Origin of the sequence: Leisingera sp. ANG-Vp, assembly GCF_000813725.1 — a bacterium.
Classification (GTDB): Bacteria; Pseudomonadota; Alphaproteobacteria; order Rhodobacterales; family Rhodobacteraceae; genus Leisingera.
On sequence record NZ_JWLD01000016.1, the window covers coordinates 1 to 112,832 of the forward strand.

106 protein-coding genes and 5 tRNA genes (1 of these 111 running past the window's edge) are annotated in these 112,832 nt (G+C 62.9%); 65 read left to right on the forward strand and 46 right to left on the reverse strand.

Going from position 1 to position 112,832, the window contains the following annotated elements:
• Positions 1-128 precede the first annotated feature (128 nt).
• From RA20_RS06165 to RA20_RS06180, 4 genes are all read left to right on the forward strand, one after another.
• Positions 129-587, forward strand: coding sequence for a DUF2852 domain-containing protein (locus RA20_RS06165; RefSeq protein WP_039125728.1), 459 nt, complete (start codon positions 129-131; stop codon positions 585-587).
• A 78-nt stretch (positions 588-665) separates the two neighbouring features.
• Positions 666-1,097, forward strand: a complete 432-nt coding sequence (locus RA20_RS06170; RefSeq protein ID WP_039125730.1) for an RDD family protein — start codon at positions 666-668, stop codon at positions 1,095-1,097.
• Between the two features lie 255 nt (positions 1,098-1,352).
• On the forward strand, positions 1,353-2,177 hold the full coding sequence (locus tag RA20_RS06175; protein ID WP_039125732.1) for an arginyltransferase: 825 nt from the start codon (positions 1,353-1,355) through the stop codon (positions 2,175-2,177).
• On the forward strand, positions 2,177-2,560 hold the full coding sequence (locus RA20_RS06180; RefSeq protein WP_039125733.1) for a VOC family protein: 384 nt from the start codon (positions 2,177-2,179) through the stop codon (positions 2,558-2,560). The genes RA20_RS06175 and RA20_RS06180 overlap by 1 nt, the downstream gene beginning before the upstream one ends.
• A gap of 144 nt (positions 2,561-2,704) precedes the next feature.
• Here the strand turns inward: RA20_RS06180 and RA20_RS06185 are convergent, their stop codons facing one another.
• From RA20_RS06185 to RA20_RS06195, 3 genes are all read right to left on the reverse strand, one after another.
• Complete coding sequence (locus tag RA20_RS06185) at positions 2,705-5,059, reverse strand: TRAP transporter large permease (RefSeq protein ID WP_039125735.1); 2,355 nt, start codon at positions 5,057-5,059, stop codon at positions 2,705-2,707.
• Positions 5,060-5,074: 15 nt separating this feature from the next.
• Entirely contained in the window at positions 5,075-6,001 is a 927-nt protein-coding gene (locus RA20_RS06190; RefSeq protein ID WP_039125737.1) for a TRAP transporter small permease subunit, read from the reverse strand.
• 139 nt (positions 6,002-6,140) lie between these two features.
• A complete protein-coding gene (locus RA20_RS06195) occupies positions 6,141-7,223 on the reverse strand; it encodes a TRAP transporter substrate-binding protein (RefSeq protein WP_039125738.1) in 1,083 nt (360 codons plus the stop codon).
• Between the two features lie 283 nt (positions 7,224-7,506).
• Here RA20_RS06195 and RA20_RS06200 point away from each other — a divergent pair, with 283 nt between their 5' ends.
• The 3 genes from RA20_RS06200 (at position 7,507) to RA20_RS06210 (ending at position 10,669) form a co-directional block, all read left to right on the forward strand.
• Entirely contained in the window at positions 7,507-8,934 is a 1,428-nt protein-coding gene (locus RA20_RS06200) for a cache domain-containing protein (RefSeq protein WP_039125740.1), read from the forward strand.
• A gap of 51 nt (positions 8,935-8,985) precedes the next feature.
• On the forward strand, positions 8,986-9,630 hold the full coding sequence (locus RA20_RS06205) for a response regulator transcription factor (protein WP_039125933.1): 645 nt from the start codon (positions 8,986-8,988) through the stop codon (positions 9,628-9,630).
• 70 nt (positions 9,631-9,700) lie between these two features.
• Complete coding sequence (locus RA20_RS06210; protein WP_039125742.1) at positions 9,701-10,669, forward strand: LuxR C-terminal-related transcriptional regulator; 969 nt, start codon at positions 9,701-9,703, stop codon at positions 10,667-10,669.
• Positions 10,670-10,672: 3 nt separating this feature from the next.
• On the opposite strand, the gene RA20_RS06215 is transcribed toward RA20_RS06210, so the two are convergent.
• Entirely contained in the window at positions 10,673-11,818 is a 1,146-nt protein-coding gene (locus RA20_RS06215; protein ID WP_039125744.1) for a lytic murein transglycosylase, read from the reverse strand.
• A gap of 267 nt (positions 11,819-12,085) precedes the next feature.
• Here RA20_RS06215 and RA20_RS06220 point away from each other — a divergent pair, with 267 nt between their 5' ends.
• Complete coding sequence (locus RA20_RS06220) at positions 12,086-13,075, forward strand: MBL fold metallo-hydrolase (RefSeq protein WP_039125746.1); 990 nt, start codon at positions 12,086-12,088, stop codon at positions 13,073-13,075.
• A gap of 68 nt (positions 13,076-13,143) precedes the next feature.
• On the opposite strand, the gene RA20_RS06225 is transcribed toward RA20_RS06220, so the two are convergent.
• Complete coding sequence (locus RA20_RS06225; RefSeq protein WP_039125747.1) at positions 13,144-13,995, reverse strand: HalD/BesD family halogenase; 852 nt, start codon at positions 13,993-13,995, stop codon at positions 13,144-13,146.
• Between the two features lie 402 nt (positions 13,996-14,397).
• Between RA20_RS06225 and RA20_RS06230 the strand changes: the two genes are divergently transcribed.
• Together RA20_RS06230 and ilvN are read left to right on the forward strand one after the other, a co-directional pair.
• On the forward strand, positions 14,398-16,149 hold the full coding sequence (locus tag RA20_RS06230) for an acetolactate synthase 3 large subunit (protein ID WP_039125749.1): 1,752 nt from the start codon (positions 14,398-14,400) through the stop codon (positions 16,147-16,149).
• Positions 16,150-16,234: 85 nt separating this feature from the next.
• Positions 16,235-16,795 carry an acetolactate synthase small subunit gene (ilvN, locus tag RA20_RS06235; protein WP_039125751.1) on the forward strand — a complete coding sequence of 187 codons (561 nt, stop codon included), beginning with the start codon at positions 16,235-16,237 and terminating at the stop codon, positions 16,793-16,795.
• A 45-nt stretch (positions 16,796-16,840) separates the two neighbouring features.
• Here the strand turns inward: ilvN and RA20_RS06240 are convergent, their stop codons facing one another.
• A complete protein-coding gene (locus RA20_RS06240; RefSeq protein WP_241482219.1) occupies positions 16,841-17,326 on the reverse strand; it encodes a cold shock domain-containing protein in 486 nt (161 codons plus the stop codon).
• A gap of 149 nt (positions 17,327-17,475) precedes the next feature.
• Between RA20_RS06240 and RA20_RS06245 the strand changes: the two genes are divergently transcribed.
• Entirely contained in the window at positions 17,476-18,234 is a 759-nt protein-coding gene (locus RA20_RS06245; RefSeq protein WP_039125755.1) for a helix-turn-helix domain-containing protein, read from the forward strand.
• Between the two features lie 2 nt (positions 18,235-18,236).
• Here RA20_RS06245 and RA20_RS06250 read toward each other — a convergent pair whose 3' ends face one another.
• Positions 18,237-19,007, reverse strand: a complete 771-nt coding sequence (locus RA20_RS06250) for a DUF2189 domain-containing protein (protein WP_039125934.1) — start codon at positions 19,005-19,007, stop codon at positions 18,237-18,239.
• Between the two features lie 214 nt (positions 19,008-19,221).
• Positions 19,222-20,349: a peptide chain release factor 2 gene (gene prfB / locus RA20_RS06255; RefSeq protein WP_039125757.1), complete on the reverse strand. Its 1,128-nt coding sequence runs from the start codon at positions 20,347-20,349 to the stop codon at positions 19,222-19,224.
• A gap of 237 nt (positions 20,350-20,586) precedes the next feature.
• Here prfB and RA20_RS06260 point away from each other — a divergent pair, with 237 nt between their 5' ends.
• Positions 20,587-22,566, forward strand: a complete 1,980-nt coding sequence (locus RA20_RS06260; RefSeq protein ID WP_039125759.1) for a Hint domain-containing protein — start codon at positions 20,587-20,589, stop codon at positions 22,564-22,566.
• On the opposite strand, the gene RA20_RS06265 is transcribed toward RA20_RS06260, so the two are convergent.
• The 4 genes from RA20_RS06265 to RA20_RS06280 form a co-directional block, all read right to left on the reverse strand.
• Positions 22,560-25,061 carry a penicillin-binding protein 1A gene (locus RA20_RS06265; protein WP_039125761.1) on the reverse strand — a complete coding sequence of 834 codons (2,502 nt, stop codon included), beginning with the start codon at positions 25,059-25,061 and terminating at the stop codon, positions 22,560-22,562. The two genes, RA20_RS06260 and RA20_RS06265, sit on opposite strands and share 7 nt — an antisense overlap.
• A 130-nt stretch (positions 25,062-25,191) precedes the next feature.
• Positions 25,192-25,980 (reverse strand): phosphodiesterase, encoded by a 789-nt coding sequence (locus RA20_RS06270; RefSeq protein ID WP_039125762.1) that lies wholly within the window; start codon positions 25,978-25,980, stop codon positions 25,192-25,194.
• 9 nt (positions 25,981-25,989) lie between these two features.
• Positions 25,990-27,219 (reverse strand): N-acetylmuramoyl-L-alanine amidase, encoded by a 1,230-nt coding sequence (locus RA20_RS06275; protein ID WP_039125764.1) that lies wholly within the window; start codon positions 27,217-27,219, stop codon positions 25,990-25,992.
• A gap of 70 nt (positions 27,220-27,289) precedes the next feature.
• Positions 27,290-28,435, reverse strand: coding sequence for a pyridoxal phosphate-dependent aminotransferase (locus RA20_RS06280; RefSeq protein WP_039125766.1), 1,146 nt, complete (start codon positions 28,433-28,435; stop codon positions 27,290-27,292).
• Between RA20_RS06280 and RA20_RS06285 the strand changes: the two genes are divergently transcribed.
• Together RA20_RS06285 and RA20_RS06290 are read left to right on the forward strand one after the other, a co-directional pair.
• The gene (locus RA20_RS06285) at positions 28,434-29,816 is read left to right on the forward strand and encodes a M48 family metalloprotease (RefSeq protein ID WP_039125768.1); all 1,383 of its coding nucleotides are present in this window, start codon (positions 28,434-28,436) and stop codon (positions 29,814-29,816) included. The genes RA20_RS06280 and RA20_RS06285 overlap by 2 nt on opposite strands.
• A complete protein-coding gene (locus tag RA20_RS06290; RefSeq protein WP_039125769.1) occupies positions 29,813-30,577 on the forward strand; it encodes a DsbA family protein in 765 nt (254 codons plus the stop codon). Before RA20_RS06285 ends, RA20_RS06290 begins: the two co-directional genes overlap by 4 nt.
• Positions 30,578-30,667: 90 nt before the next feature.
• Here the strand turns inward: RA20_RS06290 and ispG are convergent, their stop codons facing one another.
• From ispG to hemA, 3 genes are all read right to left on the reverse strand, one after another.
• Positions 30,668-31,789, reverse strand: coding sequence for a flavodoxin-dependent (E)-4-hydroxy-3-methylbut-2-enyl-diphosphate synthase (ispG, locus tag RA20_RS06295; protein ID WP_039125771.1), 1,122 nt, complete (start codon positions 31,787-31,789; stop codon positions 30,668-30,670).
• 98 nt (positions 31,790-31,887) lie between these two features.
• Positions 31,888-33,087, reverse strand: coding sequence for a helix-turn-helix domain-containing protein (locus tag RA20_RS06300; RefSeq protein WP_039125773.1), 1,200 nt, complete (start codon positions 33,085-33,087; stop codon positions 31,888-31,890).
• Between the two features lie 130 nt (positions 33,088-33,217).
• On the reverse strand, positions 33,218-34,453 hold the full coding sequence (hemA, locus tag RA20_RS06305; protein ID WP_241482220.1) for a 5-aminolevulinate synthase: 1,236 nt from the start codon (positions 34,451-34,453) through the stop codon (positions 33,218-33,220).
• A 382-nt stretch (positions 34,454-34,835) separates the two neighbouring features.
• Here hemA and RA20_RS06310 point away from each other — a divergent pair, with 382 nt between their 5' ends.
• From RA20_RS06310 to RA20_RS06325, 4 genes are all read left to right on the forward strand, one after another.
• Positions 34,836-36,227, forward strand: a complete 1,392-nt coding sequence (locus tag RA20_RS06310; RefSeq protein ID WP_039125774.1) for a M20/M25/M40 family metallo-hydrolase — start codon at positions 34,836-34,838, stop codon at positions 36,225-36,227.
• Between the two features lie 63 nt (positions 36,228-36,290).
• Positions 36,291-37,211, forward strand: coding sequence for a hypothetical protein (locus tag RA20_RS06315; protein ID WP_039125776.1), 921 nt, complete (start codon positions 36,291-36,293; stop codon positions 37,209-37,211).
• A 399-nt stretch (positions 37,212-37,610) separates the two neighbouring features.
• Entirely contained in the window at positions 37,611-37,832 is a 222-nt protein-coding gene (locus tag RA20_RS06320; RefSeq protein WP_039125777.1) for a hypothetical protein, read from the forward strand.
• A gap of 55 nt (positions 37,833-37,887) precedes the next feature.
• Positions 37,888-38,277: a nuclear transport factor 2 family protein gene (locus RA20_RS06325; RefSeq protein WP_039125779.1), complete on the forward strand. Its 390-nt coding sequence runs from the start codon at positions 37,888-37,890 to the stop codon at positions 38,275-38,277.
• Between the two features lie 51 nt (positions 38,278-38,328).
• On the opposite strand, the gene RA20_RS06330 is transcribed toward RA20_RS06325, so the two are convergent.
• The 4 genes from RA20_RS06330 to RA20_RS06345 all read right to left on the reverse strand — a co-directional run bounded on the left by RA20_RS06330 (position 38,329) and on the right by RA20_RS06345 (position 40,062).
• Positions 38,329-38,405: transfer RNA gene (locus RA20_RS06330), tRNA-Asp, on the reverse strand.
• A gap of 67 nt (positions 38,406-38,472) precedes the next feature.
• Positions 38,473-38,549: transfer RNA gene (locus tag RA20_RS06335), tRNA-Asp, on the reverse strand.
• 82 nt (positions 38,550-38,631) lie between these two features.
• Positions 38,632-38,708 (reverse strand) — tRNA-Asp (locus RA20_RS06340).
• Positions 38,709-39,012: 304 nt separating this feature from the next.
• Positions 39,013-40,062 carry a Glu/Leu/Phe/Val family dehydrogenase gene (locus tag RA20_RS06345; protein ID WP_039125781.1) on the reverse strand — a complete coding sequence of 350 codons (1,050 nt, stop codon included), beginning with the start codon at positions 40,060-40,062 and terminating at the stop codon, positions 39,013-39,015.
• A gap of 131 nt (positions 40,063-40,193) precedes the next feature.
• Between RA20_RS06345 and RA20_RS06350 the strand changes: the two genes are divergently transcribed.
• The 3 genes from RA20_RS06350 to RA20_RS06360 all read left to right on the forward strand — a co-directional run bounded on the left by RA20_RS06350 (position 40,194) and on the right by RA20_RS06360 (position 41,411).
• Positions 40,194-40,649, forward strand: a complete 456-nt coding sequence (locus RA20_RS06350; RefSeq protein ID WP_039125783.1) for an Lrp/AsnC family transcriptional regulator — start codon at positions 40,194-40,196, stop codon at positions 40,647-40,649.
• A gap of 134 nt (positions 40,650-40,783) precedes the next feature.
• Positions 40,784-41,323 (forward strand): HU family DNA-binding protein, encoded by a 540-nt coding sequence (locus RA20_RS06355; RefSeq protein WP_082017924.1) that lies wholly within the window; start codon positions 40,784-40,786, stop codon positions 41,321-41,323.
• Positions 41,324-41,336: 13 nt separating this feature from the next.
• Positions 41,337-41,411, forward strand: a tRNA-Val gene (locus RA20_RS06360).
• A 221-nt stretch (positions 41,412-41,632) separates the two neighbouring features.
• Here the strand turns inward: RA20_RS06360 and RA20_RS06365 are convergent.
• Entirely contained in the window at positions 41,633-43,585 is a 1,953-nt protein-coding gene (locus RA20_RS06365; protein WP_039125785.1) for a hypothetical protein, read from the reverse strand.
• Between the two features lie 229 nt (positions 43,586-43,814).
• Here RA20_RS06365 and RA20_RS06370 point away from each other — a divergent pair, with 229 nt between their 5' ends.
• Both RA20_RS06370 and RA20_RS06375 read left to right on the forward strand, forming a co-directional pair.
• On the forward strand, positions 43,815-44,384 hold the full coding sequence (locus RA20_RS06370) for a histidine phosphatase family protein (RefSeq protein ID WP_039125787.1): 570 nt from the start codon (positions 43,815-43,817) through the stop codon (positions 44,382-44,384).
• A 74-nt stretch (positions 44,385-44,458) separates the two neighbouring features.
• Positions 44,459-44,534 (forward strand) — tRNA-Val (locus tag RA20_RS06375).
• Positions 44,535-44,797: 263 nt separating this feature from the next.
• Here RA20_RS06375 and lon read toward each other — a convergent pair.
• The 3 genes from lon to tgt all read right to left on the reverse strand — a co-directional run bounded on the left by lon (position 44,798) and on the right by tgt (position 49,550).
• Positions 44,798-47,209 carry an endopeptidase La gene (gene lon, locus RA20_RS06380; protein WP_039125788.1) on the reverse strand — a complete coding sequence of 804 codons (2,412 nt, stop codon included), beginning with the start codon at positions 47,207-47,209 and terminating at the stop codon, positions 44,798-44,800.
• A gap of 332 nt (positions 47,210-47,541) precedes the next feature.
• Positions 47,542-48,354, reverse strand: a complete 813-nt coding sequence (locus RA20_RS06385) for a ribonuclease E inhibitor RraB (RefSeq protein WP_039125790.1) — start codon at positions 48,352-48,354, stop codon at positions 47,542-47,544.
• Between the two features lie 65 nt (positions 48,355-48,419).
• Positions 48,420-49,550 (reverse strand): tRNA guanosine(34) transglycosylase Tgt, encoded by a 1,131-nt coding sequence (tgt, locus tag RA20_RS06390; RefSeq protein ID WP_039125937.1) that lies wholly within the window; start codon positions 49,548-49,550, stop codon positions 48,420-48,422.
• Between the two features lie 358 nt (positions 49,551-49,908).
• On the opposite strand from tgt, the gene RA20_RS06395 reads away from it, so the two are divergent.
• Both RA20_RS06395 and RA20_RS06400 read left to right on the forward strand, forming a co-directional pair.
• Positions 49,909-50,799 (forward strand): SPFH domain-containing protein, encoded by an 891-nt coding sequence (locus tag RA20_RS06395; protein WP_039125938.1) that lies wholly within the window; start codon positions 49,909-49,911, stop codon positions 50,797-50,799.
• Positions 50,799-51,077, forward strand: coding sequence for an NfeD family protein (locus tag RA20_RS06400; protein ID WP_039125792.1), 279 nt, complete (start codon positions 50,799-50,801; stop codon positions 51,075-51,077). Before RA20_RS06395 ends, RA20_RS06400 begins: the two co-directional genes overlap by 1 nt.
• Positions 51,078-51,434: 357 nt before the next feature.
• On the opposite strand, the gene RA20_RS06405 is transcribed toward RA20_RS06400, so the two are convergent.
• The gene (locus RA20_RS06405) at positions 51,435-52,187 is read right to left on the reverse strand and encodes a hypothetical protein (RefSeq protein WP_039125794.1); all 753 of its coding nucleotides are present in this window, start codon (positions 52,185-52,187) and stop codon (positions 51,435-51,437) included.
• Positions 52,188-52,426: 239 nt separating this feature from the next.
• Here RA20_RS06405 and RA20_RS06410 point away from each other — a divergent pair, with 239 nt between their 5' ends.
• From RA20_RS06410 to tpiA, 4 genes are all read left to right on the forward strand, one after another.
• Positions 52,427-52,789, forward strand: coding sequence for an SUF system Fe-S cluster assembly protein (locus RA20_RS06410; protein ID WP_039125796.1), 363 nt, complete (start codon positions 52,427-52,429; stop codon positions 52,787-52,789).
• 121 nt (positions 52,790-52,910) lie between these two features.
• Positions 52,911-54,122 (forward strand): glycerophosphodiester phosphodiesterase family protein, encoded by a 1,212-nt coding sequence (locus tag RA20_RS06415; RefSeq protein WP_052248857.1) that lies wholly within the window; start codon positions 52,911-52,913, stop codon positions 54,120-54,122.
• Between the two features lie 186 nt (positions 54,123-54,308).
• Positions 54,309-54,668 carry a HesB/IscA family protein gene (locus RA20_RS06420; protein ID WP_039125798.1) on the forward strand — a complete coding sequence of 120 codons (360 nt, stop codon included), beginning with the start codon at positions 54,309-54,311 and terminating at the stop codon, positions 54,666-54,668.
• 152 nt (positions 54,669-54,820) lie between these two features.
• Positions 54,821-55,570: a triose-phosphate isomerase gene (gene tpiA, locus RA20_RS06425; RefSeq protein ID WP_039125800.1), complete on the forward strand. Its 750-nt coding sequence runs from the start codon at positions 54,821-54,823 to the stop codon at positions 55,568-55,570.
• A 166-nt stretch (positions 55,571-55,736) separates the two neighbouring features.
• Here tpiA and RA20_RS06430 read toward each other — a convergent pair whose 3' ends face one another.
• From RA20_RS06430 to RA20_RS06450, 5 genes are all read right to left on the reverse strand, one after another.
• A complete protein-coding gene (locus RA20_RS06430) occupies positions 55,737-57,215 on the reverse strand; it encodes a TRAP transporter large permease (RefSeq protein ID WP_039125802.1) in 1,479 nt (492 codons plus the stop codon).
• Entirely contained in the window at positions 57,215-57,892 is a 678-nt protein-coding gene (locus RA20_RS06435; RefSeq protein WP_039125805.1) for a TRAP transporter small permease, read from the reverse strand. Before RA20_RS06435 ends, RA20_RS06430 begins: the two co-directional genes overlap by 1 nt.
• Before the next feature lie 104 nt (positions 57,893-57,996).
• A complete protein-coding gene (locus RA20_RS06440) occupies positions 57,997-58,998 on the reverse strand; it encodes a DctP family TRAP transporter solute-binding subunit (protein ID WP_039125806.1) in 1,002 nt (333 codons plus the stop codon).
• Positions 58,999-59,361: 363 nt separating this feature from the next.
• Positions 59,362-60,591 carry a sigma-54-dependent transcriptional regulator gene (locus tag RA20_RS06445; RefSeq protein WP_039125808.1) on the reverse strand — a complete coding sequence of 410 codons (1,230 nt, stop codon included), beginning with the start codon at positions 60,589-60,591 and terminating at the stop codon, positions 59,362-59,364.
• Positions 60,588-62,324 (reverse strand): sensor histidine kinase, encoded by a 1,737-nt coding sequence (locus tag RA20_RS06450; protein ID WP_039125810.1) that lies wholly within the window; start codon positions 62,322-62,324, stop codon positions 60,588-60,590. Before RA20_RS06450 ends, RA20_RS06445 begins: the two co-directional genes overlap by 4 nt.
• A gap of 59 nt (positions 62,325-62,383) precedes the next feature.
• Here RA20_RS06450 and RA20_RS06455 point away from each other — a divergent pair, with 59 nt between their 5' ends.
• The gene (locus RA20_RS06455; RefSeq protein ID WP_039125940.1) at positions 62,384-63,568 is read left to right on the forward strand and encodes a cytochrome P450; all 1,185 of its coding nucleotides are present in this window, start codon (positions 62,384-62,386) and stop codon (positions 63,566-63,568) included.
• Between the two features lie 170 nt (positions 63,569-63,738).
• Here RA20_RS06455 and RA20_RS06460 read toward each other — a convergent pair whose 3' ends face one another.
• Entirely contained in the window at positions 63,739-64,647 is a 909-nt protein-coding gene (locus RA20_RS06460; protein WP_052248863.1) for a LysR substrate-binding domain-containing protein, read from the reverse strand.
• 239 nt (positions 64,648-64,886) lie between these two features.
• Here RA20_RS06460 and RA20_RS25700 point away from each other — a divergent pair, with 239 nt between their 5' ends.
• Entirely contained in the window at positions 64,887-65,033 is a 147-nt protein-coding gene (locus RA20_RS25700; protein WP_193748781.1) for a hypothetical protein, read from the forward strand.
• A gap of 47 nt (positions 65,034-65,080) precedes the next feature.
• Here the strand turns inward: RA20_RS25700 and RA20_RS06465 are convergent, their stop codons facing one another.
• Complete coding sequence (locus RA20_RS06465; RefSeq protein ID WP_039125812.1) at positions 65,081-65,545, reverse strand: Lrp/AsnC family transcriptional regulator; 465 nt, start codon at positions 65,543-65,545, stop codon at positions 65,081-65,083.
• A gap of 212 nt (positions 65,546-65,757) precedes the next feature.
• Here RA20_RS06465 and cobA point away from each other — a divergent pair, with 212 nt between their 5' ends.
• From cobA to RA20_RS06500, 7 genes are all read left to right on the forward strand, one after another.
• Positions 65,758-66,513 (forward strand): uroporphyrinogen-III C-methyltransferase, encoded by a 756-nt coding sequence (gene cobA / locus RA20_RS06470; protein ID WP_039125942.1) that lies wholly within the window; start codon positions 65,758-65,760, stop codon positions 66,511-66,513.
• Positions 66,513-66,821 carry a DUF2849 domain-containing protein gene (locus tag RA20_RS06475; protein WP_039125813.1) on the forward strand — a complete coding sequence of 103 codons (309 nt, stop codon included), beginning with the start codon at positions 66,513-66,515 and terminating at the stop codon, positions 66,819-66,821. Before cobA ends, RA20_RS06475 begins: the two co-directional genes overlap by 1 nt.
• Entirely contained in the window at positions 66,814-68,478 is a 1,665-nt protein-coding gene (locus tag RA20_RS06480) for a nitrite/sulfite reductase (RefSeq protein WP_039125815.1), read from the forward strand. The genes RA20_RS06475 and RA20_RS06480 overlap by 8 nt, the downstream gene beginning before the upstream one ends.
• 4 nt (positions 68,479-68,482) lie before the next feature.
• A complete protein-coding gene (locus RA20_RS06485; RefSeq protein WP_039125817.1) occupies positions 68,483-69,244 on the forward strand; it encodes a phosphoadenylyl-sulfate reductase in 762 nt (253 codons plus the stop codon).
• Between the two features lie 5 nt (positions 69,245-69,249).
• A complete protein-coding gene (locus RA20_RS06490) occupies positions 69,250-69,651 on the forward strand; it encodes a DUF934 domain-containing protein (protein WP_039125819.1) in 402 nt (133 codons plus the stop codon).
• A gap of 146 nt (positions 69,652-69,797) precedes the next feature.
• A complete protein-coding gene (locus tag RA20_RS06495) occupies positions 69,798-70,664 on the forward strand; it encodes a ferredoxin--NADP reductase (protein WP_039125820.1) in 867 nt (288 codons plus the stop codon).
• Between the two features lie 109 nt (positions 70,665-70,773).
• Entirely contained in the window at positions 70,774-71,379 is a 606-nt protein-coding gene (locus tag RA20_RS06500; RefSeq protein WP_082017926.1) for a hypothetical protein, read from the forward strand.
• A 77-nt stretch (positions 71,380-71,456) separates the two neighbouring features.
• On the opposite strand, the gene RA20_RS24555 is transcribed toward RA20_RS06500, so the two are convergent.
• Positions 71,457-72,077, reverse strand: coding sequence for a hypothetical protein (locus RA20_RS24555; protein WP_052248858.1), 621 nt, complete (start codon positions 72,075-72,077; stop codon positions 71,457-71,459).
• A 444-nt stretch (positions 72,078-72,521) separates the two neighbouring features.
• On the opposite strand from RA20_RS24555, the gene infC reads away from it, so the two are divergent.
• Complete coding sequence (gene infC, locus RA20_RS06510; protein WP_342586146.1) at positions 72,522-72,983, forward strand: translation initiation factor IF-3; 462 nt, start codon at positions 72,522-72,524, stop codon at positions 72,981-72,983.
• Between the two features lie 135 nt (positions 72,984-73,118).
• Positions 73,119-73,757 carry a methyl-accepting chemotaxis protein gene (locus RA20_RS26305; protein ID WP_039125824.1) on the forward strand — a complete coding sequence of 213 codons (639 nt, stop codon included), beginning with the start codon at positions 73,119-73,121 and terminating at the stop codon, positions 73,755-73,757.
• Positions 73,758-73,808: 51 nt separating this feature from the next.
• On the opposite strand, the gene RA20_RS06520 is transcribed toward RA20_RS26305, so the two are convergent.
• The 9 genes from RA20_RS06520 to RA20_RS06560 form a co-directional block, all read right to left on the reverse strand.
• Positions 73,809-74,597 (reverse strand): FAD binding domain-containing protein, encoded by a 789-nt coding sequence (locus RA20_RS06520; RefSeq protein ID WP_039125826.1) that lies wholly within the window; start codon positions 74,595-74,597, stop codon positions 73,809-73,811.
• Positions 74,598-74,692: 95 nt separating this feature from the next.
• Positions 74,693-77,056, reverse strand: a complete 2,364-nt coding sequence (locus tag RA20_RS06525) for a xanthine dehydrogenase family protein molybdopterin-binding subunit (RefSeq protein WP_039125828.1) — start codon at positions 77,054-77,056, stop codon at positions 74,693-74,695.
• A 98-nt stretch (positions 77,057-77,154) separates the two neighbouring features.
• Positions 77,155-77,640, reverse strand: a complete 486-nt coding sequence (locus RA20_RS06530; RefSeq protein WP_039125830.1) for a (2Fe-2S)-binding protein — start codon at positions 77,638-77,640, stop codon at positions 77,155-77,157.
• A 175-nt stretch (positions 77,641-77,815) separates the two neighbouring features.
• Complete coding sequence (locus RA20_RS06535) at positions 77,816-78,817, reverse strand: molybdopterin-binding protein (RefSeq protein WP_039125831.1); 1,002 nt, start codon at positions 78,815-78,817, stop codon at positions 77,816-77,818.
• Complete coding sequence (locus RA20_RS06540; RefSeq protein ID WP_039125833.1) at positions 78,814-79,794, reverse strand: XdhC family protein; 981 nt, start codon at positions 79,792-79,794, stop codon at positions 78,814-78,816. Before RA20_RS06540 ends, RA20_RS06535 begins: the two co-directional genes overlap by 4 nt.
• 146 nt (positions 79,795-79,940) lie before the next feature.
• Complete coding sequence (locus RA20_RS06545) at positions 79,941-80,531, reverse strand: YeeE/YedE thiosulfate transporter family protein (protein ID WP_039125836.1); 591 nt, start codon at positions 80,529-80,531, stop codon at positions 79,941-79,943.
• A 3-nt stretch (positions 80,532-80,534) separates the two neighbouring features.
• The gene (locus tag RA20_RS06550) at positions 80,535-81,086 is read right to left on the reverse strand and encodes a YeeE/YedE thiosulfate transporter family protein (RefSeq protein WP_039125837.1); all 552 of its coding nucleotides are present in this window, start codon (positions 81,084-81,086) and stop codon (positions 80,535-80,537) included.
• A 112-nt stretch (positions 81,087-81,198) separates the two neighbouring features.
• Positions 81,199-82,449 (reverse strand): vWA domain-containing protein, encoded by a 1,251-nt coding sequence (locus RA20_RS06555; RefSeq protein WP_039125839.1) that lies wholly within the window; start codon positions 82,447-82,449, stop codon positions 81,199-81,201.
• A gap of 72 nt (positions 82,450-82,521) precedes the next feature.
• Positions 82,522-83,427 (reverse strand): AAA family ATPase, encoded by a 906-nt coding sequence (locus RA20_RS06560; protein ID WP_039125945.1) that lies wholly within the window; start codon positions 83,425-83,427, stop codon positions 82,522-82,524.
• A gap of 256 nt (positions 83,428-83,683) precedes the next feature.
• Here RA20_RS06560 and RA20_RS06565 point away from each other — a divergent pair, with 256 nt between their 5' ends.
• The 10 genes from RA20_RS06565 (at position 83,684) to RA20_RS06610 (ending at position 95,421) form a co-directional block, all read left to right on the forward strand.
• Positions 83,684-84,748, forward strand: coding sequence for a glycosyltransferase family 2 protein (locus RA20_RS06565; RefSeq protein ID WP_039125842.1), 1,065 nt, complete (start codon positions 83,684-83,686; stop codon positions 84,746-84,748).
• A 148-nt stretch (positions 84,749-84,896) separates the two neighbouring features.
• On the forward strand, positions 84,897-85,853 hold the full coding sequence (locus RA20_RS06570) for a hypothetical protein (protein WP_039125844.1): 957 nt from the start codon (positions 84,897-84,899) through the stop codon (positions 85,851-85,853).
• Between the two features lie 67 nt (positions 85,854-85,920).
• Entirely contained in the window at positions 85,921-86,964 is a 1,044-nt protein-coding gene (gene pyrC, locus RA20_RS06575) for a dihydroorotase (protein WP_039125846.1), read from the forward strand.
• 336 nt (positions 86,965-87,300) lie between these two features.
• Complete coding sequence (locus tag RA20_RS24560; protein WP_082017927.1) at positions 87,301-89,085, forward strand: calcium-binding protein; 1,785 nt, start codon at positions 87,301-87,303, stop codon at positions 89,083-89,085.
• A gap of 105 nt (positions 89,086-89,190) precedes the next feature.
• A complete protein-coding gene (locus RA20_RS06585) occupies positions 89,191-89,871 on the forward strand; it encodes an orotate phosphoribosyltransferase (protein WP_039125947.1) in 681 nt (226 codons plus the stop codon).
• A gap of 255 nt (positions 89,872-90,126) precedes the next feature.
• Positions 90,127-91,647 carry a replicative DNA helicase gene (locus RA20_RS06590; RefSeq protein ID WP_039125848.1) on the forward strand — a complete coding sequence of 507 codons (1,521 nt, stop codon included), beginning with the start codon at positions 90,127-90,129 and terminating at the stop codon, positions 91,645-91,647.
• Between the two features lie 230 nt (positions 91,648-91,877).
• Positions 91,878-92,831 (forward strand): isopenicillin N synthase family dioxygenase, encoded by a 954-nt coding sequence (locus RA20_RS06595; protein WP_039125850.1) that lies wholly within the window; start codon positions 91,878-91,880, stop codon positions 92,829-92,831.
• Between the two features lie 30 nt (positions 92,832-92,861).
• Entirely contained in the window at positions 92,862-93,899 is a 1,038-nt protein-coding gene (alr, locus tag RA20_RS06600) for an alanine racemase (protein ID WP_039125852.1), read from the forward strand.
• Positions 93,896-94,678, forward strand: coding sequence for an MlaE family ABC transporter permease (locus RA20_RS06605; RefSeq protein ID WP_039125853.1), 783 nt, complete (start codon positions 93,896-93,898; stop codon positions 94,676-94,678). The genes alr and RA20_RS06605 overlap by 4 nt, the downstream gene beginning before the upstream one ends.
• On the forward strand, positions 94,675-95,421 hold the full coding sequence (locus RA20_RS06610; protein ID WP_039125855.1) for an ABC transporter ATP-binding protein: 747 nt from the start codon (positions 94,675-94,677) through the stop codon (positions 95,419-95,421). The genes RA20_RS06605 and RA20_RS06610 overlap by 4 nt, the downstream gene beginning before the upstream one ends.
• A 7-nt stretch (positions 95,422-95,428) precedes the next feature.
• On the opposite strand, the gene RA20_RS24940 is transcribed toward RA20_RS06610, so the two are convergent.
• On the reverse strand, positions 95,429-95,875 hold the full coding sequence (locus RA20_RS24940) for a DUF5071 domain-containing protein (RefSeq protein WP_152618448.1): 447 nt from the start codon (positions 95,873-95,875) through the stop codon (positions 95,429-95,431).
• Between the two features lie 227 nt (positions 95,876-96,102).
• On the opposite strand from RA20_RS24940, the gene RA20_RS06615 reads away from it, so the two are divergent.
• Positions 96,103-96,546, forward strand: coding sequence for a paraquat-inducible protein A (locus tag RA20_RS06615; protein WP_039125857.1), 444 nt, complete (start codon positions 96,103-96,105; stop codon positions 96,544-96,546).
• 130 nt (positions 96,547-96,676) lie between these two features.
• Here RA20_RS06615 and RA20_RS06620 read toward each other — a convergent pair whose 3' ends face one another.
• On the reverse strand, positions 96,677-97,252 hold the full coding sequence (locus RA20_RS06620; RefSeq protein ID WP_039125859.1) for a hypothetical protein: 576 nt from the start codon (positions 97,250-97,252) through the stop codon (positions 96,677-96,679).
• Positions 97,253-97,568: 316 nt separating this feature from the next.
• Here RA20_RS06620 and radA point away from each other — a divergent pair, with 316 nt between their 5' ends.
• The 13 genes from radA (at position 97,569) to RA20_RS06685 (ending at position 110,119) form a co-directional block, all read left to right on the forward strand.
• Entirely contained in the window at positions 97,569-98,930 is a 1,362-nt protein-coding gene (radA, locus tag RA20_RS06625; RefSeq protein ID WP_039125948.1) for a DNA repair protein RadA, read from the forward strand.
• Between the two features lie 40 nt (positions 98,931-98,970).
• Complete coding sequence (locus RA20_RS06630) at positions 98,971-99,525, forward strand: CvpA family protein (RefSeq protein ID WP_039125862.1); 555 nt, start codon at positions 98,971-98,973, stop codon at positions 99,523-99,525.
• A gap of 387 nt (positions 99,526-99,912) precedes the next feature.
• Complete coding sequence (locus RA20_RS06635; protein ID WP_039125863.1) at positions 99,913-100,599, forward strand: Hint domain-containing protein; 687 nt, start codon at positions 99,913-99,915, stop codon at positions 100,597-100,599.
• 207 nt (positions 100,600-100,806) lie between these two features.
• Positions 100,807-101,139 (forward strand): GYD domain-containing protein, encoded by a 333-nt coding sequence (locus tag RA20_RS06640; RefSeq protein WP_039125865.1) that lies wholly within the window; start codon positions 100,807-100,809, stop codon positions 101,137-101,139.
• Between the two features lie 246 nt (positions 101,140-101,385).
• Positions 101,386-102,618 (forward strand): Hint domain-containing protein, encoded by a 1,233-nt coding sequence (locus tag RA20_RS26100; RefSeq protein WP_241482221.1) that lies wholly within the window; start codon positions 101,386-101,388, stop codon positions 102,616-102,618.
• Between the two features lie 65 nt (positions 102,619-102,683).
• Positions 102,684-103,133 carry a ribose 5-phosphate isomerase B gene (rpiB, locus tag RA20_RS06650; RefSeq protein WP_039125950.1) on the forward strand — a complete coding sequence of 150 codons (450 nt, stop codon included), beginning with the start codon at positions 102,684-102,686 and terminating at the stop codon, positions 103,131-103,133.
• Positions 103,134-103,517: 384 nt separating this feature from the next.
• On the forward strand, positions 103,518-105,038 hold the full coding sequence (purF, locus tag RA20_RS06655; RefSeq protein WP_039125867.1) for an amidophosphoribosyltransferase: 1,521 nt from the start codon (positions 103,518-103,520) through the stop codon (positions 105,036-105,038).
• 159 nt (positions 105,039-105,197) lie between these two features.
• Complete coding sequence (locus RA20_RS06660; RefSeq protein WP_039125951.1) at positions 105,198-105,740, forward strand: DUF2199 domain-containing protein; 543 nt, start codon at positions 105,198-105,200, stop codon at positions 105,738-105,740.
• 132 nt (positions 105,741-105,872) lie between these two features.
• A complete protein-coding gene (locus RA20_RS06665) occupies positions 105,873-106,145 on the forward strand; it encodes a hypothetical protein (RefSeq protein WP_039125869.1) in 273 nt (90 codons plus the stop codon).
• A gap of 130 nt (positions 106,146-106,275) precedes the next feature.
• Entirely contained in the window at positions 106,276-106,923 is a 648-nt protein-coding gene (locus RA20_RS06670; RefSeq protein ID WP_039125871.1) for an SDR family NAD(P)-dependent oxidoreductase, read from the forward strand.
• 231 nt (positions 106,924-107,154) lie between these two features.
• Positions 107,155-107,949, forward strand: coding sequence for a 5'/3'-nucleotidase SurE (gene surE, locus RA20_RS06675; RefSeq protein ID WP_039125873.1), 795 nt, complete (start codon positions 107,155-107,157; stop codon positions 107,947-107,949).
• Positions 107,950-107,957: 8 nt separating this feature from the next.
• On the forward strand, positions 107,958-108,605 hold the full coding sequence (locus RA20_RS06680; protein ID WP_039125875.1) for a protein-L-isoaspartate(D-aspartate) O-methyltransferase: 648 nt from the start codon (positions 107,958-107,960) through the stop codon (positions 108,603-108,605).
• 260 nt (positions 108,606-108,865) lie between these two features.
• Positions 108,866-110,119, forward strand: coding sequence for a peptidoglycan DD-metalloendopeptidase family protein (locus RA20_RS06685; RefSeq protein ID WP_082017929.1), 1,254 nt, complete (start codon positions 108,866-108,868; stop codon positions 110,117-110,119).
• A gap of 73 nt (positions 110,120-110,192) precedes the next feature.
• On the opposite strand, the gene RA20_RS06690 is transcribed toward RA20_RS06685, so the two are convergent.
• Both RA20_RS06690 and RA20_RS06695 read right to left on the reverse strand, forming a co-directional pair.
• The gene (locus RA20_RS06690) at positions 110,193-111,035 is read right to left on the reverse strand and encodes an ATP-binding protein (protein WP_039125876.1); all 843 of its coding nucleotides are present in this window, start codon (positions 111,033-111,035) and stop codon (positions 110,193-110,195) included.
• A gap of 245 nt (positions 111,036-111,280) precedes the next feature.
• Positions 111,281-111,928 carry a glutathione S-transferase family protein gene (locus RA20_RS06695; protein ID WP_039125878.1) on the reverse strand — a complete coding sequence of 216 codons (648 nt, stop codon included), beginning with the start codon at positions 111,926-111,928 and terminating at the stop codon, positions 111,281-111,283.
• Between the two features lie 89 nt (positions 111,929-112,017).
• On the opposite strand from RA20_RS06695, the gene RA20_RS06700 reads away from it, so the two are divergent.
• Positions 112,018-112,419, forward strand: a complete 402-nt coding sequence (locus tag RA20_RS06700) for a winged helix-turn-helix transcriptional regulator (protein ID WP_039125880.1) — start codon at positions 112,018-112,020, stop codon at positions 112,417-112,419.
• 170 nt (positions 112,420-112,589) lie between these two features.
• On the opposite strand, the gene tatC is transcribed toward RA20_RS06700, so the two are convergent.
• Positions 112,590-112,832, reverse strand: the 3' portion of a protein-coding gene (gene tatC / locus RA20_RS06705; protein ID WP_039125882.1) for a twin-arginine translocase subunit TatC. It continues 702 nt past the right edge of the window; 243 of the gene's 945 nt are visible here — the last part of the coding sequence; its start codon lies beyond the right edge, outside the window — the gene reads right to left on this strand; the stop codon is at positions 112,590-112,592.

Consider the following 112,832-nt stretch of genomic DNA (forward strand, 5'->3'; position numbering starts at 1 on the left):
ATTCAGATGGGGCACTCCAGTAAAACAATGTGAAAAAGATTTACATGGAGACTTGAAAGCACCCGGCCGGGTTCCGATATGCAATCATGTGAAAGGGATTTACATTCACCGCAACCTGGAGGACCCCGATGACGAGTTTCACCCAAACCGCCCCCCATACCCCGGTACAGGGCTGGTTTTCCCGCAGCGAAGCCTGGCTGGACAGCAAGGGCAAAGGCGCCTGGATCGCCGCAATGGTACTGGGTTTCGTGTTCTTCTGGCCGGTTGGCCTGGCCCTTCTCTTCTACATGATCTGGAGCAAACGCATGTTCAGCAAATCCTGCCGCAGCCACAAACGCAAAGCCTGGGCGCATCATGGCTTCTCGGCAATGAAACCCTCGGGCAACAGCGCCTTTGACGCCTATAAGGCCGACACCCTGCGCCGCCTCGAACAGGAACAGCACGATTTTGAGGCCTTCCTGCAGCGCCTGCGCGAAGCCAAGGACAAAGCAGAGTTCGACGAATTCATGGATGAGCGCGCCCGTGCGGCGGCCTCCGGCGAAGATCTGGAGGATGATCAGGACGGTGGCGAACCCAAGCGCCACTGACCCCTGCACCTCCGGCTGCCCCGCCCATCCGTCCGGGCGGGGCTTCCTTCCTTCCCGCTTCAGCAAAGGACCCCGTTCATGACCGCCCTGCCCGATCCTGACTACCAGGCGGAATTCTATGCCTCCGTGCCGGCCAAGCGGCTGGTGGCCTGGATTATCGACAGTGCCCTGATTTTCGGCCTGAGCGCAGCCACCGTGGTGCTGACAGCCTTTACCGGACTTCTGATTTGGCCGCTTCTGTACCTGGCGGTGGGTTTTGCCTACCGGACGGTAACGATCGCCAATGGCTCGGCCACCTGGGGCATGCGCTTTGCCGGTATCGAATTGCGCGACAGCTCCGGCCGGCGCTTCGACAGCGGTCTGGCGGCGCTGCACACCGCAGGCTACTCCCTGTCGCTGGCGCTGCCGGTCCTGCAGGTAATTTCCGTCATCCTGATGCTGACCTCCTCCCGCGGCCAGGGCCTGACCGACCATTTCCTCGGCACGGTGATGCTGAACCGGCGGACGTGACCGCAACACCTTAGTACCAGTACAGCCAGTGCGAAGCCCGGCTTGGTGGCGGGCTTCGCCAAAGATTTCGGGATCAGGCCCTATCCGGAACCGGACGGCAGCCATCGCCGCGCTGTCTGCGTCAGGCACCCCAGCAACAGCTTTCCGTTAATCCATTTCCCACAACGCTACTTGGCGCACCGCCGCCGCGGCGCTATCATCATCCGGGTAACGGCCACCCGCTTGCCTGTCCCGCGAAACTGCTGAAGAGTTCTGATGCGCCACACCCTTCCGATTGCACCGCAGTTTTATGTGACCGCGCCCCAGCCCTGCCCCTATCTGGAGGGCCGCATGGAGCGGAAACTGTTCACCGCGCTTCAGGGCGACGGGGTGGAGCAGCTGAACAACAGCCTCAGCCAGCAGGGTTTCCGGCGCTCGCAGAACGTGCTCTACCGGCCTTCCTGCTCGGAATGCTCGGCCTGCCTGTCGGCACGGATCGATGTCTCGGCCTTCAAGGCGACCAGGAGCCAGAAGCGCACCCTGAAGCGCAATGCGCATCTGGAGCGGCGTGCCACGTCGCCCTGGGCGACCGAGGACCAGTTTGCCCTGTTCCGCAGCTATCTCGACAGCCGCCACGCCGATGGCGGCATGGCCGATATGGATGTGTTCGAATATGCCGCAATGATCGAGGAGACCCCGGTGCGTAGCCGGGTGGTGGAATATGCGGCGCCGGGCTCCAGCCAGCTGACCGCAGTGTCGCTCACAGACGTGCTGGAGGACGGCCTCAGCATGGTCTATTCCTTCTACGCGCCGGATCAGCCGCAGAACTCGCTTGGCACATTCATGATCCTCGATCATATCGAAATCGCGCGCGAAGCCGGGCTGCCCTATGTCTACTTGGGCTACTGGGTCCCGGGCAGCCAGAAGATGGGCTACAAGGCCAAGTTCTCCGGCCTCGAGATCTACCACCGCAGCGAGTGGAAAAAGATGACCGACCCATCAGAGTTCGAAACCGCCAGCCACCCGCTGTCGACCGATCCGATTGCCGAACAGGTCGCCAATATCCAGCTGCCCGAACAGCCCATTCACCGCCAGCGCTGATGCAGTACCTGCATGCCGTCTCTTTGGTGGTGCCGGATTATGACGCCGCCATCGCCTTCTACTGCGGCCAGCTCGGCTGGCAGCTGGCCGAGGACATCGACCAGGGCCGCAAGCGCTGGGTGCGGATCCTGCCGCCGGGCGCAGATCAAGGCAGCCTGATCCTGGCCCGGGCCGAAGGGCCTGCGCAGCAGGCCGCCATCGGCAACCAGTTCGGCGGCCGCGTCGGGCTGTTCCTGGCCACCAATGATTTCGCCCGCGACCACGCCGCCATGCTGGCCCAGGGCGTCACCTTCGAAGAAGAGCCCCGCATTGAGCCCTATGGCACCGTCGCTGTCTGGCGCGACCCGTTCGGCAACCGCTGGGACCTGATCCAGTTCGCCTGACCCTGCCAGTCCCCGCCGCTTCTTTCTGGTCCTAAGTACCCCGGGGTGAATACGCCAAAGGCGCAGAGGGGCAGCGCCCCTCCCCCGCCAAACAGCAAAGGGGCCCGCAGGGGCCCCTTTTCCGTTTCACTTGCCTGATCCCGCTCAGTTCGGGATCAGCGCCGGCACGATGGTCACGATCGACGGGAACAGCCACAGAATGCCGATGCCCACCACCTGGATCAGCACAAACGGCACGATCCCGCGGTAGATGTGGCCCGTGGTCACCTCCTTGGGTGCCACCCCGCGCAGGTAGAACAGCGCAAACCCGAAGGGCGGCGTCAGGAACGAGGTCTGCAGGTTCACCGCCACCATGATGGTCACCCATTTCGGATCAAACGAGCCGCCATAGATCACCGGCCCGACAATCGGGATCACGATGTAGATGATCTCCAGGAAGTCCAGCACAAAGCCCAGAATGAACAGCACGATCATCACGATGATGAAAACTGTCATCTCATTGTCGAAGCTCTTCAGGAACTGCTGGATATAGTGCTCGCCGCCAAAGGAGATCACCACCAGGTTCAACAGCTGCGAGCCGATCAGGATGGTGAAGACCATCGAGGTCACCTTGGCGGTTTCCCGCACCACCGGGGTCAGCACGCCGGACTTGAACAGCACCCAGCAGCCGTACAGCAGGCCGAACAGCGCATAGAGGTAGGTGGCATAAGCTGCAAAGAAGGCAATCCAGCTTTCAACGCTCACCCCGCCCTGGTTCACACGCAGGTCGAAGTTCATGCCGATCAGGATGCACAGCATGACGGCAAAGGTGGACCAGATGATGATCCTGCCCGACTTGCCCTCATCCTGCAGCTTGCGGTAGGCCGCCAGCATGATGGCGCCGCCTGCCCCCAGCGCCGCAGCCGGCGTCGGGTTGGTGATGCCGCCCAGGATCGAGCCCAGCACCGCAACGATCAGCACCAGCGGCGGGAACACCACCCGGATCAGATCGTTCCTGGCGCAGCGCGCAGCCGCCTCGCGGCAGCCGTAAAGCGCCAGCAGCACCGGCAGCGCGATCCACAGCACCGTCGCACCGGCAGACGTGGTTGGCGCAATCGCCACCAGATCCACCAGCGCGATCAGCAGGATGCCGATGGACCCCAGGATCAGCGGCTTGGCATCGCGCGACGGCGCCACACCGCGGCCGAATGCCAGCACCAGACCCAGCAGAACCATGATCACGGAGATGCCGGTGCCAATGGGGGCTGCGGCAGCGATCTTGGCGTCGCGGGCGGCGGCGATTTCTTCCTCGCTCAGCTTCTCCGCCAGGGTCACACCGCCTGCGGCATCAATGGCTTCCTGCTCTGCCACCGCGGCGTCCCAGGCCTCCTGCCCGTGCAGGTCGATCATCGAGGCCTTGCACTCGGCGCCCACATTGGTGCGCAGAGAAGCGGTTTCACCGGCGTCCGAGAAGGCCGAGACGGTGATGTTCTGGCTGCCGATCACGTTGAAGCTCGACAGCAGCACCGCGCCGCCGATCAGCGCGGCAGGCACGCCCAGGAACCAGATCAGGCCTTCGTTGCGGGTGATCACCTCGCCGGTGCCGCCTTCGATGGTGACGGCCGGCGCCTTATGCGGGTTCAGCAGCGCATAGCCGAAGGCATAGATCGCATAAAGCAGCGCCAGCAGGATGCCCGGCAGCAGCGCCGCCTGGAACAGGGTGCCGACCGAAACCACCGCTGGCTCGCCCAGATAAGTGAGCGCGTCGGAGCAGCCTGCCTCCATCGCGCGGGTCTCCTGCGCGGTGGAATAGAGGTCGCCCGCCAGCGTGCCCAGAAGAACGATCACAATCGACGGCGGAATGATCTGGCCCAGGGTGCCCGAGGCTGCGATCACACCGGTCGCCAGTTCCGGCGAGTAGTTGTTGCGCAGCATGGTTGGCAGCGCCAGCAGGCCCATGGTCACCACGGTTGCGCCGACGATGCCGGTGGAGGCCGCCAGGAAGGCGCCCACAACCACAATCGATACCGCCAGGCCGCCCGGCAGCGGACCAAAGACGCGCGCCATGGTGGTCAAGAGGTCGTTGGCGATCTTGGAACGCTCCAGGGTGATGCCCATCAGCACGAACATCAGCACCGCCAGCAGGGTTTCAATCGACGCACCCGCCAGCACCCGCTCGTTCATCCGGTTGACGATGAAGGAGATGTTGCGGTCCAGCGCCACTTCCCAGCCCTGCGCGAACACAGGTTCTGCCAGTCTTGGCAAGTCCGGGTAGCGGAAGACCGACACCTTGTCGGGCCTGATGCCCGAATTCAGCAGGTCGCGGTAGGCCTGCGACGAGGTATCGATCGCCTGGTGGATCAGGATGCCGGCACTGTCCAGCGCCGCGATGATCCCGAAGGAGATGATCCCGGCACCGCCGATGGCAAAGGCCACCGGGAAGCCGGAAAGGATGCCCCCGAAGAGGCAGAAGAATACGATGAGCAGGCCGATCTCGACGCCATCAAGTCCAAATAGCATGTTTCCGACGTCCCTTTAGTGCGTGCCTTCGTAGGCTTCTTCACCCTCTCCAAGGCTGTCCTTGTCGAGGTATTTGTTTTCACTGCCCTGGCCTTCGACGAACTCGAGGAACGAGCGGTAGAAGAAGGCGATGGCGTGCAGGAACACGAGGCCGGCAAAGGCGACCAGCAGGATCTTGAACAGAAAGTAGGCGTTGAAGCCGTTGGGGCTGAAACCGATGGTCTCGACGTTCCAGCGCAGGGCGCGGGACTTCATCACCAGCCGGTCCAGGCTGTCCGAGGCCGAGGGCTTCGGCACGATCAGGTGCCGCCACAGGAAAAACCAGCCGTACATCCAGGTGAGCACCGCCGCGGGCATCATGAACAGCAGCGAACCGATCATGTCCACAACCTTCTTGGCGCGGAAGCTGATACCGGAATAGATCAGGTCAACGCGCACATGGCCGCCCTGCACGAAGGTGTAAGTCACACAAAGGCAGACGACCAAGGCGTTGTAAAACTTCAGTTCCTCGGCAAACCAGCTGATGTCCTGGCTGAACGGAATGCCAAAACCGAAGCTGATGTCAGGCCGGGCAAAAACGCGCTGCATGAAGACGATGATGATCTGCTGCAGAACCATCAGAAGGCCTGCCCAGGCGAAGAAACGGCCGACGGTATTGGCCACTCCCTCAAGCCCGCGCACCATGCCCCACATGAAGCCGCGGAAGTACAAGCCCACGCCGGTCAGCACCAGGAAGGTGGTGAAGACGACAAAAAAGAACTCGACCGAGCCGCCATAGTAGACAAAGCGCATGACCGAGGCCTTGTCGGACCAGTCAAGCCAGAGCTGCGGATGGGTGATGGCGTAGCCGAAATTGTAGAAGGCGCCTGCGAGGTTCTGGATCAGCCAGACAAGCCCGCCCCAGATTGCGCCAAAGAAGGTGATGCCACTCTCTTCCTGCATGTTTCCCCCGGGAAGATTGCTGCGAAGCTGCTGCGCTGGGTTTGGCACGCGGCGTCTGCCGGCCGTCCCGCGTCACTAGCAACTGCATGTGGATCCCCCGCGCCGCGGCGGAGGATCCGATGAATGCCGGTACGGCAGATTAGCCCAGGACGCGGTCGCGCTGAACGCGGTAGGCGCCTTCGGATTTGGTGATCCAGCCCGAGGAAGCTTTCATCGACGCTTCGACGCTGTTGCGGATCTTCGCGAACAGCTCGTCGCCCATGAACTCGTCCAGGGTTTCCTTGGTCGCGGAGCCGAAGGCATCCCAGACGCTGTCCGGGAATTCCAGGGTCTTCACGCCGCCGGACTGCAGACGCTGCAGCGCTGCACCGTTGTTGTTCATGAACTGCGCCAGGCTCCACTGGTGGCCGGCACCGGCTGCGGTTTCGATGATCTTCTGATGCGCCGGCGACAGGCTTTCGAAGACGTCGCGGTTGGTGGCAACCGACAGCGCCGCGCCCGGCTCGTGGAAGCCCGCGGTGTAGTAGGTCTTGGTGATTTCCTGGAAGCCGGCCTTTTCGTCCGCCCAGGGGCCGATCCATTCGGTGCCGTCAATCGCGCCGGAGGACAGAGCCTGATACACTTCGGAGCCGGGGATGTTCTGCACGGATGCGCCCAGCTTGCCCAGCGCCTTGCCGCCCAGGCCCGGCATCCGGAACTTCAGGCCGTTGAAGTCTTCGGGGCCGTTGATTTCCTTGTTGTACCAGCCGCCGGCCTGCGGGCCGGTGTTGCCGCCGATGAAGGACTTCAGGCCGAAGATCTGGCCCAGCTCGTCATGCAGCGCATGGCCTTCGCCGTGGTAATACCAGTTCACCAGTTCCTGCGGGGTCATGCCGAACGGCACGGCGGTGAAATAGGCATAGCCCGGGTGCTGGCTGACAAAGTAGTAGTCAGCGGCATGGTACATGTCGGCCTGGCCCGCGGTCACGGCGTCGAACACTTCGAATGCGCCAACCAGCTCGCCTGCAGCTTTCAGGTCGATGGTCAGGTCGCCATCGGACATGGCGGTGATGGTGTCGGCAATGAACTGTGCAGAGTCATGCACGCCTGCCAGGCCGCGGCCCCAGGTTGTGACCATGGTCAGGGTGCGTTTGCCCTGGGCATAGGCCGGTGCCGCCAGGGTGCTGGCTGCTGCTGCGGTCCCGCCCAGCGCGGAAGTTCTCAAGAAAGAACGGCGATCCATAAATTACTCCTCCCATTATAAATCGGATGCCCGGGGATTTGCCCCTCGGGCGGATCGGTTCGAGTGGGGCCAGCCTAGCGGCGATGAATTTTATGTGAATACCTACTACTGCGTAGAACGGGACGTTTTTCTCCGGTTTGCCCGCAAATGTTGCGCACATCAGGGGCGAATCGGCTAACTGCCACACCCGCCCCGCGCGCAATTCTGCCCTGCCCCGCCGATTCTTCTGGGCGGCCGCGCCATGATTCGGTACAAGAATCTGACCAATTCCGGGACACCGTGCATGCGCCTGTTTGATACTCTTCTGCGCCCCAACTATGCGCAGAAACTCTCGCTGCTGATGACACTGCCGCTGATCGTGGCGGGCACCGCGATAGCGGTGCTGGTGGGCTATCAGTCGCGCGCTCTGGCCGAGCGCGAGATTCAGGCGCTGGAACTGCAGCTGCTGGAGGCCAAGAAGGCGGAACTGCGGAACTATGTGACCCAGGCGCGCAACGGCTTTGCCCATATCTATGGCCTGGCCGCACCCGATGACGCCAAAGCCAAGGAACGGGTGACCCAGATCCTCAGTGCGATGATCTACGGCAAGGACGGGTTCTTCTTTGTCTATGACTACGACGGCACCAACCTGGTGAGCCCGCGCCAGACCGAATACATCAACCGCAACTGGGCGGGGCTGACGGACAGCGACGGGGTGCCGGTGGTGGACGAGTTCATCCGCCTCGCCCGTGACGGTGCCGGCTGGCACAGTTTCACCTGGGAAAAGCCCTCGACCGGGGAAGAGGCGCAGATGATCGCCTATGTGCTGGGGCTGCAGGACTGGCAGTGGGCGATCGGCACCGGCGTTTTCATTGACGATGTGCTGGCCACGGTGGCGGCCTCGCGCGCCGAAGTGGAGGCACGGGTGCAGCGCACCTTCTTCTACATTGGCGGCATTACCCTGGTGTCGCTGATACTGGTCTTTGCCTCCGGCATGTTCCTCAACATCCGCGAGCGGCGCTTGGCCGATGCCAAGCTCAAGGAATTGACCCAGCGGGTGTTCGACGCCCAGGAAGAAGAGCGCGGCCGGGTGGCACGCGAGCTGCACGACGGCATCAGCCAGCTGCTGGTCGGGGTACGCTATGCGCTGGACAATACACGGCGGCGGCTCACGCGCGGCGACAGCGAGGCGGCGCAGGCGCCGCTTGAGAAAGGCACCGAGAACCTGCTCACCGCCATTACCGAGGTCCGCCGCATCAGCCGCGACCTGCGCCCCGGCGTGCTGGACGACCTTGGCCTTGGCCCGGCGCTGAAGGCGCTGACCGATGATTTTGCCGCCCGCACGGGCATCGAGACGGAATTCTCGACCGTCGTCTTCCGCAACCGGCTGGACCAGGATTCCAAGATCGCGCTGTACCGGATCGCCCAGGAGGCCCTGACCAATATCGAGCGCCACGCAGAAGCGACCAAAGTCAGCATCGACCTGCGCGGCCACAAGCGCGGCGCTACCATGCGGATCACCGACAACGGCCGCGGATTGCCGCCACGGGATGCCCGCTCCGGCCCCGGAATCGGCCTCAGGAACATGCAAGAGCGGATCGAACAGCTTGACGGAGCCTTACGCATTCTGTCATCACGTGGCACCCAAAGCGGCACGGTGATCGAGGCCAGCCTGCCTCTCAGCCACCTGCTGCCGCCTGGGGAAGAGGGAACGCCGGTTCAGCTGCCATAGGGAGATGGCAGGCGGGCGGGCCCGGCAAAGGAAAGCTGCATTGGGGGAATGATGGCTGATCCGGTGAAAGTTCTGATCGTGGATGACCACCCGATGGTGGCCGAAGGCATCCAGTCGATCCTGGAAAGCTACGATGATATCGACGTGGTCGGCTCGCTGACCGATGGACAGGACGCAGTCGATCACATGGGCGCGCTGGCGCCCGATGTAGTGTTGATGGATTTGAACATGCCCAAGCTCGGCGGCCTCAGCGCCACCGAAATCATCCTCGAGCAGCACCCCGGCACCCGCATCCTGATCCTGTCGATGCATGACAGTCCCGAGTACATCTCGACCGCCCTCAGCCATGGCGCCATGGGCTATGTGCTGAAGGACGTGCCTACGGACGAGATCAAACAGGCGATCGACGCGGTGATGGAAGGCCAGACCTACCTTTGCACCGGCGCAGAAGGCTCCCTGAAGCCAAAAGGGGATGATGCCCGCGAAGCACTCACCGGCCGGGAACAGACGATCCTGCTGGAGCTGGCGCAGGGCAAGTCCAACAAGGAAGTCGCGCAAGCGCTTGATATTTCGGTCAGAACCGTCGAGACCCACCGCAAGAACATCAAACGCAAGCTGGGCATCTCTTCAACTGCCGGCCTCACCCGCTATGCGCTGGAGCATGGCGTGCTGCAGGGCACCGGCGCCGGGTTCTGATCCCGTCACCCAGAATTTCCTTTGCGGTTTGGCCTCCCTGCCCTAGCCTCCCGGGCCAAGGAGACGCGCCATGACTTTCGCCAAGCCCCCGATCCCGCCGGAAACCCAGGCCAAGTGGCAGCGGGTGGTGGATCTGGTGGCGGAGCTGACCGATGTGCCGGCCGCGCTGATCATGGCAACCGTGGACAAGGATCACCGGGTCAAGGTCTCGAACTCTGCCGAAAACAACCCCTACTACCCGGGCCGCAAGTACCATTTGAACGAAAAGCTCTATTGCTTCGGCGTCTTTGAAAACGACGGCGAGCTGGTGGTTGAGGACGCCCAGTGCGAGCCGCGCTGGCAGGACAACGAGGATATGGAGCACGCCATGTCCTTTTATATCGGCTACCCGATCAAATGGCCGGACGGCGAGGTTTACGGCACCATCTGCGTGCTCGACACCCGGCGCAACAAGCGCGCGCTGATGTTCCGCAAGGGCCTGCAGGAGTTCTGCCGGGTGGTTGAGGGCGATCTGGCGCTGCTCTTGGAAGTCGCCCAACGCAAACAGGCCCAGGCCGAGCTGCGCGAGACAGTGCGCGCCCGCGAGGACACCATCAAACGCCGCACCAAAGCGCTGGAGGATGCCAATACTGCGCTGCGCGTGCTGATCGACAATGTCGAGGCCTCGCGTCACGAGACCGAGCAGCAGATCGTGCAGCAGATCAAAGGGATGGTGCTGCCCTATATCGCCAAGCTCCGCCATCTGGACGCGGACCGGGAGCTGCAGAGCGCCTATCTGCTGATGGTCGAGGACAACCTCAAGAACATCACCTCAGCCCTGTCGTCCAAGCTGACGGAAACGCTGGAGCAGCTGACACCGGCCGAGACCGAGATCATGCAGCTGATCATGATGGGCCGCACCACCAAGGAAATCGCCGCCACTTTGGGCCGCGAGACCAGCACCATCGACTTTCACCGCAACAACATCCGCCAGAAACTGGGCCTCAGCCGCCGCGAAAACCTGCGCCAGCACCTGATTGCGCTGAGTTCAGCGGAGTAGCCGTTAGTTCAGGCTGTCAAGCAGCGCCTTGGACGGATCACCCGTTGCAGGCAGTCCGCGGCTGGACTGAAAAGCGCTGATCGCAGCGCGGCTCTTGGGTCCCAGCACCCCGTCGGCGCCGCCGGTGTCAAAGCCCCTGGCGGTCAGGCGTTTCTGCAGCAGGATGCGGTCGTCCTTGGTCAGCCCGTATTTGTCCGGCGGGAAGCTGGCACGCAGCGGTCCGCCGCCTGCGATACGGTCGGCTAGATGGCCCACCCCGATCGCGTAGGAATCCGAGTTGTTGTATCGCTTGATGGCATTGAAGTTGCCGGTGACAATGAACACCGGCCCGCCTTCCTGCGGCTGCAGGCTGCGGCCGCCGGGCGTGCCCGGCGCCCCGGCCTCACCGCCCCACTTCACGCCGCGGGTCCAGCCGTTCCGTTGCAGATAGGCGGCGGTCGAGGCCAGCGCATCCGAAGGATCCTCGGACCATATGTCACGCCGCCCGTCACCGGTGAAATCCACCGCAAAGGCCTGGTAGGAGGTTGGAATGAACTGGGTGTGCCCCATGGCCCCCGCCCAGCTGCCGGTCATCCGTGCAGGGGTGATGTCGCCGTTTTGCAGGATCCGCAGCGCCGCCAGCAGCTGCTTTTCGAAAAACGCGCCGCGCCGCCCGTCGTAGGCCAGCGTCGAGGTGGCCGAGATCACCGGCACATTGCCGCGGCGCTCGCCATAGAAACTCTCCAGCCCCCAGACCGCACAGATGATTTCAGCATCAACGCCATAGGTGCGCTCCAGCGCCCGCAGGGTTGCGCCATGCCGGGCAAAGGCGGCGCGGCCTTTGCTGAGCCGTTCGTCAGACACCGCAATCGACAGGTAATCCTCAAGTGTGCGCTTGAATTCAGTCTGGTTGCGGTCGCGCTTGACGACCCCCGGCAAATACCCCGCACCGCGGAAGGCCGCACGCAGGGTCGCCGAGGAAATGCCCTTTGCCTCAGCGCGGGTCCGGAATGCCGCCACCCATGCGTCATAGCCTGCGTTCGGTGCGGGCCGCAGGTCTGCCGGCAGACCGGGCGAGCCGGAACTGCCGCTTGCCGGCACCGTGCTGCTGCACGCCGTCAGGCCCAATGCCGCGAGGCCAAATCCAAAATGCCGCCGTGTGATGCTCATGCCGCTGCCCGTTCTGGTGAGTTCTGATTTGCCCCGGTTCTCCCGGGGTCCGTTGCAGGTCAGGCTGCCAGAAAGCGCGCCCCGCGCCAAGGCCGGGAATTCCCCCGCAGCAAGGACCCGCCACCGCGGTTTTTGCAGCCATTATGGGGAGAACCCCCATATTCCCCCCATAATCTTCCGGGGCACCCCTCAGCGCTTTCGCTGCCTAGCCTGTTTGCAGCGCTGCCCCGCAGGGTGGCCAGAACCAAAAACAGGGAGACGCGAACAATGGACGAGCAAAAGAAGAACCTGAAACCGGCCCGGCTGGACGGGCGCAAGGACGATCTGGCACCGGGCCTGTCGCGGCGCAGTTTCTTTGCAGCGGCAGGCGCTGCGGGCGTGGGCTCGGCGGCCAGCCTGCTTGGCTCCACCAGCGCCCAGGCGCAATCCACCGACTGGCTGCAGCCCGGCAACAACAACCATGTGATCGACCTGCAGAACATGTCTGCCTTTGCTGATGGCGAGGTAAAGATCGATTTCTACGGCCACTGCGCAATCAAGATCACCTCCCCCGGCGGTGCCTCAATCCTGTTCGACCCGTGGCGCGATGACCCCTCCGGCGCCTGGGGGCTGTGGTTCAAGCAGAAGTTCCCGGAAACCCTGGTCGACATCACCATGTCCACCCACACCCATTTCGACCACGACGCTATCGACCGGCCGCAATCCACCATGGTGCTGGACCGGATGGTGGGCACCTTTGAATTTGCCGACCTCAAGATCACCGGCTATGCCGACAAACACGCCTGCGTGGCCCCCGGCTGGTATCCCTGGACCGACGCGCTGGCCGAATTCGGCGTCGATGCCTGCCCGCCCAACAACCCCGGACACATGGATATGGTGACCTATGTGGTGGAAACCGGCGGCATCCGCACGCTGATCTGGGGCGACAACCGGCCGGATCCGGCGGACGGTTTCTGGGACGCCATCGGCCGCATTGATGTGCTGACCCTGCCGGTTGATGCTTCCGAGCACATCCTGTCCTATGAGCAGGCCAACGCGCTGGTTGAACGGATCAACCCGAAGGTGGTGATCCCCACTCACTACCTGTCCGAAACGACGACTTACACGCTGTCGACCCTGCAGCCTGCAGACAGCTGGGTCCAGGACCAGAAAAGCTTCAAGATGCTGGATGGCGCCTCGCTCACCCTGGCGGCGGCAGAGGTGCAGGGGATGAACAAGGAGTTTCTCTATTTCGGGCACAATGCGCTGACGGAGTAATCCTCGGCGTTGCCGCAAGCAAGTGCCCGGCAGACCGGGCGCCCTCCCCCAGGGCGCCCGGAATTCCGTCAATCCCTGAGCGCGTCCGCCCGCAACCCTTCCCGCTCGTAGTGGCGCGGCAGCACCCGGCCGTAAAGCTGCTTGGTGCGCTCGACACCGCCGCACATGCCCTCCTTTTCGACAAAGGAGAAGATGCCGACATAGCGTTTGCGCGGCCCCTCGACCGGCGCCACCCTGTGCAGTGAATAGCGGCCGCGGAAGATCTGCAGATCGCCGGGCTGCAGCACCAGCTTGCGCACCATCGGGGAATTGCCTGCCAGCACCCGCGCCACGCCATCGTAGTTTTCATCGGTGGGCGTGCGCAGCATCGGCACATATTCAAAATCCCCACCGGCCTCGCCGTTCTGAATGGCCAGCGTCACCGTGTAATTGTTGGTATCGAAATGCCAGGGGAAGCCCTGCCCCTCCTCAACCATGTTGATGATCACATCCGCCAGCGGATCGTCATAACGGAAGAACCGGTCCTCGGGCTCTCCCAAAGCGGTGCGGATAAAGGGCATGAAGCCCGCAAATTCATAAATCGAGCGCAGCGGGCTGGCGGGCCCGAAATTGTCCGCCGGGATGAAGGCGTTGGAGCGGTCATAGAACTGCCGAACCGGGTGGCTCTCGGACAAGGTGCTGTCGTCCTTGGAGAAATAGGCATTGGTCCGGCTAAAGGACTTGTGCCCTTTGTCTGCGACAGTATTCGCTTCGGCAACCAGCCTTGCCACCCCTTCCTCGTGGACAAACCCGGGCAGCACCGCGCAGCCATCCGCTTCCAGCTCCCGCTGCAAATCCGCAATGAGCCGCTCGTAAGCTCTGGAGCTGGGTCTGTCGATCGGGTAGCGGCCCAAATCCACCAGGTCAGCGAGATGCGCCATTCAATGTCCTTCCCTGCAAACTCTTTTGAGTTGAGCTTGCCTGCGGAAAACCCGCCGATCTGGCACAAACAGGACAGCCGGATGCCGGTTTTGAACGATTTCGCAACTCTGTGACCGGGCATTTTCGCGGAAATTTCGCCGCACCCCGGGATTTGAGCAAGAAAATGTCTCTGGACAGGGCTTTTTAGACACCTTTCCCTGTTGACGCCCCTGTCCAGCCCACATAATGTCCGCTGCAACGCAAAAAGGAGCCAGTGACGTGAACGCACTAGTCGTAATCGTAGGAACCAAGCGCATGGGCCGGTAACGGTAGACCATAATCGAACCCATGCGCCTCCGAATGAAAATCGGGGGCTTTTTTTATGCGAAACGGACGATGCCGCCAATTGGAGCAAAAAGCAGATGACACGTGAAATGACCGGCGCAAAGATGGTTGTCCAAGCCCTGAAGGATCAGGGTGTGGATGTAGTCTTCGGATACCCAGGCGGCGCCGTGCTGCCGATCTATGACGAGATCTTTCTGCAAAACGACATCCGCCACGTGCTGGTGCGCCACGAGCAGGGCGCGGTTCACGCCGCCGAGGGTTATGCCCGCTCCACCGGCAAGCCCGGCGTTGTGCTGGTGACCTCCGGCCCCGGTGCCACCAACGCGGTGACCGGCCTGACCGACGCGCTGCTGGACTCGATCCCGCTGGTGGTTCTGACCGGCCAGGTGCCGACTTTCATGATCGGCTCGGACGCCTTTCAGGAGGCCGACACCGTTGGCATCACCCGCCCCTGCACCAAGCACAACTGGCTGGTCAAGGATACCGACAGCCTGTCGGGCACCCTGCATGAAGCCTTCCATGTCGCCACCTCCGGCCGTCCCGGCCCGGTTCTGATCGACATCCCCAAGGACGTGCAGTTTGCCACCGGCGAGTACACCGGCCCGAAACCCGCCGCCTCGCACTACCAGCCGCAGGTCAAGGGCGACATGGAGGAGATCACCGAGCTGGTTGCCGCCATCGAGGCCGCCGAGCGCCCCGTGTTCTACACCGGCGGCGGCGTGATCAACTCCGGCAATGCCGCCAGCCAGCTGCTGCGCGAGCTGGTCGATGCCACCGGCATCCCGGTCACCTCGACCCTGATGGGCCTTGGCGCATATCCGGCCTCGGGCAAGAACTGGATCGGCATGCTGGGCATGCATGGCCTTTACGAGGCCAACCTGGCGATGCACGGCTGCGACCTGATGATCAACATCGGCGCCCGTTTTGATGACCGGATCACCGGCCGCCTGGATGCCTTCAGCCCGAATTCCAAGAAAGCGCATATCGACATCGATCCCTCCTCGATCAACAAGGTGATCCGGGTCGACATTCCAATCGTTGGCGACGTAGCCCATGTTCTGGAAGACGTGCTGAAGGTCTGGAAGGCGCGCGGCCGCAAAGTGAACCGCGAGGCGCTGGCCAAGTGGCACGCCCAGATCGACGACTGGCGCGCGGTCAACTGCCTGTCCTTCAAGAACTCGGAAAAGACCATCAAGCCGCAGTACGCGCTGCAGCGCCTGGAAGAGCTGACCAAGGGCCATGACCGCTATGTCACCACCGAGGTCGGCCAGCACCAGATGTGGGCTGCGCAATACCTGGGTTTCGAGGATCCGAACCGCTGGATGACCTCAGGCGGCCTCGGCACCATGGGCTATGGTTTCCCGGCCTCGATCGGGGTGCAGATGGCGCACCCGGATGCGCTGGTGATCAATGTGGCGGGCGAAGCCTCCTGGCTGATGAATATGCAGGAAATGGGCACAGCGGTGCAATTCCGCCTGCCGGTCAAGCAGTTCATCCTCAACAACGAGCGCCTGGGCATGGTGCGCCAGTGGCAGGAACTGCTGCACGGCGAGCGCTACAGCCACTCCTGGTCGGAAGCCCTGCCCGATTTCGTAAAGCTCGCCGAAGCTTTCGGCGCCAAGGGCATCATGGTCAGCGATCCCAAGGATCTGGACGATGCGATCATGGAGATGATCGAATACGACGGGCCGGTGATCTTCGACTGCCTGGTCGAGAAGCACGAAAACTGCTTCCCGATGATCCCGTCAGGCAAGGCGCATAATGAAATGCTGCTGGGCGAGGCCGAGACGCAAGGCGTCATCCAGGCCGGCGGCGCAGTGCTGGTGTAACGCGGCCCCGCCGCAAATTTCTTCTAAGAAATTTGCCAAGAAAATTCGAATTTTCTTGGCAGCGAGATACGAAAGAGAGGCACGAATGTCTGCCCTGCATATCAAAAAAGGCTCCACCCGCCACTCCGCCTACAACCTGCGCCCGACCTTTTCGGATGTGCAGGAGCGGCACACCATTGCGGTTCTGGTGGAAAACGAACCCGGTGTCCTAGCCCGCGTGATCGGCCTGTTCTCCGGCCGCGGCTACAACATTGAAAGCCTGACCGTGGCCGAGGTCGACCATACCGGCCACCTCAGCCGTATCACCATTGTCACAACCGGCACTCCGCAGGTGATCGAGCAGATCAAGGCGCAGCTGGGACGGATCGTATCGGTGCACGACGTTCATGACCTGACCGTCGAAGGCGACGCAGTGGAACGCGAGCTGGCGATTTTGAAAGTGGCTGGCGAAGGCGAAAAGCGGGTCGAGGCGCTGCGGCTGGCGGATATTTTCCGCGCCAATGTGGTTGACAGCACCCTGAACAGTTTTGTTTTCGAGATCACCGGCGCGCCCGACAAGATCGACGCGTTTGCCGATCTGATGCGGCCTTTGGGTTTGACCGAGATTGCCCGCACAGGCGTTGCCGCGCTGCTGCGCGGCGCCTGATCCGAATTTACACCTAAACGGCGCCGGCCATTGGGTGGCCGGCGCTCAGCGCCGCCCGGCCTGTAGCGCCGCTGCGGCGTTTCTTTTGCTTGCTTCCCGCACCGGGAATGGAATCACCGTGCCACCGCTGGCATCCTCAGAAGAGGTTCCGGCGGCACAGCCGGCCGCTGCGCTCAGCCGCCCGGCCAGATCCGGGCTGCCTTTCTCCATCAGCACCACCAGATTCTCTGCGATCCTGAAATTACCGCTCACGGTTACATCGAATTCAACCCAGTCCCCCGCATTCAGCTCCTGGAAACCGGCCTCTGCATCTTTGTTTGTGTAAAAAGCAAGGTCGCCCTGATCATCGCACCAGATAACAGCTTTGTTCAGGGTTTCATCACTCCATAAAACGACTCCAATCATACCAGTCCTCGCATTGCCGCTCTGCAATTCTGGAACAATTGATGTGACGCCAACATGACTAAATCCGTGCCGGCCTATTGCATTTTGTGTCAGTTTGACTAGCCTGCTGACGTGAAGTAGCGACAACGCTGACGCCACACGGCAGCACCCACTGAGGCGATGCTGTCAGATATTGGCACAAGCTGCTCGTATGAAACGCAAAAAAGCCGCAAATTGCCGAACGACCAGGGGCAAAGATGAACAGCCAAAGCCGCTCCCCAGCTGATTTGAGAAACATGTTTGGCGCCAACCTGCGTCAATTATCGAGGCAATACCCGTCCGTTTCGGAACTGTCCCGCCAGCTGGGGATCAACCGGACCCAATTCAACCGCTACCTCTCGGGGGAGAGCTTTCCCCGACCTGACGTCCTGGACCGCATCTGCCGGTTTTTCGAAGTCGATGCGCGTATTCTGCTGGATCCGGTGGAGAAACTGTCGAAGGCCGGCCAGGTTGTAAACGGCGCCTTTCTGGCCGATTTCCTGGGCCGCGGCGTACAGCAGCTGAGCGAGGAGTTTTTCCCGTCCGGGTTTTACCGCTTCACCCGCCGCAGTTTCATCAACGAGGAAATGTTCGTCATTGGCCTGGTCTATGTGTTCCGCGACGCAGGTGTGACTTATATCAAGGGGTTCGAGGCAAAAGAAGCAATGCGCAGCCAGGGGTTGTCGGCAACCCCCGGAGTACGGGAATTCCGCGGCTATATCAGCGGCCACGAGGATGGTGTCGCCTTTGTCATCGCCCGCCGCAAGGCGATGACCTACTCGTTCAACTACCTGGCGCGGGTGGCATCGCTGGAGAACAACTTCTGGTCCGGCTATGTGGCCCGCACCGTCCGCGAAAGCCAGACCGGCGAGCGCGTGACACGGATGGTGTATGAGCATCTGGGCCGCGACACCAAACAGGTTCTGGAGGCCGCCCGCAGCGCAGGCTTTGCCGATGAAGAGGCGCTGCTGCCCTTCCACCGGCGCCTGCTGCAGACAGATCAGCCGTTCCGCTGACGCTACTCAGCAGCAGCCAGCCGGTAAATGTGCCAGGTGGCGTGCCCCAGCAGCGGCAGCACCAGAAACAGGCCGAGGAACCAGGGCAGCAGAGCGGCAAAGGTGACCGCGGCAATGAATGCGGCCCACAGGATCATCACTGCAAAGTTCTGCTGCACGTACTGAAAACTGGTGATCATCGCGGTCACGAAATCCACCTCCCGGTCCAGCAGCAAGGGCAGCGAGATCACCGTGATCATGTATAGCAGCAGCGCAAACAGCGCTCCGACGGCGGTGCCCACCGCCAGCATGGTCAGCCCGTTGGCAGACAGGAACACTTCGGCAGAGCTCGATATGTTGGTCATCGTGGCATGGCCGAGGAACAGCGCAAAAATCATGTGGCCCAGGAAAAACCAGAACAGGAACACCACGATGATAATGGCGCAGATCGACGGCAGCTGGCGGCGGCTTTGCTGCAGCACCACGCCAAGGATCCGGCCGACGGCAATACCCCTGCCCTGTTCCAGCCGGTGCGACACTTCATAAAGCCCCACAGCCGCAAAGGGACCGATCAGAGGAAAACCAATGGCTGCCAGCACCAGCCAGTAGGTGGTGCCGGTCCGGACCGTCACCCAGGCCATTGCCCAGCCGGCCAGCACGTAGAAACCGGCGAAGAACAGCCCGTAGACCGGCTTCCTGCGGAAATCGGCCCAGCCCCGGCGCAGCGCTTCCAACAGCATCCCGGTTGAAACCGGCTGAAGCGGCGGCACTCCAAAGGGCTTTTCTGTGTTCATGTCCGTCCATCCTCCCCAGCGCAGGCTTTCGCCCATGAAAAGCAGCATCAAAAATATGCCATTTAAGCCTAACGCTATTGATGCCGTTATAAAATGCTTTGAGCATACATGTTTACCAGCGCAGCCTGCCCCCAATGGCGGCAAAGAAAAAGGGCAGCCTCACTGGCTGCCCTGTCTCTCAATCCGCCATCCCCCGCGCCCGCCGGCGCCGGGTTTATTCTTCGCCTTGCGCGTCCGCACGGCTCTTGCCGGAGACGTTCATCGCCAGGGTCGCGGCCATGAACCCGTCCAGATCGCCGTCCAGCACACCCTTGGTGTCCGAGGTCTCGTGGCTGGTGCGCAGGTCCTTCACCATCTGGTAGGGCTGCAGCACGTAGGAGCGGATCTGGTTGCCCCAGCCGGCATCGCCCTTGGCCTCGTGGGCGGCGTTGATCTCGGCGTTGCGACGGTCCAGCTCCTGCTGGTAGAGGCGCGATTTCAGCGCCTTCATGGCGATGTCGCGGTTCTGGTGCTGCGATTTCTCCGACGAGGTCACCACGATGCCGGTCGGAATGTGGGTGATCCGCACCGCCGAGTCGGTGGTGTTCACGTGCTGGCCGCCCGCGCCCGAGGAGCGGTAGGTGTCCACGCGGATGTCGGACGGGTTCACGTCGATCTCGATATTGTCGTCCACCACCGGGTAGACCCAGACCGAGCTGAAGGATGTGTGCCGCTTGGCCGCCGAGTCATAAGGCGAGATCCGCACCAGCCGGTGCACGCCGCTTTCGGACTTCAGCCAGCCATAGGCATTGTGGCCCGAGATCTTGTAGGCGGCGGATTTGATGCCTGCCTCGTCGCCTGCGCTTTCGGACTGCAGTTCGACTTTATAGCCCTTTTTCTCTGCCCAACGCACATACATGCGTGCCAGCATCGAGGCCCAGTCGCAGCTCTCGGTGCCGCCGGCGCCTGCGTTGATCTCCAGGAAGGTGTCATTGGCATCGGCTTCGCCGTCCAAGAGCGCTTCTAGCTCCTTCTCGGCCGCCTTCTCTTTCAGCGCAACCAGCGCCGCCTCGGCGTCCTTGACGACGTCTTCATCCTCTTCCATCTCGCCCAGTTCAATGAGTTCGATGTTGTCGGACAAGTCCTGCTGGATGCCTTTGTAAGTGTTGATGGAATCCACCAGCGCCTGACGCTCGCGCATCAGCTTCTGCGCCGCTTCGGGGTCATCCCACAGGTTCGGATCCTCGACCCGCGCGTTGAACTCCTCGAGACGGAATTCCGCAGTCTCCCAGTTCATCCGCTGGGCCAGCAGCTCCAGCGATTTTTCGATGTCCGACACGATGTTCTGGGTTTCCGCGCGCATGGGGTGTCCTTGCATTCTAAGCTCAGGCCTGGGTGATAAACCACCCATGCGCCGCGGGCAAGCCGCCAAGCCCCGCCCCGGCGTCCCCGGTACTGCAGAAAATCCGATTCAAATGCCAAGGACATTCCTTCCCGAGAACACTCGGCGAACACCCGGAATTAACGCGGCCTGACTATTCCTTAACTCCGGTGCGGCTGCCAGCGGGAGGCTGCCAAGGAATTTGGGGAATACGGAACGATGCCAAGCGGATATCTTGTCCAGCTCGGAGACGGCTCACTGGATCATGGCGATACGATTACCGCCACCTATTCCTCGTTCACTACCGACACCAACCTCGGCACAGGAAACTGGAGCTGGACCGGATGGCACGGCGGCAGCCCCTATACCAGCGAAGTTGAAAGCGGCGTCTACTACCTGGCCACCGATGGCAACGTCTATTTCGTGCCCGACCTGGGGGCAGTGGACACGCTCACCTCGGCCACCGCGGACAATCCCCCTGCCTACACCGCCGAAGACGGCACCATAGAGGGCACCGCAGCAGGCGAGCTGATCGACAACAGCTACACTGATAGCGACGGCGACCAGATCGACAACGGCAACGGCGGCGGCGTCTCCGGCAATCAGGACACGGTGGAGGCCGGCGCTGGCGATGATACGGTGGATGCAGGCGCAGACAACGACCTGATCCTGGGCGGCGAAGGCGCGGACAGCCTGGAAGGCGGCGCTGGCGACGACACTATCTATGGCGACAGCAGCACCGAGGCCGGGCTGACCAGCTCGCAGCAAAGCATCGATGACAGCAATGTCACTGATACCACCAGCGGCTTCACCGTCACGGCCAAGGATGTATCCGGAAACACCAGTGCCGCAAACATTGATTACTATGACAACGCCTACGGGGTCGCGGGCGCGATCTCGGATTCCGACAGCGGAGTCGACGCGCAGCTAGGCTATGACAAGGCCTCAGGCATCTCCGAGGAACTGATTGTCGACTTTGATCAGGCAACAACCAGCGCCAGCGTCTCTTTCAAGCACCTCTACACTTCTTCAAACGGTGAAGAAGGCCACTGGGAAATTTACAAAGACGGTGTTCTGGTCGCCCAAGGCGACTTTACCGAGGACGTCGCCGGCTCCGGCACCGGCACGGTAGATATCAGCGGATACGGCGAATTCGATCAGCTGGTCTTGTCTGCCAATATTCAGACCGACCTGAGCGACGGTTCCGACTACATGATCTCGGACATCACCTTCACGGTGCCGCCCGAAGATCCGGCGGCTGGCAACGACAGCATTTCCGGCGGCGACGGTGCCGATCTGATTTACGGCCAGAGCGGCGATGACACTCTGGACGGCGGCGGCGGCGCGGACACATTGGATGGGGGCGCCGGTGATGACAGCATTGTCGCCGGTGAAAGCGATTCAGCCACCGGCGGCGATGGCGACGACTATTTCACAATAGCCTCCGACAACGCCTTCATCACCGGCGACATAACAATCACAGGCGGTGATGACGGCGAAACAACAGGCGATACGCTGGACTTCAACGGCCAGCTGGATCCCGGCACACTGAACATCACCGATGACACGGGCGGCAGCAAGACCGGCACGGCCACGCTGCTGGACGGCAGCACCGTCTACTTCTCCGGCATTGAAAACATCATCTGCTTCACCGCAGGCACTCAGATCGCCACCACTGCCGGGCTGCGCGCCATCGAAACACTGCGCCCCGGCGACCTGGTGATCACCCGCGACAACGGGCTGCAGCCGGTGCGCTGGATCAGTCAGTCCACGGTCCCGGCCGAGGGCAGCCTGGCACCGGTGCGCATCCCCGCGGGCCTCTTCGGTGCCGGACGCGACCTGCTGATCTCGCCCCAGCACCGGATGCTCTATACCGGCGCAGGCGCCGCTCTCTTGTGCGGCGACAGCGAGGTGCTGGTCTCAGCCCTGCATCTGGTCAACGGCACCACAATCCGCCAGCAGCCCGGCGGCATGGTCACCTATGTGCATCTGCTGTTCGACCGGCATGAGATCATCTATGCCGAAGGCGCCCCGTCAGAGAGCTTCCATCCTGGGGTGCAAGCCGTTTCGGCCCTGGGCGCGCCGGTGCGCGAGGAATTGTTCCGGATCATGCCTGACCTGCGCTGGTGCACCGGCACCTATGGCGACACGGCGCGCCAATGCATGGCGCGCCATGAGGCGGTGTTTCTGGCTCAGTAAAGCCCGCCCGAGCTGATGGTGCCAAAGGTTGCTTTGGGCCCCAGCACTGCAGTGCCGCCGCTGGAGGTCACCACTTTGCGTCCCGATTCTTGCACCTCTTCGATCAGCGGCAGGTTCGATCCCATGGCAAAGCCGCCGTCGTAGGTCAGGCCGAAGATCGGTTCGAACCCATCGCGGAAATACTCTGCCACCACATAAGGACCGGAAGCATCATCGGGCAGCCGGGCGCCGGTGTAACGGTCGATCTTGATGAAATGGCCGCCTTCCGGCACGTCAAACGGGCCGCCGCCGAATTTCTCGGTCGCCTTGGTCATGAACTGCTGGAACACCGGCCCGCACATGGTGCCGCCATAGGCGCCCCGCCCCATCGGCCGCGGCTGGTCAAAACCCATGTAGCAGCCCGCCACGATGTTCGACGTAAAGCCCACGAACCAGACATCGCGCGAATCGTTGGTGGTACCGGTTTTACCCGCCGCCGGAACCGGCAGGTTGATGACGCTGGAAGCAGTGCCGCGGTCCACCACGCCCTTCATCATCGACGTGAGCTGATACGCGGTGATCGGGTCCATCACCTGTTCGCGGTCGGTGACAATCCGCGGCGCCTGGCCGGGGATCAGGTTCGGGTCGGCGCAGTCGACGCAATCGCGGTCGTCATGGCGGTAGATGGTGCGCCCGAACCGGTCCTGCACCCGGTCCACCAGTGTCGGCTGCACCCGCTCGCCGCCATTGGCAAACATCGCGTAGGACGCCACCATTTTGTACAGCGTGGTTTCTTCCGCCCCCAGCGAGTTGGCCAGGAAGGCGCCCATATTGTCATAAACACCAAACCGTTCCGCATAGCCTGCAACCACCGGCATGCCGACCTCCTGCGCCAGGCGGATGGTCATCAGGTTCCGGCTCATTTCGATACCGGTGCGCAAAGGTGTCGGGCCATAGAACTTGTTGGTCGAGTTCTTCGGCCGCCACAGGCCCTGGGGCGTGTTGATCTCGATCGGCGCGTCGACCACGATGGTCGCCGGGCTGTAGCCGCTGTCCAGCGCCGCCGCATAAACAAACGGCTTGAAGCTGGAGCCCGGCTGCCGCAGCGCCTGTGTCGCGCGGTTGAACACCGAATGCTGGTAGGAGAAGCCGCCCTGCATCGCCAAGACCCGGCCCGAGTTCACATCCATCGCGACAAAGCCGCCCTGCACTTCCGGCACCTGCCGCAGCGACCAGTGGCTGAATTCGCCATTCTTCTCTTCGGCCCGCACCAGCACCACGTCGCCTCGGCTGATGTTGTCCCTGAAGCTGCCCTTCATCCACTTGATGTCCGAGCGCGGCACAGTCCCGGTGCCTTCACTGCCTTCGACACCCACGGTCAGGGACTGGTCGCCAACCTCCAGCGCAACGGCCGGATACCACTTGCCGCCCAGATCGATGTCGCGCGACACCTCGGCAGCTGCCAGCGCCTCGCGCCACGTGGCTTCATCCGCCAGCTGCGCTTCCTCCAGCGCCACACCTGTGCCGCGCCAGATGCCGCGGGAGCGGTCGTACTTCTGCAAGCCGGTGCGCATCGCCAGCGCCGCCTCGGCCTGCATCTCGTGGTCAATGGTCGCGCGCACGGTAAAGCCGCCGGTAAAGAACTCGCCCTCGCCGAAGTCCTGGGTCAGCTGGCGGCGGATTTCATCCGTGAAGTAGTCCCGCGGCGGCAGCGCGGTGCGGAAACCCTCGAAGTCGCCGTTCTGCACCGAGCGCAGCGGCTGGGCCACCTCGACCTCATAGACATCATCCGAGATATACCCGTTCTCGCGCATCTCCCGCAGCACATAATTGCGGCGCGCCAGCAGGCGCTCCTTGCGGCGCACCGGGTGGTAATCCGACGGCGCCTTGGGCATCGCAGCCAGGGTTGCCGCCTCATGCGGCGCCAGCTCGCCCAGGGTCTTGTTGAAATAGGTCTGGGCAGCCGCGGTCACCCCATAGGAGTTCTGGCCCAGGAAGATCTCATTGAGATACAGCTCCAGGATCCGTTCCTTGTCGAGCGTCTCCTCCAGCCTTGTGGCGAGGATGATCTCCTTGATCTTGCGCTCGGCCCGGCGGTCGCCGGACAGAAGGAAGTTCTTCATCACCTGCTGGGTGATGGTCGAAGCGCCGCGCACGTTCTTGCCGCGCGATTGCACAGCCTCGATCGCTGCTGCGGCAATACCGCGGGCGTCATAGCCCTTGTGCAGGTAAAAGTTCTTGTCCTCAGCCGAGATAAACGCCTGTTTCACCAGATCCGGGATCTCAGCCGATGGGGTGAACAACCGGCGTTCCTTGGCGAACTCGTCAATCAGATGCCCCTCGCCCGAATAGATCCGGCTGATCGTTGGCGGCTGGTACTGCGCCAGCGATTCATGGCTCGGAAGATCGCGCCCGTAGATCCAGAACACCGCTCCCACGGTCAGCGCCACCATTGCCACCCCAAGGGTGATGGTGCTGAAGATGGAACCGAAGAAGGAGAGTATGAACCTGAGCACGGGTTTGGCCTTTCTCGCGAGGTGCCGCCTATATAGGTGCGGCGGCCCCCGGGGTCAAAACAGGAAACAGCGAATATATGCCGGGCGGGACGGGAGAATCCTAGCACATTTCCCCGCTGCTTGCCGGGTCTTACGCAGCGGGACCGCCGCGTGCATAGTCACAAAACTGGCATTGCTGCAGGGTCAGCCCGTTTCTGCCGTATTCCAGAACTGTCAGTGCAGGCGCCTCGGCGGCGGGCTGGAAGCTGTCCCAGTCCCATGCAGGCCTTGGCGGCGGTGCCTGGTACAGCACGGATTTTGCAGTGGTAAAGGGAATGCCGCGCACTGTGCCGGAGCAAGGCCGGTGCACATGGCCCGCCAGAAGATGCAGCACATTGGGATAACCCGCCAGCAGTTCCAGCAGGTCTTCACCGTTCTGCAGGTTGTCGGGGTCCAGCATCGGCAGCCCCAGCTTCATAGGCGGGTGATGCATCGCCGCAATTGCGGGCCGCCCGCCCAGAGCTTCCAGCTCCGCTTGCAGCCAGCCCATGCGATCCGGGCACAGAACCCCCGCACCCTCTCCCGGAACCAGCGTGTCCAGACAAAGCACGGCGAGATCCCCAAAGTCCGCCCGGTACTGAACAAAGCCCGCCATAGCCCCCTCCGGCAACGGCAGAACCTCACGCAAAGCGGTGCGGTCGTCATGATTTCCCGTCAGCGGCAGCACCGGCATTGGCAATTCGTTAAGAAACTCTTGCAACGCGTTGTAATTATTAACGGTTCCGGTTTCCACAAGGTCACCGGTAATCAGGCAGGCGGCAGCCTCAGCATGGTGCTCGGCGACAAAATCCACCGCGGCCTGCAGCCGCTTCCGGGGGTCATGGCCCAGCACCAGCCCCTCTGCTTCGAAATGCAGATCGGACATCCAGATCAGTTTCATAGCCGCCCCCTACTGCCGCACCAGTGCCCGGCGCGCGTCATCTTCGATACGCCAGGCAATCAGCCCGTTCAGAATCCCGCGCGCCGCCTTGGCACGCCATTCCGGGTCGACCAGATTCTCAAGATCCCGCTTGCTGGACAGAAAGCCGATCTCCACCAGAACCGAAGGGATATCCGCGGACTTCAGCACCGAGAACCCGGCAGACCTCAGCGGCCGGTTGTTGACCGGCCCGCCCTGTTTGCGCAGCCCGTCAATCAAGGCCGCCGCCAGCGCATCGGTCCGCGGCTGGGTTTCCTGCCGCGCCAGATCCAGCATCACGCCGGTCACCCGGTCATCCGCTTCGCTAAGGTCGGTGCCCGACAGCAGATCCCCGCGCAGATGCCGCTCTGCCAGCTTCTCGGAGGCGACATCCGAAGCTTCCTTGGAAAGCGTATACACGGTCGAGCCATGCGCCCGGCCCTCGGAGATCGTATCCGCGTGCAGCGAAATGAACACATCCGCCCCTGCCTGATGCGCCAGCGCAATGCGGCGCTCCAGCGAAACGAAGTAGTCGTCATCCCGGGTCATCTGCACGGTGAACTGGCCCGAGCGGATCAGCACCTCGCCCAGCTCCCTCGCAAACTGCAGCATCAGGTGTTTCTCGACCACATGGCCGCTGTGGTGGTCCCGCTCAGCACCCGGATCAATGCCGCCATGGCCCGGGTCCAGCATTACCAGCAAAGGCGCGTTCTCGTCCCGCTCCCCGCGGCCCTGCACGGCTTCCGGAGCGGGCAAGTCCCAGCGCGGATCCTTCGGAGCCCCGGCCTTGGCGGCAAATTCCTCGTCGCTGGCCGGCTCCAGCAAAACCGACAGACGGGCCGCAGCAGTCACCTGATCCACCGTCATCGCGGCCTGGGACACCTGCATCGGTGCAGTCAGTTCCAGAACCAGCCGCGACCAGCCTGGCACATAGGTGCCGAACTGCGCGGCGGAAACCTGACCGCCCTGCAACAGCGCCTCCGGCGTCAGCCCGGTCCAATCCACTTCCTGAAAGTCCAGCACCAGACGCGGCGGTCCGTCCAGGGTGAACAGCCGGAACGGCACACCTTGGCTGAGGCCAAGCGTGACTTCCGCCCCCTGCCCGGCATCAGTGACCCGGCTGGTTTCCTCGTCGATGCGGGCAAGGCCGCTGAACCCCTGAGCCCAGGCGCCCGCGGCCAGCATCCAGATCAATGCGGTAAATTTGAACAGTCTGCCCATGCCACGCCTCTTGGTCTTTTGGCGGGCAGACTATGCAATTTGCGCGGCATTGAAAATCCGCCTTCTGCGCTCAGCCGCGCTCTGCCATGAACCGCTCCAGCCGCGCCAGGCCTTCCTCGATATCGGCAGTGGAACGCGCATAGGAGAACCGCAGCGTGGTGGCGCCGCGGACGGGATCGAAGTCCAGCCCAGGGGTCACCGCGACCCCAGCCTTTTCAAGGATTTCCGCGGCAAAGCTGCGGCTGTCTGCGGTCAGGTCCGAGACATCGGCATAGACGTAAAACGCCCCGTCCGGCGGCGCGATCCTGCTGAACCCGGCTTTCGGCAGGCCATCCAGCATCAACTGGCGGTTTTTTGCGTAAACAGCCAGATTCTCCCGCAGCTCGTCCTCGCAGTCCATCGCCGCCAGCGCCGCAACCTGGCTCGCGTGCGGCGCGCAGATGAACATGTTCTGGGCGATACGCTCCACCACCCGCACGTGATCCTCCGGCACCACCATCCAGCCGACCCGCCAGCCGGTCATCGAGAAGAACTTGGAGAATGAGTTGATGACGTAGCACTCATCCGTCAGCTCCAGCGCGGTGACCGCCTTCGCCTCGTACTCCAGCCCGTGATAGATCTCGTCGGAGATAAAGCTGGCGCCCTCGCCCCGTGCCGCGTCGATCAGCGCGCCCATCGCCGCATGATCCAGCATGGTGCCGGTGGGGTTGGCAGGCGAGGCCACCATCAAACCTGCCAGGTCCTGCCCCTTCAGATCCGCCGCCACCGGCTGCAGCCGGTTTTCCGGGGCAGTCTGGATATCAACGGGCGTCAGCCCCAGCGCCTTCAGGATCTGCCGGTAAGAGGGATAGCCCGGCGCCCCGATCCCAACCCGGTCGCCGCTGTCAAACAGCGCCGTGAAGCTCAGCAGGAAGGCGCCCGAAGAACCTGGCGTCACAATTACCCGCTCCGGGTTTAGATCGACGTTGTACCATTCGCCATACATCTGCGCGATGCGCTTGCGCAGGGCGGGCAAACCCAGGGCCACCGTATACCCCAGCGCATTGCCCTCCAGCGATGACGCCAGCGCCTTCAGCGCCCCCGAAGGCGCTCCGGTCGAGGGCTGCCCTACCTCCATGTGGATGACGTGGCGTCCGGCTTCTTCGGCCTTGCGGGCAGCCTCCATCACATCCATCACAATGAAGGGATCGACCTCTGACCGGGTTGAGTTTCGCATGCTGATCTCCCATGGTGCGCGCATGAGTTTTGACCGTTTCTTCCGGCTGGCGTCAATCCCGGCTCTTTTGCTTTGCGCGCTGTTCACATTTGCGGCCGGCGCAGCGCAGTCGGCGTCGATCTCTCTGCTGCGCGATGCGGATATCGAACACGGGCTGAACAAACTGGCAGCACCTGTTCTGCGGGCCGCGGGCCTCAACGCAAACCGGGTCCGGATCCTGCTGGTGAACGATTCGTCCTTCAACGCGTTTGTTGTCGATTCCCGAACAATTTTCGTCCATTACGGGCTGATCCTGAAGGTCACCAGCCCCGAGATGCTGCAGGCGGTGATCGCCCATGAATCCGCCCATATCACCAACGGCCACCTGGCCCGGCGGATGCAAAACCTGAGGTCAGCCAACAGTGCTGCGGGACTTGGCGTGGCGCTGGCGGTGCTGGCTGCGGCGGCGGGCGGCAGCGAGGCAGCTGGCGGTATCGCCATCGGCACGCAGAACTCCGCCCTGCGCGGCTTCCTGGCCCATACCCGCGCCGAGGAAAGCTCTGCCGACCGCTCAGCCGCGGATTACCTGAACCGCGCCGGCATCAGCCCGCAAGGCCTGGTCGATCTGCACCGCGCCTTTGCCGGCCAGGAAGTGCTGAGCACATCCAGCCAGGACCCTTATTCCCGCTCCCATCCGCTCAGCCGCGACCGCATCCGCGCCGCCCAGGCCTATCTGGCAGCGCACGGCGACAGGGGGCAGCCCAACAGCGAGGCGCAATACTGGTTTGCCCGGGTGCGCGGCAAGCTCTCTGCCTTTACCCGGGCGCCGAAATGGACCCTGCGGCGGGTGCGTGAAGAACAATACAAAGATGTGCGTCTGATGCGGGAGGCCGCCGCCTACCACCGCCAGAGAAACCTGAAGAAGGCGCTGCGGGCGATGAACGGCGCACTGGCCATCCGCCCCTCCGATCCCTTTTATCACGAGATGAAGGGGCAGATCCTGATCGAGAACCGCCAGTGGAGCGCTGCCCTGGCAGCCTATGGCAAGGCGGTCAGCCTGGCCCCCCGCGATCCGCTGATCCTGACGGGCTACGGCCGGGCGCAGCTCGCTGCGGGCCAGCCAAAGGCAGCGCTCAAGACTATGGAAAAGGCCCGCGCCATCGATTTCCGCAACACGGTTCTGCTGCGCGACATGTCGCTGGCCTATGCCAAAACCGGACAGCGCGGGCTGGCCTCGCTGGTCACGGCCGAACGCTATGCCCTGCAAGGGCGTCTGAATGACGCCGGAATTCATGCCAAACGGGCCGTTGCCCTGCTGCCCGCGGGCTCTCCTGCTGCGCGCCGCGCGCAGGACGTGCTGACGGCCTATGAACAAGCTGAGAAAAGGAAAAGACGAAAATGAAGCCTTTCACCCGCGCAGCCGCTGCCGCGGCCACTGCCCTCGCGCTGCTGAGCGCTCCGGCGCAGGCCTTTGACATCAGCAGCATGACCGATGCCGAGCGCGAGGCCTTTGGCAAGGAGGTGCGCGAATACATCCTCGCCAACCCGGAGCTGATCCTGGAAGCGGTGGATCTGCTGGAACAGCGCCAGCAGCAGGCCGAGGCAGCGCGGGACGATGTGCTGGTTGCCGACAATCTGGAAGAGCTGCAGAACGACGGCTATTCCTGGGTGGGCGGCAATCCGGATGGCGACATCACCCTGGTCGAATTCATGGACTACCGCTGCGGCTATTGCCGCCGGGCCGCGCCGGAAGTGGCCAAGCTGTTGGAAAGCGACGGCAACATCCGCCTGGTGATCAAGGAATTCCCGATCCTGGGCGAGGCTTCGGTGCTGTCTTCGCGCTTTGCGGTGGCGGCCAAGCATGTTGCCGGGGACGACGCCTACAAGCAGGTGCATGACGCGCTGATCGACTTCGGGGCTGAGCCGAATGACGTCGCCCTGCGCCGTCTGGCCGATGGGCTGGGCCTGGATGCCGAAGCGATCTTTGCCAGGATGGACAGCGAAGAAGTTACTGCCGAGCTGCGCCAGACCCGGGCCCTGGCCCAGCGGATGGCAATCTCCGGCACGCCGACCTTTGTGCTGGGCAACGAGTTGCTGCGCGGCTACCTGCCCGCCGATCAGATGGAGATCATGGTTGCCGAGATCCGCGACCAGCGCAGCTGACAGGCTGGATTGAACCAGTGGAGCCGGGGCGCTGCCCCGGACCCCGGGGTATTTTAGACCAGAAAGAAGCTGCAGGGAGCTTGCGGCTCCCTACTCCGCCGCGTCCTGGGCCGCCTCGATCTGGGCGGCCTTCTTTTCCACCTCTTCGACGATGTGGTCGACCATCTGCTCGTTGGACATCTTGTGGCTGGCCTTGCCGGCCAGATAGACCATGCCGGAGCCCGCACCGCCGCCGGTGAAACCGACATCGGTCATCAGCGCCTCGCCCGGGCCGTTCACAACGCAGCCGATAATCGAGAGGCTCATCGGTGTTTTCACGTGCTCCAGACGCTTCTCCAGGGTTTCCACCGTCCTGATCACGTCAAAGCCCTGCCGCGCGCAGCTGGGGCAGGAGATGATGTTGACACCGCGGTGGCGCAGGCCGAGGGATTTGAGGATTTCAAAGCCCACCTTCACCTCTTCCACCGGGTCGGCTGAGAGGCTGACGCGCAGGGTATCGCCGATGCCCATCCACAGCAGCTGTCCCAGCCCGATCGCCGATTTGATGGTGCCGGAGACAAAGCCGCCCGCCTCGGTGATCCCCAAATGGATCGGCGCGTCAGTGGCTTCTGCCAGCTGCTGGTAGGCAGCAGCGGACATGAAGACGTCAGACGCCTTTACCGAAATCTTGAACTCGTGGAAGTCGTGGTCCTGCAGGATACGGATGTGGTCGAGGCCCGATTCCACCATCGCCTCCGGGCAGGGCTCGCCGTATTTGTCCAAGAGATGCTTTTCCAGCGAGCCTGCATTGACGCCGATGCGGATCGAGCAATTGTGGTCGCGGGCCGCCCTGATCACTTCGGCCACGCGTTTTTCATCGCCGATGTTGCCGGGGTTGATGCGCAGACAGGCCGCCCCTGCTTCAGCCGCCTCAATCCCGCGTTTGTAGTGGAAATGAATGTCGGCGACGATCGGCACCGGGCTTTCGCGCACGATCTCCTTCAGCGCTTTCGACGAGGCCTCATCCGGCACCGAGATCCGAACCAGGTCGGCCCCCGCCTCTGCCGCGGCTTGAACCTGGGCCACAGTTGCCGCCACATCGGTGGTCAGCGTATTGGTCATGGTCTGCACCGCAATCGGGGCATCGCCGCCAATGGCGACATTGCCCACATGGATCTGGCGGCTTTTGCGGCGCTCGATATGGCGCCAGGGGCGGATGTGGTTCATCGACATGAAGCGGGTGTCCCGGCTGGATCCTGTTAGCAGCTAGATACGCGCTGGCAGGCCCCGCTGCAATGGCAGCCGGCCGCTTTGCCCGGTTTCACAGGGTGTTATTCGGCAGGCTGCTGCGCCTGCAGTTCGGCCACCAGGGTCGCCAGCGCCTCGTTGCGGCCATCGGACAGATCCGCCAGTTCAAACCGGCCGGTGATCGCGTCCATCGACAGGTCGATATTCTTGGACACTTGGCCGCGCTCGCCCACCGGGCCGAAATGCTCGCCGTTCACAGCAAAGTAGATGGCACTGCTTTCGCCGGTGCGCAGCCGCGGCGCATCCTCGGTCAGCGGCACTTCGAAACGCTGGCCTGCATCCATGATGGTTTCCAGGATCACGCTGCCGTCGGCTGCGGTGACCTGCACCCAGGAGGGGCGCACCGCCACCATTTCAACGCCCGGCTTAACTTCCGCAACCACCTGCGGCACCTGCTGCAGCGCGTCTTCCTCGTACGAAAGGCTTGCGTCGGCCAGCAGAACACTTGGCAGTTCAGGCACTGCAAAATTGCCCAGCTCTGACGGATCCAAGGTGGAAATCGGCGCATCGCGCGCCACCAGCACCGGCACATCCAGCGCCTGCGGCCGGTACAGCCGATCCAGCGCCTCAGCCGCCGGATCTGCTGCGCCTTCTGCAACTTCCAGAACCGCGCTGTTCAGCGGGTCGAGATCAGCCAGAACCGCCGGGGTCTGGTCGACGGGCGCAAACTGCACCTGCTGGATTTCCTTCAGCACCGACCAGCCGCCATAACCGATACCGCCGATCAGCGCCGCCAGAACCATCAGCGAGCCGACTGCGCGCAGTTCGATCTGGCTGAGGAGACCCGCCGGCGCCGGAATAAAGGGGGTGTTGGGCGAGGCGAAGGCATCACCGCCCAGGCCCGTCGCGGCCGTTACCGGCGCGCTGCCGGGCTTGCTGCGGCTTGAGGCCTCGGCCGACATGCCATGGGCCACGGTGAACCCGCTTTCGGTGCAGAAATCCTGGAACGCCTGTTCCGGATCCATGTTCAGGTAGCGGGCGTAAGAACGCACATACCCGGCAATGAAGCCGGGTGTGTCAAAAGCGGACGGGTCCGAGTTTTCGATGGCAGCAATGTAAGAGGCCTTGATCCGCAGCTCGCGCTGAACGTCGAGCAGCGATTTGCCCATCGTCGCCCGCTCGCCGCGCATCACGTCGCCGAGCTTGAGTTCGAAATCGTCAAACCCTTTGGGTTCAACGGTTTCGCCACGCTCTTCATGCTTGCGGGTAAACCGCCCGATCATGCCTGCCGTCCCATTTTTTGCCTGCCGCAATCTGTTCAGAGTGGTGAAAGAATCACATATGCGACTCAAATCCACTCATTGATTGACAACAGCGTAACACACTCAGAGTAAATTTACACTGATCAGTATGTTACCCGGCAAGTTCGGCACGATTCAGCGCACAATGCGACCACAATGCGTCCATCGCGTGGACCAGCGCGTCGATTTCCTTGGGGCCATGCACCGGTGACGGCGTGAAACGCAGCCGCTCGGTGCCGCGCGGCACGGTCGGGAAATTGATCGGCTGCACATAGATGCCGTAGTCTTCCAGCAGGTGGTCGGACAGCACCTTGGTGTGGACCGGGTTGCCGACAATCACCGGCACAATGTGGCTGCCGTGGTCGATGATCGGCAGGCCCAGGCCCTTCAGGCGCAGCTTCAGCACCTTGGCCTGGTCCTGATGCTTGTCGCGCAGATCCTGCGCACCTTTCAGATAGGCAACCGAGGCCGCCGCCCCTGCAGCTACCGACGGTGCCAGCGAGGTGGTGAAGATGAAGCCCGGCGCATAGGAGCGGATCGCGTCGCACATCTTGGCCGAGGCCGCGATATAGCCGCCCATCACGCCATAGGCCTTGGCGAGAGTGCCGTTGATGATGTCGATGCGGTGCGCCAGACGGTCACGCTCGGTCACGCCGCCGCCGCGGGGGCCGTACATGCCGACCGCGTGCACTTCGTCGATATAGGTCAGCGCGCCGAATTCGTCCGCCAGGTCGCAAATCGCTTCGATCGGGCCGAAATCGCCGTCCATGGAGTAAACCGATTCAAAGGCAATCAGTTTGGGCGCCTTCGGATCGTCGGCTTCCAGGAGCTCGCGCAGATGCGCCACGTCATTGTGGCGGAAGATACGCTTGGCACCGCCGTTGCGGCGCACGCCTTCGATCATCGAGGCATGGTTCAGCGCGTCGGAATAGATGATCAGCCCCGGGAACAGCTTGGGCAGCGTGCTCAGCGTCGCGTCATTGGCAATATAGGCCGAGGTGAACAGCAGCGAGGCTTCCTTGCCGTGCAGGTCGGCCAGCTCAGCCTCCAGCTGCTTGTGGTAAACCGTGGTGCCCGAGATGTTGCGGGTGCCGCCCGAGCCAGCGCCGGTCGCGTCGATGGCGTCATGCATCGCATCCAGCACAACCGGGTTCTGGCCCATGCCCAGATAGTCATTGCCGCACCACACGGTGATATCCTGCTGGCTGCCGTCCGGACGGGTCCAGACCGCATGCGGGAAGTGGCCCTTCTTGCGCTCGATATCGATGAAGGTCCGGTAACGGCCTTCGTCGTGCAGGCTGGCAATCGCTGCGTCCAGTTTCGCGGTATAGTCCACCGGCATCTCCATGGCTTCAAGCGTCCCCCCAGGGCACGCGGGCTGTGTAAAGGGCACGGCCTTCTGGCGATGCGGCCACATTCACGTTCCAGAATGACTACCGCAGGCGCCCCTTTCGATCAACTGCATACGCCCCGGCAAAGGTGCGCAACATTGATGCAGGTCAAATAGAACTTAAACAATGCCCCGGCAAGAACGCCTGCGCCAAGTCAAACCCCGTTTGCGTCCTATTTGCCGCGCACTCCGGTCACAAATGCGCAAGATCGGAAACTCATGACCCCGCAAATACAAGGGACAGGCACCCCCTGCCCCTCTGGCCCCTGCTTCGGGCCGCTGCTAGGGTCCGCTTCAAATTGGCCTATGCCCGGGCCCACCCGAATTGCAGGAGAGCAAAATGGCATTGAATGATGTTCTTGACCGGATCGACGCAGAGCTGGACGCCGCAACCGAACGGCTGATGGATTTGCTGCGCATCCAGTCGATTTCCACCGACCCCGCCTTTAAGGAAGACTGCGGCAAGGCCGCCGACTGGCTGGTTGCGGACCTCAACGCCATCGGCATCAAGGCTGAGAAGCGTGAGACACCCGGCCACCCGATGGTTGTGGGCCATGTGGGCGAGGAAAACAGCGACGCGCCGCATGTACTGTTCTACGGCCATTACGACGTGCAGCCGGTCGACCCGCTGGACCTGTGGAACACGCCGCCGTTTGAGCCGCAGCTGGAAGAGACCCCGAACGGCACCGTGATCCGCGGCCGCGGATCGTCGGACGACAAGGGCCAGCTGATGACCTTTGTCGAAGCCTGCCGCGCCTGGAAAGCCGTGAACGGCTCCCTGCCCTGCCGCATCACCTTCTTCTTTGAGGGCGAAGAGGAATCGGGCTCGCCCTCGCTGATCCCCTTCATGGAGGCCAACGCTGAAGAGCTGAAAGCCGATCTCGCGCTGATTTGCGACACCTCGATGGTGTCGCGCGGGGTGCCGTCGATCTCGTCGCAGCTGCGCGGCATGCTGAAAGACGAATTCACCATCGTTGGCCCCCGCATCGACCTGCACTCCGGCCACTACGGCGGCCCGGGCCTCAACCCGCTGCGGGTGCTGTCGAAGATTGTTGACTCCTTCTACGACGACGGGACCGGCCGCGTCGCCGTCGACGGGTTTTATGACGGTGTCCACGAAGTGCCCGCCGATCAGCTGCGCCAGTGGCAGAACTGCGGTTTTGACGAAGCCGAGTACCTGAACTCGGTCGGCTACACCCAGCCGCATGGCGAAAAGGCCTATTCCACCCTGGAACAGCAATGGGCCCGCCCGACGCTGGAGGTGAACGGCCTCTGGGGCGGCTACAACGGCGCCGGCTCCAAAACCGTGATCCCCTCGGAAGCGCACTGCAAGATCACCTGCCGCCTGGTGGGCGATATGGACCCGGATGCGCTGCGGCGGAACATCCGCAAACACGTGGAAGAACGCCTGCCCGCGGATGCCAAGGTGGTCTGGAAAAACGACTCCGAAGGCTCCCGCGCCGCGGTGATGAACATCACCCGCCCCGAGTTTGAGGCCGCCCGCGGCGCCTTGTCGGATGAATGGGCGCGCGAAGCAGTTTTCTGCGGCATGGGCGGCTCGATCCCGATTGCCGGATTCTTCAAGTCGATCCTGGATATGGACGCCATGCTGATCGGCTTTGCCAATGACGACGACGCGATCCATTCACCGAATGAGAAATACGACCTGAAGAGCTTCCACAAGGGTATCCGGTCCTGGGCCCGCGTGCTGTACGCCCTGTCCCAAAAGTAACGCCATGACTGGGCGGGGCAGCCTCAGAGCCCCGCCCCCTTAGCCAGGCCAGGGAACGCAAACATGAAATTGTTCTTCAAGACGTGTACAGTGTTTGCTGCGGCCTTGACACTGCTTCTCTTTGCTCCGCCCGGTGCCGCCGGAGAGAATAGCAGCCTGCCAAATGTGCGGGCGGAAATTTTCTCGCCCGAGAGAGTGCGCACATATGGCAAGGAACAATACTCCATCGGACCGGATGGCAGTCTCCTTGGCGGATACAAAGCGTCCCGCAAACAGCCAGTCGATTATTCGGCATTGCTGAGCAACGAAACCCTGATCCGGGATTTCCTGAAATCCGTCCAGGGATGCATTGAATGCGGATCCATACCCTTTTCATGGCCGGATACTGGGCTGACTTTCCACGTCCACACGGCTGCTGAAGCAAAAACTCCCCACCTGATCTTCAAGGGCGGAGAGGAACTATACGATGTCTTCAGCGAAGCCTTGATCGATTCGACCCCTGAGAAACGGCAAGATATGGCCAACATGGTTGTCTTCGCCGGGGACGCTGAGTTCCTGGCGAGAAAGGCACAGCAAGCAGGCGCGGCGAATGCAGCAGCTTTCTTTTCGAACGGGAAGCGGGCCACGGCAAGACCCGGTTCTACCGAGGATCTGCTCGACCGGCTGTTCTCCGGAACCAATTGCACAGTTTCGCTGAAAGACCGGGCCAGCAAAGGACGGTCTTATGTTTTCACAACACTTGAGGATTTGGACGCCTGCCTTTCGAGACAGTTTCTGCTGGTAGCCGGCCTGCTTCCATTCGAAGGAGACACTCCTAGCGCGCTGAACCTCAACTTCAATTACACCAAGGCAACCCTGGCAGACGTCGCATTTCTGCGAATCCACTACTACATCAGAAAGACGCCGAGCCTCGCCCGGCTGAAACTCCAGACCGCCGCGGCAAAGATGTTTGACCTCTACGATTTTGGCAAACGGATGCACTAGTGTGCTGCGCAGCACTCCCGCCCGTCATCCGGCCTTGAAAGGCCGTCTTCCCGTTGGGCTAAGCGCCGCTTGCGCGGCGCGCGCCGTGCCTTGGGCACGGCGTCAGGCCCAAGGCTTGACGCTGCATCTTTGATGCTGCGCCAAGGCGCGGGAGCCCCCCGGTGCCTGCAAGCCTCTCAGCGACAGCAGGACTCACAAGCCCCGTTTGCACCTGCGGCCGCACGGCAGCCGGGAATTTGCGCGCAACGGCTCCGCCCGAGCGGGCGCGCCCGCGGCAAAACGCCTTATATCCGCTGATTTCACGCCGCCGCCGGCCTCCGGTTAAGACTTGGTTATCCCATCCGCCGAATACTCGCTCCTGACATTGCCGCCGCCGCGGCCCATGATTGGAGACAGTAAATGGTACAGAGCAGGTTCAAACGCCCGCCCGGATTTGAAGGCACCCAGACCGACCCCGAGGAAAGCTACCGCGCCGGCTACCAGCATGGCACACGCGTCCTGCTGCGCTACCTTGAGGCCAACCCCAAGCCGGACCTTGAACGCCTCAAGGCCTGGGTCGACGCAGACCTCACCGGCTGGCGCCACGATACAGATGCAGAGCCGGCACCCCCGGCACTCTGACAGCCCTGGTCCCTACCGGCTTGCCGCATCAGGCACTTTGCGGCAGGCTGCCGCCATGACCACAAATATTCAAACCGGCGGCCCTTTGCTGGCCGATATCCTCGCTTTGGAAACCCGGGTTTGGGAGGCGCTGGTGCAGGGCGACCCCGAGGCCGACGGGCAGATGCTGTCGGAGGACTTTCTTGGCGTCTACCCCAGCGGCTTCTCGGACAAGGCCGGTCATTGCGATCAGCTGCGCGACGGCCCGGTCATGGCAGAGTACCGCCTCAGCAACAGCCGCCTGTGCCTCATCACTGAAGGGGCCGTTCTGCTGTCGTACCATGCAGCCTACAGGCCGGCGGGCAGCGAAGACTGGAAAGCGATGCTGATTTCATCGCTCTGGGAACGTCATGCCACGGGCTGGCTCAACACCTTCAGCCAGGACACGCCGGTGAATTCCGCATAGCGGGAACCGGCCGCACAGGCTGAAAGAACTGGAATTCGGTATCAGGGAAAGTGGCGCGGTTGACGGGGCTCGAACCCGCGACCCCCGGCGTGACAGGCCGGTACTCTAACCAACTGAGCTACAACCGCGCATGGGCCTTTCGGCTATGGTCCCCATCCGGGGCGGACCCTGAAGCACCAGGGCAGTGGATGAAAGTGGCGCGGTTGACGGGGCTCGAACCCGCGACCCCCGGCGTGACAGGCCGGTACTCTAACCAACTGAGCTACAACCGCACTTTCATCTAACACCGGCCTGTTGCCAGACCATGTCCCCTCCGGGGCGGATCCTGTTTAACCTCAGGACGAGGCGCAGCAGTGGCGCGGTTGACGGGGCTCGAACCCGCGACCCCCGGCGTGACAGGCCGGTACTCTAACCAACTGAGCTACAACCGCCCGCTGCTCATCCAGCGCTGCCGCTGAATGTTGGGCTGTAATATTCTCACCCCCCGGAGCCGTCAAGCGATGTTTTGCCTTTTTCGGAACTTTCCCTGAAAAAAATTGCGCATCCCGGGTAACACGCTGGAAAATAGAAGAAATACCACTTGGGCGCAGCTTCCGGACGCGCTCGGCGCAATCCGGAAAGAAAACGCAGCCCTCCCCTGGCTGCCCGGCATGCCGGCATCTCCGGCACGGCCGGGAAAGCCCCCGGCCCGCCGGTCGGAAAGACGGAAAACAGCCCGCCGGCTGCCTGCTGCTCTTAGGCGGCGCGCTGCGCCATCTTGGCTTGCACCGCGGCCACGGCAACCGCATCCGGAGCCGCGTTCTCTGCCTTGGCCTGGTTCAGGATTGCCGCCATTGTGGCATCCAGCGCCTCCAGCTTTTCCGCAACAAACCCCTGAGGGTCCGAGATCCGCAGAATTTCCGTGGCCACATTGATGATACCGCCGCCATTGGCAACAAAATCCGGTGCGTAAAGAATACCGCGCCGGTGCAGCGCTTCGCCATCTGCAGCCGTGGCCAGCTGGTTGTTGGCACCGCCAGCAACGATATCCGCCTTCAGCTGCGGAATCGTTACCTCATTCAGGATGCCGCCAACCGCGCAGGGCGCAAACACATCGGCTTCGACCGCATAGATCTGCTCCAGAGGCACCGCCCTGGCGCCGAATTCCGCAACCGCCTTCTCCACCCGGTCCGGGTCGATGTCCGTCACCACCACCCCTGCGCCGGCCTCATGCAAAAACCGGCAGAGATGCCAGCCGACATGGCCAAGCCCTTGCACCGCCACTGTCACCCCAGCCAGCACAGAACTGCCGTGTTTATGGACGCGGGCCGTGCGGATTGCGTTGAAAATGCCGCGTGCGGTAATCGGCGAGGGGTCGCCGCTGGCAAAATCGCCATCCGCCAGCCCGGCAACGAAAGCGGTTTCCTCCGCCATAACACCCATGTCCGCAGGGCTCATCCCCATATCCTCGGCCGTGATATAGCGGCCGTCCAGCGACTGGATCGCCCGGGCAAAGGCGCGCAGCAGTTCCGGTGTCTTCTGCGTGGCGGGATCCCCGATGATCACCGCCTTGCCGCCGCCCAGCGGCAGGCCCGCTGCGGCGTTCTTGTAGGTCATGCCTTCGCTCAGCCGCTCGACATCGGTCAGCGCCTCCGCCTCGCTGGCATAGGGGCGCATCCGCAGGCCCCCGGCCGCCGGGCCCAGGTGCGTCGAATGAATTGCAATAAAGCCCAGGAGCCCGGCCGAGGCCTCCTCGACGCGATAGATCTCTTCATGGGTGCTTGATGCAACGGCTGTCACTGTCATCTGTCCGCTCCTCCTCAACTTGCTCCAATGATAAGAGTGCGCCCGCGCCGGTTTTCACCAAAAAACTTTGCCATTCAAACAGGATTTAGCGATATCCTCTACGGAACTCCGAAACCGCAGGGGAAAACTCCATGGATTCCATCGACCGCAAGATCGTGGCCGCGCTCCAGCGCAACGGCCGGCTGAAAATCTCGGAACTGTCGGAGATGGTCGGCCTGTCACCGACCCCCTGCGCGCGCCGGGTTGCCAACCTCGAGGAAAGCGGCGTCATCTGCGGCTACTCGGCCCGGGTCGACCAGGCCAAGCTGGGGCTGCCGGTCACCATCTTTGTTGCGGTTGAGCTGGACCGGCAATCCACCGAAGCGCTCAGCGCTTTTGAAAGCGCAGTGCGGCAGTTCGACCAGGTGATGGAATGCTATCTGATGACCGGCACACGGGATATCCTATTGCGGGTCGTGGCCGAGGATCTGCCGGATTTCGACCGGTTTCTGGAGGACCGGCTGATGCGGGTGCCGGGCATCCGCAACACCCGCTCGAGCTTCACGTTGCGCACGATGATCCGCCGCGACGCCCTGCCCGCCTGCTAACCGGTTCACGGAACAGGCAGAAATGTGTTAAGCTGAAACCACAGGACAAGCCTGCCCGGACGGATGCGGCTCTTGCAAGGAGCTGTCTTCCGTTTCTGCCGGAGCAGGACAATAAAGGGCAAGTGGGGCAAGACATGGCACGAGCATCAAGCAAAACCAGCACATCCGCGCGCAAAACCAGCACGCGCAAATCAACCTCCCGCAAGAGCGGAACGCTGACCGCAGCCGCTGGGAAACCCGCGGCCTCCAAGCCGCGCACAGCAAAGGCACCGCTGCCCGAGCTGCCGGAGGTCAAACCCGCCGCCAAGCCGGCTGCCGCTCCAGAACCGGTTGTTGTCGAAACTGCCACGCCGGTGGTTTCCGCTCCGGAACTTGGCAAGAAAGAGCTGGTGGAACAGGCGGTTGAACGTTCCGGCATCAAGAAACGCGATGCCAAACCGGTGGTCGAGGCGGTATTGGCACTGCTGGGCGAAGCGGTCGCGGAAGGCCGCGAGCTGAACCTCAAACCTTTCGGAAAACTGCGCATCAACCGCAGCCAGGAACGCAGCAACGGCAAGGTTTTTGTCTGCAAGCTGCGCCAGCCTGAAGCCACCGCAGAAGCCGGGAAAGAAAATGCGGGAGAAGACAAAGAATCTTCGGCGGACCCTCTTGCGGAGGCCGCAGCAGGCCGTTAAAAGCCTGCCTCACGGGTGATTAGCTCAGTGGTAGAGCGCTTCGTTCACATCGAAGATGTCAGGAGTTCAAATCTCTTATCACCCACCATCATTCAGGCTGCCCAAGATGGCATGCTGAGACGGGCGCTCCCAATTCTGGTTGAGCGCCCGTTGTTTTTTCCGGCCCGTATTGCCAGCCGCCGAAGCCAGGAACCACTCCTGCAAGGCAGGCAGAATACCCCTCCTCGGCGCGGGTGCCGCTGCGCCGCCTTTGCAGCGCAACAGCCTGTTTCATAAGCCTGACGCGGTCCGGTTTGGGCCGCCCGCCAGTCAGACCGCCGGAACCGCAGTGTCCAGATAGAATTGATAGGCCTCCGGCACATCGGCAATCGAGTCGTAAGTCGAAGTCAGCTTGCCATCCGCCCCGAATTCAATGAGCTTGACCTCCCACGGGTCGCTGCCGTCCAAGTCCACTTCGAGCTGCGCAATGCGCTCCTGGTTCTGGTAGATGCCAAGCAGCACATCGCTGTCATCCTGAATGGTCTGCCGCAGCACCAGCTCGCCTCCTTCGTAGGCAGACATGATGCTGTTCCATTCAAACTCGTCGGCCGTGTCCACTTTCTCGCTGAACGTGCGGGTGCCGTTTTCGAACTGAATGCGGGTCCAGGCCCCGTTGTCAGACTGGATAACGCGGTCTGTCAGCATGCCATATGGGCCGTAGAAGCTCTGGATTGCCTCCCAGTCCTCCACATTTTCACCGTCCGACTGGAAGGTCGCAGTGCGGAAGCCGTCCTGGAAGAATTCCGACTTGGCCGTGCCATTGTCAAAGTCGGTCTGACGTTCGGCCAGCCGGCCGTCCTGGTCAAAAAAGCTGGCAGAGCTTGTCCAGTCAGCGGCATTCTCCCGATCCTCAAGGAACGTGGCCTTGCGGGTGCCGTATTCGAAAGTTTCAGTCTTCAGGATTCCGTTGTCGAAATTGGTGACACGTTCCTCCAGGCTGCCATTAGCATCGAAGGTGGTCTCGATCGTCTCCCACTCTTCTGCGCTGGCGTTGAAGGCGTCCGATTGGAAGGTCGATTTCCGCACGCCGTCCTGAAAATCCTCCAGCTTGGTACTGCCATTATCAAACCGGGTCATGCGCAGATCCAGCTCACCTTCGGGGGTGTAGAAGGTTTCGATACTGTCCCACGCGGCCACGTTCTGCTCGTCCGTCTCATAGACCGACCTGCGGAAGCCGTCTTCGAACCTCTCCTCCTTGATGATGCCATCGTCATAAAGAGTAACACGCCCGCCCATTTGGCCATCCGGGCCAAAGAATGTCTCAATGCGCTCCCAAGCAGCGGCGTTTCCTTCGTCGAACTGGGATGTCATTGTGCGGGCGCCGCCTTCGAACCGCTCTGCTTTGATGATGCCATCATCATAAAAGGTAACCCGCTCGGCCAACCTGCCGTCCGGGCCAAAGAATGTTTCAATGCTGTCCCAGCCAGCCACGTTCCCTTCGTCGAACCGGGACGTCACTGTGCGGATGCCTCCCTCGAACTGCTCCGCTTTGATAGTGCCGTCGTCAAAATATGTGACGCGCTCGGCCACTCCGCCATCCGGATCAAAGAATGTGTCGATGCTCTCCCAAGCGGCCACATGCCCCTCGTCGAACTTGGATGTCACCGTGCGGGCGCCCGCCTCGAACTGCTCCGCTTTGATGATGCCGTCGTCATAGTGGGTGACGCGCTCGGCCAGTTCCCCATCGGAGTCATAGAAGCTTTCGATCTGCCCCCATGCCTTTGCATCGGAGTGATCCGTTTCCGTCATGGAGTGCCGGACACCCGCTTCAAAGTTCTCTGCTTTGAAAACGCCGTTGTCATACTCGGTCAAACGCTGGGCAAAGCTGCCGTTTTCATCCCAGATCCTGACGATGGAGGCCCAGGAGTGAAGCCCGAGCCCGCCGTTCGCAGGGCTTTCGTCGAACAATTGGATCGTCTCAGGCACACCGTTGTAGTAGTTGATGATCTCCCGCTGGTAATCATCATCCAGTTTTTCGGACTCCGTGATCTCCCCGTGACCATTGTATTTGACCGACAGTGTCTGAATCGGCAGGGCATCTTCCGGGTCCTCCAATTCGAACCGGATCAGGATGTCATCGCGGTACGCTTCGTGCTCGGTGTGGCCGTCATCAAAGAGGGTATAAACATCCTTGGACGTATACGTGCTGTGCGTGGCTTCCACCGTTGTGCGCTCGGCCCAGTCAAACGCATCTTCCAGATCGTACTCAGTTGTAATCGGCATAAGAAAACTTTCTTAAGTTGCAATGCAACGCGGGTAATGAAGAGTTAACATGGCAAAAATATGTCTGAACCTAAGGACTTAGCAGGCTCCTTGGCGATCCTGCAGATTTAACGGCTTGCTGATGCTCCAGCCCCGCCACGCCGTCCCGGTTCAGCAAACGTGCATTCGGGGTTCCGGTCCGGCCCGCTTGCCGCTACCAATTCCTCATCACTCAGGCAGGGGGCACCACATGCAATTTCCGAAGATCTGGCTGCTGCGCCACGGACAGACCGAATGGAACGCCGAGCGCCGCATCCAGGGGCAGCTGGAATCGCCGCTGACGCCGCTGGGGGTCGCGCATGCCCGCAAGCAGGCTGAGCTGATGCGCCCGGCGCTTGCCCTGGGCCCGTCCTGCTACGCCTCGCCGCTGGGCCGCGCCCAGCAGACCGCGGACATCGCCCTGGGCGGAGCCCCGTTTGTGACCGATGCGCGCCTGGCCGAGGCTTATGCCGGCGCTTTCCAAGGGATGACCTGGGACGATGTCGCCCAGCAGTACCCCGGGATCCACGCCGCCAACCCGCAGGCTCTGGACCTGTTCTGCGAAGCACCGGGCGGCGAAGGCTATGCCAGCTTCCACGGCCGCATTCTCGACTTCATGCTGTGCCTGCCCGGCCCGTCAGTGGTGGTGGCGCATGGGCTTTTGGGGCAAGTGATGCGCGGTATCGTCTGCGGTCTGAGCCGCAGCCAGATGGCGGAACTGCCCAATGGCCAGGGCTGCGTCTATGTGCTGGAAAACGGGACGGAAACTGTTTTGCAGTGAATGCACCCGCGGCGCAAAAAATCTGCTTTTTTCTCTTGCACCGCCCGGCGGCATTGTCTAAATCCCCGCTCATCGGGTCGTTAGCTCAGTTGGTAGAGCGCTTCGTTTACACCGAAGATGTCGGGAGTTCGAGCCTCTCACGACCCACCATCCCCCCAAGAGAAAATTCGGCCGCGGACCTTTATACGTCCGCCTGAAACTGTGCTGGATTTCGCGAATCTCAGCCGGCGGCTTGCCGCCCGGAACGCTAGGGATTCAGTCCTGAACAGCACGCTGCAGCAGCCCTCTGCAGCCAGAAGCAAATAAATACCGCTAGAACTCAAACGCCTGCCAGGAAACTCCTGGCAGGCGCCTTGTTTTCTTCCCCCGGGAAATCCGCGGGAAGGTTCTGCTTGCAACCCTGCGGATGCCGGTCAGTGGGCCGTGGCCCCTGCCCCTTTGCCGGTCTCCTTCAGCGCCGCCTTGGCGGCAGCGGCCTCTTCGGCTTCCTCGTCCCATTCGATGGGATCCGGCTGCGACACCAGCGCATGCTTCAGCACTTCCGACACGTGAGACACGGGAATAATCTCCAGCCCCTCTTTCACGTTGTCCGGAATATCCGGCAGGTCCTTTTCGTTCTCCTGCGGGATCAGCACCGTCTTGATACCGCCGCGCAGCGCCGCCAGCAGCTTTTCCTTCAACCCGCCGATGGCCAGCGCGTTGCCGCGCAGTGTGACCTCGCCGGTCATCGCAATGTCCTTGCGCACAGGAATCTGGGTCAGCACCGAGACGATGGAGGTGACCATCGCCAGGCCGGCCGACGGCCCATCCTTGGGCGTGGCGCCTTCCGGCACGTGCACGTGGATGTCCCAATTGTCGAACCGCGGCGGCTTGATGCCCAGCTTCGGCGACACCGAGCGCACATAGGAAGACGCCGCTTCAATCGACTCCTTCATCACGTCGCCCAGCTTGCCGGTGGTCTTCATCCGGCCCTTGCCCGGCAGGCGCAGCGCTTCAATCGACAGCAGCTCACCGCCCACCGAGGTATAGGCCAGCCCGGTCACCACACCAACCTGATCCTCTTTCTCGGCCAGGCCAAAGCGGAACTTCGGCACGCCCAGGAAATCGTCAAGGTTCTCCGGCGTGACGGTCACGCTGTCGGCCTCTTTCTTGACGATCTTGGTCAGCGACTTGCGCGCCACCTTGGCGATCTCGCGCTCCAGATTCCGCACGCCCGCCTCGCGGGTGTAGGTGCGGATCATCTCGGTCACCGCATCCTCAGTCAGCTCGAACTCCTTGGCCTTCAGGCCGTGGTTCTTCACCTGCTTGGAAATCAGGTGCTGCTTGGCGATCTCGCGCTTTTCATCCTCGGTGTAGCCCGAGAGCGGAATGATCTCCATCCGGTCCAGCAGCGGGCCCGGCATGTTGTAGCTGTTGGAGGTGGTCAGGAACATCACGTTCGAGAGGTCATACTCGACCTCCAGATAGTGATCCATAAAGGTGTTGTTCTGTTCCGGATCCAGCACCTCCAGCATCGCCGAGGCCGGGTCGCCGCGGAAATCCTGGCCCATCTTGTCGATTTCATCGAGCAGGATCAGCGGGTTGGTGGTCTTGGCCTTCTTCAGCGCCTGGATGATCTTGCCCGGCATCGAACCGATATAAGTGCGGCGGTGGCCGCGGATCTCGGACTCGTCGCGCACGCCGCCCAGGGAAATACGGATAAACTCGCGCCCGGTGGCTTTTGCAACCGATTTGCCCAGCGAGGTCTTACCCACGCCGGGAGGGCCGACGAGGCAGAGGATCGGCCCCTTCAGTTTGGCCGAACGCTGCTGCACCGCCAGGTATTCGACGATCCGCTCCTTGACCTTCTCCAGGCCATAGTGATCCGCATCCAGGATCTCCTGCGCCTTGTTCAGGTCCTTCTTGACGCGGGACTTGTTGCCCCACGGGATCGACAGCATCCAGTCGAGGTAGTTGCGCACGACGGTGGCTTCCGCCGACATCGGCGACATGTTCTTAAGCTTCTTCAGCTCCGCATCGGCCTTCTCGCGTGCCTCTTTCGAGAGCTTGGTGGCGGCGATTTTCTCTTCCAGCTCGGCGATTTCGCCGGCACCCTCTTCGCCGTCGCCCAGCTCCTTCTGAATGGCCTTCATCTGCTCATTCAGATAATACTCGCGCTGGGTCTTCTCCATCTGGGATTTGACGCGGGTCTTGATCTTCTTCTCGACCTGCAGGACCGACATTTCGCCCTGCATCAGGCCATAGACCTTCTCCAGCCGCTCGCTGACAGAGAGCGTCTCCAGCAGTTCCTGCTTGCGGTCGACCTCAATGCCCAGATGGCCGGCCACCAGGTCGGCCAGCTTGGCCGGCTCGGCGGTCTCACCCACGGCAGACAGGGCTTCCTCGGGGATGTTCTTGCGCACCTTGGCATAGCGCTCGAACTCATCGCCGACGGTGCGCACCAGCGCCTCGGTGGTGGTGATGTCGCCTGGAATCTCGGTCAGCTCTTCGGCCTTGGCCTCGAAGAAGTTGTCGTTTTCCAGAAATTCAGTGATCTGCACGCGGGTCTGGCCCTCGACCAGCACCTTGACGGTGCCGTCGGGCAGCTTCAGCAGCTGCAGCACATTGGCCAGCACACCGGTGGTGTAAATGCTGTCGGTATCAGGATCATCCTCGGAAGGGTCGATCTGGCTGGACAGCAGGATCTGCTTGTCATCCGCCATCACCTCTTCCAGGGCGCGCACCGATTTTTCCCGGCCCACGAACAGCGGCACGATCATGTGGGGGAAGACCACGATATCGCGCAGCGGAAGTACGGGGTAGGAGGAATTGAGTGGCTCTTGCATACTCGGTCCTTTGGTTTGGCAAGACGGCCCGGCCCCGGCGTCCGGCAGCTTTGGCCCGTCTCCTCATTGGAGGTCTTTATCTGGTGCAGCGGCGGCGGGTTTTCAACCGCCCGCTTTCAAGGCTGGGGCACACCTTGCCTGCAGCCGTCCCGGATCACAAGGCAGGAATGCGGTAAAGATTCGGTAGCGAGATTCAATTTTCCATACATTTACCGCTGAGCTGCGATTTCGAGCCTGGATCCCCTTCGACCTGCCAGCGGAGCGGAAGTCATCCAGGCTGGCCGAACCACGTTTCAACCAACTGCAACCACACATAGCCTCGGCAGGCTGCTTCACCCGCCATTGCGCGTCTTGATGACCTGAGTTTCCCAGCCATCATACTCGCCGCCGGCTTCCAAGGCTGCCTGCTTCAACTTCAAAGTACGCTCCGAGATTTCCCATACATCGATAACCCCAAAGTGGCGAAAACGGACCAGATGCTCCCCGGGCCCCGCTTCGGCCTTCGATGTTTTTGAATGAATGTACCCATAAGACTTGATCAGGTTTTCAAAGGCCGCGGCACCCTCTGCATTCTTGAAATATGCAAAGTGCTCCACATCTCTGGCAACCTCAGCCAGATCGCCCTGCTTTGCCAGAGCCTGGGTCACAGCCAGATTGTATTGCACCTCATAGTCGTAGAGCGTTGGCAGCAGAAACGAGGCATAGAACTCCTCATGCCCGCCAAGTTTGGCCCGCAAATCCGGCTCATGCCCCAGCGCCCTCACATTTTTAAGAAGCGCGTCCCGCAGGCCGTCGTTGGGCAAGGGAATTGCAGCATAAATGCTGGTGACATTTCCGCCGCTCTGCTCTCCCAGATAGATCCCGCCGAATTCTTTCAGCGCGGCCGAAACAGTATCGCTGAAGGCCTGCAGCATGGGCGCATCCGCCTGGGCTGGAAGACCATTGGCGGTTGGCTCTTTCCTGCTGATGCTGATGGCCATGAGGCCATCCATAGCCTCCAGGTTCAGATCGCCCTGCTCTGGTACATGGACGTAAATCCAGGAAACCCAGCCATCCCGCAAGGCCAGATAGCGCATGATTGGTTCCGAGGCCTGCAGCGGGCTCACGAGAAGCAGGAAAGAAAGCAGCGCCAGAATACGCGTCATGAAAAGCCTCATCGGGAATGTGCTGAGTGCACTCAGCACAACCCAAGGGCATAGCGCAACCGCAATTAGAGCCGTTCGATATCGCCCTGCTCGCGCATCTCGTGAAAGTTCTTCTGCCAGGCTTCGAACGTTCCCGCCGCAATCGCCTCGCGCATGCCTGCCATGATGTCCTGGAAGTAATGCAGGTTGTGCCAGGTCAGCAGCATGCCCGAGATCATCTCGTTCGACCGGAACACATGATGCAGGTAAGCGCGGGAGTAATTCGCACACGCCGGGCAGGAGCAGTTTTCGTCCAGCGGCCGCGGATCGTCCTGGTGGCGGGCGTTCTTGATATTCACCACGCCGTGGCGGGTGAACGCCTGCCCGGTGCGGCCCGAACGCGACGGCAGCACGCAGTCCATCATGTCGATACCGCGGGCCACAGCGCCGACAATGTCGTCCGGCTTGCCGACGCCCATCAGATAACGCGGCTTGTCCTCGGGCAGGTAGCCGGGTGCGTAATCCAGACAGTCGAACATCGCCTCCTGCCCCTCGCCGACTGCCAGGCCGCCCACGGCATAACCGTCAAAGCCAATCTTTTTCAGCGCTTCGGCAGATTCCTCGCGCAGGTCGGATTCCAGCCCGCCCTGCATGATGCCGAACAGCGCATGCCCCGGCCGGTCGCCAAAGGCCTCGCGGCTCCGTTCCGCCCAGCGCATCGACAGGCGCATCGACTCGGCAATGCGTTTGCGGTCCGCAGGCAGCGCCGGGCATTCGTCAAAGCACATCACGATGTCCGAGCCCAGCAGCCGCTGGATCTCCATCGAGCGCTCCGGTGTCAGCTCATGCTTGGAGCCGTCGATGTGGCTCTTGAAGGTCACGCCCTTCTCTGTGAGCTTGCGCAGCCCGGCCAGGGACATCACCTGAAAGCCGCCGGAATCGGTCAGGATCGGCCGCTCCCAGTTCATGAACTTGTGCAGGCCGCCCAAGCTGTCGATGCGCTCAGCCGTCGGGCGCAGCATCAGGTGGTAGGTATTGCCCAGGAGAATATCCGCGCCGGTGGCGCGCACGCTTTCCGGCATCATCGCCTTGACCGTTGCCGCGGTCCCCACCGGCATAAAGGCAGGGGTCCGGATCTCGCCCCGCGGCGTATTGATGACACCGGTGCGGGCCTTGCCATCGGTGGCTTTCAGATCAAAGGAGAAACGGGCGGTCATGACGGGTCCTTGGGTTTGGGCAGGGGCGGCAGCGGCGAACTGGCGCAAACCCGCAGCATTTGCCCGAAATCCTGCGGCAATTCAACCCTGCGGGGCTTGCCAGCGGCAAGCGCTTGGCGCCATACAGTTATTGAAATCAGCGCCGGAAGACCTAAATGTATACCATTGCACACAATAGGGCCGCGCATTGAACAAAACCAAGACACCCAGCGGCCAGGCAGCGCCCTCCGGCCCGTCGGCGCGGGCAGAGCAGCCGCCGCCGCCCCCGGAGCCGGCCGCAGCGGACTCTGCCGCCCCGGCCCCGCCGCCGGCCAGCAGCGAGCTGCCCGCCCCCATTGAGCAAGCAAAGGACTCTTTCATGAACGAAGATCTCATCCTGGAGCTTCTCTCCAGCAACCTCCTTTACATTCTCGGGGCGGTGCTGCTGGTCATCATCATCTTCAAAGGCATCAAGATCGTGCCGCAATCAGAGAAATACGTGGTGGAACGGTTTGGCCGTCTGCACTCGGTCCTAGGGCCCGGCATCAACTTCATCGTGCCCCTGCTGGACGTGGCCCGCCACAAGATCTCGATCCTGGAGCGCCAGCTGCCCAATGCCACCCAGGATGCGATCACCAAGGACAATGTGCTGGTGCAGATCGACACCTCGGTGTTCTACCGCATCCTCGAGCCGGAAAAGACTGTGTACCGGATCCGCGATGTGGACGGCGCCATTGCCACCACCGTGGCCGGCATCGTGCGCGCCGAGATCGGCAAAATGGACCTGGATGAGGTGCAGTCGAACCGGGCCCAGCTGATCTCCCGCATTCAGGAAGCCGTGGAAACCGCTGTCGACGACTGGGGCATCGAAGTGACCCGCGCCGAGATCCTCGACGTGAACCTCGACCAGGCCACCCGCGACGCGATGCTGCAGCAGCTGAACGCCGAACGCGCCCGCCGCGCCCAGGTGACCGAGGCCGAAGGCCAGAAACGCGCCGTCGAACTGGCGGCCGACGCCGAGCTCTATGCCGCCGAACAGGCTGCCAAGGCCCGCCGGGTGCAGGCTCAGGCCGAAGCCTATGCCACTCAGGTCGTTGCCAAGGCGATCCGCGAGCACGGCATCGAGGCCGCGCAATACCAGGTGGCGCTGAAACAGGTCGAGGCGCTCAACGCGCTTGGCAACGGCGACGGCAAGCAGACCATTGTCCTGCCCGCCCACGCGATGGAGGCCTTCGGCGACGCCTTCAAGCTGCTGAAGGGGCGCCTGTGATGGAGACCCAAATCTGGACACTCTGGTGGGTCTGGTGCGCGGCGGCGCTGGCGCTGGCCATTCTCGAGGTGCTGGCACCCGGGTTTATCTTCCTCGGCTTTGCCATCGGTGCCGCTGCCGTAGGCCTGTTGCTGCTGACCACCGGTGCCGCCTGGGGCCTGCCGCTGCTGCTGCTGATCTTTGCAGGCATCTCGCTGGCCGCCTGGCTGCTGCTGAAACGTTTCTTTGCCTTGCCCAAAGGCCAGGTGAAAAGGTTCAACCACGACATCAACGACTGACCGGCGCGGCGCACATCCCGATTTGCGACCCCCAGCCTGCATAACAGCCTGACGCGACAGGATCAGCCTCGTTTCGCGTCAGGATTTCAAACAATTTGCGATCAGCCGGCGCATAACGCCCGCATCTATGTCCTCATCCATAACGCCCGCACCACATGGTTTGCCCTGCTCGGCACGCTGATATTTGTGGGCATCACCCTGGGGCAAGTCCGGCTTATCGGCTTCTACGGCGTGGACCGGCTGACCCGGCTGCCGCTGATAAACCTGCCGGTTCCCACATCCCGCCGCCCGAAGGCTGCACATGAAAACCCGGCCCGATGCCTGTCTGGCACGACGGCGGATGCTAAGCACCCGGCCTCAGAACCGGAACCCCACTCCCGCCAGAAGGCTGTGTGTCACCGCGTCATGTCTGAAAAAAGTGCCCGTGCCTCGGGTTCCCTCTTCATACTCCACCCCCAGCCCGCGGTAGAGCAGATAGATCGAGGCACGCTCCCAGCGGTCATAGACCAGCCCGCCCATCGCCGACCAGCTTTCCTCAGAGTCCCCGGCAAAGCCCACGTCGCCCTCCAGCAGCACCGAGAACTCCGGCGACAACCGGCGCTGCCAGCGCAGCCCGGCAATCGGATCGCTCCAGCTGCCGCCCTGCCGCAGCGTGCCGCCCGGCAGATCCGCAACCGTGTCCACGTCCCAGTGGCGCAGCCCGCCGAAAACCTCGAACCGGTTGCGGGTGCTGCCGAAGCGGTAGCCCACCACAGCCTCGCCCAGGTTCTGGTCATAACGCAGCGGCACAGCGGACCCGGCACTTGACCTGGTGCTGTCCGCATCCAGCACACCATAGCGCAGCCGGAAACCGAAATTGCTGGCATGGAACCCCTCAAACTGCAGCATGCCGCCCGCCTGCAGCTGGTCAAACACATCGCCCGCATCGATAGACACATCCCCCGCGGGGCTTCCAAGTTCCGTTGTCCCTTCAATGGAGGGCGCCAGCGCAAAAGGGGTGATTTGCCACTGCCAGGCGCCCTGATCCTGAGCTCCTGCTGCCTGAGGCAGCGCCGCAGCCAGCAAACAGGCTGCAGCAACAAGACGCAGAAGGGCAGTCGGCTTCGGCATGTCTCCTCCAGACTCCTGCCGGAACCCGCAGCAAAGCCAGGGCGGCACCCTGCCTGCTGCGCTCGGGCAGCTTTGCAAAACATCTTGGGGGAACCACAACTTAGCGCGCATACCCGCACAGATCAAATGATCAAGGACCGGCTGGTAAACAGAACCTGCACCTGGAGACTGCCGCCGCCTCTGGACGCCGGGCCGCGGTTTTCCTATATAAACGGTCGGAATATCAAACCGGGACTATCATGACCAACCCTTCCGAACCGCTTGAAGGCGCACCGCTGATCGCGCCCTCCTCAGTCAGCCACCCGCTGTATGAGTCCATCGTCGATGCCTGCCGCACGGTGTATGACCCGGAGATCCCGGTGAACATCTACGAGCTGGGGCTGATTTATACGGTCGACATCAACGCCGAAAACGACGTCAAGATCATCATGACCCTGACCGCGCCGGGCTGCCCGGTGGCAGGCGAGATGCCGGGCTGGATCGTTGATGCGATATCCCCGGTGGACGGCGTCAAAAGCGTCGATGTCGAGCTCACCTGGGAACCGCCCTGGGGCATGGAGATGATGTCCGACGAAGCCCGGCTGGAACTGGGGTTCATGTAACCCCGGCACCCTCTCCGGGTGCCTTTGTCACAAGACCTTAACCTGCCGGTTACTGAACCGCCCTCTGGCTGTTACAAACTTGCGCTCTGGTGCCGGCAGATTTGCAGCACCGGAGTTTTTCATGCGCCTTGCCCTGCTTCCGGCAGCCGTCTGCTTGCTTCCCGCAGCCGTTTTTTCCGCCCCGCCGGAAGCCGGCCTTAGCTATGGCCCCCGCCCGGCCTACCTGATCAGCAAACTGCCTGCGGGCCCGCTGAAGGACAAACTTCAGTCCTGCGCCGCCCAGACACCTGCGCGCACGGATTTCTCCATCGGCCACCGCGGTGCGCCGCTGATGTTTCCCGAACATACCGTCGAATCCAACGTGGCCGCCGCACAGATGGGGGCCGGCATCCTGGAATGCGACGTGACCTTTACCAAGGATCTGGAGCTGGTCTGCCGCCACGCCCAGAACGATCTGCACACGACCACGGACATCCTGACCACGGATCTGGCAGAGACCTGCATCCAGCCCTTCACCCCGGCAAACGGCGGCACGCCCGCCAATGCCGAATGCCGCACCTCCGAGCTGACCCTGGCCGAGTTCCGCAGCCTGCAGCCCAAGATGGACAGCGCCGACAGGACCGCCGTAACACCTGAGGCCTATCAGGGCGGCACCGCGGCCTGGCGCACCACGCTTTACGCCGGAGGTGCCGCCTTGATGACCCACGCGGACTCGATAGCGCTGTTCAAATCCTTAGGCGCCAAATTCACCCCCGAGCTGAAAAGCCCCGCCGTCGCGATGCCCTTCAACGGCTTCACGCAGGCAGACTATGCCCAAAAACTGATCAATGAGTACAAGGCCGCCGGCATCCCGCCTGCGGACGTCTGGGTGCAAAGCTTCAACCTTAAAGACGTGCTCTACTGGATCGAGCACGAGCCCGCGTTCGGCAGGCAGGCGGTGCTACTGGACAACAGCTACCGACGGGAGGGGTTTGACGCAAACAACCCGGACACTTTCCCGCTCGATTTTGCGGAGCTGCACGCTCAGGGCGTCAACTACCTCGCCCCGCCGATGTGGATGCTGGTGACGCTCGACAACGGCAGGATTGTCCCCTCGGCCTATGCCAATGAAGCCAAAGCTGCGGGCCTCAAGCTGATCACCTGGACGCTGGAGCGTTCCGGCCCGCTGGCCTCCGGCGGCGGCTGGTACTTCCAGTCGGTCCGGGACGCCGCCGCCGGCGACGGCATGGCCTACCAGCTTTTGGATGTGCTGGCTCAGGACGTGGGCGTCGAAGGCGTGTTCTCCGACTGGCCTGCCACCGTCACATACTATGCGAATTGCATGGGGCTCTGACCACCGTCCCTTTCCTATTGTCACATAGCCCCGGCAACGGCCGCCTCCCCGCCCAGGAGGCGGCCTCTTTAATTTCCGCATCAGAGATTTATGTTATTCTGCCGTCCGGCCCCGATTCCGCAGCGTTGCGGGGTTGAGCCGCCCCGGCACCCGTCCTAGATAGATGGGAAGTGTAAGGAGAAACCCATGTTCGGCATTCCCGGCAAACAGGCTGTGACCATGACGCCCAAAGCGGCGGCGCAGATCGCCAAGCTGATGGCCAAGGACGGCCATGCGGGCCTGCGCATCGGCGTCAAGAAAGGCGGCTGCGCGGGCATGGAATACACCATGGAATATGTCGATGCGCCCGACACCAACGACGAGGTGGTGGAACAGGACGGCGCCCGCATCCTGATCGCGCCGATGGCCCAGATGTTCCTGTTCGGCACTGAGATCGACTATGAGGTGACGCTCTTGGAAAGCGGCTTCAAGTTCAACAACCCGAATGTCTCCGAAGCCTGCGGCTGCGGCGAGTCGATCTCCTTCAAGGAAATGCCCGGCGCCTGAGCCGGCCGCCGGCAGGCACCCATCGCAGGGAATTCAGCAGGCGGGGCTTTCCCCGCCTTTTTTGATGTTCTGCACAGCCCTCAAGCGAATTGCGCCGCCCCGCTGCCGGTGCTACCAGTCACGCCCAAATGACGAGGATCGGAGGCACCCCCATGCGGCGGAAACTGGCAGCAGGCAATTGGAAGATGAACGGCACCGGCGCAAGCCTGGCGGAACTGGCAGCGCTGGCCGAAAGCCATGCCGGGCCTTCTGCAGACATCCTGATCTGCCCGCCCGCCACCCTGCTGTCGCGCGCCGCGGACACCGCCAAGGGCAGCGCTGTCGCCGTCGGCGGCCAGGACTGCCACGCCAGCGCTGCGGGCGCCCACACCGGCGACCTGTCTGCCGCCATGCTGAAAGACGCAGGCGCCACCGCCGTGATCCTCGGCCACTCCGAGCGCCGCGCCGATCATGGCGAGACCGACGCCCAGGTCTGCGCCAAATCCGAAGCCGCCATCAACGAAGGCCTGACAGCTGTGATCTGCCTCGGCGAGACCCTGGAAGAGCGCGAAGCCGGCGACACCCTCAAAGTGGCCGGCGCCCAGCTCGCAGGCTCTGTCCCTGCTTCCGCCACCGGCGCAAACACCGTGGTCGCCTATGAGCCGGTCTGGGCCATTGGCACCGGCAAGGTGCCGACCCTGGAGCAAATCGCAGAAGTGCATGATTTCCTGCGCGCCGAACTCACCGCCCGCTTCGGTGCCGAAACTGCAGACAGCATCCGCCTGCTCTACGGCGGCTCGGTCAAACCGTCGAACGCGGCAGAAATCTTTGCCGTCTCCAACGTCGACGGCGCCCTGGTGGGCGGCGCCAGCCTGAAGGCCGCGGATTTCTCCCCCATCATCGCAGCGCTTGAGGCCAGCTGAGGCTTTTCGGGTATTTTAGACCAGAAAGAAGCAGCGGATTTCATGCGCTTCTTTCTGGTCCGAAATACCCCGGGGTGAATTGGCCCGAAGGGACAAGAGGGGCAGCGCCCCTGCCCTGAAACGAAAAACGCCCCGGCTCTCCGGGGCGTTTCTTTTTGGCACAACCTTACTTTGTTATGATCTCCGGCCCCATCACCGCGTTTGGCAGCACAGTCGACAGCCAAGGCACATAGGTGATCAGGATCAGGAACACGAACAGAACCGCCAGGAACGGCAGGGCCGCGCGCACCACCCCCATCATCGGCATCCCCGCCACGCCCGAGGTCACAAACAGGTTCAGGCCAACCGGCGGGGTGATCATGCCGATCTCCATGTTCACCACCATGATGATGCCCAAGTGGATCGGGTCGATGCCCAGCTCGATGGCAATCGGGAACACCAGGGGCGCCACGATGACCAGCAGGCCCGAGGGCTCCATGAACTGGCCGCCAATGAGCAAAATCACGTTCACCACCACCAGGAACATCACCGGGCCAAAGCCTGCCGACAGCATTGCATTGGCGATATGCTGCGGAACCTGCTCATCGGTCAGCACATGCTTCAGGATCAGTGCATTGGCGATCACGAACAGCAGGGTGACGGTCAGCTTACCGGCCTCGAACAGCGTGTGCTTGGTATCCCGGTGCACCAGCGACGGAACCAGATACACAGCACTCTCCGCAAAGTTCAGCACAAAAGCCTTGGCCCGCAGCCAAAGCTGCTCCGGCAGCCTGGCAAAGAAGCCCGCAAAGCTGCTGCCGCCTTGCAGTTTGGCGGCTTCCGCCTTGGCGCCTGCCCCCCAGGAGCTGGCTTCCGAGCGCGGTCCCATATCCCGGTAGACGAAGCTGGCGATGAAGAAGGCATAAACCGCTGCCACTGCTGCCGCCTCGGTCGGCGTGAAGATCCCGCCATAGATGCCGCCCAGGATTATCACGATCAGGAACAGTCCCCAGCCGGCTTCGCGCGCCGAGGTGAGGACTTCGCCCCAGCCCTTCCACTCGCCCTTGGGCAGGTTCTTGACCTTGGCCATCACGTAGATGGTGACCATCAGCATCAGGCCCGCCATCAGCCCTGGGATCACACCGGCCAGGAACATCCGGCCTACCGAAACCTCAACCGCAGCCGCATAAACCACCATCACAATCGACGGCGGGATCAGAATACCCAGAGTGCCCGCGTTGCAAATCACGCCCGCTGCAAACTCCTTGGAGTACCCAACCTGCCGCATGCCTGCGATCACGATGGAACCGATCGCCACCACAGTGGCAGGCGAAGACCCCGACAAAGCGGCAAACAGCATGCAGGCAAACACGCCCGCAATCGCCAGACCGCCCGGCAGGTGACCGACACAGGCGATGGAGAAACGGATGATCCGCCGCGCCACACCGCCGGTTGTCATGAAGCTGGACGCCAGAATGAAGAACGGGATCGCCAGCAGGGTGAAATGCCCCTCAAAGGCTTCAAACAGCGTGCCTGCGACCGAAGCCAGCGAGCTATCGGAGTAGATCAGCAGAAAGATGGTGGAGCTGAGGCCCAGGGAGACCGCAATCGGCACCCCGATCAGCAAGAGGCCGATCACCATCGCAAAAAGGATTACCACTTCCATCAGTCATGCTCCCCGCGCTGCGCCTGCACCTCGGCGATCTCATCCTCGACCTCATGGCTGGCCACCAGCCGGTCGGCCTCGCCGCGGAAAATCTGCAAGGCCGCCTGAATGAAGCGGTACACCAGAAGCAGCATCGACACCGGCAGCACCAGATACGGCACCACCTTGGGCAGCTTCTCGTAGGCGTCGCCGTAATTGATCAGGTCCTCCAGGAACCGCAGGAAGCTCACCATCGGCACGTCCTGCACTTCATAGAAGCTCTGCGAACGCGCTTTCATGTCGAACCCGGTCGGGAACCACCGCCCCGAGGTGGGCGGCAGATCGGCAAAGACCGCCCAGTAGTCATAGGCGCCTTTCAGCAAGAGCAGCGAAAACACCAGGCAGCAGCCGACAGCAAACAGCCCGACCGCCCGGCGCGCAGGTGCACCCATCATGTTGATCACGGCATCGACCCCCAGATGCGCGTGCACCTTCACGGCATAAGACGCCCCCAGCAGCACCAGCCAGGCAAACAGGAACACGGTCAGCTCCAGCGCCCACAGAATGTTGGAATTGAACACAAACCGCGCAATCACATTGGCAAAAGTGATGGCCGTCATCAGCCCCAGGAGGAGCGCGATCAGGGTTTCTTCGAGTGAATGGATAAACCCGGACGGACCGGTTCTGGACCCCGTCATGGCAGTTCCCCCAATTGTCAGCGGAAAAAGAAAAGCAGGCGGCGGATCCCCACGCCGCCTGCTGTAACCGGGCGCCCGCCAGGGCACCCCGGATGCGGCCTGCTTCAGAGGCCTGCGTTGATTGCCTGTGCGGCGTCGATCTTCTCCTGGCCGACGTCGCCAGCAAATTTCTCCCACACGGGCTTCATCGCTTCGACCCAGGCCGCGCGCTGCTCGGCGCTCAGCTCGCGCACCACGCCGCCGGCATCGATGATCGCCTGGCGTGCCTCGCCGTTCACCTTGGTGGACTCAGCGTTCCGGGTGGCTGTCACTTCGGTCAGGATGGTCAGGAACTGGTCGCGCACCGCAGGGTCCAGGCTGTCCAGCCAGTCGACCGAGGTCACCACCAGATAATCCAGCGCGCCGTGGTTGGTCTCGGTGACGCCGTCCTGCACCTCAAAGAACTTCTTGCCGTAGATGTTGGACCAGGTGTTCTCCTGCCCGTCGACAACCCCCTGCTGCAGCGCGCCGTAAACTTCCGAGAACGCCATTTTCTGAGGCGAGCCGCCAATTGCTTCCATCTGCGCCACCAGCACGTCCGAGGACTGCACGCGGAACTTCAGGCCGTTGGCGTCGGTGGGCTCCACCAGCGGCTTGTTGGCCGACATCTGCTTCATGCCGTTGTGCCAGTAGGCCAGCCCCTGCAGGCCGCGGCGCTGCATCGAATCCAGCATTTCCTGGCCGGTCTCGGAGGCCTGGAACGCATCCACCGCCTCGATGTTCTTGAACATGAACGGCAGATCGAACAGGCGGAACTGCTTGGTGAACTTCTCAAACTTCGACAGCGACGGCGCGGCCAGCTGCACATCGCCCTGCAGCATCGCTTCCAGAACCTTGTTGTCGTTGTAGAGCGTGGAGTTCGGGTAGACCTCCATGCACATGGTGCCGTTCATCTCTTCGTTCACGCGCTGTTCCAGCAGCGAGGCCGCAATGCCTTTCGGGTGCTTGTCGGTGTTGGTGACGTGGCTGAACTTCACCACGATCTCGCCATCATCACAGGCCGCGGATGCGGCGCCTGCAGTCACGGCCAGTGCCAATGCGGTTGCGGCAGTGGTCAGGAATTTCATGATCTCTCCTCCCAAGGAATTCGCTGCGCTCCTCTGCGCAGAGTTGAAGACTGACAGCAGCATCGGGAATCGAGAGGAACCGCTCAAGAAATGATTCGAGAATCAGACAGGATCAATAATTACCAATAATTCACAGTCACTTACGGAAATCACCTCACCTGCAGCACCAAGCTTGGCCGAAAGCTGTGCGAAATCCCGCACAGGCCGGATTTCAATCTGTGCGGATTTCCGCACAAATGTTAGCGCCATACATTTTCAGAAGGGAATCGGGTGCTTCCTCTTTGCCCCTGAGCGGGCAGCAGGCGGCGCCGCCTCCTTTACACTCCCGGCCGGACAGGCCGGACCAGACCACGCCTGCACCTTTCAGCGGCGGTAGTCCTCGGGCCGGATGCCATAGCGCGCCAGCTTGTCATAAAACGTCTTGCGCGGCAGCTTCAGGGCTTCGGCGGCCGCAGCCGCACGCCCGTTCTGCCGCCCCAGCGCTGCGATCAGCAGCGACCGTTCCACCTGCGCCATCTGCTCGGCCAGCCCCAGCCCTGCTGACTGCGCAGCTTCCTCCGGCATTCCCAGAACAAACCGCATTGCCGCCGACATCAGGGACCGCGCATTGCCCGGCCAGTCCTGCGCCATCAGCGCCGCCAGGTGCTCCTGGCTGATCTCCGGCGGCTCGACCCCTGCCTGCTCAGCAGCCTGCGCCACGTAATGGCGGAACAGCACCGGAATATCGCCGGGCCGCTCGGCCAGGGACGGGATCCGCACCCGCATCACGTCCAGCCGGTAGAACAGGTCCGGATTGAATCCGCCCGCCTGCACCCGTGCCGCCAGATCGCCGCTGTTGCCTGCGATGACCCTTGTGCCATTGCCCTGCTCCAGATGCTCCACCAGGGCATATTGCGCAGGCTCCGGCAGCGCCTGGATCTCGTCCAGAAACAGCGAGCCCCCTGCAGCCTCCTGGCTGAGCGCAGCAACCGCCTCCGCTGCCAGCCCCGCGGCAGGCCGTTTCACAAACGGCCCCTGGCCCGCCGGCGACATCAGATGGATCACCTCAGCCACCTTGGAAATACCGCTGCCCGGCGCTCCGGTCACCAGAACTTCAGCGCCCGTAGGCGCCACCGCCCGCACCCTCTGCCGCATCTCTTCGGCCTGCGGCGAGGTGCCGAACAGCAGCCGCGAGGCCGGATCGCCGGTCTCCAGCTGGCGTTTCAGCCGCCGGTTCTCCAGAACCAGCGCCCGGGTTTTCAAGGCGCGTTCCAGAACCTGCAGGAAATCGGCAGGCGCACAGGGTTTCTCCAGGAAATCAAAGGCCCCCTGCGACATTGCCTTCACCGCCATCGGAATGTCGCCCTCGCCGGTCAGCAGTACCACCGGCAGTTCCTCATCGGCGCCGCGGGCGTAGTCCAAAAGGTGAAACCCGTCCCGCCCCGGCATCCGGATGTCCGAGACGATGATGCCGTCAAAGCCAGGCGTGATATGATCCTTGGCCGCCACAAAGGAGCCGCAGACCACCACTTCCAGATCATTCAGCTCCAGCGTCTGTGCCAGCGCCTCGCGCAGATCGGCATCATCATCGACCAGCAGCACCTTGCGTGTCATGCGGCATTTTCCCTTTCGCCTGCTGCGCTCCACGGCTCCAGCTCCACCGTGAACTCCGCCCCGTCCGCGGTGTTGGCCCCGCGGATATTGCCGCCAAAGCTCTGCACCAATCCGTAGGAAATGGACAGCCCCAGCCCCATGCCTTCCGAGCTGCCCACCGCTTTGGTCGAGTAAAACGGGTCAAACACTTTCTCAGGCTCTTTCAGCCCGGGACCGATGTCAGCCACCGTCACCGTCAGCGGCGCACCGGTGCGCACCGCGATCCGGATCAGCCGGTCCTCCTGGTCCAGCATCGCATCCGCGGCATTGTTGATCAGATTGACAAACACCTGCGTCAGCCGCACCTCGCCGCCGCGCACAAAGACCTCTCCCCGCGGCTGCGGCGCCCAGTCCAGGCGCACGGAACACTCGCGCAGCCGCGCCTGCGTCAGCTCCACCGCATCCTCCAGCACCTTGATCAGATCGACCCGCCCCACCGGCTCGCTTTCGTTGCGGGCAAAGGCGCGCAGGTTCTTGATGATCCGCGCCATCCGCGCCGCCATATCGGCAATCCGGCCGAGGTTTTCCCCCGTCCGCTCTGCCTTGCCGCGCTCCAGAAATGCAGACCCGTTCTCGGCATATTGCTGGATCGCCATCAGCGGCTGGTTCAGCTCATGGCTGATCCCCGCCGACATCTGCCCCAGCGCCGACAGCTTGCCCGCCTGCACCAGTTCCTCCTGCGCCCGCTTCAAGGCCGCCTCGGCCTCCTCGCGCTCCCGCACCTCGCGGCGCAGCTGCACATTGGCCTGCGACAGCGCCTCGGTGCGCGCCGCAACCCGGCTTTCCAGCACGGCGTTCGCTTCCGCCAGAGTGCGCCGGCGCTCCATCACAAAGAACAGCATGGCGCCAAAAGCCAGGCAGGTCCCCGCCAGCGCCGCGGCCTGCAGGGCCGCAATCCGCCGGGCCGGCGCCACATCCACCAGGATCTCTCCGGTCATGCCTATGACCGGCAGCTGCACCGCCAGATGCAAAGCCCGCTGCGGCAGATAGGGGCTGCCCTGCAGCGACCAGATCTCGTGCCCGCCATGGAGGTCACGGCGCATCACTTCCGGGCTGCCCTCGCCCTGGCGCCAGAACAGAAGTTCCGAACGGTTGGCAATGAAGACCTCGCCCGACGCCCCGGTGAAAAACACTGCCGGCAAGGAGCCGCGCCAGGTCTGTTCCACATCCGCCACATCAGCGACAACCACTAGCGCCCCGCGCACGCCGCCATTTGCGGCAAAGGCTGGAGCGGCGTAGAAGTAAGCGCGTTTGCCTTCGGGCTGCAAAACCCCGTGGCCAGTGCCCAGGGCCCCCTGTTTGGCGCGGCGGAAGTAGCTTTCCTGCGCCACTGAGGCCCCCGGCACCCCTTCCGCCGCTGCCAGCACCGCACCATCGGCACCGGCAAAGAACACATCCAGCGCCGCGGTCTTGTCAGCCACCGCGCGCAGCAGCGCGGCTGCCCTTTCCCGCGCCGCGGCTGTGGAGAGGTCCTCCAGAACCGGATGCCCGGCGGTCAGCACCGCCAGTTCCTGGTAGATCTGCAGCTGGCTGCTGACCCGGTCCGAGGCGAGCGCCAGATCCGCGGCACTGCGCTCGGCCAGGCTGTCCAGCGCCTGCCGGTAGCCATAGGACCAGACCGCCAGCGCCAGCGCCGCCACCGCCAGCAGAAATCCGGCGGGCAGGCTGAGACGGAGAATTCTCTGTGTTTTCATGGCGCCACGTTAACAGCGCCCCCCTTGCATTGGCCAGCCGCAACGGCAAGATCAGCACCATGAAGACATTGACCCAGTCCCCGACCGACCCCGGATTCGTGCAGAATCCCTACCCGTTCTATGCAAAGGCGCAGGAACAGGGCCAGCTGCACTACTGGCAGGACTACAGCATGGTGGCCGCCTTCGGAAACACAGCGGTGCATATGCTGCTGCGCGACCGCCGGTTCGGACGGGAGATGCCGGAGGAAATGCGCAAACCCGGCCCCGCTCATCTCGCCCCATTCCTTGAAGCCGAAGCGCATTCGATGCTGGATGCCGAGCCGCCCCGCCACACCCGGCTGCGCAAACTGGTGCTGCACGCCTTTACATCCCGCGGGATTGCAGCACTGGAGCCGGGTATTACCGCGCTGTGCCATGGGCTGATCGATGCCTTCCCGGACCAGCCCTTCGACCTTTTGGACGCCTATTGCTCCCAGGTGCCGGTGATCACCATCTGCCGCCTGCTCGGCGTGCCCGAGGAAATGGCGCCGCAGCTGCTGGACTGGTCGCACAGGATGGTTGCAATGTACCAGGCCGCCCGGACCGAAGAGATGGAGCACGCCGCGGCCCAGGCAGCGCAGGCGTTTTCGGATTTCCTGCGCGGCTATATCGAGGAACGCCGCAGCGATCCCCGCGATGACCTGATCACCCGGCTGATCGCGGCCGAGGAGGAAGGCGACAAACTGTCCGCGGATGAGCTCACCGGCACCTGCATCCTGCTGTTGAACGCGGGCCACGAAGCGTCGGTGCATGCCCTGGGCAATGGGGTGAAAACCCTGCTGCAGCACGGCTGGGATCCGGCCTGGCTGGCGCCGGAAGCTATTGAAGGGCTGGTGGAGGAGATCCTCCGGTTTGATCCGCCGCTGCACCTCTTCACCCGCTATGCCTACGAGGAGGCCGAGGTCTTTGGCCATACCTTCAAGCGCGGCGACCAGGTCGCTCTGCTCCTGGGGGCAGCCAACCGCGACCCGAAGGCACTGGATCAGCCGGACCGCTTCAATCCGGCTCGCCCGCCGAAGGTGAACAAAAGCTTCGGCGGCGGCTTGCATTTTTGCGCCGGCGCGCCGCTGGCGCGGCTGGAGATGCAGATCGCCTTGCAGGTCCTGTTCGCCCGCTGCCCGGATCTGAAACTGGCGGCAGAACCGGAGTACGCCAACTGCTACCACTTTCACGGGCTCTCTGAACTGCTTGTGACACGAAAATAAAACCGGCAAGCTCCCGCCCGCGCTGCAGGGATCGGAGATCCCTTTGCCCGGTTGGGCCCGGCGCCGCTGACGCGGCGCGGCTCCCCCTGTTTCTTCTTTGCCCAAATACTCCGGGGGTGCGGCGCCTAAGCGCCGAGGGGGCAGCGCCCCCTGCCTCCCCTTTCCGTGTATCACCCCGGCAAAACCGGTGCCGCAACCATGGCAGAACTGTTCAGCAGCCAATCCCGGAAGGCTGCCACCTTGGGATCATGCCATTTCTGCCGTTCTCCGATCAGGGCATAGGCCCCGGTTGGGGTGCCGCAGGTCATCTCCGGGAACGGCAGCACCAGATCTCCCCGCGCCAGTTCATCGCGGCACAGAACCAGATCCGCCATCACCACGCCAGCCCCGATCACCGCCGCGCGGGTGGCCATGTCCAGGTTGGGGAAGACCTCGCCGCTGGCCGGGTCCACGCCCTCAACCCCGAAGTGCCGCACCCAGGTTCCCCAATCCTCGCGGCGCGGGGTTTCGTGCAGCAGCCTGAGTCCCGGCAGCGCCGCCGGCCCGTCGGCCAGCTGCGGCAGCAGCGACGGGGCGCAGGCCGGGGAAAGGATCATGTCGAACAAGGGCATCACCTCGATATCCGCAGGCCGTCCCGGGATGTTCTCCAGCGAAATGCCAAGATCGTATTCCGCCCTTTCAAACCCTTTGCTGCCGTAGAAATCGGTGGCCAGCCGCAGGGTGATTTCCGGATGCGCCGCGCGGAACTCTTCCAGCTGCGGCAGCAGCCAGCGCAGCGACAGTGTCGGCGGGCAGATCACCCGCAGCTCGGAGGCATCCGCAGCAATCCGGTCCACCTCGCGCTGCATCATCGCAAAGGCCTCAGTCAGCACCGGCAAGAGCCGCTGGCCCGCCGCTGTCAGCTCCACCCCGCGGGCGTGGCGGTGGAACAGCTGCACGCCGATGTGCTCCTCCAGGATCTTGATCTGGCGGCTGACCGCGCCGCGGGTCACGAACAGCTCGCCCGCCGCGGCGATGTAGCCCTGGTGGCGGGCGGCGGCCTCAAAGGCACGCAGAGCATTGAGGGGGGGCAGGCGCATCATATCACCATGGATCAGTTTTCCTAATCCATGGTGCAGTTTAACTGGTTTGCGCGCAAGCCCCTGCGGGCGGTATTTCTATCCTCCAGATTGGAGGAAATGCCATGGTTACTGAATATGGACGTACAGGTTCGCAGCCCTCTGCCTCTTTGGCCAGCCGCGTCTTCCGGTGGATCGCGGACCTTCTGCGACAGAGAAAAACTCACCCATGCATATCTGCACTGCGCCAAGAAGTGCAGGTGCCCCGCTGCGACCTGGAGCGGCTGAGCGAAATTTCTCCGCATCTATTGGCGGACATCGGCGTGAAACAGGAGACTGCCGCCGGAGAGACATCGCCCTGGCGGCTGGACGACGGGCGGCATTTGCTGCTGCGCCCGCCTCTGTAAAAGGCCATAGCCCGGCCAGCCCCTGGCCGGGCCTTCTGCTGCCGGGCCTAGCCCAGCGGCAGCATCGTTGTGGATTTGATCTCTTCCATCGACAGAAGCGCGGTCACATTGTGCACTTTCACCTCGGAAATCAGCGCCTGATAGAAGACGTCATAGGCACGGGCGTTCTGCACCCGCACTTTCAGGATATAGTCGATGTCGCCCGCCAGCCGGTGGGCCTCCTGCACCTCGGGGCGGTCGCGCAGTGCTTTCAGGAACTTGGCCTGCCATTCCGCCTCATGCTCGGAGGTGCGGATCAGGACAAAGAAACAAGCCTCGAACCCCAATGAATCCGCATCCAGCAGCACTGTCTGCTGGCCGATCACCCCGGCCTCCTTGAGCTTGCGGATGCGATTCCACACAGGCGTCTTGGAAGAGCCCACCCGGCGGGCGATTTCGTCCAGCGACTGGCTGGCATCGCGCTGCAGTTCAGCCAGAATTTTCCTGTCCGTGCCGTCGATCCGCACCGTCATTCCTGTTTTCTCCTGTTCATGAGGACCATCGGCCCGGGTTTCGCCCCTTGCGGAACCAATGTTCTTATTTACCTGCCCATATAGCGCAATACCGGGAATATTTCCTATATCTACCCCCAAGTCAAACCACCTTGGAGAGGGATTCCGGAATGTCCGCACAGACGACACATGCTGCCAATGCCACCGCTCACGTCCGCGGCGGCATGTGCTGTATGGTTGCGGGCCAGGTTGCCTTTGCGGGCTCCGGCCCCGGCGACCCGGATCTGCTGACCGTCAAAGCCCTGCGCGCGCTGCAGGAGGCTGACGTGATCCTCTACGACCGTCTGGTCAGCGAAGAGATCATGGCGCTGGCCGGTCCGCAGGCAGTGCTGGAGAATGTCGGCAAGGAAGGCTTCGGCCCGCAAGTCTCTCAGGAAGAGATCTGCGCGCGCCTGGTGGCCCATGCCAAGGCCGGCAAGAAGGTGCTGCGGCTGAAGGCCGGCGATCCCACCATCTTTGCCCGCCTGGATGAAGAACTGACCGCGCTGGAAGCGGAAGGCATCGCCAGCCAGATCATCCCCGGCATCACCGCAGCCTCCGCTGCTGTGGCCGGCATCGGCCAGAGCCTGACCCAGCGCGGCCGCAACTCCTCGGTCCGGTTCCTGACCGGCCATGACATGAAAGGCTTTGCCGATCATGACTGGGCGGCGCTGGCGCGTCCCGGGGAAGTGGCCGCTGTCTACATGGGTAAGAAGTCGGCCCGCTTTGTGCAGGGCCGGATGATCATGCATGGCGCCGACCGCGCAACGCCGGTGACCATTGTCGAAAACGCCTCGCGCCCGGAACAGCGGGTGCTGGAAACCAATCTGGACCGCCTGCCCGCCGACCTGGATGCGGCCGGGTTCGACGGCCCTGCCCTCACATTCCTGGGCCTTGCACCGCGCAAAGCGGTTTCTGCCCTGAACGATCTCAAAACGGAGCTTGCATAATGGCCCGCGCTTTTACGCCCAAAGTCATCACTGCCAACGACCTGCTCGAAGGCGATGTGATCTACTTCACCGCTCAGGACACCTGGACCCGGCACATGTCCGAGGCCGAGCTGATCACCGATGAGGCCGTAGCACCCCTGCGCCTCTTGGAAGCAGAGAAGCAGAACATCAAGATCGTCGGCGCCTATCTGGCCGACGCCAAGGCAGGCCCGAACGGCCCCGAGCCGACCCATTTCCGCGAGGAATTCCGCCGCACCGGCCCCTCGAACTACTTCCATGGCAAGCAGGAGGCGCAAGCCAATGTATAAGTACAACGAGTTTGACGAAGCCTTCCTGGCTGAACGCAATGCCCAGTTCCGCGCCCAGGTCGAGCGCCGCATCGACGGCTCGCTGACCGAGGAAGAATTCCGCCCCCTGCGCCTGATGAACGGCGTCTATCTGCAGCTGCACGCCTATATGCTGCGGGTTGCGATTCCCTACGGCACCCTGAACCCCGACCAGATGCGCGCGCTGGCGCTGCTGGCCGAGAAGTGGGACCGCGGCTACGGCCATTTCACCACCCGCCAGAACATCCAGTACAACTGGCCGAAACTGCGCGACCTGCCGGACATGCTGGACGCGCTGGGTGAGGTTGGCCTGCACGCCATCCAGACCTCGGGCAACACCATCCGCAACACCACCGCCGACCATTTCGCCGGTGCCGCCGCAGAAGAAGTCACCGACCCGCGCCCCTATGCCGAGCTGATCCGCCAGTGGTCCACCGACCACCCGGAATTCCAGTTCCTGGGCCGCAAGTTCAAGATCGCCATCACCGGCAGCAACACCGACCGTGCCGTGATCAAGGCGCATGACGTGGGCTTGCAAGTGGTCGAGCAGGACGGCCAGATCGGCTTCAAGGTCATCGTCGGCGGCGGCCTGGGCCGCACCCCGATGATCGGCAAGACCCTGCGCGAGTTCCTGCCGCAGGCGGATCTGCTGCCCTATCTGGAGTCGGTTCTGACCGTCTACAACGTGCTGGGCCGCCGCGACAACAAGTACAAGGCGCGCATCAAGATCACCGTTTCGGAGAACGGCATCGACACCTACCGCGCGATGACCGAAGAAGCCTTCCTGACCATCCGCGGCCAGTACGACGGCACCGACCAGCAGCTGCTGGAAGAGATCAAGGCGCATTTCACCGCGCCGGAGTTCCGCTCGGGCTCCACCGAAGCGTTCGACACCGCTTACGAAAACGACCCGGTGTTCCGCGCCTGGGCCGATACCAACCTGGATCAGCACCGTGCCGAAGGCCACGCCATCGCCACCATCTCGATCAAGGCGCATGGCGCAACCCCGGGCGACGCATCGGCTGAGCAGATCCGCGTGATGGCGGACCTGGCCGAGCAGTACGGCTATGGCGAGCTGCGCATCAGCCACCAGCAGAACGTGATCCTGCCGCATGTCCACAAGTCGGACCTGCCCGCGATCCATGCCAAGCTGAAAGAGCACGGTCTGGCCACCGCCAACCTGGGCCTGATCTCGGACATCATCGCCTGCCCCGGCATGGACTACTGCAACCTGGCCACCGCGCGCTCGATCCCGGTCGCGCAGGAGATTGCCACCCGCTTTGACGAGCTGAAGCTGGAGCATGACATCGGCCACCTGCAGATCAAGATCTCGGGCTGCATCAACGCCTGCGGCCACCACCATGTGGGCCACATCGGCATCCTGGGTCTGGACCGCGCCGGCGTCGAGAACTACCAGATCACCCTGGGCGGCGACGCCTCGGAGAACGCCGCCATCGGCACCCGCACCGGCCCCGGTTTCGCCTATGACGAAATCGTGCCTGCGGTGGAGCGGATCGTGGACACCTATCTGGCGGTGCGCGAAAGCGCCGAGGAGACCTTTATCGAGACCTACCGCCGGGTCGGCATGGATCCCTTCAAGGCCGCGCTCTACCCCGAGGCAGCAAAGAAAGTCGCCTGATCTGATGTTCCAGACAGCCGGAAACAAGCCCGCCGGAGAAGCCGAGCTTCTCCGGGACCGGGAGCTGGCCGCCAAGGCGGAGGTGCTGAATGCGCGCTTCCGCCACCATTCGGCCACCTCGGTGATGGAGGGCGCATTGCGGGACGCGGGCCACATCGCCCTTGTCTCCTCCTTCGGCGCGGAATCCGTGGTGCTGCTTCACATGGCCGCGATCATCGACCCGATGACCCCGGTTGTGTTCGTAGACACCGAGCTGTTGTTTACCGAAACGCTGATCTATCAGCAGGAGGTGAGCGAGCGGCTGGGCCTGCGCAATGTGCGCATCATCCGCGCCGACGACATCGCCGAGAAGGACCCCTACGGGGCCCTCAAGTTCAGCGACAAGGACGCCTGCTGCACCCTGCGCAAGACCGTGCCGCTGCAAAAGGCGCTGGCGAATTACGATGGCTGGATCACCGGCCGCAAGCGGTTCCAGTCGGGCACCCGTGCCGCGCTCGAGTTCTTTGAGGTCGAGGACGGCACCGGGCGGCTGAAGATCAACCCGCTGGCCCATTGGGCGCCGGAAGACGTGCGCGCCTATATGGATGAAAACCGTCTGCCCCGCCATCCGCTGGTGGCCAAGGGCTATCCCTCGATCGGCTGCGCGCCCTGCACCAGCCCGGTCAAGGAAGGCGAAGACCCGCGCGCCGGCCGGTGGCGCGGGGAAAACAAGGAAGAATGCGGCATCCACGTGGTGGACGGCCAGTTTGTGCGCACAGGAGCGTGAGTAAGATGACTGTAATTGTGACCGACACCGGATTTGCCCAGGACGACTGGGAAGGCGGCTTTGAAGGCAGCAATGTGCTTGAGCTTGCCTCTGATGCCAACCTGGCCGAGGACGCCGCTGACCTCAGCGGTATCGAACTCGTGCGCATCAGCTTCCCCAGCTTTGCCGACGGGCGCGGCTTTACCCTGGCCCGCCAGCTGCGGTTGAAAGGCTACGAGGGCCGCCTGCGCGCCTTTGGCCATGTGATCGCCGACCAGTACGCCATGGCCCGCCGCTCGGGCTTTGACGAGGTTGAACTGTCCGATGAGCTGGCCGCCCGCCAGCCCGAAGACCAATGGCTTGCCCGCGCCGACTGGAAGGCGCATAGCTACCAGGCCCGCCTGCGCGGCAGCACCGCTGCCCGCTAAGCCAGCCCCCTGAACCCCGGGAATACCCCCCTGAAGACCGGTCCCGTTTCATAAAACGCGGGGCCGGTTTCATAAAACAAGGGTTTTCCTGACTTCGATCAACGATTAATCAGAGGTGCCGGCATACTCCTCCGGCAGTGCAACCGATGAACGAGATGACCACCGTGACCGACACCGCAACCCAGCCTGCACCGGAAAAGGCGAAACCGGCTCTGCCCGACGCCCAGACCGTCACCGAAGTGAAGCACTGGACCGACAAGCTGTTCTCCTTCCGGGTGACCCGTCCGGCCTCCCTGCGCTTCCGCTCGGGCGAGTTTGTGATGATCGGCCTGATGAACGACCCCGATCCCAAGACCGGCAAGGTCAAGCCGCTGCTGCGCGCCTATTCCATTGCCTCCCCCGCCTGGGACGAGGAAATGGAGTTCTACTCGATCAAGGTTGAGGACGGCCCGCTGACCTCGCGTCTGCAGCACATCCAGCCGGGTGATGAGATCATCCTGCGCCCGAAACCCGTTGGCACCCTGGTGCATGACGCGCTGCTGCCCGGCAAGCGGATCTGGTTCTTTGCCACCGGCACCGGCTTTGCGCCCTTTGCATCGCTGCTGCGCGAGCCGCAGACCTATGAAGACTACGACGAGGTCATCATCACCCACACCTGCCGCACCGTGGGCGAGCTGCAGTACGGCCGTGAACTGATCGAAAGCCTGAAGGACGACGAGCTCTTGAATGAGCTGATCGGCGAAGGCTTCTGGAAGAAGATCAAATACTACCCGACCACCACCCGCGAAGAGAGCCCCAAGATGGGCCGCATCACCGACCTGATGCGCTCGGGCGAGGCCTTTGCCGATCTCGGCGTGCCGCCGCTGAATCCGGACACCGACCGCGCAATGATCTGCGGCAACCTGGCGTTCAACCTGGAGCTCAAAGACCTGTTCGAGAACACCTATGGTTTGGAAGAAGGCGCCAACTCAAAACCGCTGCATTTTGTTGTGGAAAAAGCCTTCCTCGACTAAAATTCTGCCGGCAATTTTACAAAAAGCGGGAGGTTTCGGCCTCCCGTTTATCTTTTGTTGGGGATGATTCTGTATTCCGGTTGCAAGTATCCAGAATGGAGCAAGCCCAATGCAGAATGAACTGGCCTCCGGGCAATCGCCCGTCTTTATGTCCGTCAGAACCGAATCCGGCAAAGCCCGGGTGCGGGCCGCGGTCGCAGGCTTTCAATCCCGCCCCGGTCAGGTTCAACCCTCGATCCCGGACAAGATTGCCGCCGTCAAGGCGCGCTTTGATACCCGCAGCATCACCGGCCACGGCATTGACGAGATGTTTGACGCCCTGGTGCAGGCCGGCCAGCCGGTGACCGCTCCGATGCTGCTGCTGAACTCGATGGGCGAGAAATTCCGCAGCCACCTGGCCGGCATTACCGGCACCGCTTTTGACGGCAGCAAGCCGATCGACCTGGTGGCAGTGGCCCAGCTGCAGATTCACCGGGCCCGCAAACAAGGCGGCAGCAGTGCCGGCTGGGAGACTTTCCTGGCTTTCCTGGCGCCGCCGCAGCAGCCTCAGCCGCCGGCTCAGGCGCAGGCACAGCCTCAGACGCAACCGGCAGCGCAGCCGGCTGCTCAGGCCGCGCCCCAGGCCGTGTCCCAGACGGCAACCCTGGCCGAAACCTCAAACACGCTGGAGCACATCGCCCGCCTTGCGCAGCAAGCGCAGTCCCGGCCGCATTAACCGGCACATCAAAAGCAAAAGGGCCCAGCCGCCGGAAAACCGGCAGCCGGGCCCTTTGATGCTTCTGCGGCCTGCGATCAGTTGCTGCCGGCAGTCGTATCAGTTGCGGTCTCGCCGGACTGCTCCAGCAGACCCTCGACGGTGCCAGTGGCCCCTTCGACAGCATCGGACACGGCATCTGCTGCGCTTTCCTGCACCGCATCAACGGTTCCTGAAGCCGCATCCACAGCCCCTTCCACAGCATTGCCAGCGGCGTCAGCCGCGGCCTCTGCAGCCTCCGCGGCCGCATCGCTTGCTGCCTCAGCTGCAGCGCCGGCGGTGTCCTGAACCGCGTCCACCGCACCCTCTGCGGCTTCAGCAGCGGCACCAGCTGCATCAGTTGCACCATCGACGGCGCCTTCAACCGCATCCGCGGCCGCGTCAGCCGCTCCGCTCACAGCTTCCTGAGCCGCATCCACAGCCGCACCGGCGGCCTCGGCACCACTTTCCACGGCCTCTTCCACCGCTTCTGCCGCCTCTTCCACGGCCTGCTCAACAGGCGCCGCGCTTTCCTCTGCTGCTTCCGGCGCTGTGCTGCTTTCTTCGCTGTCCGCCTGCGGCGCTTCCGGCGCAGTTTCCTGCGGTGCAGGGCTGTTCAGCACGAGATAGCCGCCCACCGCAGCAGCCCCCAGGACGATCAGGATCAATAGCTGTTTCATAATGCATTCCTTCCATGTTCCGGCCGCTCCCTGGCCGGGCCGCACGCTTTGTGCGCCTGCCTGCCAAATGAGGCCGCGGCACGCAGGCCTCAAGGGGGAAGTTTTGACCGGACGCGTCACGGGCGGGAGCACGCCGCCCAAGCCGAGCGGGACGGCGGAACCCTGCCGGAATCCCGTCATTTCATGGCTTTGCGCCGGATCTGCAAATGCGGGCGCACAGCGTATTTCAAGGGAGTTTCGCAACATGCGGCCTTGAAAACCGCCTTTCCTGCCGCCATACCCCGCTTAAGTCTTGAATCACTCGCGCGGGGGCAGTAGCGTTCCCGCACTTTTTGCAATGACAGAAGGATCGCAGTCATAGCCCGCAGACCTCATAACGCGCCGCCGCAACGCGACACCGGCCCGCGCGTCAACGAAAAAATCCGCGCCCCCGAAATCCGCCTGATCGGCGCCGATGGCGAAAATGTCGGGGTAGTGCACCCCGCGAAAGCCATGGACATGGCGGCGGAAGCCGGATTGGATCTGGTTGAAATCTCGCCCAATGCCAACCCGCCCGTGTGCAAGATCATGGACTTTGGCAAGTTCAAGTATGAACAGCAGAAGCGCGAGAGCGAAGCCCGCAAGAAGCAGAAGATCATCGAGGTCAAAGAGGTCAAGTTCCGTCCCAACACGGACACCCATGACTATGACGTGAAGATGCGCAACGTCTTTAAGTTTCTCGAGAACGGCGACAAGGTCAAAGTCACCCTGCGCTTCCGCGGCCGCGAGATGGCGCACCAGAACCTCGGCCGCGAGCTGCTGGAGCGCGTTGCCGAGGACATCAAGGAAATCGGCAAGGTCGAGAACATGCCGAAAATGGAAGGCCGTCAGATGATTATGATGATCGGCCCGGTAGCCAAGAAATAACTGGCTTTCCAACCCTCTGAGTTCAGCCCCGCAGGCACCTGCCGCGGGGCTTTTCTTTTGCCCGGCGCCATGGCGGTTAGCGGTGTCTTAATGCCTGCAGGATAAAACAGTCCCGACCCCATTGAAGGCCCAGGCATGAAAAGCTTAACCGACGTCCAGAACACCGCATTCATGGCCATTGGCCCCAGCCGCATCGCCGCGCTTTCCCTGCTGGCCCTGTCCCGGGAGCAGCAGGGCGCAAAGGAGGCTGACCCCAAAACCGTGCTGGATCTGTCGGTGCAGCGGCTCTCAGCTGCCTACGGCATGCTTGGCGATGGCCTGGACGCGCTGCTCGAGGAATGCAGCTACAGTTTCCCCGAAGGGCTGGAGGCCAAGCGCACGGCCTGCCTCGAGGCCCTTGCGCCGCTCCACCGGGCGATCTCCCAGCCCGGTTCTGACGCGCTGGACAGTATCCGCGCCATACCTGGCCTTTCGGATCTTTGCCTCTACCGGCTTGAACCGGTTGTGTCCGACTTCCTCAAGGATATGGTGCAGAACCTGCGGGAGGCGCAGCAGATGCGGGAGCTGGAGCGCGAGGAAAGCATGCGTGCCACCATTGCCAATGCCGAAGGGGTCGGCCGCAACATCAAATTCATCTCCTTCAACGCCTCGATCGAGGCGGCGCGCATTGGCGAGATGGGCAAGGGGTTTGCGGTGATTGCCACCGAAATCCGTGAATTGTCGGGCAAGACCCAGCATTTGCTGGAAGAGATTTCCGGCTATCTGAAACACTGACAAACAGGCACCGGCCTCCCGGTGCCTGCGCACTGCCTGCCTGCGGCATGCTCAGCCTGCGGCGGCCACCGCACGCTTGGCCATCACCCCGACCAGATGGGCACGGTACTCTTTTGAGCCGTGCAGATCGGCAATCATGCCGCCGGCATCGAGGCTGAGGCCATCCAGCGCCTCCGGGGCGAAATTGGCGTCCAGCGCTGCCTCGGCTTCATTCCAGCGGAACACACCCTCCTCCGAGGCTCCGGTCACCGCCACCCGCACGCCCGCAGTGAATTTTGCGGCAAATACTCCGACGAGGGCAAACCGCGAGGCCGGCTGGAGGAACTTCTGGTAACTGGCCTTCTGCGGGACCGGAAAGCGCACGGCAGTGATGATCTCCCCTTCCTCAAGCGCGGTTTCGAACAGCCCCTGAAAGAAGTCATCCGCAGTGATCTCGCGGGTGCTGGTCATGATGGTGGCACCGCTGCCCAGCGCCGCTGCCGGATAGCAGGCCGCCGGATCATTGTTGGCCAGAGACCCGCCAATAGTGCCGCGGTTGCGGACCGCCGGGTCACCGATCTGCCCCGCCAGCGCCGCCAGCGCCGGATAGGCCCCCGCCGCAGCCGCGGCCACTTCGGCATGAGTGGTGGCACCGCCAATGCTGACAACGCCGTCGCCGCCGCTGACGCCGCTCATCCCGGCAATACCGGTAAGGCTCACCAGTTTCGACGGCATCGCCAGCCGCTGCTTCAGCGTCGGGATCAGCGTCTGCCCGCCGCCCAGCGCCTGGGCCTCCTCGTCCGCCAGCGCCGCAACTGCTTCGGCAACCGTCGAGGGTTTTTCGAACTCGAATTCATACATCTTGTCGTCCTTCCCAAAGAGCAAGAGGCCGCAACCCCTTCTTTCTGGTTGAAAATACCCCGGGGGTTCGGGGGCTGCGCCCCCGGTGCCCCGGTTCAGCCATTCATCGCCGCCCAGACCCGCGCGGGCGACAGCGGCATGTCGATATGGGTGACATCCTTGCCCGCTGACTGCAGCGCGTCGACCACCGCATTGACCACCGCAGGCGGCGAGCCGATGGCCCCAGCCTCGCCGCAGCCTTTTACCCCAAGCGGGTTGTGGGTGCAGGGGGTCTGGCAGGAATGATCCACCTGGTAGAACGGCACGTCGTCAGCCCTGGGCATTGCGTAGTCCATGAAGGAGGCCGACAGCAGCTGGCCGTCCGCGTCATAGGCGGCATTTTCCAGCAATGCCTGGCCGATGCCCTGCCCCAGCCCGCCATGGACCTGGCCGTCGACAATCATCGGGTTGATGATATTGCCGAAGTCATCGGCGGCCGAGAAGCGTTCGATGCTGACCTTGCCGGTGTCGGGATCCACTTCCACCTCGCAGGCATAGGCGCCGGCGGGATAGGTGAAGTTCGCGGGATCGTAAAACGCGGTTTCCTCCAGCCCGGGCTCCAGCTCTTCCAGCGGGTAGTTATGCGGCACATAGGCAGTCAGGGTGACATCGCCCCAGGCCACCGATTTGTCGGTGCCAGCAACGGTGAACTGGCCGTCCTTCAGCTCGATGTCGGCGTCCGAGGCCTCCATCAGATGGGCCGCGATCTTCTTGGCCTTGGCGATGATTTTCTCGGTTGCCCGCACCATGGCCGAACCGCAGACCGCAATCGAGCGCGATCCGTAGGTGCCCATGCCAAATGGCACCCGGCCGGTGTCGCCATGCACGATGTCGACCATGCTCTCATCAATGCCGATCATCTCGGCCACCACCTGCGGGAAGGAGGTCTCATGCCCCTGCCCGTGGCTGTGGGCGCCGACAAAGACGCTGATGGTGCCGGTGGCATTCACCCGCACGGTGGCCGCATCATAGAGCCCCGCGCGCGCCCCCAGCATGCCAACGATGTTGGAGGGCGCGATGCCGCAGGCCTCAATATAGCAGTTGACGCCAAAGCCCCGCAGCTTGCCCTTGGCTTCGCTCTCCGCGCGCCGGGCGGCAAAGCCCGCTACATCGGCGACCTGTTCCAGCTTATCCATGGTCGCCACGTAGTCGCCGGTGTCATAGGTCAGCGCCACCGGCGTCTCATAGGGGAACTGGGTGATGAAGTTCTGACGGCGCAGCGCAATCGGGTCCGCCCCCAGCTCGCGCGCGGCCTTGTCGATCACACGCTCCAATTGGAAGGTCGCCTCGGGCCGGCCTGCGCCGCGGTAGGCATCCACCGGCACCGTGTTGGTGAAGACCGTCTTCACGTTCACCTGCACGATGGGCGTCTTGTAGTTGCCTGCCATCAGCGTGCCATGCAGGTAGCTGGGCACCGAGGTCGAGAAGGTCGACAGATACGCCCCCATATTGGCCAGCGTATTGGTGCGCAGCGCGGTGAAGTTGTTGTCCGCGTCCAGCGCCAGCTCGATCTTCGTCACATGGTCGCGGCCATGAGCATCCGAGATAAACGCCTCGGACCGGGTCGAGGTCCATTTCACCGCCCGCCCGCAGGCCTTGGCGGCATGGGTGCAAAAGGCTTCCTCGGCGTAGTGGAAGATCTTGGAGCCAAAGCCGCCGCCCACATCCGGGGCGACCACCCGCACCTTGTGCTCAGGCAGGCCCAGCACAAAGGCACACATCAGCAGGCGGATCACATGCGGGTTCTGGCTGGTGGTATGGAGCGTGTATTCATCGCTGCCGCGGCTGTATTCACCGATGGCCACACGCGGCTCCATCGGGTTGGCGACCAGCCGGTTGTTGACCAGCTCCAGCGTGGTGACATGGGCAGCGCTGTCAAAGGCCGCCTGCACCGCGGCATCGTCGTCATTGCCGAACACCCAGTCATAACAGAGGTTTGAGGTCAGATCCTCATGCACCTTGGTGCTGCCGTCACCCAGCGCCGCAGCCATATCGACCACCGCGGGCTTGTCGCCCAGGTCCAGTTCAATCGCTTCGGCCGCATCGCGGGCCTGTTCCAGCGTGTCAGCGACCACGGCGGCAACAATCTCGCCCACGTGGCGGATGGTGCCGTCGGCAATGATCGGGTGGCGCGGCTCCTGCTGCGGGTTGCCGTGGCGGTCGGTGACGCCCCAGCCGCAGGGGATGCCGCCCACCTCAGCAAAATCGGCACCGGTGAAGATCTTCACCACGCCGGGCATCGCCTCAGCCGCAGATGTATCGATGGAATTGATGGTTGCATGAGCCACATCTGCGCGCAGGAAATGCACATGGGCCTGGCCGTGCACGTTGATGTCGTCGGTATAGTTTCCGGCTCCTGTCAGGAACCGCACGTCCTCGCGCCGCTTGGGGCTGGCGCCGATGCCGTTGTCCTTGGGCATGTCTGGTCTTCCTCCCTGGAGGGTGCTGCCTTTGGCGCACCTCTTGGTAATCACTCCTTACTCAGCTCAGGCCGCGTGCCGGCCTGGGACCCTTGACCTCACTCGGCTGCGATGCTGGAGACATCCTGGCCCGAGGCCGCCATGATCGCCTTGACGATATTGTGGTAGCCGGTGCAGCGGCACAGGTTGCCTTCCAGATAGTGGCGGATCTCAGCCTCGCTGGGCTTGGGGTTGTCTTTCAGAAGCGCAGCCGCCGACATCACCATGCCCGGCGTGCAGAAGCCGCATTGCAGCCCGTGATGGTCCTGGAACGCCTGCTGGATCACGTTGAGCGAGCCGTCGGCATTGGCCTGCCCTTCGATGGTCGAAACCTCGGCGCCGTCAGCCTCCATCGCCAGCATGGTGCAGGCTTTCACCGCCTTGCCGTCCACATGCACCACACAGGCGCCGCACTGGCTGGTGTCGCAGCCCACATGCGTGCCGGTGAGGCCCAGTTCCTCGCGCAGGAATGATGATAGAAGCGTGCGCCCCTCGGCTTCGCCGCTGGCAGCCTTGCCATTCACGGTCATTGAGACCTTGGCCATAGTACCCTCCCTTAGCTTGATTTTATTCTGGCTAAGGGGAGTTAAGCATGGGCGGGGCCATCCGCGAAGCCCTTTCAGGCCTCTTGCGGCGGTAAAATGTGCGTCAGTAGAACTTACCTAAGGTTGTGACCCAACGTCACAAATTCGGGGCCGCGGGGATGCTGCAGAGCGGCGCTCAGCCTTCTGCATCGCGGCGCGGCATCGGGCGGGTCGGGATCTCTTTCAAGAGGCCGCCGACACCCATCGCGGCAATATCCTGAGCGGTGACGGGGATGCCGCAGATCACCCGCTCCAGCACCCAGTCGGCACCGTTCAGCGCCGGAGAGCGGGCGCAGCCCGGCAGGCCAATCACTGGCTTCCCCTGGAAGTCCCCCAGAAACAGCAGGTTGCCGGGGTCGACCGGCATGCCGAACCGGGTGACGGTGCCGCCCGCCTGACGCACCGCCTGCGGCGCCACATCCATAGGGTCGGAGGTTGCGGAGCCGGTAAGGACAAACAACAGCTCTCCCGGAGCCGCCTGCAGGGCTTCGGCCAGTTCCGCCTCGCGGTGCCGCACCACCACCCGCTCGGACAGGGTGATGCCCATCCGGTGCAGCCGGCCCGCCATCGCCGCACGGCCTTTGTCGGATGGCGTGTCCTCGCTCACCCGGGTTTCGATCAGCGTGGCACGGGCAAAGACCGGCGGCACCACCTGCATCGCTTCTGCGGCCCCGGCGCAGGCCTGTCGGACGGCGTCCTCGGGCACCGCGTAGGAGATCACCTTGATGGTGGCGATCATGCCGTTTGCGTCGGCGCGGTGGAAGTCGGGCACCGTTGCAATGGTGATCATCGGGTCCACCGCGTTGAACCCCTCCAGCCTGGCCCGGTCCAACCGCACAAGGCCCGCCTGCGCAGCGTAAAGGTTCACCCGTCCGGTGCCCGCACCGGAAATGCGGATGCCCTGGCCCTCCGGGTCCGGCACCAGCGCGTTTGCCAGCGCTTCGGCTGCAGCGTCTTCATGCATGTCGCCGGGTTCCAGCCGAGCAACGGTGAGCTCTGTGTGGCCGGCGGCAGAGAGATCGGCGAGGTCTGCTTCGGCCAGCTCAGTGCCCTTGGCGATCTTGCGGGAGGCGCCTTGCAGGGAATGGGCAAGGATTGCGCCTTCTGCTTCCTGCAGCGCGACGGGGCCGAACTTCATGGCTGTTTCCCGCGCAGCACGGCGGTCATCTCGGAGAGGATGGAGACTGCGATTTCCGCCGGACCTGCCGCACCGATGTCGAGGCCGATGGGACCGTGGATGCGGTTGATCTGCTCTTCGGTGAAACCGGCCTCCTGCATCCTGGAGACGCGGGCGGCGTGGGTCTTCTTGCTGCCCAGCGCGCCGATATAGAACACATCCGCCGCCAGCGCCGCCTGCAGTGCCGGATCGTCCAATTTCGGGTCGTGGGTCAGCAGCACCAGCGCGGTGCGGGTGTCGAGGCCGAGTTTCTCGACCGCCTCGTCCGGCCAGTCATCCATCAGGATCTCGCCGGGGAAGCGTTCCGGTGCTGCAAAGGCCGCGCGGGGGTCGATGATCACCGGGTCGTAGCCGGCGATCCGCGCCATCGGCACCAGCGCCTGGGTGATATGCACCGCACCGACGCAGACCAGCCGCAGCGGCGGGTTGTGAACGGCCACAAAGGTTTCGCCGTCGTCTTCTACCCCGGAGCGGTCCATGCGCATCCGGTCCGGGTAGGCACCGCGCACAAGCCGCCGGGTGCCGGTGGCGAGGTTCACCTCGTAAGCCACGGGGGCGCGGTTTGCGCGGGCCTGCACCAGCTCCTGAAGCAGCGCTTCGGGCAAGGCGGAGCCAACGGGCTCCACCAGCACCTTGATGGTGCCGCCGCAGGCAAGACCCACGGCAAAGGCGTCCTCGTCGCTGACGCCGAATTCCAAAAGCCGGTGCTTGCCGTCCTCCAGCGCCTCCAGCGCTTCCATGACCACCGCGCCTTCGACGCAGCCGCCCGAGACGGAACCTTCGATCTGCCCGTCTCCCGAAACCACCAGCTGCGAGCCGGTGCGCCGCGGCGCCGAGCCCCAGGTCTGCACCACTGTGGCAAGCGCCGCACCGGTGCCGCTTTGATGCCACTCCAAAGCGGTCTCCGGAGCGTTTTCGAACTGGGTTGCGGTCTGCATGCGGTCTTCCTCCCCGCCGGTTTGCCCGGCTTCTGGCCTCAAACGTCGGGGTTCGGAGCCTTGGTTTCAAGCAGGAAGTTGCCGCCGCCAAACAGAAAACGCCCGCCAGGCCGGGCGGGCGCTTGGATCGTTCTGCAGCAAAAAGCTTACTCCGCAGGCTGCGGTGCGGCTTTCTGCGGCACCAGGCGTTCCGGCAAAGCAAAGGCAAGCGCGATGAAACACAGGCCCAGGACAATACCCATCAGGTCGCCGGGCATGGCGGTGAGGCCTTCGTATTCGGCCCCGGGTACCGTCCCGAGGGTAACCTTGCCGCCGGCAATCTTGTCCAAAAGGCCGCTGGCCTTCCAGGCCGGGTAGGTTGCCATGTAGGCCGCAGCGCCCAAGAGCCCGCCTGCGATGAAGAACAGCGCGTCCTTGCGGCCTGAAGCGGCAGCGACAACGCCGGTGCCGGGGCAATAGCCTGCAATGGCCCAGCCCGCGCCCAGCATCAGACCGCCAATGAAGACACCGGCATAGGCGGTTTTGACGGACATATGGCCAACGTCGACGATCCCGGCCATCTGGCCACCGAACATCAAGACCGAGCCGGTGCCGATGGCCAGCAGAATGGATTTCGCCAGGTTCACATTGGTGAGGTTCAGCATCTTGCCAATGTAAGTGGGGTTCGAGGCTCCAACCCGGTCCAGAACCGCGCCAAAGGCCGCGCCGATCACGATGGCCAAAAGGATGGTGGTCATGGCTCAGGCCTCCTGTTTGAACATGATCATGGACACGGGGATGGCGGCGGCAAAGGCGCCAGCGGCAAAGATGTAGCCGGAGACCGCCGTCTGCATCATGCCGGACATCATGTGGCCGGACGTGCAGCCGCCTGCGAGCCTTGCGCCATAAAGCACGATAAACCCGCCGAGGAAGGCGGCCGCGTAGCGTTTCGCGGTGCTATCGCCAAAGTTGGCCCGCCACAGGGCGGGGATGCTGCGGTCACCTTGGGGGATGCCGCCGCGAAGCTTGGCGGAGGCAAGCCCGCCCAGCGCCATCGCCAGCACAAAGACAAAGCTGTAGTTCAGCGGATCAGCCACAGCCTTGGCGTATTTGCCACCCGATTTCGCGAGATAGGCGTTGGTGGAGGTGACGCCCTCCTCGGTCTGTGTCACCAGCCCGGGGTTCACTGTGTCTGCAATGATCCCGTCGAGGATCACAAATTGGGTGGATACTCCGATCGGTTTGACCAGCAGCACCGCCAAGAAGAACACCAGCCCCAGCAAGAGCCCTCCGGCTTTCCAATTGATAGACATGCAATTTCCTTTCGCACGTTACATTCTGCTTTCAGAATATAACTGAGCGGCAATGCCGGGATTGATGCAGATCAAGTCACATTCCATTTCTGGAATTCTTTAGAGTGCCGCTTCAGAGCAACGCCATCAGCCGTGCCTTCTCGCCTGCGTCGGAGGGGCTGGAGATGACCTGTGCCAGGTCCTGCAACGAGGCGATGGAGTGGCCCGCGCGGAAACTGTCGGTATAGGGCAGCATGGCGCGGATGCCCTGCGCCTTGGGCGCGAACCCGTCCCAGCGCAGCAAGGGGTTGAGCCAGATCAGGCGGCGGGCAGAAAGCTGCAGCCGCTGCATTTCTTTGGCCAAAGCTTCAGGATTGCCGCGGTCGAGCCCGTCGGTGATCAGCAAAACCACCGCGCCCTGCCCCATCACCCGGCGCGACCAGTCGCGGTTGAAGGCGTGCAGGCAGTCGCCGATGCGGGTGCCGCCCTCCCAATCCTGCGCCTCGGCGCCGGCGGCGGCCAGGGCGGCGTCCACATCGCGCTGTGCGAGGTGGCGGGTGATATTGGTGAGGCGGGTGCCGAAGGTGAAGCCGTGCACTTTGGCCCAGCCCTGCCCCTTTGCATTGGCGGCCGCGTGCAGGAAATGCAGGATGATGCGGCTGTACTGGCTCATCGAGCCGGAGATGTCGCAGAGCACCACCAGGTTGGGCCAGCGGATGCGGCGTTTGGCGCGGGCGATCTCCTGCAGGTCGCCGCCGCGGCGCATGGCATTGCGCAAGGTGCGCCGCCAATCGGCCCTGTGCCCGTGTTTTGCCGCCATCAGCCGGCGCGACTGGATCGGCTGCACAGGCAAAGTGAGCTGCGCCAGAATGCGTTTGGCGGCGGCGATCTCCGCGGTGCTCATCTGCTCAAAGTCGAGGGTGCGGAGGCGTTCCTCCGCCGACATGGTGAGGGTCGAGTCGACCTCGATCTCCGTGCCGTCCTCTTCGCTTTCCGCTGCCTCGGGCGGGTCCTGCATGCCGTCCAGCAGCGCTTCGGCCGCACGCTTCTCTGCCGGTTTGGCGGCGCGCTCCTCCTGCACGCCGCGGATTGCAGGCAGCATCGCGGCCATCATGTGCTCAAGGTATCTGGGGTCGCGCCAGAACAGGCGGAAGACCTGGGCAAAGACCGTGCGCTGCTCGGGCTTGGTGACAAAGCAGGCGTGCAGCGACCAATAGAAATCCTCGCGGCTGGTGAAGCCTGCGGCAGCCACAGCCTCGACCGCGTCCAGCACCCGGCCGGGGCCGATGGGCAGGCCCGCCTTGCGCAGAGCGCGCGCGAAATGGGTCAGGTTCAGGACCAGCTTGGGATGGTCCGGAAGGGACAGCGGCGGGGTGTCAGGCATCGGCCTTCATGGGGGCGCTGCCCCCGGCCCTGACTGGCCTCCCCCGGGGTATTTGACGGCCAGAAAGAAGCATCAGGCGGCGTCCAGGCTGGCGCGGGCCTGGTCGAGAAGGCGCTTGGCCTCGGAGCCGTGCAGGCGGGCGATGTCATCCTGGTACTTGAGGATGGCGCCGAGGGTATCTGCGATCACTTCGGGGCTGAGGGCGATGACGTCGAGGGCGAGGAGGCAGTTGGCCCAGTCGATGGTCTCGGCCACCCCTGGTTTCTTGAACAGGTCTTCGGTGCGCAGGGCCTGCACAAAGGCAACGATTTCGCGGGAGAGCTGCGCGCTGGCTTCCGGTGCGCGGGCCTGCAGGATTTCGACCTCGCGTGTGAAATCCGGGTAATCCACCCAATGATAGAGGCAGCGGCGTTTCAGGGCGTCATGCACCTCGCGGGTGCGGTTGGAGGTGAGCACCACGATGGGCGGCTCCGGGGCCTGGATGGTGCCGAGCTCGGGGATGGTGACCTGAAAATCGGAGAGCGCTTCGAGGAGGAAGGCCTCAAACGGTTCGTCGGTGCGGTCAAGCTCGTCGATCAGCAGGACGGGCGCGCCGTGCTCATCCGGGCGCATGGCCTGCAGGAGCGGGCGCTCGACCAGGTAATCGGCGGAGAAGAGCTCCGATTGCAGCGCGGCGCGGTCGGCGCCGCCCGCGGCTTCGGCTGTGCGGATGGCGACCATCTGCGCGGCGAAGTTCCACTCATAGACTGCGCTGGCAGCGTCCAGGCCCTCGTAGCATTGCAGCCGGATCAGGCGGCGGCCCAGCGAGGCAGCCAGCGCCTTGGCGATCTCGGTTTTGCCGACACCTGCCTCGCCCTCGAGAAACAGCGGGCGGCCCAGCTTCAGGGACAGGAACACCACTGTGGCCAGGGCCCGGCCGCAGACGTACCCCTGGGCCGAAAGCATGGTTTGCACCTGATCGATTGATTGTGCCTGCATCGCCGGGGCCTCCTGTTGCCCTGCCAACAGGCCATGCAGAGCGGCAGCGGTCAAGCCGGACGCTGCGGCGGCAGGGAGAGCTCCGTCAATCGTGAAGCCGTTGGGAAGAGTTGTATAAACCGGTGCGCCGGGTAAAACTCGTCACCAGAGAGGCTGCGCCATCGGCGGGGGCCGGCAAGAGAGAGACACCGCATATGCACAACGCGCCGCAACAGCAGGAGGATCTGCGCAGCCAGACCCGGGAGAACCGGGGCTGATGCGGGTTCTGGCGGTTCTCTGCGTGCGCAACGAAGGCGCTTTTCTGCTTGAGTGGCTGGCGCATCACCGGGCGGCCGGCTTCACGGATTTTCTGGTGTTTTCAAACAACTGCCAGGACGGGACCGCAAAGATGCTGGACCGGCTGGAGGAGATGGGGCAGCTGGCCCATCTGCGCAACGAAGGCCCTTACGACAAGGGCGGCATCCAGTTCACCGCGCTGAAACTGGCTGACAAGCACCCGCTGATGAAGGCGGCGGACTGGGTTATGGTGCTGGATATCGACGAGTTTGTCTGCATCAAGACCGGCGGCGGCACGGTTGCGGATCTGCTGGCGGCGCTGCCGGAAGCGGATGCGGTGACGCTGACCTGGCGGTTGTTCGGCAATGCCGGCATCGTGCGCTATGAGGATGCGCCGGTGACCGCTCAATTCACCCGCTGCGCGCCGGAGGTGATCCACTGGCCCTGGCGGGCAGTGATGTTCAAGACACTCTACCGCAATAACGGCACCTACCGGAAATGCGGTGTGCACCGGCCCCGGGACGTGCGTGACGCGGCCCGGCTGGAGGGGTTCCGCTGGTTTGATTGCGAAGGGCGTGAACTGGGCGAGGAATTCAAGACCCGGCGGCTGTTCTCCGATTACGGCCGCCCCAACGGGCGGCTGGCACAGCTGAACCATTACCCGCTTGGGGCGATGGAGAGCTATGTGGTGAAGGCCGACCGCGGGCGGGTCAACCGGCAGGCGGATCTGGGTATGGATTACTGGGCCGAACGGAACTACTGTTCGGACCTGGATACATCGGTTTCGCGCTATGACGGTTTGCGGGCCGGTCTGCAGACCGAGCTGATGGCGGACCCGAAGCTGGCCCGGCTGCATGCCAGGGCAGCGGAATGGCGCCACACCCGCTTTGCCGAGCTGATGCGCAAAGAGCCCTGCCGCGCCCTGTTTGCCCGCCTCCTGATGACGCCGCCCGCACGGGCGGTGAGCCCGGCAGCAGCACAGCTCCTTCGCAGTTTCGCGGCTCAGGACCCGGTCGGAGCGCAGGCGCCGGAGGACGGCAGCTGAGCGCTTGGCCAGGGGCGGCAAACAGCCGCCGAATGGACGCCGCACTGCCGTAATGAGGCATAGGATTTTCCAATTTTGGCCTTATTTCTCACCTAACTGTAAATGCAATCAGCGCCCGGACCTTTTGCGGGCATAGGGGATAGCAGGCATGCAGGACGGACTTGAAAATCTGGATGAAGACCTTTCCGGGCTGAAACCTGCCCAGTGGAAGGCCCGGATGGCGGCTTTGGCCGAAGAGCACGGCATGTATCAGCCGCTCGGCGACAAGCATTTTGCAACCTTCATCGACCAGGGCAACACGCTGCTGGTGACCTTCGAGACCATGCAGGGCATCCACAACCTGTCGGATCAGGCGCAGCCGCTGGGGTTTGATCTGGTGAAGAACCTGGGCTGGTCGCATATGTGCGTGATCTCGGACGGCGACACCTGGTTCCGCGAGGGCCGTATTTACGGCTTCTTCGACCAGTTGATCGACGACGGGTTCTTTGACGAGTTCGACAATGTGATCTTTTACGGCGCCGGGCCTTGCGGCTATGCGGCGGCGGCCTATTCGGTGGCCTCCCCCGGTGCAGTAGTGGTGGCGGTGCAGCCGCAGGCAACGCTGGATGCGCGGATGACCGAGTGGGACGACCGCTTCACCGAGATGCGGCGGCTGTCGTTCACCGACCGCTACGGCTATGCGCCGGACATGCTGGATGCGGCTGAGCAGGCCTATGTGATCTATGACCCGAAGGAACAGCTGGATGCCATGCATGCGTCGCTGTTTGCCCGCAAGAACGTGACCCGGCTGCGCGCCCTGCATATGGGCGATGCGGTGCAGACCCGGCTGATCGAGATGGAAATGCTCTATCACATCCTGTCGCTGGCCGGCAGCCGCAAGCTGACCAGCGCGGCGTTCCACAAGATGTTCCGCAGCCGCCGCAACAACTCCTTCTTCCTGCGCAATCTGCTGAGCCGGCTGGAGCGGGACGACCGCCCGTTCCTGATGGCGCTGCTGTGCCGCAATGTGACCGAGCGGATGCGGGCGCCGCGGTTCCGCCGCCGCCTGACCGAGCTGGAGAAGCGCGCAGAGGACGGCGAGTTCAACTTCCCCGCCAAGCTCTGAGCAGCCCGGGCCTCCGGCGCACAATCATCCGCTTCTTTTCTGCCCGCCCCTGTGCTAGGCGGGCAGCATGACCCAGACGCTGACCATCCCCCGCCCTGACGACTGGCATCTGCATCTGCGCGACGGCGCCATGCTGCAGGCCGTGCTGCCCGAAACTGCCCGCCATTTCGGCCGCGCCATCATCATGCCGAACCTGGTGCCTCCGGTGGTGCGCGGCGATCAGGCTGCAGCCTACCGCGACCGCATCCTGGCAGCACTGCCCGAAGGCATGGCGTTTGAGCCGCTGATGACGCTCTACCTGACCGAGGACACCGATCCGGAAGACGTCGCCGCAGCCCATGCCAGCGGCCTGGTCAAGGCCGTGAAACTCTATCCGGCGGGTGCGACCACAAACTCGGCCTCGGGGGTGACCAACTTCGATAATGTCCGGCCCGTGCTGGAGAGGATGGCTGAGATCGGCCTGCCGCTCTGCACCCATGGCGAAGTCACCGACAATCACATCGACATCTTCGACCGCGAAGCCGTGTTCATCGACCGGGTGCTGGACCCGATCCGCAAAGCGACCCCAGGCCTGCGGGTGGTGATGGAGCATATCACCACCAGGAACGCTGCGGACTACGTGGCCAGCCAGGACACGGATCTGGGCGCGACCATCACCACGCACCACCTGATCATCAACCGCAACCACATCCTGGCCGGCGGCATCAAGCCGCATTACTACTGCCTGCCGGTGGCCAAGCGCGAAGAGCACCGCCTTGCCTTGCGCGCCGCAGCGGTATCCGGCGACAAGCGCTATTTCCTCGGCACCGACTCGGCGCCGCACACCGACCCGAACAAGCTCAGCGAATGCGGCTGCGCCGGCTGTTTCACCGCCACCAACACCATGTCCCTGCTGGCGCATGTGTTCGAGGAGGAAGGCGCGCTGGACAAGCTGGCCGGCTTTGCCTCCGAAAACGGCCCGGCGTTCTATGGCCTGCCGGTCAGCAATGAGACGCTGACGCTGACCAAGTCGGAAGAAGCGGTTGAGTTCCCGAAAAAGATCGAAACCGGCGATGGCCCGGTGACCGTGTTCGACCCGGGATTTGAGGTCTACTGGCACGCCGGCAGCTGAATCGACCCTCTCACTTCCGCTATCAATTAAAAGGCTTGCGCTCAGGGGCGAGCCTTTTTTCCTGTTCAAGCCTCTACTACTGCTGCTCGCCAATCGACATGAAGAGCGCGGACGGGCGCAAGCACCCAAGACCTGGGCCTGCGTCATTACATGAAACGGGAATGGCTATTCGGCTTTGAACAGTCCCGCTCTCCACTCTGAGACCCAGCGGCAGGCCTCATGCCGAGGCCCATTGTGTAAAGGTGGGAAGAGGCAGGAAGTTGACACTTGAAAGATGAAACTTTCAAACTTACGATCCACTCTAAATTGAACAATTTTCTATTAGAGCAGAGAGTTATGACAACTTATACGCTTACAGGTTTTCTAACCGAAGTGCGTCTTGGTCTCAACGATTATCCTGATTTCAGCGACCAGAGTGTACCCGTTCCAACAGCACCGTTTTCGCGCACATCCGAGCTGCGGCTAAGCGTTCCGGAAGGGGCAGGTTTCTCGTTCACTCCTACCGAAATCGGCACGAACAGCAATGTGTTCACACCCGGCGATCAATTGTTTGGCCTCACCAGGACCCACACAGTTGGGCCTGGCGGGCTCATACCCGAGGCGATAGACATTGGATACACCTTGTCGGAAATTACGTGGAGCGGCGGTAAAACCGTCATTCTGACCATCCACAGCTTTGGGTACGAAAGCGTCTACGCGTTGAGCGGCAGCCCCCTCCCCGAGATCACCAGCAGAAGCGATTATGACGCATTTAACGAGTCAATCACCAACCGGTCGCCGGTGACCGGATCACTAGAGCCGAATCAGAGTCTTGACTGGGACCTGGACACCGTCAGCCGCACAGAAAACGACAGTTTTGCGGGAACATTTGGCAGCGATCTCCTGAATGGCGGACTGGGGGACGACAGCATCAATGGCATCGCAGGAGACGATGAACTAAACGGCAATCTCGGCAATGACGTGCTGATCGGCGGGATCGGGTCCGATACAGTGCAGGGCGGCAACGGCGACGACGAAGTGAAAGGCGGCAGTGGCGCCGACGAGGTGCGCGGCGGCAATGGCCGCGACCAGGTCTACGGCGGTTCCGGCCAGGACCTGGGGTATGGCGGCAACGGCCGGGACACGATGCACGGCGGCCACGGCACCGACACGCTGCTGGGGGGCAACCAAGCCGATGTCCTGTACGGAAATGCGGACTCGGACAGCTTGCTGGGCGGGCAAGGCAATGACACGCTGCAGGGCAGCAACGGCCGGGACAGCGTCCACGGCGGTGCTGGCGACGATGAGGTCCGCGGCGGCAATGGGAACGACTATGTGACCGGCGGGGACCAAAACGACCTGGTGTTTGGCGGCAACGGCCGCGACACCCTGGACGGCGGCAGCGGCAACGATACGCTGCTGGGCGGCGACGGGCGCGATGATCTCAATGGCGGCATAGGTAATGACCAGCTGAACGGCGGTTCAGGCAACGACGTGTTGCGTGGTGGAGCCTTCAATCAGGAACGCTTCCTGCCGCCCCTTTCCTACATGATTGCCGCACCAACCCATGACATGGTTCTGGAAGACACCGGCAATGATACCCTTGATGGCGGGCAAGGGCGGGACACGCTGGATGGCGGGCTTGGCGATGACCTGCTGACAGGCGGAGCTGGCGATGACTGGTTTGTGTTCTGGGATGGGTTCGGGAGTTTTGGCAACGACACGATCACCGACTTCGACGCCGCAAGCAGCGGTGAGGTGATCGACCTCAGCACCGTGTCCAGCATCACTGACATGGCTGATCTGCTTGAAAACCACATCCGGCAAGAAGGCGAAGACGTTCTGATCGAGGATGCGCATGGAAGCACCATCACGCTTTTGAACGTGAACCTTGCCGATCTGGACGAAACGGACTTCAATTTTGACATCCCTATGCGGAACTTCTGCCCGGTTGGCGAAGACTGGTTTAAACCCACAGTGATCGGGCGGGAGGCAGATGCAAATGACACCGTGCCTTCAGAGGAAGATGAACAGGCGCACTGCGAGGATTACCCAGCGCCAAGGATGGACGATAATCTCGTGTTAACAGCATCGCGCCCGTGGGACCCCTGCCCCGGTATGGTCGACTGGGATCTCGCCTGATCTTGAACAGCCGGGGCAGCATTTGCGCGCTGCCCCGGCTGGGGCTTCAAACCGGCAGCATTCCGGTTTATGGACTGCAAAACCGCTGCCGCAAAGGATGCCCGCATGATCCCCTCTTCCTATCCGTCCAAAGAAGAAATCGCCCGCCTTTCGGCCAGGATGCTGCTGGAAATCGGCGCGGTGAATTTCAATACCGATGAACCCTACACGCTGGCCTCCGGTCTCCCCTCGCCCAGCTACATCGACTGCCGCAAGCTGATCTCCTTCCCGCGCATCCGCACCACGCTGATGGATTTCCTGACGGTGACCGTGATGCGCAACGCGGGGTTTGAGGCGTTTGACAACATCGCTGGCGGCGAAACCGCGGGCATCCCTTTCGGCGCGCTGGTGGCTGAGCGCATGGCGCTGCCGATGACCTATGTGCGCAAGAAACCCAAGGGCTACGGCCGCAATGCCCGCATCGAAGGGGTGATGACCGAGGATCAGCGCGTGCTGCTGGTGGAAGACATGACCACCGACGGCGGCTCGAAACTGTCTTTCGTGGATGCGATCCGCGAAACCGGCGCATCCTGCGGCCATACCGCGGTGATCTTCTACTACGACATCTTCCCCGAAACCACCAAACGCCTGGGCGACCACGGGGTCGAGCTGCATTACCTGTGCACATGGTGGGATGTTCTGGCGGAAGCCAAAGCACAGAAAAGCTTCAGCGAAGAGACCCTGGCCGAGGTGGAAAAATTCCTGAAAGATCCGCGGGCTTGGCAGGACGCGCATAAATCCGCCTAACGCAAGGTCAAGCGTTACAGGACGGGCTGTGGAAAAGCCCGTCTCGAATCGCATCCCTTTGCAGGCCGCAAGCAGATCTGGGGGTCTTCCCAGAACGACCCGCATCATATAGCCTGCATAGGACAGGTTTGCTGGCCTTTTACGGTAAACAGCCCACAGCCCCTGCGCGGATATCCACAGGGAATCCACAGAGATTCCCAGATAGGAGAATGTCCGCCCGCACCGTATAAGGCTGGCCTAACGACGAGAGCAGTGATGAACGAGATTACCCCTTTCGACGGCGATATGCCTCCGCCGGCCCCGATGCCTGAGCCTGCCCCGGCAGAACAGGCCATGCCGGACAACGAGCTGCCGCATTCGGTCGAGGCGGAACAGCAGCTGCTGGGTGCGATCCTGACCAACAACGAGGTCTACGACAAGATCGCGCTAATCATCGACTCGTCGCATTTTTACGATCCGGTGCATGCCCGGATCTATGAAGTGGCCGCAGCGCGCATTTCCAAGAACGCGCTGGCCTCTCCGGTGACGCTGAAGGCGTTTCTGGAAGACCACGAAGGGCTGAAGGAACTGGGCGGGCCGGCCTATCTGGCCAAGCTGGCGGGTGCGTCCATTTCGGCCTTTGCTGTGCGCGACTACGCACAGATGATCTATGACCTGGCGATCCGGCGCGAGCTGATTGCCCTGGGCCAGAGCATTGCAGACAAGGCGCGCCGCGTGGACGTGGCGTCGGAACCAAAAGAGCAGATCGTTGAGGCGGAGCAGTCGCTTTATCAGCTGGCAGAGCAGGGCCAGACGGAAAGCGGTTTCAAATCGTTCCTCAAGGCCGTCACAGAAGCGGTCAACGTCACTAACGAGGCTTACCAGCGGGGCGGCGGCATGGCCGGCATCTCGACGGGCCTGGTGGATCTCGACAAGCAACTTGGCGGCCTGCATCCCTCGGACCTCCTCATCCTCGCGGGCCGCCCCTCTATGGGGAAAACCTCGCTGGCGACCAACATCGCCTTCAACGTTGCCAAGGCTTACAAGCGCGGGGTGAAACCCGATGGCAGCGAAGGCGCCGTGGACGGCGGCGTGGTGGGGTTCTTCTCACTCGAAATGAGCGCCGAGCAGCTGGCGGGCCGTATTCTGGCCGAAGCTTCCGAGATTTCCTCGCATAAGATCCGCCAGGGCGACATGACCGAGGGCGAATTCCGCCGCTTTGTGCAGGCGGCCAAGGATCTGGAAAGCTGCCCGCTGTTCATCGACGACACCCCGGCCATTCCGATCTCTCAGCTGGCCGCACGTGCCCGCCGCCTGAAGCGGACCCACGGGCTGGATCTGCTGGTGGTCGACTACCTGCAGCTTTGCCGCGGCATGTCGGACAACCGGGTGAACGAAATCGCCGAAATCTCGATGGGGATGAAGGCGGTTGCCAAGGAATTGAACATCCCGGTGATTGCGCTGTCGCAGCTGTCGCGCCAGGTGGAAAGCCGCGACGATAAACGGCCGCAGCTGTCTGACCTCAGGGAATCGGGCTCGATCGAACAGGACGCCGACGTGGTGATGTTCGTGTTCCGCGAGGAATACTATAAGGAACGGGAAAAGCCCGGCGATCACGAGCTGGAGAAAATGGAAGAGTGGAAAGAGGCGATGGAGCGCCTGCACGCCAAGGCCGAAGTGATCGTCGGCAAGCAGCGTCACGGCCCCATTGGCACGGTGGAGCTGTCGTTCGAGGCCCAGTTCACCCGCTTCGGCAACCTCGCCAAATCCTGGCAGCAGGAGCCTGAGGGATACTGACATCAAGGCCGGCACTGACCGGCCTTTTTCTTTTCCGGGTCCTGACAGCCCGCGTTCTCTTGACAGAATCCCAGGAACCGCGCCTTCTGTCAGCATGGGTTTGCAGGTTTCATATGCCGGCCGCCGGGTTATTCTGGAGCGGCACTACGGCCACCGCCGGAAACGCTTTGCGGGGTAGCGAGGGGTGAGTTCACCCCTTTCTTCAACCTCAGCAAGCGAAAGACACTCCTTTGTCAGATTTCACTGAAATCCCGGTCATTGAGCTGGGCGGGCGCAGCGATGCAGAGCTGGCCCATGACTTCCGTGCAGCCTATGGCTCCACCGGCTTTGGCTACATCAGCAGCCACGGCATACCCCAGCCGCTGATTGATGCGGTCTTTGAGGCCGCCCGGCGCTTCCATGCGCTTCCAATGGCAGACAAGATGGCGGTGGCCGTCAACAAAACCCATCGCGGCTATATTCCGATCAACACCTCCACCGATGTGAATTCAACGCTGGCTGAGGTGACAAAGCCCAACCAGTCCGCCAGCTTCATGATGATGCGCGAGGACGCGGCCGCCGATCCCGCCGTCTACCTGAGCGGCCCCAACCAATGGCCCGTGCTGGAAGGATTCCGCGAAACACTTGAGGACTATGCAGAGGCGATGTGCACCCTGGGCCGCCGGCTCATGAGAATTGCGCTGCTGGCCGCGGAGGTGAGCGATCAGAGCATTCTGGCGGCGTTTGACACGCCCACCATCTGGCTGCGGCTCTTGCACTACCCGCCGCAGCCGGAGCGCAGCCCGGAAGACCTCTATGGCTCGGCGCCGCATACGGATTTCGGCTGCCTGACGCTGCTGGCGCAGGATCAGGTCGGCGGGCTGCAGGTGCGCACCCCTGCGGGCAACTGGGTGGACGCGCCCTATAAGCCCGGCACCCTGGTGGTCAATGTCGGCGATATGCTGCACCGGCTCAGCAACGGGCGGCTGCTGTCGACACCGCACCGGGTGATCAACCGGTCGGGCCGCGAGCGGTTTTCGATTCCGTTCTTCTTCGACCCGCATGTGGACACAGTGATTGCCCCGCTGGCCGGAACAGGGGCGCCGCAGTTTGCCCCCGTCAGCTTTGCGGAATTCCTGCGGGGTGAGCTGGAAGCGGCCTACGAGGTGCATCAGCAAGCGGACGTTGCATCGAATCCCACTTGACCCCTGCGGCGCGCATGTCATGAACGGGGCATGAGCACGGCAAAACTGACAATCAACCTGGATGCGCTGGTGACCAACTGGCGCAATCTGGATGCGCTGACCGGCTGCGAGACCGCAGCCGTGGTCAAGGCGAACGGGTATGGCCTGGATGCAGGCCGGGTGGGCAAGGCGCTGGCCAAAGCGGGCGCCCGCAATTTCTTTGTGGCTGCGGCCGAGGAAGGCGGCGCGCTGCGCCGCGCGCTGGGGCCCGGGCCCGGTATCTCGGTGTTTTCCGGCCACATGGAGGGCGACACCAAGCTGCTGAAAGACTTCCAGCTGACGCCGATGCTGAACTCTCTGGACCAGATGCTACGCCATTTCGAGAGCCTGCCGGGCCACCCGTTCGGGGTGCAGCTGGACAGCGGCATGAACCGTCTGGGCATGGAGCCCGCCGAATGGGCCGCGGTGCGCGAGATCGCCCTGGGGCAGAACCCGGTGCTCTTGATGTCGCACCTGGCCTGCGCAGATGAGCCATCGCATGCGATGAACGCCCAGCAATTGCAGGCGTTTCGCGAGATGACCGACGGGCTGGACATTCCCCGCTCGCTGGCCGCCACCGGCGGCATGCTGCTGGGCAAGGAATATCATTTCGACCTTTGCCGCCCCGGCGTCGGCCTCTATGGCGGGCTGCCGTTCAAGGACGCTGTGCCCGTGGTGCATCTGGATCTGCCGGTCATTCAGACCCGCGACCTGGAACCGGGCGAAAGCGCCGGCTACGGCAACGCCTGGGTGGCCCAGCGCCCCAGCCGTATCGCCACCGTCGCCGCGGGTTACGCGGACGGCTTGCACCGGGCGATGGGCAACGGCGGCATCCAGGTCTTTGCAGGCCAGACCCCCTGCCCCATTGTCGGCCGCGTCTCGATGGATCTGATCACGGTCGATGTCACCGGTCTGGCCGAGGTGCCGGAGGCGCTCGCCATTCTCAACGAGCATCAGACCGTCGACATGCTGGCCGATGCGGCCGGCACCATCGGCTATGAGATCCTGACCTCCACCGGACACCGCTACGCACGGACGTATCAGGGATGAACCCGATTACCCTCCTGGCCCGGCTGGGCCGTACCGCGCTGGCCGGGATGGCCGCGGTCGGGCGCGCGGCGCTGTTTGCGCTTGGCGCCTTCAGCCATATGCTGCGCCCGCCCTATTACCCGCGCGAGTTCTTCCAGGCATTGCTGAACATCGGCTGGCTGTCGCTGCCGGTGGTGGGCCTGACCGCGATTTTCACCGGCGGCGCCCTGGCGCTGCAGATCTACGCCGGCGGCGCCCGTTTCAACGCCGAAGCCGTGGTGCCGCAGATTGTCGCCATCGGCATGGTGCGCGAGCTTGGCCCGGTGCTGGTCGGCCTGATGATTGCCGCCCGCGTGACCTCCTCCATCGCCGCGGAGATCGCCACCATGAAGGTGACCGAGCAGATCGACGCGCTGGTCACCCTGTCTACCCATCCGATGAAATACCTGGTGGCGCCGCGGGTGCTGGCCGCCCTCGTCACCGTGCCGGTGCTGGTCGGCGTCGGCGATATCATCGGCATCATGGGCGGCTACACCGTTGCGGTGCAGAACCTCGGCTTCAACGCCGCCGCCTATCTCAAGAACACCGTCGACTTCCTGGAGGCGCACGACATCATCTCGTCGCTGACCAAAGGCGCTGCCTTCGGCACTATTGCCGCCCTGATGGGCTGTTACTACGGCATGCAATCGGGCCGCGGCGCCCAGGGCGTGGGCCGCGCCACCAAAGGCTCGGTCGAATCCGCAGCCGTCCTGATCCTCGCCGCCAACTTCATTCTGACAGGGGTGTTTTTCTCGCTATGATCCGCATGGAGAACGTCCGCAAAGCCTTTGGCGACAATGCTGTGCTGAACGGCATGAGCCTGGAAATCCCCAAGGGCACCTCGATGGTGATCATCGGCGGCTCCGGCACCGGCAAGTCGGTGGCTTTGAAAAGCATCCTGGGCCTGATCCAGCCCGACAGCGGAGAGATCTATGTCGACGGCCGTCCGTCCGGCTCCGGCGACCGGGACAAGTTCCTGGCCCGTTTCGGCATGCTGTTCCAGGGCGCGGCGCTGTTTGACAGCTTGCCGGTCTGGCAGAACGTCGCCTTCCGCCTGCTGCGCGGCCATCTGAAGCGCCCGGCGGAGGAAGCCCGCGAAATCGCCATCGAGAAACTGCGCCGCGTCGGCCTGAAGGCCAATGTTGCCGACCGCTACCCCGCAGAGCTGTCGGGCGGCATGCAGAAGCGCGTCGGCCTCGCCCGCGCCATTGCCGCCGAGCCTGAGATCATCTTCTTCGACGAGCCCACCACCGGCCTCGACCCGATCATGTCCGGTGTGATCAACGACCTGATCCGCGAGATCGTGGTGGAGATGGGCGCCACCGCGATGACCATCACCCACGACATGACCTCGGTCCGTGCCATTGCCGACAATGTGGCGATGCTGCATGGCGGGGTGATCCAGTGGACTGGCCCGGTTTCTGAGATGGACCAGTCGGGCGATCCCTACATGGAGCAGTTCATCCACGGCCGCGCGGAGGGACCGATCGAGGCGGTTAGGTAGACTTGCCTCAGCCAGATAGATTTGAGTGCTGCGCCAGCGCCTTTTGCGCAGCGGTATTCACATCTTCCCTGACTTCCTCATCAGTGGGATGTTCTGCTAAGCGCCGTACGGCCGGCTCGACAAGCACCCAGGTGTCGGGTTCAAGTTGAAGAACCAAACCTCTCAGCAACGCGTGCTTCCAAGTACTATCGTCACCGCCCAGAACTTCAATGAGAGCTGGTGCAACACCGCGTCCAAACGAGGAAAGCAGTTTCGTGACTGGTCCGGCAACCGGCCAGTTCTCATCCTGCGTCCACTCAAGAAGCTCTGAAATGGTTTCGCCGTCCGGCGGGGAGCCATGGTTCAAAGCACGCTCAACAGCCTGCACATTAAATTTGTTTTGAGGGGTCGGAAAGGAAGGCGTCATGCAATCGCAATACCAAGTTCCGCCTGCCACTGAAACATCCAAGTACACGGCTGGCAACCTTCACCGGTTCACCTTCCCCAAGTACTCCCGCCGGAGGCATCGAACGCGAGGCCGCCGCCTGACCCCGGGTGGGTGCGAAGCGCCCTTCCGTGGGGAGGGTCGGGCGCTGCCCGGGCTGCACGCGTCCCAGCCAGTGCAAGCTGCCGCCGTTTTCCCCCTTTCAATCACTGCGCAGAAGGCACAAATCTTGGCGGAACCCCAGAAAACGAGCCGCCATGATCCTCCGTCTCCTCACTCTCTCCCTCCTGATCCTCTACCCGATCGCCTGGTTTGCCCCCTTGATGAGGGCGGGGCTGCTGCCGATCTTCGGCCTCAGCGAGGTTTCGGTGATCACCGGCCTGCAGAGCCTTTGGGGCAGTGACGCTGCGCTGGCGCTGATTGTCACCTTCCTTGCGATCTTTGCCCCCTACCTGAAAACCATCGGGCTGGCGCTGGTGCAGTGGGACCTCCTGGATGCCAAGGTGCAGCCGGTGCTGCATGTGCTGGGCAAACTGGCGATGGCCGATGTGTTCCTGATCGCGCTTTACATCACGCTGGCCAAGGGCATCGGCCTGGGCACCATTGAAACCGCCTGGGGCCTTTACCTGTTCACCGCCTGCATTCTGGTCTCTCTTGTTCTTGGAATGGCAACCAAACGGGTACAGGCCGGTTTGAAATAGGCGCCCGTGTTGCATCGGGCAGAACATATCCGCACCCAGCCCAAGGCAGGCAGCGCCAACCCCTAGGCTCTGATGAATGCGGTCCGCCCTATGCGCCCCACAGGGGCGGGCCAGCACTGTTACCGGCCACTTAGGCCTTCAGTTCGTCCAGCGCTTCAACGGCTTTCTCGGCTTTTTCTGAAAGGTCATCAAGATCCATGCTGTCACCGCGGGTGCTCTGATCTGCCGCTGCCTCTTCGGCATCAATGCCCGCTTCAATCATGTTTTTGGCGTTTTCCTTGGCAGAATTATCAAGCTCTGCCGCAGCCAGAAGCCCGTGCTTTTCATTTCGGGTAGCAATCTCATCTGAGAGTGCATCGACCGCGTCAGAGTATTTCGCCGCGGCAAGAACGGCATGACCCGAAGCTATGACCGAATCGATCGCGCCCGTATGGTCGCCCTGCTCCGCCTTGAGCCTTCCTTCGGCCCTCAATACAGCTTTTTCCTCTCGAAGCCGCAGCTCTGCAATTGCCGCCTCAGCCTGCTTATCAATAAGGGATGGCGGATCACCTGCCGCAAACGGATCTTCCTTCGCCTGCTGTTGCGCCTGAGGCTGCCCCGCTGCCAATACCGGATCCTGCGCCGTTCCGGCATTTTGCGCATTTGCATCTGCCAAAACCTGACCGATGAGTGCAGAGGCAACATTCAAACTGTTCAATGCGATCATCTTGAATCTCCCATGACGACCATGGAAGACATACAAAACAACCCTTGAGGGATATTTAATTCAGAGACACAAATTCGAAAAACTCCTCACGCGGCCCAAATCTGCCGCCACGGCATGCCGCCGACAGCAGCGCGGACTGGCGGATCTGCGTCCATCGCCGCAATCCCCCCTGCATATGACTGTGTGCACTGCTTGCACCGCGTCAGCGGTGCCGCGCCCAACAGCATCGGGTCATCTTTGGTGATCGCTCTGCTGGCGGGAGCCCTCCCGACTGCCCGCCCTTGAACAAATGCGGAACATCAGGCAGACAGGCATCATGGCTAAAACATCTTTCTCCTGCTCCGCCTGCGGAGCCAGCTTTTCGAAATGGTCGGGCCGCTGCGAGGGCTGCGGCGAGTGGAACACCATCACCGAGGATCAGGGGCTGTCCTCCGGCCCAGCCAAGAAGTCGCTGGGCGTCAAGCGCGGGCGCACCATTCAGCTGACCGATCTGTCGGCCAGGGAAACCCCGCCGCCGCGGACCTGCTGCGGTGTGGGCGAGCTGGACCGGGTGCTGGGCGGCGGGCTGGTGCCAGCCTCGGCGATCCTGGTCGGCGGCGATCCCGGGATCGGCAAATCCACCCTGCTCCTGCAGGCGGCGGCGCGGTTTGCCCATGCCGGGGTCAAGACAGTTTACGTCAGCGGCGAGGAAGCCAGCGCCCAGGTAAGGATGCGGGCACAGCGGCTGGGGCTGGCGGATGCGCCGGTGCAGCTGGCAGCGGAAACCAACCTGCGCGACATCCTGACCACGCTGGAGGCGGAGAAGCCGCAGCTGGCGATCATCGATTCCATCCAGACCATGTGGGCCGACCATGTGGACAGCGCGCCCGGATCCGTCAGCCAGGTGCGCGCGGCGGCGCATGAGCTGACCACTTTTGCCAAGCGGCACGGGATTTCGGTGATCATGGTGGGCCATGTCACCAAGGAGGGCCAGATTGCAGGCCCGCGGGTGGTCGAGCATATGGTCGACACCGTCTTGTATTTCGAAGGCGAGCGCGGCCATCAGTTCCGCATCCTGCGCGCGGTCAAGAACCGCTTTGGCCCGGCGGATGAAATCGGCGTCTTCGAGATGACCGGCGGCGGCCTCAGCGAGGTGATCAACCCCTCGGCCCTGTTCCTGTCGGAACGCGGCGAGCCCTCGCCCGGCTCGGTGGTGTTTGCCGGTATCGAAGGCACCCGGCCGGTGCTGGTGGAAATGCAGGCGCTGATTGCGCCTTCGCCGCATTCGCAGCCGCGGCGCGCGGTGGTGGGCTGGGACAGCTCGCGGCTGGCGATGATCCTGGCGGTTCTGGAGGCGCGCTGCGGCATCCCCTTTGCCGGGCTGGATGTCTATCTGAACGTGGCCGGCGGCATGAAGATCTCGGAACCGGCTGCCGACCTGGCGGTCGCCGCGGCGCTGCTGAGTGCGCGGGAGGACGTTGCCCTGCCCGCCGATACCGCCGTTTTCGGAGAAATTTCGCTATCCGGCGCCCTGCGCCCGGCCCCGCAGACCGAAAACCGGTTGAAAGAGGCGCAAAAACTTGGTTTCACGGCGGCGATTGCCCCTGGCGGCAGCAAATCCATCTCCGTGACCGGCCTGACCCTGCGGAAGGCAAGCGATCTGGCAGGATTTGTTGGCGAATTCTTCGGGGCCGGCTAAAGTCGCCAAAATTTGAAATCGCAGGCAACGGGCGAGGGACATGGAAGGTTTCACAATCATCGACGGGGTCGTGGCCCTGGTCATTGTCGTATCGGCGCTGCTGGCCTATTCGCGCGGCTTTGTGCGCGAAGCCATGGCCATCGCCGGCTGGATCGCTGCCGGTGTTCTCGCCTTTATCTTTGCGCCGCAGGTCGAACCTCTGATGGCGGAGATCCCGGTTGTTGGCGAATTCATTGCCGACAGCTGCGAACTGTCGATCATCGCCGCCTTTGCAGCCGTGTTTGCCCTGGCGCTGATCGTGGTCTCCTTCTTCACGCCGCTGTTTTCCACCCTGGTGCAGCGCTCTGCGCTTGGCGGACTGGATCAGGGCGCGGGCTTCTTCTTCGGAGTGCTGCGCGGCATCCTTTTGGTGGCCATTGCCTTCTTCCTCTACAACGTGGTTATGACCGGGCAGAGCTTCACAATTGTTGACGAAAGCCGCTCGGCAGAGGTGTTCGAGCGTCTGATCGGCAAGATCGAAGAGCGCAACCCGGAGCAGGCTTTGGGCTGGGTTACCGCGCAGTATGAAGCACTGATCGGCGCCTGCGGCCAGTAATTCATAGGGTTTACCACCAAGAGCTGAACACACGGGCGCCGCACGGGCGCCCGTTTTGCTTTGAATTCAAAGAGTTCACGGAGTTATCCACAAGCGAAGTCCGCCAACGGTTAACAAGGAAAATTTCGATTAACCCTTTGTTAACCAAAAGGAATCGCGATTCGAGGCGGAAATTCAGCCATCGTTAAAACGGCGGCAAATCTTAACAAATCCTCATCCCGCCAGGGTGAAAGGTTAACAATCCTGCCCAAAAGGCGAGTTTTGTCGCCAAAAAATCGTCTCATCCCGAAATGGGACGCAAGCCTGCCCCAATTTGGTCCCAATTCGGCGGCTTGATGGCTTCAACGGCAAAACGCCGGGCCAAAGAAGCTTAGAAGGGGCAACACGATGCAGCTCGATCACACCACAGATTTCGCCGACTTCCTGCCGGTTGATGTGCTGCTGCTGACCAATCCGCTGCCGCAATCGCTGAAGCCTGCTCCGGCGCCGAAGCGCAACCGCCTGCGCAGCGGCGGCTTTCTGCCCTCGACCCTGGTGGAGACCGAAGAAGGCTTCAAGCAGGCCCGCGATGTGAAACCCGGCGACATGGTGTTCACCTTTGACGGCGGCGCCCAGGAAGTGAAATCCGTGAAACACGCGGTGCCGCGCCTGACCACGCTGATGCATGTTCCTGCCGGCGCCCTGGGCAATGACACCGACCTGATGCTGCCCTCGGACCAGAAAGTGGTGCTGGAGATGGAAACCGCCGAGCGCCTGTTCGGCCTGCCGGTTGTCGTCACCAAGCTGATTGCGCTGTCCGGCTACAAGGGCATTGCTCCGGCCGCACCGGAGCGCCTGGGCCGCATCCATTTCGAATTTGCAGAAGAAGAGCTGGTTTGGGCCGAAAGCGGCATGCTGCTGCCTGCTGGTGACGTGGCAGAGGACTCCGCCTTCCACCAGCTGTCCCTGTCCGAGACCCGCCAGGTGCTGGCAAGCGACGAAGGCCGCGCTCTGGCCGAGACCGGCATGGGCGAGGAAGACGCCCGCCTGCCCAGCGCCCTGGACAATCTGCTGGACCGCATCCTGGCGGCCTGACCCGAAGAATTCCCTCCCCCCCCTCGGGCCCGCCTTCGTGCGGGCCTTTCCTTTTTCCGAGCAACCGGTACCACAGCTGCCGGGTCCGGTTGCAAAAGCCAAGCTGACGGAAATGTGATACACTCCTGAATTGGGGGAACCTGCGGGGCTGACTGTGCGGCATCCCGCCACCGGCGGCCCGCTTTTCCACCTCCAGGGAGAGTATGAATGCCTAGGTTTATCGTGACTGGAAATTACACCTCCTCTTCGATGAAGGCGATGGTTGAAAACCCGAGCGACCGCGAAGCTGCGGCCGGCGCGATTGTGGAGGCAGCCGGCGGCACGCTGGAAAGCTTCTATCTGACCACCGGCGACAGCGATTTTGTGATTCATGTGGACATCAATGATGTCACCTCTCTGCTTGCCGGGCTGATCGCAGTCGGTGCCAGCGGCTCGGTCAGCAACTTGAAGACCCAGCGCGCCTTCACCTCGGCTGAGTTTGAAGCGATGCAAAGGAAAGCCGGCCAGATCGCCGGCGCCTACAAGGCACCGGGGAGCTAAGCCCCAAGCCATTGCCGGCGAACAGCAAGGCCCGTGTGACAGCGGGCCTTTTCCTTTGCCCGCCCGCCGGAAAGCCCCGCAGTTCGACCGGCCGGCCCCGGCAGCAAACGGCCCGCCCTGCGGCAAGGCCGCGGATTTACGCTGTTTTCAGCAAATGCGGCTACCCTTGCTCGGGATTTCGCTTCGAACTGTTCGGAAACCGCGGCTGCTCAGCCTGCCTGAAACAGGAAAGACAAGGGGCTCGCTGTGGCCGATCATGTGAACCAGGCACTCTATCTGGGGGTCCACACCAATTTTTACACGGACAGCGGCGCCGGTCTGATTGGATACTCTGTCGGCTCCGCAGGCTCGCCCGCGTATGATACGATCCGGACCGACATCACCCACCATGACTACGGCGGCGACGGCACGGCCTTTTATTCCGACGGCGACGATATCACCTACTCCATCGACGGTGGCGCGGCGACGACCAGCGGTTTCGAAAACACACTGAATATTACCGCGACCATCACCTACGCCGACGGCACACCGGACTACACCGGCGTCTTCATGGTTGACCAGACCGCTGACGGCTCAGTGTTTCTGGTGTCCTGGAGCGATCCCTCAGATCCTGCAAATGCCGCGCTGGTGGCCGGTCCGATTGAATCGATCACAGTCGATAGCGTCGGCATCTACGATTCCAACATGGGCGACTCCCTGCCCAATGCCGGGGTCATGTTTGTGTGCTTCGCCCAAGGCACGCTTATCGGTACCGGCCCGGGCCGCAGCAAACGGGTAGAAGATCTCTCCGCCGGAGATGCTGTACAGACCCGCGATCACGGGCTGCAAACGGTGCGCTGGATCGGCTGTCGGCGCCTGCAGCTGCACACATCGCCGAATATGCAGCCGGTCCGGCTCTCAGCCGGCTCCCTTGGCGAAGGTCTCCCCTTGAGGGACCTGATTGTCTCGCCGCAGCACCGGATGCTTGTCCGGTCCCGCATCGTCCAAAGGATGTTCGGCGTGGAGGAAGTGCTGTGCCCGGCAACAAAGCTCACGGCCCTGCCCGGCGTGCAGCCCGCCGCGGAACTTGCATCGGTCACCTACTTCCACATCCTTCTCGACCGGCATGAGGTCATCTTTGCCGAAGGCGCCCCGGCGGAAAGCATGTTTCTGGGGCCGCAAGCCAGGATAATGGCAGGAGAGGAGGCGTGGGCGGAGATCTCCAGCCTGTTTCCCGAAGCGGCCTGCGAGGGGTTCCAGCCGGCCCCGGCGCGGCTCCTGGCCAGCGGGTCCAGCGCATCCGGCCTGGCGTGGCGCCACGCCAGGAACCGGAAACCGCTGTTGTGCTTCGACCGCTGCGGCCATCGCAAGCCGGCAGAGACCTATGTGATCTCAGCCGCAGAACCGGGGCACACCCGTGCTCTTGCGCGCGGGCCCGCCGCCTTCCGGCTGCGGAAAACCCGGCCTGCCTATGTTATCTTGTCGCAAGCTGGATTATGACGGCCGGGAACACCTTGATCCCGGGCCGCCGCGCCCCGGCCTTCCACGAACAGGACATCTTCGCCATGACTGCCAGCAAACGCATTGCCCTCTCCAGCGACCATGCCGCCATCGAACTGCGCCAGGCCGTTGCCGCGCATATCGCCGCCAATGGCTGGGAGGTCGAGGACATCGGCCCGACCTCTCCGGAAAGCACCCACTATCCCAAGCATGGCGAGGCCGCTGCACGCCTGGTGGCTTCCGGCGACTGCGGTCTGGGTATCGTGCTTTGCGGCACTGGCCAGGGCATCATGATGGCTGCCAACAAGGTCAAGGGCATCCGCTGCGGCGTCTGCGCGGACACATTTTCGGCCGCTATGATCCGCCAGCACAACAATGCCAACATGCTGTCGATCGGCGCCCGCGTCGTCGGTGAGGGTCTGGCGCTGGACATCGTCGACGCCTTCCTGAATGCCGAATTCGAAGGCGGCCGCCACGCCACCCGCGTGGAGATGATCGAAGCCCTGGAAGGCTAACGCCCGAAGACCGCGGGCGGCCTTCTGCGGCCGCCTGCGCTGCCACCGCCGCCGCGGTGCAGCAAGGATTTGTGATCCTTTGATGACAGATCGCTAGAAAGCCTCTATGTGAGGGCCGGAACAGGAAACGGATTCGGAGCCACACCGCCTTGCCGCTGCTGCAGACGCTGCCCGCCTGCCATCGTGGACATGAAGCGACGCGCCTCGCGCGTGCTGCCGTGCACCCGAATGGCACGATGGCCCCGGCCCGTTTTCAGCGTGACGGCCATGGCGGACCCAAGGCCTCCCGGTTGGCGCGCGCATGGGGAAATGCGCTAGACTGCCAGCCGAGCCGCTTCCATCAGCAACCGAACAGCAAAGCCTAAGTGGGATTGGAGCCAGCCAATGTGCGGGATTTTGGGGATCGCAAGCCGGGACACGGATGTCTTTGCGGAGATTTATGACGGCCTTCTGATGCTGCAGCACCGCGGCCAGGACGCTTCGGGGATCGTCACCTACACCGGCGAATTCTTCCGCGAGCGCAAGGCCAACGGGCTGGTCAAGGATGTGTTCGGCCCCGCCGACGCCGAAACCCTGACCGGCCGCGTCGGCATGGGCCACGTGCGCTACCCCACTGCAGGCTCGCTGAGCGCGGCGGAAGCACAGCCGTTCTTTGTGAACGCACCCTACGGCATCTACCTGGTGCACAACGGCAATATCACCAACACCGCCGAGCAGCGCGAAAAGGTGACCGGCAAATACAGCCGCCATCTGCGCACCACCTCGGATTCGGAGATCCTGCTGAACGTGCTGGCCGACAAGGTCGCCGATGCGATCAAAGTGAACGGCAACGCCGAACCGATCCGCAACATTTTTGCCGGCGTGAAGATGACCATGGAGCGGGTCCAGGGCGCCTATTCGGTGATCTGCATGGTGGCCGGTGTTGGCATGCTGGCGTTCCGCGACCCCCACGGCATCCGCCCGCTGTCCGTTGGCAAGCGCGCCGCGCAAAGCGGCGGCGAAGACTTCTGCTTTGCCTCGGAAGATGTGGCGTTCGGTATCAACGGCTTTGAGAAAATCCGCGACGTGAAGCCGGGCGAAGCGATCCTGGTCGACCTGGACGGCAATATGCATGAGTTCCAGGCGGTCGAGGGCAAGCTCACCCCCTGCATCTTCGAATACGTCTATCTGGCGCGCCCCGATTCCATGATGGACGGCGTTTCGGTCTACAAGACCCAGCTGCGCATGGGCCAGGCGCTGGCCAAGCAGATCCAGGACGCGGGCCTGGAAATCGACAGCATCATCCCGGTGCCTGATTCGGCTCGCCCGGTGGCGCTGGAAGTGGCCAATGCCACCGGCATCCGCTACCGCGAAGGGCTGGTGAAGAACCGCTACGTCGGCCGTACCTTCATCATGCCGGGCCAGGCGGAGCGGCAGAAATCGGTGCGCCGCAAGCTGAACGCGATCCCGCTGGAGTTCAAGGACCGCAACGTGCTGCTGATCGACGATTCCATCGTGCGCGGCAACACCATCAAGAAGATCGTGCAGATGTGCCGCGAGGCCGGCGCCAAGAAGGTCTATATCGCCTCTGCCTCGCCGCCGGTGGTCTACCCCAACGTTTATGGCATCGACATGCCCACCAAGCATGAGCTGATCGCAAACGGCCTCAGCATCGAGGAAATCCGCGAAGAGCTGGGGGCGGACGCGCTGTTCTACCAGAAGCTTGAGGACCTGATCTGGGCCGCCCAGGAAGGCAACCCGGATATCGAGGGCTTCGATTGCTCCTGCTTTGACGGCAATTACATCACCGGCGTCACCGGCGAGTATCTGGACGCGCTGGAAAACAGCAGCCGGGTCAGCGCCAAGATCAAGGACATGCCGGCCCCCGGCGCCTCCTGGAACGCCTCCAAACTGGCCGCCGGCTAAAGCGCCCCGCCTCCCGCACAGGGAGGGGTTTGAACTTCCGGCGGCTTCCGCGTATGAGGGCCGCCAACTGTGCATCGGAGAGGCGCTGGCCGTGAGGGTCCGCGCCTTTTCCTATGCTTCCCGATGAAAGGCCGCCCCTTGGACCCGCATCTCGCCCGCATGCTGACTTCTCCGCGCCAGTGCCGCTGCTGCGGCGCCACTTTTGCGCAGCTGCTCAGCCTGTCCTGCGACCGGCCCGACATCTGCCCCGAGGATATGGAGGTTGAGGACAACTCTGCCGTCCTGGCCACCCGCGGCGATATCCTGACTGATGATTTCTGCCGCCTCGGCGACCTGCGCTTCATCCGCGCCGTGCTGGCGGTGCCGCTGGCGGGCAGCCGCGGCGAGGAGTTCATCCTCGGCACCTGGGCCAGCCTCAGCCGCGATGACTTCGACGCCTATCTGGATCTGTTCGAGATGCGCGAGACCGAAAAACTCGGCGACCGCCCGGCCTGGCTTGCCAATGCGATCCCGCCGGACATGCCGATGCCCGCGGGCTGCATGCTGGAGATGCGCCCCGGCGGCCAGTACCCCGAGCTGAAGGTCAGCGAGCAGAACCACCCGCTCTACCCGCTGCAAAAGGACGGCGCCACGCTGGAGGAGCTGCTGGAGCTTCTTTTTGCGTATGGCCACGACCTGCCTTCGCTGGTTTTTGATGCCTGACACAGTTTTTCCGGCTCAGCCTCACACATCCTGAAGCGGCAATCCGCGGCATCCCGCCGATGCACTGCGCACGGCCTTGAAGCCTGGCCCTTGCTCCCCCAGATACGCCCGGATCTTTTGGGGAAGAACGATATGGCAAATGCAAAAGCAGCTGAACGCACCTCTGCCAAGGTGGCGGGGCTGGCAACCCAGGACAACGCGGTGAACCGCAACGGCCTGAGCCTGCTGGGGTTGTTTGGGCCCGAAGACAGCCTGACCGCGCTGGTGCGCATGCCGTCAGGCCGCACCCGCAAGGTGACCCGCGGCAGCCGTCTGTCGTCGGGCCGGGTGGTAGCGATCGACGCACAGGGGCTGGTGCTGAGTTCAAACGGCGAAACCAAACGTCTGGCCATGCCCGGCGGCTGACGCGCCTGCGCAAATTTCTTCAAAGAAATTTGCCAAGAATTTTGAAAATTCTTGGCTGCACGGCAAGCACTGGCAGCCGGTTCAGCCGCCGCCTCTTGACCTGCCCGGCGCTGCACCGCAAGAAGGCGCCATGACAGAAAAGCTTGCTCTCATCACCGGCGCCTCCCGCGGCCTTGGCAGTGCACTTGCCGAGGCGCTTGCGCCCACCCATCACATCGTCGCCGTCGCCCGCACCACCGGCGCCCTCGAAGAACTCGACGACCGGATCAAGGCAGCCGGCGGCAGCGCCACGCTGGCGCCGATGGACATCACGGTTCCGGACGCCATGGCGACGCTCTGCCGTGGCATCCACGACCGCTGGGGCAAGCTGGACCTGTGGCTGCACACGGCGATCCACGCCACCGCCCTGTGTCCGGCGCCTTCGGTTGCAGCCAAGGACTGGGCCAAGGCCGTTGCCATCAACGCCACTGCCGCATCGGTTCTGATTCCCTATGTTGCGCCGCTCCTGGGCCAGACAGGGCAAGCAGTGTTTTTCGACGACCCCAGAGCGGGCGAAAAATTCTACGGCACCTATGGCGCCACCAAGGCCGCGCAGATGGCGCTGGCCCGCAGCTGGCAGGCTGAAACCGAACGCACCGGCCCGCAGGTCAAAATCCTGGAGCCGCAGCCGATGGCCACTGCCCTGCGCGCCCGCTTCCATCCAGGCGAGGACCGCGACGCCCTCACCCCGATCCAGGACGAGGCCGCGCGCCTGCTGCCGCAGATCCTGGCAAGCTGACACCTGCTGACGGCCCCGCGCCGCGCCCCCGGCGCGGCGCCCGGCCCAACGCTTGGGACGGCATCTTTGATGCAGCCCCAGGGGCGGGAGCCGCCCCCTGCCCCGCGTGCCTGTTGCCTCCCTGCCCGCTTTTCCTGTCTTGCCCTCCGGCTGCGGCGAAAGACTTGCCCCCTTTCCGTGCAAGTCCTATTCAATCCGGAACACGGTTGATAACAGCAGGCAGCTACACCGATGCGCATTCTGATCACCAATGACGACGGCATCAGCGCCGAAGGGCTCACCATCCTCGAGGCCATTGCCCAAGAGGTCGCAGGCCCGGACGGCGAAGTCTGGACCGTAGCCCCGGCCTTTGAGCAATCCGGTGTCGGCCATTGCATCAGCTACACGCGCCCCACCATGCTCAGCCAGCTGGGAGAGCGCCGCTTTGCCGCCGAAGGCTCGCCTGCCGACTGCGTGCTGGCAGGCCTGCACGTGGTCATGCAGGGCAAACGGCCTGACCTGGTGCTGTCGGGCGTGAACCGCGGCAACAACTCAGCCGAAAACGCGCTTTACTCCGGCACCCTGGGCGCCGCCATGGAAGCCGCGCTGCAGGGCGTGCCGGCAATGGCGCTGTCGCAGTACTACGGGCCTGCCAACCGGGAGACTGACAACCCGTTTGAGGCCTCTGCCGTGCATGGCGCGGGATTGGTGAAGAAGATCCTGGCCGCAATGCCGCAGGACAGCCAGGACTACCGGCTGTTTTACAATATCAACTTCCCGCCGCAGCCCGCTGCCGGCGTCAAAGGCACCCGCGTGGCGACCCAGGGCTTCCGCCGCGGCAGCCATTTCGCAGCCGAGCCGAAACTGTCGCCCTCCGGCCGCCGCTACCTGTGGATCCGCGGCGGCGACCAGCAGGTCCAGACGCTCCCCGGCTCAGACGCGGCACTCAACATGGATGGCTATATCTCGGTCACACCGATGCGTGCAGACCTAACCGCCCGCGATGCCCTGGATGCGCTGAAGGCCGTTGAATGGACGGGAGAGTGAACGCAGCCATGAGCGGCCCGGATCCGGAAACCAAGATGCAATTTGTCTACTCGGTGCGCTCGCGCGGGGTGACGGACCAGAAGGTGCTGGAAGCGATCGAGGAGATCGACCGCGGGCTGTTCGTCCGCGGTATCTTCTCAGAGCGCGCCTATGAAGACGTGCCGCTGCCGATTTCCTGCGGCCAGACCATTTCTCAGCCCTCGGTGGTCGGCATGATGACTCAGGCGCTGCAAATCAACCCGCGCGACACCGTGCTGGAAGTCGGCACCGGCTCCGGCTACCAGGCGGCAATCCTGTCGAAGCTGGCGCGCCGGGTCTATACCATCGACCGCCACGCCCGGCTGGTGCGCGAAGCCCGCCAGGTGTTCGATCAGCTGCAGCTTGCCAATGTGACCTCGCTGGTCGGTGACGGCAGCCACGGGCTGACCGAGCAGGCGCCGTTCGACCGCATCATCGTGACCGCCGCTGCCGAGGACCCGCCGGGCCCCCTGCTCGCGCAGCTCAAACCCGGCGGCATCATGGTGCTGCCGGTCGGCCAGTCCGACCATGTGCAAACCCTGATCCGGGTCCGCAAAACCGAGGACGGGCTCGACTATGATGAGTTGCGCCCGGTGCGTTTTGTGCCGCTGCTCGAAGGCCTGGGCAAGGACAGCTAGCGGCAGGCGTAAAAGAGCCGCTCCAAGGATTTTCAAAAATCCTTGGCAAATTTCTTCGAAGAAATTTGTGTCTTTCTGCAGCAGCGTCAGATGATCATCTGGCCGCCGTGCGGCTCGATACAGCTGCTGGAATTGAATTCAGCCGGCGCCGGCCCTACATTGGCGGCGGATTTCAGCCGCCCTCCCTGATATGTGGGCTATAGTGATTGACGCGAGCGAATCCCCGCGAAAAAGGGGAAGCGTGTTTTGAGGAGAGCAAAATGACCCGGACCACTCCCGCCCGGACCGTATTCCGCGGCCTGCCCCGTTTGATACTGCCGCGGGCCCGGATGCTCGCGGCGTTGCCGCTGGCAGGGGTGCTGGCCGCCTGCCAGAGCCCGCTGGATTATGACTTGCGCGGCCAGATCGGCGCCTTCAACACCGCCGGAGCCGCGCAGTCCGCCACGTCGAACCGGCCGTCGCCGGATTCCCGCGGGCTGATCACCTACCCGTCCTACCAGGTGGCGGTGGCGCGGCGCGGCGACACCGTCTCCGATGTGGCCGCCCGGATCGGCCTGCCGCCTGAGGAAGTCGCAAAGTTCAACGGCATGCAAAGCAGCGACGCGATGCGCCAGGGCGAAGTTCTGGCGCTGCCGCGCCGGGCTCCCGACAGCCTGCCTGCAGATGCCAGTGCAGCTCCCGGCTCAGTGGACATCGCCACCCTGGCGGGCCAGGCAATCGACACTGCGCCGCTGACCTCCCCCAACCCGGGATCGGTCACCCCCACCACCATCCAGCCGGTGCCGCAGCCCAAGCCCGCGGTGGTGCAGGAAGGGCCGGAACCGGTCCGCCACAAGGTGAAGCGCGGCGAGACCGCCTATACCATTTCGCGGCTCTATCAGGTGCCGGTGAAATCACTGGCGGAATGGAACGGCCTGGGCAGCGACTTCGGCGTGCGCGAAGGCCAGTACCTGCTGATCCCGCTGAAGGAAGAGCCTGCGCCGGAACTGACCCCTGCCGCGGCCGCCCCCGCGGCCGTGACTGAGCCAGGCGCAGGCAGCGCAACCCCGGTGCCGCCCAGCGCCAGCCAGCCGCTCCCTGACGAAGAGGTTGCGCCGGCTGCAGAAGTACCGGCTGCAGAGACCCTGCCCAAGCCGGAACTGCCGGAACCCAGCCGCCGGAACGATGCCGCCATGGCCTACCCGGTGCAGGGCAAGATCATCAAGACCTACTCCAAGGGCCGCAATGACGGCATCGACATTGCCGCCGCCGCCGGCGCGCCGGTCAATGCTGCCGAAGCCGGCACCGTCGCCGCCATCACCAAGGATTCCAACAACGTGCCGATCGTGGTGATCCGCCACAGCCAGAAGCTTCTGACGGTCTATCAGAACGTTGGCAATATCACCGTGAAGAAAGGTGAAAGCGTGGTCCGCGGCCAGCGCATCGCCTCGCTGCGCGAAGGCGACGATGCCTATGTGCATTTCGAGGTGCGCGACGGGTTCGAAAGCATCGACCCGCTGAATTACCTGAACTGACGGCGCTACAGTATTGTTAACACGAAAAAGCCCGGCTGTTCCGCCGGGCTTTTTCTTTGCTGCTGCAGCCTGATCAGCGCAGCGCCACCCCATGGCGTCCGGCCAGATCGGTGAAGAACTGCCAGGCAACCCGGCCAGACCGCGAACCGCGTGTCGCCTGCCATTCGATCGCCTCGGCGCGCACGGTGTCTTCGTCCGCCTCAACCCCGTAGGCCGCGCAATAGCGCGAGATCATTGCCAGGTATTCATCCTGGTCGCAGGGGTGGAAACCCAGCCACAGGCCAAACCGGTCGGACAGCGACACTTTCTCCTCCACCGCCTCGGATGGATTGATGGCACTGGAGCGCTCGTTCTCGATCATGTCGCGCGGCATCAGGTGGCGGCGGTTGGAGGTGGCGTAGAACACCACATTCTCGGGCCGCCCCTCAATGCCGCCGTCCAGCACCGCCTTGAGGCTCTTGTAGTGCTGGTCGTCATGACTGAAGGACAGGTCATCGCAGAACAGGATGAAGCGGTGCGCCGAACCGCGCAGGTGGTTCAGAAGCCGCGCCACCGAGGGCAGATCCTCGCGCTGCAGCTCCACCAGTTTCAGCTGCGGGTGATCCCCGGCCAGCGACCCGTGCACGGCTTTCACCAGGCTCGATTTCCCCATCCCGCGCGCGCCCCACAGCAGCGCGTTGTTGGCAGCAAACCCCTGCGCAAAGCGGCGGGTGTTGTCCAGGAGCGTATCGCGGGAGCGGTTGATGCCCACCAGCAGGTCCAGATCAACCCGGTTGACGCTCTCGACCGGCTCCAGCCGCTCCGGCCCCACATGCCAGACAAAGGCGGAGGCCGCGTTGAAATCGGGTGTCTCCAGAGGCGCCGGAGACATCCGCTCCAGTGCCTCGGCAATGCGGGTCAATGCGATCTGGTCCATGGGCTGCCTCCGTCCGTTAGCTGACGGATTTCAAAGCATGTTCGCGAGGGGGCGGCAAGGGGGTGGCGCAAGTTGGCCCGGGCTGCGCGAAAAGCAGGCCTGCGGCGGGATGCACAATATGCCGCTGCCCCCGGGAAACGCGTCCCTTCGGCCCTGCGACCAGGCACGGCAAGAGATCCCGGCGCCGGCCAGCAGAAACCTGTTTCGAGACATCTGCCGGCCCATAAATGGCCATAGCCCCGGCTTTACGAAGGGATTTTTCCGACCTCGCCCGGTTTCGGCATTGTTGACGCCCAATTGGGATTGTCACGCAAACGGTCGTAAAAACGGACCAGGTTCGGGAAGCGGTTCCAGTCAATTGGAACCAGTTGCTGGAACATCTCCACATGGCCAAGCGCATAGTCCGCAATGGTCCAACTATCTCCGGCAACAAAATCCCTATCGGCTAGATGCTGGTCGAGTATGGGCCCATATCTGTCAAAACGCTCAGTGAAATAGTCGATGACAGGCTGGTTAATGTCAGAACTTCCCAAAAATTTCGGTTTCGCAACGGCTTCGAACGCCACGGCTCCGAGGGCCTTGTTGTAATGAGCCAGGTCCCAGCAAAGCCATTTCATAACCGTTGCCCGCCCGGCTGGATCTGTTGGCAACAGAGTTTGGCCAGGCGTCGTTTCGCAGAGATAGACGTTGATGGCATTGGATTCCCACAGGACCAGATCACCATCGACCAGTGTCGGAGCAAGCCCGTTAGGATTGAGCGCAAGATACTCTTCAGTCCGGTTTTGCCCCCCAAAGATATCCAGCCACTCAATCTCCGGTGAAATCCCGAGGTGGTTCACCACAGACAGAACCTTCCTGCCATTGGGGGAACCATTGATCAGATAAAGTTTCATGTTTTTCTCCTTAAACCAAATCACTTTCTTTTGGTAAGCGTTTAGGGCGATTACTTCCCTTTGGCAAGTGTTTGTGGTAGCTCGTTGCCATGACCAAGACCCTCCGCTCCTCTTGTCCAATCAACTACTGCCTGGAGCAATTTGGCGACACATGGAGTCTCATTGTGGTGCGGGACATCGTGTTCAACGGAAAATCCACCTTTGGCGACTTCATGGAGTCCGCTGAAGGGATATCCTCGAAGCTTTTGTCAAACCGTTTGGGGCGTCTGGTTGAAACGGGCATTCTGGCAAAAGAAAAAGATGCTCTGAACGGCCGCATCTATCGGTACAGTTTGACGGCCAAGGGAAAAGAGCTTTTGCCAATTCTGCATGCGATGATTGTTTGGGGTGCGGAGCACGGCAGCCAGAATCCGCAACTCTTGGCATGGGCCCGCGAACTCAAGCGTGATCCGGCAGAAGCTGATCAGGAAGCGTTGCAAAAGCCCAAGTAGCACAATGGCCAGGGCCGCCATTGGGAACAGCGATGCTCGCCTTCGGGGCAGATGGGCAATCGTGATCCCGGTAGCGTTTCTGTTCCCCGCCTTGGCCGGGAAATTACGTTCCTGCAAACAAAAAAGCGCGCCATCCCTGGCGCGCCTTTCATTTTCAAACCGGCTCCGGCTTACTTGTCCTTGCCGTCCTCGGCATCGAACTCGGCCATCAGCGGATCATCGGGATGGGCGTCCATCTCGTCTTCATCGTCATAATAGCCATCCGCCCGCAGCTGTGCCTCACGCTTCTTCTCAACCCGTCCGACAAGGAAGATCGAGATCTCGTAGAGCCCGTAGACCACGGTGAACAGAATGATCTGGGTGATCACATCCGGCGGGGTCACCAGCGCTGCCAGCACCAGAATCGCCACCAC

Excerpts from the sequence above, each read along its gene's own strand:
- RA20_RS06490 (WP_039125819.1), top strand. The coding sequence starts at position 69,250 with ATGACTGTAATTGTGACCGACACCGGATTTGCCCAGGACGACTGGGAA.
- RA20_RS06665 (WP_039125869.1), top strand. The coding sequence starts at position 105,873 with ATGGCAAATGCAAAAGCAGCTGAACGCACCTCTGCCAAGGTGGCGGGG.
- RA20_RS06170 (WP_039125730.1), top strand. The coding sequence starts at position 666 with ATGACCGCCCTGCCCGATCCTGACTACCAGGCGGAATTCTATGCCTCC.
- RA20_RS06400 (WP_039125792.1), top strand. The coding sequence starts at position 50,799 with ATGGAGACCCAAATCTGGACACTCTGGTGGGTCTGGTGCGCGGCGGCG.
- RA20_RS06540 (WP_039125833.1), bottom strand. The coding sequence starts at position 79,794 with ATGCAGACCGCAACCCAGTTCGAAAACGCTCCGGAGACCGCTTTGGAG.
- RA20_RS06590 (WP_039125848.1), top strand. The coding sequence starts at position 90,127 with ATGAACGAGATTACCCCTTTCGACGGCGATATGCCTCCGCCGGCCCCG.
- RA20_RS06630 (WP_039125862.1), top strand. The coding sequence starts at position 98,971 with ATGGAAGGTTTCACAATCATCGACGGGGTCGTGGCCCTGGTCATTGTC.
- pyrC (WP_039125846.1), top strand. The coding sequence starts at position 85,921 with ATGACCCAGACGCTGACCATCCCCCGCCCTGACGACTGGCATCTGCAT.
- RA20_RS06165 (WP_039125728.1), top strand. The coding sequence starts at position 129 with ATGACGAGTTTCACCCAAACCGCCCCCCATACCCCGGTACAGGGCTGG.
- RA20_RS06585 (WP_039125947.1), top strand. The coding sequence starts at position 89,191 with ATGATCCCCTCTTCCTATCCGTCCAAAGAAGAAATCGCCCGCCTTTCG.
- tgt (WP_039125937.1), bottom strand. The coding sequence starts at position 49,550 with ATGACCGCCCGTTTCTCCTTTGATCTGAAAGCCACCGATGGCAAGGCC.
- RA20_RS06615 (WP_039125857.1), top strand. The coding sequence starts at position 96,103 with ATGATCCTCCGTCTCCTCACTCTCTCCCTCCTGATCCTCTACCCGATC.
- RA20_RS06205 (WP_039125933.1), top strand. The coding sequence starts at position 8,986 with ATGGCTGATCCGGTGAAAGTTCTGATCGTGGATGACCACCCGATGGTG.
- RA20_RS06610 (WP_039125855.1), top strand. The coding sequence starts at position 94,675 with ATGATCCGCATGGAGAACGTCCGCAAAGCCTTTGGCGACAATGCTGTG.
- RA20_RS06680 (WP_039125875.1), top strand. The coding sequence starts at position 107,958 with ATGAGCGGCCCGGATCCGGAAACCAAGATGCAATTTGTCTACTCGGTG.
- RA20_RS06555 (WP_039125839.1), bottom strand. The coding sequence starts at position 82,449 with ATGCCTGACACCCCGCCGCTGTCCCTTCCGGACCATCCCAAGCTGGTC.
- RA20_RS06500 (WP_082017926.1), top strand. The coding sequence starts at position 70,774 with ATGCAGAATGAACTGGCCTCCGGGCAATCGCCCGTCTTTATGTCCGTC.
- RA20_RS06310 (WP_039125774.1), top strand. The coding sequence starts at position 34,836 with ATGGCATTGAATGATGTTCTTGACCGGATCGACGCAGAGCTGGACGCC.
- RA20_RS06635 (WP_039125863.1), top strand. The coding sequence starts at position 99,913 with ATGCAGCTCGATCACACCACAGATTTCGCCGACTTCCTGCCGGTTGAT.
- alr (WP_039125852.1), top strand. The coding sequence starts at position 92,862 with ATGAGCACGGCAAAACTGACAATCAACCTGGATGCGCTGGTGACCAAC.
- RA20_RS06220 (WP_039125746.1), top strand. The coding sequence starts at position 12,086 with ATGGACGAGCAAAAGAAGAACCTGAAACCGGCCCGGCTGGACGGGCGC.
- RA20_RS06345 (WP_039125781.1), bottom strand. The coding sequence starts at position 40,062 with ATGACAGTGACAGCCGTTGCATCAAGCACCCATGAAGAGATCTATCGC.
- RA20_RS06285 (WP_039125768.1), top strand. The coding sequence starts at position 28,434 with ATGCTGATCTCCCATGGTGCGCGCATGAGTTTTGACCGTTTCTTCCGG.
- RA20_RS06495 (WP_039125820.1), top strand. The coding sequence starts at position 69,798 with ATGAACGAGATGACCACCGTGACCGACACCGCAACCCAGCCTGCACCG.
- RA20_RS06180 (WP_039125733.1), top strand. The coding sequence starts at position 2,177 with ATGCAGTACCTGCATGCCGTCTCTTTGGTGGTGCCGGATTATGACGCC.
- RA20_RS24555 (WP_052248858.1), bottom strand. The coding sequence starts at position 72,077 with ATGAAACAGCTATTGATCCTGATCGTCCTGGGGGCTGCTGCGGTGGGC.
- RA20_RS26305 (WP_039125824.1), top strand. The coding sequence starts at position 73,119 with ATGAAAAGCTTAACCGACGTCCAGAACACCGCATTCATGGCCATTGGC.
- RA20_RS06530 (WP_039125830.1), bottom strand. The coding sequence starts at position 77,640 with ATGGCCAAGGTCTCAATGACCGTGAATGGCAAGGCTGCCAGCGGCGAA.
- RA20_RS06460 (WP_052248863.1), bottom strand. The coding sequence starts at position 64,647 with ATGCGCCTGCCCCCCCTCAATGCTCTGCGTGCCTTTGAGGCCGCCGCC.
- RA20_RS06685 (WP_082017929.1), top strand. The coding sequence starts at position 108,866 with ATGACCCGGACCACTCCCGCCCGGACCGTATTCCGCGGCCTGCCCCGT.
- RA20_RS06395 (WP_039125938.1), top strand. The coding sequence starts at position 49,909 with ATGAACGAAGATCTCATCCTGGAGCTTCTCTCCAGCAACCTCCTTTAC.
- RA20_RS06565 (WP_039125842.1), top strand. The coding sequence starts at position 83,684 with ATGCGGGTTCTGGCGGTTCTCTGCGTGCGCAACGAAGGCGCTTTTCTG.
- RA20_RS06385 (WP_039125790.1), bottom strand. The coding sequence starts at position 48,354 with ATGACGCGTATTCTGGCGCTGCTTTCTTTCCTGCTTCTCGTGAGCCCG.
- RA20_RS06465 (WP_039125812.1), bottom strand. The coding sequence starts at position 65,545 with ATGACGGTGCGGATCGACGGCACGGACAGGAAAATTCTGGCTGAACTG.
- RA20_RS06605 (WP_039125853.1), top strand. The coding sequence starts at position 93,896 with ATGAACCCGATTACCCTCCTGGCCCGGCTGGGCCGTACCGCGCTGGCC.
- RA20_RS06525 (WP_039125828.1), bottom strand. The coding sequence starts at position 77,056 with ATGCCCAAGGACAACGGCATCGGCGCCAGCCCCAAGCGGCGCGAGGAC.
- RA20_RS06290 (WP_039125769.1), top strand. The coding sequence starts at position 29,813 with ATGAAGCCTTTCACCCGCGCAGCCGCTGCCGCGGCCACTGCCCTCGCG.
- RA20_RS06485 (WP_039125817.1), top strand. The coding sequence starts at position 68,483 with ATGTTCCAGACAGCCGGAAACAAGCCCGCCGGAGAAGCCGAGCTTCTC.
- RA20_RS06275 (WP_039125764.1), bottom strand. The coding sequence starts at position 27,219 with ATGGGCAGACTGTTCAAATTTACCGCATTGATCTGGATGCTGGCCGCG.
- surE (WP_039125873.1), top strand. The coding sequence starts at position 107,155 with ATGCGCATTCTGATCACCAATGACGACGGCATCAGCGCCGAAGGGCTC.
- RA20_RS06420 (WP_039125798.1), top strand. The coding sequence starts at position 54,309 with ATGTTCGGCATTCCCGGCAAACAGGCTGTGACCATGACGCCCAAAGCG.
- RA20_RS06325 (WP_039125779.1), top strand. The coding sequence starts at position 37,888 with ATGACCACAAATATTCAAACCGGCGGCCCTTTGCTGGCCGATATCCTC.
- RA20_RS06405 (WP_039125794.1), bottom strand. The coding sequence starts at position 52,187 with ATGCCGAAGCCGACTGCCCTTCTGCGTCTTGTTGCTGCAGCCTGTTTG.
- RA20_RS06670 (WP_039125871.1), top strand. The coding sequence starts at position 106,276 with ATGACAGAAAAGCTTGCTCTCATCACCGGCGCCTCCCGCGGCCTTGGC.
- RA20_RS06620 (WP_039125859.1), bottom strand. The coding sequence starts at position 97,252 with ATGATCGCATTGAACAGTTTGAATGTTGCCTCTGCACTCATCGGTCAG.
- RA20_RS06185 (WP_039125735.1), bottom strand. The coding sequence starts at position 5,059 with ATGCTATTTGGACTTGATGGCGTCGAGATCGGCCTGCTCATCGTATTC.
- RA20_RS06365 (WP_039125785.1), bottom strand. The coding sequence starts at position 43,585 with ATGCCGATTACAACTGAGTACGATCTGGAAGATGCGTTTGACTGGGCC.
- RA20_RS06190 (WP_039125737.1), bottom strand. The coding sequence starts at position 6,001 with ATGCAGGAAGAGAGTGGCATCACCTTCTTTGGCGCAATCTGGGGCGGG.
- RA20_RS24560 (WP_082017927.1), top strand. The coding sequence starts at position 87,301 with ATGACAACTTATACGCTTACAGGTTTTCTAACCGAAGTGCGTCTTGGT.
- rpiB (WP_039125950.1), top strand. The coding sequence starts at position 102,684 with ATGACTGCCAGCAAACGCATTGCCCTCTCCAGCGACCATGCCGCCATC.
- RA20_RS06200 (WP_039125740.1), top strand. The coding sequence starts at position 7,507 with ATGCGCCTGTTTGATACTCTTCTGCGCCCCAACTATGCGCAGAAACTC.
- RA20_RS06415 (WP_052248857.1), top strand. The coding sequence starts at position 52,911 with ATGCGCCTTGCCCTGCTTCCGGCAGCCGTCTGCTTGCTTCCCGCAGCC.
- cobA (WP_039125942.1), top strand. The coding sequence starts at position 65,758 with ATGGTTGCGGGCCAGGTTGCCTTTGCGGGCTCCGGCCCCGGCGACCCG.
- RA20_RS06445 (WP_039125808.1), bottom strand. The coding sequence starts at position 60,591 with ATGACACGCAAGGTGCTGCTGGTCGATGATGATGCCGATCTGCGCGAG.
- RA20_RS06535 (WP_039125831.1), bottom strand. The coding sequence starts at position 78,817 with ATGAAGTTCGGCCCCGTCGCGCTGCAGGAAGCAGAAGGCGCAATCCTT.
- RA20_RS06550 (WP_039125837.1), bottom strand. The coding sequence starts at position 81,086 with ATGTCTATCAATTGGAAAGCCGGAGGGCTCTTGCTGGGGCTGGTGTTC.
- RA20_RS06175 (WP_039125732.1), top strand. The coding sequence starts at position 1,353 with ATGCGCCACACCCTTCCGATTGCACCGCAGTTTTATGTGACCGCGCCC.
- RA20_RS06695 (WP_039125878.1), bottom strand. The coding sequence starts at position 111,928 with ATGAAACTTTATCTGATCAATGGTTCCCCCAATGGCAGGAAGGTTCTG.
- ispG (WP_039125771.1), bottom strand. The coding sequence starts at position 31,789 with ATGTCGATGAACCACATCCGCCCCTGGCGCCATATCGAGCGCCGCAAA.
- RA20_RS06640 (WP_039125865.1), top strand. The coding sequence starts at position 100,807 with ATGCCTAGGTTTATCGTGACTGGAAATTACACCTCCTCTTCGATGAAG.
- lon (WP_039125788.1), bottom strand. The coding sequence starts at position 47,209 with ATGCAAGAGCCACTCAATTCCTCCTACCCCGTACTTCCGCTGCGCGAT.
- RA20_RS06480 (WP_039125815.1), top strand. The coding sequence starts at position 66,814 with ATGTATAAGTACAACGAGTTTGACGAAGCCTTCCTGGCTGAACGCAAT.
- RA20_RS06475 (WP_039125813.1), top strand. The coding sequence starts at position 66,513 with ATGGCCCGCGCTTTTACGCCCAAAGTCATCACTGCCAACGACCTGCTC.
- RA20_RS06230 (WP_039125749.1), top strand. The coding sequence starts at position 14,398 with ATGACACGTGAAATGACCGGCGCAAAGATGGTTGTCCAAGCCCTGAAG.
- RA20_RS06560 (WP_039125945.1), bottom strand. The coding sequence starts at position 83,427 with ATGCAGGCACAATCAATCGATCAGGTGCAAACCATGCTTTCGGCCCAG.
- RA20_RS06450 (WP_039125810.1), bottom strand. The coding sequence starts at position 62,324 with ATGAAAACACAGAGAATTCTCCGTCTCAGCCTGCCCGCCGGATTTCTG.
- RA20_RS06195 (WP_039125738.1), bottom strand. The coding sequence starts at position 7,223 with ATGGATCGCCGTTCTTTCTTGAGAACTTCCGCGCTGGGCGGGACCGCA.
- RA20_RS06370 (WP_039125787.1), top strand. The coding sequence starts at position 43,815 with ATGCAATTTCCGAAGATCTGGCTGCTGCGCCACGGACAGACCGAATGG.
- tpiA (WP_039125800.1), top strand. The coding sequence starts at position 54,821 with ATGCGGCGGAAACTGGCAGCAGGCAATTGGAAGATGAACGGCACCGGC.
- RA20_RS06440 (WP_039125806.1), bottom strand. The coding sequence starts at position 58,998 with ATGAAATTCCTGACCACTGCCGCAACCGCATTGGCACTGGCCGTGACT.
- RA20_RS06570 (WP_039125844.1), top strand. The coding sequence starts at position 84,897 with ATGCAGGACGGACTTGAAAATCTGGATGAAGACCTTTCCGGGCTGAAA.
- RA20_RS06350 (WP_039125783.1), top strand. The coding sequence starts at position 40,194 with ATGGATTCCATCGACCGCAAGATCGTGGCCGCGCTCCAGCGCAACGGC.
- hemA (WP_241482220.1), bottom strand. The coding sequence starts at position 34,453 with ATGGAGATGCCGGTGGACTATACCGCGAAACTGGACGCAGCGATTGCC.
- ilvN (WP_039125751.1), top strand. The coding sequence starts at position 16,235 with ATGTCTGCCCTGCATATCAAAAAAGGCTCCACCCGCCACTCCGCCTAC.
- RA20_RS06410 (WP_039125796.1), top strand. The coding sequence starts at position 52,427 with ATGACCAACCCTTCCGAACCGCTTGAAGGCGCACCGCTGATCGCGCCC.
- RA20_RS06520 (WP_039125826.1), bottom strand. The coding sequence starts at position 74,597 with ATGTATGAATTCGAGTTCGAAAAACCCTCGACGGTTGCCGAAGCAGTT.
- RA20_RS06260 (WP_039125759.1), top strand. The coding sequence starts at position 20,587 with ATGCCAAGCGGATATCTTGTCCAGCTCGGAGACGGCTCACTGGATCAT.
- RA20_RS06315 (WP_039125776.1), top strand. The coding sequence starts at position 36,291 with ATGAAATTGTTCTTCAAGACGTGTACAGTGTTTGCTGCGGCCTTGACA.
- RA20_RS06210 (WP_039125742.1), top strand. The coding sequence starts at position 9,701 with ATGACTTTCGCCAAGCCCCCGATCCCGCCGGAAACCCAGGCCAAGTGG.
- RA20_RS06215 (WP_039125744.1), bottom strand. The coding sequence starts at position 11,818 with ATGAGCATCACACGGCGGCATTTTGGATTTGGCCTCGCGGCATTGGGC.
- RA20_RS06430 (WP_039125802.1), bottom strand. The coding sequence starts at position 57,215 with ATGGAAGTGGTAATCCTTTTTGCGATGGTGATCGGCCTCTTGCTGATC.
- RA20_RS06545 (WP_039125836.1), bottom strand. The coding sequence starts at position 80,531 with ATGACCACCATCCTTTTGGCCATCGTGATCGGCGCGGCCTTTGGCGCG.
- RA20_RS06700 (WP_039125880.1), top strand. The coding sequence starts at position 112,018 with ATGACCAAGACCCTCCGCTCCTCTTGTCCAATCAACTACTGCCTGGAG.
- RA20_RS06300 (WP_039125773.1), bottom strand. The coding sequence starts at position 33,087 with ATGATCGGGCGGTTTACCCGCAAGCATGAAGAGCGTGGCGAAACCGTT.
- radA (WP_039125948.1), top strand. The coding sequence starts at position 97,569 with ATGGCTAAAACATCTTTCTCCTGCTCCGCCTGCGGAGCCAGCTTTTCG.
- RA20_RS06245 (WP_039125755.1), top strand. The coding sequence starts at position 17,476 with ATGTTTGGCGCCAACCTGCGTCAATTATCGAGGCAATACCCGTCCGTT.
- RA20_RS06455 (WP_039125940.1), top strand. The coding sequence starts at position 62,384 with ATGAAGACATTGACCCAGTCCCCGACCGACCCCGGATTCGTGCAGAAT.
- prfB (WP_039125757.1), bottom strand. The coding sequence starts at position 20,349 with ATGCGCGCGGAAACCCAGAACATCGTGTCGGACATCGAAAAATCGCTG.
- RA20_RS06280 (WP_039125766.1), bottom strand. The coding sequence starts at position 28,435 with ATGCGAAACTCAACCCGGTCAGAGGTCGATCCCTTCATTGTGATGGAT.
- RA20_RS06690 (WP_039125876.1), bottom strand. The coding sequence starts at position 111,035 with ATGGACCAGATCGCATTGACCCGCATTGCCGAGGCACTGGAGCGGATG.
- RA20_RS06320 (WP_039125777.1), top strand. The coding sequence starts at position 37,611 with ATGGTACAGAGCAGGTTCAAACGCCCGCCCGGATTTGAAGGCACCCAG.
- purF (WP_039125867.1), top strand. The coding sequence starts at position 103,518 with ATGTGCGGGATTTTGGGGATCGCAAGCCGGGACACGGATGTCTTTGCG.
- RA20_RS06250 (WP_039125934.1), bottom strand. The coding sequence starts at position 19,007 with ATGAACACAGAAAAGCCCTTTGGAGTGCCGCCGCTTCAGCCGGTTTCA.
- RA20_RS06270 (WP_039125762.1), bottom strand. The coding sequence starts at position 25,980 with ATGAAACTGATCTGGATGTCCGATCTGCATTTCGAAGCAGAGGGGCTG.
- RA20_RS06355 (WP_082017924.1), top strand. The coding sequence starts at position 40,784 with ATGGCACGAGCATCAAGCAAAACCAGCACATCCGCGCGCAAAACCAGC.
- RA20_RS06660 (WP_039125951.1), top strand. The coding sequence starts at position 105,198 with ATGCTGACTTCTCCGCGCCAGTGCCGCTGCTGCGGCGCCACTTTTGCG.
- RA20_RS06435 (WP_039125805.1), bottom strand. The coding sequence starts at position 57,892 with ATGACGGGGTCCAGAACCGGTCCGTCCGGGTTTATCCATTCACTCGAA.
- RA20_RS06225 (WP_039125747.1), bottom strand. The coding sequence starts at position 13,995 with ATGGCGCATCTCGCTGACCTGGTGGATTTGGGCCGCTACCCGATCGAC.